Genomic DNA, 115343 nt, shown 5'->3' with positions numbered 1-115343 from the left:
CCACTCTTTCGATATCCACGGCATCGCGGATCAGGCCCGTGGTATTACTCGCCCCGAGCGTGTCGAAACAAGAGACCAGTTTGGCTTGAACATCGGCCATGATCCGGCCGCGCCGCGCCTCCGGCAAATCCCACAAGGCCTGTTTGAACGGCAGCAGCGCCCGCTTGCGGGTGGCGCGGTAAAACGCTTCGTCGCTCATGCCGGGTTGCCGCGCTCCGGGCCATTCGCTGTCGATCCAGCGGTAGATGTCTTTTTTCAGCTCCGGCGAAAATGCCTCGTGATCGAAGATCAGGTCCTCGAACGGCGCCGAGAGGTGAAGTTCGCGGATGTTGTTTCCCGGAAGCTGCGGGAACAGCGTTTCGGACAGCGACGCCGTCCCGCTGCGCACGGCGAGGTCCAGGCCATATTCCCGGCGGGCGATCTCGCCGATCTCGCGGAGCAGTTCGAGATCGACGTCGGCCGCGCTCGCCAGAACGATGATCTTGGAAAGATCCTTTTTGCCGCCGGGAATGTTGAGATCTTCGAAAAAGCCTTCCATGAAGGCGCGAAACTGGTCCGCAGTCAGATTGTCGTCGCCCATCGCCCTGATTTCCGCGCCGATGCGGATGGACAGCTCCGCCGGCTCTATCTCGCGGATGAAGGCGACCAGTTCGGCGCACTCCCGGCTGCTTTGCCGCTGCTGTTCAAGGAAGCTTGGACTGGAGAAATCCGCCAGGCTCGAGGTATCGATATCGATGTTGAAAAATCCGGCCGTGACGGCCTCCTCGAGGCGTTCCTTCAGCCGGCCGATCTCATCGTCCCGGCCGACCCGATAACTGGCGGAGCCGACCCGAATGTGGCCGCTTTGCAGAAACACGGCGCGCTGATATCCCTCCCGAATGGCTGCCGCCAGAATACAGGTGGCATATTCGGCCGGCGACTGAAAACCGGAACCGGCGACTTCGTCGGTATATTCGAAAACAAAGGCGCCTGCCGCGGTGTCCCGGGCGGCGCGAAAACAGGCCCGCGCCGCATCGTAGCTCAGCGCGTGCAGGCTCAGTGCCGGAATCGTGAAAGCCGGAACCGCCCCCACGACGATCGCCTCGTGCAGCCCTTGAATGGACGTCGGATAAATGACCCGCTTGGCGGCGGCTTCCCGGATCAGCCATTGCAGGAAATACCTGAACGCTTCGGATTCGTGGAACACGGCGTTATAGACCAGCCGGTCGATGCCGGTTTCCCGGAGCTTGTCGGCATCGATCACCTCGACTTCATTGTCCCTGACTTCGACAACGCCTCTCAGAGCGTTCTCGATATCGACAGCCGTTCGAAACAGCATGGCTTTACTCCTTGCAAGACGCACGGGCGGAACCGGAGCCGGCGCCGCATGGCCGTTCCCCTCCGCGACAGGCTTACCAAGAGGAGACCCGGCGGCATGGCGTAAGTTCTCGTCCGGCGCAGTTCGCCTGGAGAAAGCCGCTCGAGCCGGCTTGGGAAAACCGGTTCGCGAATGTCGGCGATAGGATTCGCGGCAGCCCGGCCCGTAACGAAAACGCGCCCGAGCGCCGAAGAACTCCGGCGGATCGACGCCGACAGGCGAACGAGGCCCCGGGTGATTTGCCTGCCGATGTGAATCGGTAAGCAACGGGCTTCAGCACATGGTCTTTCGGGTGTATTGCACCGCCAGGAAAATTTCGCGCAGAAACAGCAGCAGACAACTGATCAGAGCCAGCATCGCCAGGACGAACAGCGCGCCCATGAACAAAGTCAGGTCGACCGACACGAACGCGCCGACGAAGGCGCTCGAGATCAGCAGACACACCAGCAACGCCGAGATCACCGCCAGTGCGATGGCGGCATGGGCGCAGCGCATCCTCACCGCCAGCATGCGCAGTTCGGCATGAATCGACAGGTCCTGCTCCGCCACTCCCCTGATCCGTTGCTCCAGCCAGCGGCTGCGGTCGATGACCCGCCCGAGCCGAGTCGTCAGGATGGCGATGAGGGTTCCGATCGCGGTGAGCAGGAACACGGGCGCGACCGCCAGTTGAATCACATGACTGAAGTCGGTGATGAGCGTCTCGTTCCGCATCGCTAGCCCGGATATTTCACCGAGAAGAGGTCGGCATAACGTTGAAAATCCCCATAAAACACAAGTTGCGAAGTTAATTTTGCGGGGGCTGCGTCACTGGTCATTTCTTATTTTCCTTTCCGTCGGATAATACAAACCGTTTACACGGTTCTTTGTACACCCTCTGTTCGAGCGTCGATTCCAAATCCAGTACCCGCCGTTGAAACGAAACCGGGCCCGCCTGGCGACCGGCCATTACAGTGCGTCAATTTTATACGCAAATCGGCGATACATATGTCTTATTCGACATGATCATATTCACACAACTACTGCCAGCCTCCACCAAGCGATTTATAAAGATCCACAATCGCATCGATCTGGTTCTGTTTGGTTTCAATGAGTTCCTTTTTGGCATCCAAGGCATCCCTTTGAGTCAACAACACATCCAGATAGTCCGTACGGGCCGATTTGAATAGCTGGCTGGCTACATCTATCGATTGGACGAGCGAGTCAACCTGTTTTTTCTTGAGCCGATAAGTTTTATTCAGATTGTTTATGTTCGAAATCTGATTGGATACTTCAGTATAAGCTCTGAGTATGGTTTGCTCATATTCATAGGCTGCCTGAATCTGTTTGGCATTGGCGTTTTTATATTCCGCGATAATGGCATTCTTGTTCACCAGCGGAGCCACTAATTCTCCGGCGACCATTGCCGCCAGCGACTCTGGCGTATTGATCAAATACTTGAGCGCAAAAGCCTCAAAACCTATCCCGGCTTTTATACCAAAGGATGGATAGAAATTAGCTCTGGCCACATCTATATTCAACTCCGCAGCGGCAAGCTCAAGCTCCGCTTTCCTGATATCAGGCCGGTTTTGCAGCAATTGTGACGGAATACCCGCGCTGAGTATTTTCGGCTCGATATCCATAAAACCACTCGAAGCCCGACGGATAGGCTGTGACGATCGCCCCAGCAAAAAGTTGATGCGATTTTCGACCTCCGTGATCTGCTGCATTATTTCGAATCTTTTGCTTTGGTTTTTCGATACCTCTGCCTGGTAACGCTTGACCGCAAGCGCATTGGTTCTGGCATAAATCTGAAGTTGCTTCACCACCTCCAAGCCGTTTTGCTGAATCGCGATATTTTGCTCCAGATTCTCAAGCTGATTGTCCAATGCCATGAGCTCATAGTATGCATGAGCAACCTCGCCGACCAAATTAGTCACCAAAAAGTTTTTTCCTTCCTGGCTGGCCATGTACTCCAGCACGGCCACCTGCTTCGCGTTCCTCAGCTTTTTCCAAATGTCGATCTCCCAGGTCGAAAACAGCCCGAACTGATAATTACCCAAGAACGTAGGGAATAGCTGGCCATTCGCCAAGCGCAGATTCTCTTCCACGGCACCATTGCGCGTATACTTGCCGACTTTTTCTCCGTCCGCACCAATACCTATATTCACCGAAGGCAAATAGGCTCCTCGCCGTGCTTGAATCTCATTTTCCGCAGTGCTGATACGCTGCAGCATCATATTGACTTCCTTGTTATTGGCGACCGCGATATCGATCAGACTCGATAAATTCCGGTCTTCGAAAAAATCCTTCCATTTCACGGTGCCCGAGTTAGTCTTTTCCGCAAGGCCCTGCTTGAATCTATCAGGAAGATAGGTATCCGCTTTTTTGGTCGTCAATTCCGGAATGCCGCAGGCATGCAGCATTAACCCGGCTACGCACAATGTCATAAGACGAAAAGTTTTACTCTTTGACATCGTTCGTACCGTACTGATAAGTTTCGGTTAGAGGATTAATGTCTTCGTCTCTAATCAAGCGCTTGCCTTCCGTCATCCTGGCGAAGACGTAATAGAGCCCTGGAATGAGCATGACGCCAAATAGGGTCCCGAAAAGCATCCCGCCCAGGGCCGAGGTGCCGATCGTCCGGTTGCCGACCGCTCCCGCCCCGGTGGCGACCGCTAACGGCACCAAGCCGGCGATGAAGGCGAAGGACGTCATCAAAATCGGCCGGAACCGCGCTTTCGCGCCCTCGATCGCCGCATCCCTGACGGACATGCCCTGGGCTTGCTTCTGCACCGCGTATTCCACGATCAAAACGGCGTTTTTGCCAAGCAAGCCGATCAACATCACCAAACCCACCTGGGAATAAACATCGTTGGCCAAACCCGTTTCTTTCAGCAGGAAGAACGAACCGAAAATACCCGCGGGCAGAGAGAACAATACGGCCAGCGGCAGAACGAAGCTTTCGTATTGCGCCGCCAGCACCAGATAGACAAACACGATCACGACCGCGAAAATCACCAGCGCCTCATTGCCGCGGGCGGCCTCGTCGAACGATAGTCCTTCCCAGGCGATGTCATAACCGCGCGGCAGGGTGGCGGCGGCGACTTCCCGGACGGCGTTGATGGCGTCGCCGGTGGTATAGCCGGGGGCGGGCTCGGCGCGGATGGCCGCCGAGTTGTAGAGGTTGTAACGTGTAAGTTCGTTAGGACCTTGCCGCTTCTTCATGGTCATGAAGGCGGAGTACGGTACCATCTCGCCTTTTTCATTTTTCACGTAATAGTTCAACACGTCCGTCGGGAAGCGCCGGAATTCGGGCAGGGCTTGGGTGTAGACCTTGAAGAAGTTATTGAAACGGATGAAGCCTTGCTCGTAAGTGCTGCCGATCATGATGTCCAGGTTTTCCATGGCCTTGTCGATGGAAACGCCTTTTTGCATGGCGAGCTTGTTATCGATGACCAATTCGTATTGCGGATAATTGGCCGCAAAAAAAGTAAACAAGCCGGTTAATTCCTTGCGCTTACGCAAGGCCGCCATGAAATTCTGGTTGATCTTGTCAAACTCGTAGTAATCGGTATTCGAAGTTTTATCCAATAACCGAAACGCCAAGCCGGAAGCCGCACCGTAGCCGGGAACTGCCGGCGGTTGGAAAAATTCGATCACGGCGCCGAAGTCGTGGGTTTTTTCCTCCAATTTACGAATCACATCTTGTACAGATACCTTGCGCTGAGACCAATCTTTCAGGTTGATAATACAAGTACCCGCGTTGGAACCGCGGCCTTCGGTGAGGACTTCATAGCCCGCCAAGGAAGAAATCGATTGCACGCCTTCGATTTGACTGGCTACTCTTTCTAAATCCCGCGCCACTTTGTTGGTGACTTCTATCGTCGAACCGGGGGGTGTTTGGATAATCGCGTAAATCATTCCTTGGTCTTCGCCGGGAATAAAGCCGGCAGGCAAGGTCTGATTCACCATGAAAATACCGTAGGAAAACCCGCCCAAGGCCAAAAACGTCACGATCCGCCGGGCGACCACGACGTTCAGAAACTTGACATAGCGTCCCGTGACTTTCTCGAAGATATAGTTGAAGGCATCGATGAATAAATTAATCGGGGTTTTCTTTCTGGGTTGGCCATGGAGGTTTTTCAGAATCATCGCGCACAGAACCGGGGCGAGCGACAAGGCTACAATCGCCGAGATGATGATCGACGACGCCATGGCTATCGAAAACTGCCGATAAAACACGCCGACCGGCCCGGTCATAAAGGCGATGGGGACGAATACCGAGGTCATGACCAAAGTGATCGCGATAATGGCGCCGCCGATTTCCCCCAGGACTTTTTGCGCAGCGACATAAGGAGAAACATGTTCGGCCTCCATTTTGGCGTGTACCGCCTCGACCACGACGATGGCGTCGTCGACCACGACACCGATGGCCAATACCAAGGCAAACAGGGTAATCAGGTTGATGGAAAGTCCGAACGCCGACATCACGGCGAAGGAGCCGATCAACGAAACGGGGACCGCCAAAATGGGAATCAGGGTGGAGCGCCAATCGCCCAAGAAAACAAATACCACCAGCGTTACCAGCACGAATGCTTCCGCCAGGGTGTGCAGGACTTTGTCAATCGACGCATCGACGAATCTCGACACGTCGTAGTTGATTTCATAGTCCATGCCTTCCGGAAAGGATTCTTTTAACTCTTTCAACTTTTCCTTCACGTCTTCGATAACTTTGCTGGCGTTACTGCCGTAATTTTGCTTGAGCACGATGGACGCGGAAGGATAAGAGTCTTTATCCGAGTAAATATTATAAAACTCGCTATTCAAATCGACTTTGGCAACGTCTTTAATACGTAGAATCTCGCCTTCGGGTGTGGCTCGTATAATGATGTCCTCATACTGCTCCGGCTTGCTATACCAGCCTTCATAAACCAGCACATATTCTTTTGACTGGGCGACCATGCCGGTACTTTGCCCGATTCGTCCCGGCCGACCGATAATACTTTGCTTGGCGATGGCATCCATCACTTCCTCGGTCGAGACGTTATAGGCCCGCATTCGATCCGGATTCAGCCAAATCCGCATCGCATATTGGCGGGCGCCTAATATCTGGGCTTGGGCGATGCCGAAGACGCGCTGAATTTCCGGGATGACATTGACATAGGCATAGTTGAATAAAAACTTCTGGTCGGCGTTTTTATCCTTACTATAAAGGTTGACATACATGAGCATGCTGGGCTGCACGAAGTTCACGATCACACCTTCCAACCGTACCAGGTTTGGCAGCCTACTCATCACCTGATCCACGCGCGTCTTCACGTTGACCATCGCGATATTTGGGTCGACACCCAGATCGAAAAGCACTTGAATGGTCGCTTCACCGGCGCTGGTCGCATCCGAGACGATATATTTCATGCCGGGCACGCCGTTGATGGCGCGTTCGATGGTAATCAGGGACGATTTCACCAGGACATCGGCGCTGGCGCCGGGAAACGATAACGAAATCGTCACACGGGGTGGTGCGATATCCGGAAACTGGGAAATGGGTAAGGACCGGATCGCCAACCCGCCCATGAACAAAAACAGCAGCGATAACACGATCGCCATGACCGGTCGTTTGATAAAGATATTAAACATGGCTCAATCACTTCCGGCAGGGTTACTCGGTATACAACTCAAGTTCCGAGCGGACTTTTTCAGGCGGTTTAAAATCGATTTCCACTTCCTCTCCGGCATGGACTTTGCGCAAGCCTTCCAGCAAAACCTTGTCATCATCTTTCAGTCCGTCCTTGACGATAAACAGATGCGGTACCGAGGTTTCGATATGGATGAGTCGTTGCTCTAATTTTCCTTCCGGGTTGATGACGTAAACATAGGTTTTGTCCAAGATTTCAAAAGTCGCTTTTTGTGGGATCAACATGGCATTCGGATAGGGTTTCTCCATCAGGATCGTGCCGGTCTCGCCGTGCCGGAGCAGATTGTCCGGGTTGGGAAACGTGGCGCGGAATTCGATGTTGCCGGCGGTATTGTCAAAATCCGCTTCTATGGTCTCAATCACCCCGGTTTGGTTGAAAATCCGACCATTGGCCATCCGTAGCCGTACTTTGGTCGGATCGTTGCCCTGCTTGTGGGCTTTGTAATCCAGATATTCCGCTTCCGGGACATTGAAATACACCCACAATTTACTGATGTCCGAAAGTGTAGTTAACAAGGCGCCTTCTTCGAGAAGGCTGCCATTTCTAACGAACAGATGATCCATAATTCCATCGAAAGGCGCATTGATATCGGTGAAACCCAAGTGGGTTTCCATCAGTTTCACGTCCGCATTGGCCTTGTCCAATTTGGCTTTTGCCAAAGCCAATTCATTGGGCGATACGATATTTCTATCTGCCAATGCCTTGGTATTGAGATATTCGATGTTCATGGTATTGGCTTCAGCCTTCGCCTTTAAAAGCTCTGCCTGATAGATGTTGGGCATGATTTTGAACATGGGCTGTCCTTGACGCACCAATTGTCCTTCATCCACAAATATGTTCTGTAAATATCCCCTTTCCAGAGCGCGGACTTCAATATGCCTAATGGCATGAATTTGACAGACATACTCTTTTATGACGGAAGTATCTTCGCGAAACGGCGTGGTTGCCTCCAGTTTAGGCCTTTCTTCATGTTTCTCGGTTTCTTCTTGTCGGCATCCGATTAACAGGGTACTGATTAAACCTAAAACTAAAGATACTTTGGCAATATGTTTATGGTTCATGGAGCACAACAAAAAATAGGGCTTACGCACAAAATAAACCTTGAAGCAAGAGTTGTTTTGGTGAGCGGCGGTTTAGCCGGTCGTTCCGCTGGGGAGAGTCACAGGGGGAGAGTGAGTCGTCGCGGATTCCGGTAGGGCTTGGACCGCAGTCGTGGTCGGAGTCAGAACACCCGGTAGACCGCTAAGGCCGCCGTGGGGGGCATGGACCTGTCGCCGGAGATCGCCCCCGGATTCCCAGGCTAAGTGTGTCCGCTTTACCGATTTGAAGGGTGCGTCGGCCAAGCTCGGCACCCACAGGCCCAACTCCGCAAAACGGTTGAGCGGTCTTACTTAAAATCGAAGGATGACGATTATTTGAGGACATACGGAAGCGGGTTGATCTTGTCGAGTCGTCAGTGATTTAGCATCATCCGCGCCAAACAATATAACCCATTGATATGTAAAACATACCTCTCGGTTATAACAGGCCTGGTCTCCGTAGACTGGTTTAAATAAACCGGAAATGTCCGGGTAACGTCCGTCAAGGTGGTGTAAATAGTCCGGCGTAATTCCGGTCCCCGGAAGCGCCGGCACCGTTACCACGGCGTAGTGGCTAAGAACCTATCCCAATAGGCTCAAGAAACCCTTCGACAAGCTCAGGGCGAACGGCCTACTGGGATAGGCGCTAAGGCCGAAGAAGTGTCATTGCTCTCCGTGACTGCACGAACGCCATCAACTGCCGGATTTATGCCCCGTCGAGCCTGCCTGATTTTCATCGGCCCGCATCTCCGGCCGATTTGACTTGCTGGTACACGGCCCGCATCAGGTAGCTCGCGGCGACGTTTCGGAAGGCTTCGTCGTTCATCAGCCGGACGAAGATTTCTTCGTTGCCGTCCATCCGCTCGATAAAGAGGTTTTCGAGCTGCTTGTTGAAGACGGGCTCGAAGTTTTCGATGGTGTTGGCCATCACCGCCTGCCGCAGCTTTTCGTTGGCAACGGCAGTTTCACGGACCTGGTCGAAGAACAGTTGATCGGCCGGCGTGAACTCGGTACCGAAGCGTTCATTGAGCTGGTCCACCAAAGTCGAGAGTTGCACATCCTCATCCGCCTGGCCGGTGCCCACCTCTGTCGGGCCATAGAGTGCCTCGGGCTCGCCCGCCTTCAGGTCGATGGCCCCTTCGCTGATTTTCTGGAGGCGGTAATACTTCAACTCCACTTCGTCGTCGACCTGAACCGTCCGGTGGTCGGTGGTGCGCGGCAGCTTGTTCAACAGGAAACGGGCGTAGGTGTAAAGCTTCTCGTGATCGGAATCCTGGTAGGGAATGATCTGTGAAACGAAGCTGTACAGATTGCGGAAACTGACCAACTGGCTCTTGAACAGGCTTTGGTCTTCCTCCCCAAGCTCCTTGAAACGCTCGATCGCCAAATCGAGCAGGCCATTCAATTTCTTGTGCTCAGCGCCGGTGGGGTTGAGCCGGTTACGGAACCAAATTTCACACCAGGCACTGACCTCGGCCTCGGTATAGATTTTCCAGCCCGCCAGCGTGTGGGCCAGGTTGTTTAATTGCTGCGGGTCGGTATCTTCGTCTTTGGGGGTGACCTCGTAATAGGGCTTGAAAGCGGCATAGATGTCTTCGGGTTCGTTGACGAAATCCAAAACGAAGGTATCCGTCTTGCCGCGCGTGATTCGATTGAGGCGCGATAGTGTCTGCACCGCCTGGATGCCGGACAAGCGCTTGTCGACGTACATGCTGTGTAGCAGGGGCTGGTCAAAGCCCGTCTGGTATTTCTCCGCCACCAGCAGGACTTGGTATTCCTCGGTGTTGAACTTCTCCGGCAGCTCCGATTCCTTAATGCCGCCGTTCATGCCCACCTCGGTGAACTTTTTGTCGCCGAATTCCTTGAGCGTGATTTCGCCCGAGAACGCCACCAGAGATTTAACGTCCGTGTAACCTTTTTCCTTGATGTACTTGTCGAACCCCAGCTTGTAGCGCACCGCGTGTTCACGCGAATTGGTCACCACCATCGCCTTGGCGCGGCCACCGATCTTGTGGCGGGTGTGCGTGCGGAAGTGCTCGACGATCACCTCCACCTTCTGGGCGATCTCGTAATCGTGAAACTCTACGAAACGCGCCAAGGCGCGCGCCGCCTTCCGGCGCGGCACCTCGGGATCGGCCTCGGCCTTCTGGATCAGCCTGTAGTAACGCTTGTAGCAGGTATAGTGCTCCAGGACATCGTGGATAAACCCTTCCTCGATGGCCTGCCGCATGCTGTAGTGATGGAACGGCGCCGTCCCGTCTGGCCCTGGTTCGTTGAATACACACAGGGTTTTGAACTTCGGTGTTGCGGTAAAGGCGAAGAAACTCAAGTTGGGCTGCATGGCGCGTTTGAGCTGCTCGCGCAGCAATTCCTTCTTGGCCTCCTCGCTCAATTCCTCGTCATCCATGTCCAGCAATTGTTCGGCAATGGCCGCTTCGATGCCGTCCTTGTTCAGAATCTTGCGCAGTTCCATCGCGGTTTCGCCGCTTTGCGAGCTGTGAGCCTCGTCCACGATCACGGCAAAGCGCTTGCCCGCTGTCGAGATGGCTACCGATTTGCCGTTGGCCTCCATCGTGCGGATGGCCTGGGTGATGAACGGAAATTTCTGGATGGTCGAGATGATGATGGGCACGCCGTCGGCCAATGCCTTGGCGAGCTGCTGGGTGTCTTCGTCGATCTTCTGCACCACGCCGAGTTTGTGCTCGAACTGGAAAATCGTGTCTTGCAACTGCCGGTCCAAGACCCGCCGGTCGGTGATGACTACGACCGAATGGAAGACCTTTTCGTTATGGGCGTCGTGCAGGCAGGACAGGCGGTGGGCCAGCCAGGCAATCGAGTTCGACTTCCCCGACCCTGCCGAATGCTGAATCAGGTAGTTATGGCCCGCCCCGTGCGCCCGTGCGTGATCAGTCAGGGCGCGCACCGCGTCCAGTTGGTGATAGCGCGGAAAAATCATGGTCTCCTTGCGATGCCGCTTGATGCCTTTATCGGTCACCACCGTCTTTTCCTCCACTTGCAGATGGAGAAAACGTGCCAGGATGTCCATCAGGCTGTCGCGGGTGAGCACCTTGTTCCATAGGTAGGCGGTGCGCACATCGCCTTCCGCGGGCGGATTGCCCGCGCCGTGGTTGTAGCCGAGGTTGAACGGCAGGAAGAACGTATCTTTGCCTTCCAGCTTGGTGGTCATGAACGCCAGTTCGGTATCGACGGCGAAATGCACCAAGCAACGCTGCTTGAAGGCAAACAACGGGTCTTTTGGGTCGCGCTCGAACCGGTACTGATACTTGGCGTTCTCCACGTTCCAGCGCGTGGCCGACATCGGGTTTTTCAGCTCCAATGTGGCGATTGGCAAGCCGTTCACCGCCAGCACCACGTCGGGAATCGCCCCGCTCTTAGTTCTGATCTGCCGGGCGAGGGTCAAGCGGTTGTCGCCGTAACGCTCGGTGGCCGAAGGGTCCAGCCCGGTATTGGGCGCGAAGTAAGCGAGGCGCACCGTTTTCCCGACGCATTTGAAGCCCCCCCGCAACACCGCCAGCGTCCCCTTGACGGCCAATTCCTTGACCAGGCTGTCCAACAACATCGCCGGGGCCTTGCCCGCATCCAGTCGGGTCAGGCGTGCCCAGATTTTCGGCTGGGTTTTCCGCACGAAGGCTATCGTCTCGCCGGGGAACAGCGCGGTTTCCGGGTCGTACGTGCTCGGGTCGACCTTCTCGTAACCACCGCTTTCGATCAGCGCGTGTTCGATGGCGTTTTCGAAATCGATTTCTTTGTGCATCGCTTCCCCCGGAATGCTGGATGCTCACAGCCGAGATTTGCCGGCAAACTTACCTTGCATCCTTTCTTATGTAAACAAAACCCGCTTTCCTTACCTTATGAAAAGCGCAAGGTAAGGTTCAAACACATATAAACGGTTGCGCGTCGCACCGGTCAACTCGCGCAGCACGCCCAAGCGCATAAAATCACGCAGCAGGGCATTGACCGTGGGATGCGACAGCTCCAACGCCCGTTCAAGATCGGCCGCTGTCACCATTGGCTTGCGGTACAGCACATTCAAGGCTTGCCGGGCGTTGGGGGTTCGTTTCCCGAGCTGCAAGAGTTGCTGCTCAACTTGGTTACGCAGCGCCAGTATTTGCTGAAAAGTGTTCCTACCCTTGGTGGCGGTTTGGGCAATCCCGTTGAGAAAAAAGCGCACCCAATGGATGAGATCGTTGGATATTCGCACCTGCATCAAGGCATCGTAATAACTGGCTCGGTTGCGTTCAAAAAAGTCCGACAAATACAGCGAAGGCTTGCTCAGCAAGCCGTGGCTGATCAGATACAGAGGGATCAGCAACCGACCAATGCGCCCATTGCCATCCAGGAACGGATGCACCGTCTCAAACTGATAATGGCTGATCGCCGCGCGTATGAGGTGCGGCACGACAATGTGTTCGTTGTGCCAGAATTTTTCCAAATCGCTCATCAACTCCGGCACGCCGTCATGGTGTGGCGGTATGAAGGTGGCGTCGGCCAGGCTGGAGCCGCCGATCCAGTTCTGGCTGGTGCGGAACTCGCCGGGTTGCTTGTGCTCACCACGCACGCCGCGCATCAAAATGGCATGAGTCTGCTTGAGCAGCCGATTCGACAGCGGCAAGTTGTTCAACTCGGCTACGGCAGTGTTCACGGCGTCGATGTAATTTCGCACCTCCCGCCAGTCGTCGCGCTTTTCGGGCCTGATCTGCTCTTCGGGCATCAAGGCTTCGTCAATGCCGGTTTGCGTGCCTTCGATTTTGCTGGAAGTCTGCGCTTCCTTGACCACGTGCATTTCGATGAACAGATCAATATCCGGCACGATGAGCGAAAAGGCGTTCAACTCGCCCAAGGCGCGGGTGGCTTGCTCCAGCAGGGCGTTGATGTTGGGGTCTTCCCAGCGCCATTCATGATTGACCGGCACCGGCTCGAAACTCTTGTACTGGTAACGCGCCTGCCAGCGACCGGCTTTGAAAGTTTCAAATTTCATGCGGTCTCCTGATTCGGCTGCCAATTCCGCACGTCGATTTTGCCGGTGACGGCGTTGGTGATTAGGGCTGCTCGATACTCTCGCAACCTACTAATAACCTTGTTGATGAACTCAACTTGTCGCTCCATCGCATCGACCGCCCCACCAATATACGAACAAATTTCTTGCTGTTCATGAATCGGAGGAAATGCCAACCACAGGTCTTTTATGTCTTCCAATCCAAGCTGAATCTTCGTTCCCCCATAACCGGCTCCAAGTAGTTGTGCTTGACCGGCTGATGAAAAAATCTGATATGCCATCCATTGACCCGAAACGCGGTCGATATTCGGTCTCACCAAGGCAAGGTGCTGGCTAACATATGCAGGTTCAAATTTCTCTGGGATAACAGCAACAGAACCCAAGTCTGCCGTAATAGAAATAACCACGTCACCGCCCTTCGTTGCGGTTCGTTTTCCCTCTGCGGTGTCTGGTGGAGAAACTCGCCTAATATCTTCTAATAACGGTTGTATCGAGATTCGTGAAACATTTGTAATTCTAAGAAATACATACCCTTCATTTGAATAGAATTCAGCCCAACCGCGAGAGCCACTCGTAACAAACTCTGACGCATACCTCAGCCGTACCGCATTCCAGTGCTTGGGAATCTCCCCCAACCAAACCACCCCCGAGTCCTTCATCGGCGCCGAAGGATCAAGCCCCTTGGTGACGGCGTGGCTTATCAGCGCCGTGCGCTTTTCGGCCAACTTGTCGAGCAAGGCTTGCTTCTTGGCGATCAGGGCATCGATTTGGGCGGTTTTGAAATCGAGGAAGCGAGCGATGGCTTGTTGTTCGTTAATATCTGGAATTGGTATCCAAAGCTTTTTCAAATCATCTTGACTAAGATTTGGTTGGCCGCCACCGTTGGATATAGAAATTAGAATTGGGCGCCGCATCCATAGCCAGTAATAAACGAACCTCGCATCAAAAACAGTTGGTTCAGAAAAAACGCAGCACGCTTGATTAAATGTTGCGTCTACTCCGAGCATCCCGAGCCGCCCAATAGTCGCGCCGTACATGGCGATAGCCAAGCTGCCTTTGGGATATACTTTCAAAGCGGAATACGAAGATACTGCTTCTTCCGTTACCTTTTGCGCAGTATCAAGAATGACTATTTCTCTGAGTTCTGAAGTTGTCACCCATGGAATGTCCCCATCATAGAAAATCTGGTTATCACTTTTCGGCGTGGTTCCGCTTCCTATTCTGTTAAATCCGTGCGTGACTTTCCAAATGCTCCAATGCTGCGGAATATCACCAAGCCATTCAATATTTGACGGCTTGTATTCGGGGTAAGTTGGAAATTCTGTCATCAAACCACCTCCCCCAACATCCCCACAATCTCCTTTTCAAGCTGGCTGATCTCCGCCGCAATCACCTCCAGCGGGCGCGGCGGCTGATACACGTAGAAATGGCGGGTCAGCGGAATTTCATAGCCGACCCTGGTTTTGCCGTGATCTATCCACGCATCCGGGACGTGCGGCAGGACTTCGGCCTTGAGGTAGTCCTCGCAGTGATCCCGCACCAACGCCAGCAACTGGTCGTGGCCGGTTTCGTTGTCGTAGCCCAGCGGCAAGGGCAAGGTCATGCTGTCGGGCAGGGCCACGATTTCGGTATCGCGCAGTTCGGGATCGGGTTCCGGATTGCCCTTGGCGTCCCGGCAAATGTCGGCCTCCGGGTCGCGTTCCGACAGCGCCGCGAGGATGGCTTTCCTCACCGGCGCGCTGACTTTCAGTCCAGCCGTTTTCAGTGCGCCATCGAGCGCGGCCTCGAACTCGGAACGGTTGCGGTAGAGCGTTTCGCCATTCATCCCTTCCAGGGCGGCTTTGATGGCCGCCTGGGTTTTCTCGCCCGCGGCGATTTCGGCGCGATAGGCGGCGTCATCCTTACGCCTCTTGCTGCTGGCGAGGTTCGCAAAGGCGCTCTGCGCGGAAAGCCGTTCGATGCGTTCGGCGCTGGCCCGGAAGTTGAGCCGCAAGGGCCGTTCCACGGTGATCTTGAGAAAGCCGAACGCGCGATTATCGAACACTTTGCTGCACACGCGGCGCTCCGGTTTGCCGTCGATCGATACTTCGCTTTCGGCGTCGTGCTCGTGTTCGGCGTAGAGCCGCACCAGCTCCTTGATGTGGCCGTCCGAAAGCTCGTTGCGCTTGTTGCCCAAGCTCTTGTCCATCTTCTTGAAGTGCCGGGTGCCGTCGATCAGTTGCACCTTGCCCTGGCGGTGCGCGGGCTTCTTGTTGGTGACGATCCAAACGTAGGTGTAAATGCCGGTGTTGTAGAACATCTGATCCGGCAGGGCGACCACGGCGTCGAGCAGGTCGTTCTCGATGATCCAGCGGCGGATATTGCTTTCGCCGCTGCCCGCATCGCCGGTAAACAAGGGCGAGCCGTTGAAGACGATGGCGATCTTGGAGCCGTCGCCTCCCACGTTCTTGCCATCGACCCAGCGCGGCGGGTTGTGCATCTTGGAGATCATGTGCTGCAAAAAGAGCAGCGAGCCATCGTTGATGCGCGGCAATCCGGCCCCGAAGCGGCCGGAAAAGCCCTGCTCTTTGTATTCGTCGCGCACGAAGTCTTCTTCCGGCTTCCACTCCACGCCGAACGGCGGGTTGGCCAGCATGTAGTGGAATTTCTTGTCCGGGTGGCCGTCATGCGGCACGAAACCGTTGGTTTTGTTCTTGGCGTCCTTGATCCCCAATGTGTCGCCGTAGATCAGGTTATCGATCGGCTCGTCCTTGATCAGCAAATCCGAGCAGCAGATGGCGTAAGCCTCTGGGTTATATTCCTGGCCGAATAGCTCGATGTGGGCGTCGGGATTCTTCTCGGCCATGTGTTTTTCGGATTCGGAAAGCATTCCGCCCGTGCCAGCGGTCGGGTCGTAGACGCTGCGATAGACACCGGGCTTGAAGACGTCCTCTTCGCCGGTGAAGAGCAATTGCACCATCAGGCGAATGACTTCGCGCGGGGTGAAGTGATCCCCGGCCTCTTCGTTCGCCTGCTCGTTGAACTTCCGCACCAGTTCTTCGAACAGGTAGCCCATCTGCAGATTGCTGATGGCCTTGGGCGACAGGTCGATTTCCGCCGAGCAGAATTCCTTGATGATCAGGAACAGGCGGTTGGCTTCGTCGAGCTTGGCGATTTCCGTCTCGAATTCGAACTTGTCGAAGATGTCCCGCGCGCGCGGCGAGAAGCCGTGGATATAGGCGATCAGGTTGCCCGCGATGTTGGGCGCGTCCCCCAGCAACTTTTCAAAGGTGAACCCGCTGGTGTTGAACAGCTCCTGCTTGCGGCCTTTCGAGGCGATCCGCGACAGCGCCTTATCCAGGGCGGGGCCGGTGATGCCTTTGTCTTCGAGGCGCTTCTTCTCCTCAAGCACCTTTTGCTTGTTCTCCGCCAACACCAGATCAAAGCGCCGCAGGACGATCAGCGGCAGCATCACACGGCGGTACTGCGGCGGACGATACGGGCCGCGCAGCTTGTTGGCGATGTTCCAGATGAATCCGACGAGGTTTTGATGTTGCGTGCTTTGCATGGACAGTTCTTGTAGTTGCTCTTGCGCTGGCATAACCGCTACCCGCGATCAAGCCGCAGTGATGTTCAATGAGGTCAGGTTCCAATGTTTGCTGAGCGTGCTGACGAGGCTGTCTTGCGTGCCAGCGAGCAGCTTTGGCGTCCAAAAATCGTGAGCCCGAACGGCGCTGGCGGACCTTCTCACGACTGGAAGCTCGGCATGATGCCTTCGTCCATGCGTCATTGATGGGAATGGCTAAACGCATACGGCTGATGGATCGTGGACTGGCCGACCTGCGAGACGATTTGAACGACGAAGGTTGAATCTGTTTCGCAAAATGCGGTGAGGACTACCGAAGCGACGATCGCCTAGGCCAGTCCGTGTATCGGGATAAATTGTTATCCCGAAAACGAAAAAAGCCTGGGTGATGCCCAGGCTTCTTCGATTAAATCCCTGATTTCATTTGGTCGGGGCGAGAGGATTTGAACCTCCGACCACCTGCACCCCATACAGGTGCGCTACCAGACTGCGCTACGCCCCGTTAAGGCGGCAATAATACTACGCTTCTAAATTCTAAGCAAAATCTACGAACGGCCATCTGATATTCGATCGGCTATCGACCGTTGCTTTCCATGACTTCGGATTGTCCGCGCGACTTTATTCGGTCCCGCTCATCTCACGGCGTGATGATCATCGGACTGGGGATGACGGTCGTAATGGTTGATGTCGCAGTACAGGGAATCCAGATCGCATCCCTCGCATTCCAACTGTAGGGTGCAATGTCCAATGCCATAATTGTCTTTGATCATCTCCTTGATTTCATGCTGTACCAACGCGGCTTGGCTGATCAGGACGTCGTCGATGACGATATGCGCCGACAAAAAGCGAAAACTCTTCGAAATGCTCCAAACATGAAGGTCGTGGACTCCCTTCACGCCTTCTATTTGGAGCAGATCACGCACCATGGAACTCATCTCGATATCGCGGGGCGTGCTTTCCAACAAGATGTCTATGGTTTCTCGCAGGATCACCCAGGCGTTCCAGAGAATAAGCACGCCGATCAGGACGCTGGCTGCTGGATCGAGCCAATAAAAGCCGGTCAGCCAGATCCCGATACCCGCAATGACCGCTCCGATCGTCGAAAACACATCGCCCAACAGATGAATGAACGCGCTTCTCAGGTTTAAATCATGCTCGGAGCCGTGACTGACCAGCCACGCCGTTACCAGATTGACGACGAACGCCGCGGCGCCGACGCTGATCAAGAGATCGGCAGTAACCGGCGGAGGCGAGATGAAACGCTGGTATGCTTCATAGAATATTCCCGCGGCGATCAATGTCAGCGTGGTGGAGTTGACGAGGGCGACCAGGATGCCGACACGATGGTAGCCGAAGGTCTTGCCGGCATGGGAAGGCTGCCCCGCCAGATGAAGCGCGTACCACGACAGCACCAATGCAAGGACATCCGTCAAATTGTGCGCCGCGTCGGTCAACAGTGCCAAGCTGTTGGCCATCAGTCCTGCAAAGGCCTCGAAGACCACGAACAGCACGGTCAGGACGATCGAAAGCCCCAACCGGAATTTGGCGCGGCTGCCGACCGTATCGGCGTGAACATGCGCGTGTCCGGCCACCGTATGACCTATCGCTCAAGCTCGGATGTGCAATGCGGGCAGCGCGTCGCCTTTAGCGCCACGGCCGACAGGCAGTAAGGACATTCTTTTGTGGCAGGCGCCGCGGCCGGCTCTTCGCGCCTCAATTTGTTTGCGCCGCGTACCAGCAAGAAAACCGCGAAAGCCACGATCAAGAAGCTGATCACCGAATTGAGGAATACTCCGTAATTGATCGTCACGGCCCCTACCTTCTTGGCCTCGGCCAAGGACGCGTACGGGCCCGCTGCCGTGGCGCCGTCCTTGAGTACGACATAAAGATTCGAGAAGTCGACGTTTCCCAACAAAAGACCGATCGGCGGCATGATGACGTCGTCCACCAACGAGGTTACGATGGCGCCGAAAGCAGCGCCTATAATGATGCCCACGGCCATGTCGATGACGTTGCCGCGCATGGCGAACTCTTTAAACTCTCTTAACACGTCTACGCTCCTTTATTGAACTTGTTAAGCGTCGACCTAATCCTAAAATCACCTACCGACTGTCGCAAGTTAAATACGCATGTCACAATGCTTTCCGGCAGCGGATCCCGACCCGGGATGGATAAACATCACCCATAGGTATAGGCTGTACTCACGTCACGTTAATTTTCTCACTGCCAAAAATTCGCTTTAGTTCGTCTGCCGACGCAGTAAGCGAGCACATCCGGAATTTCTGTATGCAATATCAACGATTTCTCAATGCGGTTCTTGTAACCGGTATATTTTGGCTCTCCCCGTCCAAAGCAGACAGCACCATCGAATTTCAAGTAGAAGAAGGGCAAAAAACGGCCGTCCAACCGGTTGTCGTCAAGGATGGGCAGATCATGGTCAAAGGCGCTGGCGGCGACCGGAATCTGGATGTTTTTTATCAACGCGCGAATGAACGCCTGGTCCTGATCGATCATAAAAAGCAGCGTTTTACGCCGATAACCGAGGAAAAAATCGATCAACTCGCGCAGCAGACCAAAGATCTTCAGCCGGTTCTCCAGGGTCTGGGCGATCAACTCAAGAAGCTGTCTCCGAAACAACGGGCCAAATGGGAGGGCATGCTGGGAGGCATTTCGATCGACCAGCTCGGTTCTACCAAGAATCCGGCGGACGATTCGCGCATCGTCAAAACGGGACGGGCCAAACAAGTGGCCGGCATTAGTTGCGAGCAATTGGACATCTTGCGAGGCTCGACCAAGCTGGCAGAGGTCTGCCTCGCGAATCCGGAGTCGGTGCAGTTGCCCGCCGATGATTACGCGACGATCCGCTCGCTGCTCGCGTTCACTCAGCGGGTAGCGACGAAAGCGCAAGGCTTTGCGAGCCAATTCGGGATATCGTTACCGCCCGTCGAACTCAGCGATTTGGCAGGCGTACCGGTTGAAATGGTGGACCTTTCCGGCAAGCATCCGACCGTGATGGCCGTGAATCGAATAACCGACTCGATTTCTCCCGATGACCGGCTTCAGATACCCGCGGGCTATCGATCGCAGGAACTGGCGCTTTGGCGATGACGCTTGCGATGGGGTCGCAACGTTTCAAGGCCGGTTACGGCAGCGCGGATCCGGGTTTGGGTTTATAAACCAAACGCCGGACCCGCTTCGATACGGAACGGCCGATATCTCCGCACCCGTCGACGATTTCAGCCGGTCGCGGCCGGCTGTGCGGCATGGCGGCGAATCGGCGGGCCTTCGAAAGAACGGCTCGCTTCAGCCGCGCGCCTCATCCCCCCTCTTTGGCTAAGATCAAGGCGTTACGGGCATCTTCCGAACCGACAAACTCCTGGCCGGAATCCACGGCTTTTTGAAGATGTTCCGCCGCGGCGGCGCGCTCTCCTTTTTTGAGGTAAATCATACCCAAGTGATACTGGTAAATCGGCACGTCCGGAGATTTTCCCGTGGCTATCAATTGCAAAGACAAAGCTTTTCCGTAATCGCCCTTTCGATAATAAATCCAGGCCAGCGTATCCAAGAACGCCGGCTCCTCGGTCTTATCGAACGTCTTGGCCAATTCGAAAGCCCGCTCAAGCCGATTTTTATTGCTGTCGTCGAGGCTCAATAAACTGGCAAGATTATTGCGCGCCAACATATCGTTCGGATTGGATTTGAGGATGGTTTCATACGGCTTGATCGCATTTTCATAATCCTTGGAAATCTCGTAAACCCGAGCCAGGTTCATGAGGACGCTCGGCTCGTCCGGCAATGCATCGAGCGCCCGACGATACGTTTCAAGCGCCAGATCCCGTCTGCCCGTTTGCTCGTAGTAGGTTCCAAGGCTCGCATAGGGAAGCAGCCAGCGGGGATCGGACTGAATGGCCATATTCAGAAACTTGACGGCTTCCATTTCCTCCTTTTCGCCCAGGTAATACATGCCCAGCAGTTGGTAAGCGCCCGCATGTTTCGGACTGTCGCCGAGAACTTTCTTGATTCGCGCCACGCCTTTTTCGGGTTGTCCCCGCTCAATATAACTTTCAAGAATGGCCTTCAGGATTTCGTAATCGCTCTTTGATTTTCCGAGCGTTTCCTCGTATTCGGCCAGGGCCGAATCATATTTCTTCTGCATCCGATAAAGGCCGCCCAGACGAAACCCGCCAATAGGATTTTCGGGAAACTCCGCCTTGATCCGCTTCAAAACCGTCTCCAGCTCCGCCTGGTTCCCGGCGGCGGCCAAGACATCCGATTGAATCAGCAGCGCGTCCAGGCTCTTGGGTTGCAGCTCCAAAAACTCGTTGATTTTCTCAAGCGCCAGCGAATAGTTTTTCTGGGCGACCAGAAATTCGACCAGATTCTTGCGCGCCTCCAACTTATCGGGATTTGCCGTCACCGCTTTCTCGAGACTCTCCTGCGCCAGGATGGGCTTGCCATCGAGCCTGTGCGCAGTAGCCAGCAAATTGAGGATTTCCAAGGAATCCGGCTGCTCCTTGAGCAAGGAGCGAAAGGCTGCAACGGCTTTCTGGCCGTCTTTGCGGAATAAAGCGATGCGCCCGCGCAGCAAAAGCCCCTGGAGGTCGCCGGGATTAGCCTCCAAGACTTCGTCGACCAAGGAGGCCGCCTCATTCACGTGTCCTTGGGCTAGAGCCAGCAAAGCCAGGCGATTTTCGGCCTTCAGGGCATCCGGAGCATATTTCTTCAAGGCAACGATGTCCCGGTAGACCCGCTCTGCCTTGTCGATTTCCTTGCGCTGCTCATACAGCGCAGCCAGGCCGAAGCGCAAATCCGATTTGTCCGGATAATCCTCGATAGCCCTGGCGAGTTCGGCCAGCGCCTGATCGGATTTGCCGGATTTTGCCAAAAACTCCGTCAGCAAGAGATGACGCCGGCTGTCCTCAGGGCGGGCTTGAATGGCTTCGCGATAGACCCGCTCCGCGTCGGCCCAGCGTTTTTGCTGGCTATAGAATTCCGATAGCAGCTTGCGGTGCTCCAGGTTGATCGGGTCGCGGGACACGATGTCTTTTAAAATATTTTCGGCTTTCTCGGGCTTCTTCATCCGGATGGCAAGCTTGGCTAAACCGGTTTGCAGTGGGATGTCGCCCGGATTGGCGCGCACCCCCTGCTCCAAAACCCTCTCGGCTTCATCCAGGTTGCCCTGCTGGCTGTGGAGCATTGCCAAGATGAGAAAGGCGTCGGCACGAGAAGGCTGCTCCGCCGTAATGCGACTGAGCTCGCCGATGGCGGCGCCGCGATCGCCTTTGAGACTCGACAAACCCGCCTTGACCATCCTGGCGTCGATGTCCTCGGGTTTGACATTCAACACCGTATTCAGCAACTCGCCGGCTTTATCCAGTTCCTTGCCCAGCATGTAGAGTTTCGCCAGCTTGACTTTCACCTCCAGATCGCCGGAATCGAGGTCGCCGGCCTTTCGATAGAGCGCGAATGCGCTCCGCCAATTCCTCCTGGCTTCCTCCATTTGCCCCAAATAAAAATAAGCCTTTGATGTCTTGGGATCGATCTGCAAGACGTTTTTGAACTCGACCTTTGCCTTATCGAAATTCCGTGCTTCGAAATATTTCTTCCCTCGCTCCAGATGCTCGGCCTTGCGCTCTTCGGCGCCGCCGCACCCGTGCAGAGCACTCGTCAATCCACATGAAAAGATTACGAAAGCCAACGTCCTGATCAGCATGGAAGTCATCCCTAATACAGCTTGTTGAGACCTGCTCGAGCGTTCCGGCTCAAGCGCGCCGATGTCCTTTGACTACGCAACGGCCAAGAAATACGGGCTCCCGGCAGGCCGTTCCTCGGGCCCGGTTTCCGTTGTTGGCCCGGATTGCAATAGGCGTAAAAAAATATTATAAGCATCGATACGCTCGCACTATATCGTTAAGGACGACGCCGGTCCATCGGGTCCGAACCGATCCATCGTTCGGATTCTCATAACACCTTGTAGATGCGCATATGAAAAATGGATTTTTAGCTTTTGCGCTGACTGCTCTCTTATCCCTCCCGGCATCCGCCGATTCCGCGCCCGACTCCACCGCAGCCGACGCCGCATTGGCACCTCCCGATTACATCGTCGGCGCCGGGGATGTCATGGAAATCTCGGTCTGGAAAGAGGAAGGACTGACCAAACAGGCCCTGGTAAGACCCGACGGCGGAATCACCTTTCCGTTAATCGGCGAGTTACAGGCCGGCGGTTTGACCGTCGACCAGATCAAGGCCGAAATTACCAAAAAACTTTCTGAATTCTTCGCCGATCCGGAAGTCAGCGTCTCTCTGGTCAACTTGAACCACAAAGTTTATGTGGTCGGGAGAGTCAACAAACCCGGTGAATTCATCACCCCGAACCGGGTTTCGGTCATGCAGGCGTTATCGATGGCGGGCGGACTTACGCCTTTTGCCGACGATGACGACATCAGGATCATCCGCCGGGTAGGCGAAACGGAAGTCGCGCTGCCGTTCGATTACGACGAAGTCGCCAGCGGAAATGCCTTGGAACAAAATATTCTTCTGCAAAGAGGCGATGTCGTTGTGGTCCCTTGATGTCTGAAGCTGCCGTCCCGGTTCATCCGCGCGATTTACGCTAACCTTGCATGGAAAACGCAAACTTGGTTGATGGCGTCGGCAGAAGCGGCCATGAGAGATCGCGAACCTACATCGTATGGATCATCGGGTTAGTCGTCACGGCGGATATCGAAGCTGTGGAATATACTTTCCAAGGAGACGCCAGCGTGGGGCAGGAGTACAACACCAATATTTTCCTCATACCCAATCCGACAGGCGACGTTTGGGGCACGAAACTCGGCTTGAATACCGAATTCTCAGCCGCAGAGGAAATATGGAAAGTCAATGGAAACGTCCGACTCGACAATTATTTTTTCAATGAAAAAAGTCTCGATTCCCTAAATCAATTCATCTCTTTGACCGGTCACTACTTCGCCACCGAGCGAAGCCGTTTTGCGCTTCGAGGCGATTACATCAGAGATTCGACTCGAACCTCGTTCGTCGAAGTCAATGATTTGGTATTCGATCAGGTCAGACGAAACAGCCAATCCATCAATCCGTCATGGACTTACGATTTGAGCGAAAACACCAGCCTCAATCTGAATTATCAATATCAAAACACCGAATATAAAAACAAAGAAAATACCTTTTTTCCGCACTACAAAACCCATGTCGGATCGATTGGCCTGATCCACGACTACAGCGAGCGCTTGCAACTGAACGGCTCGCTTTCTTACACCAGCTATTCGTCGCCGGGGAGCGCGACGGTCGTCCCCGGAACCTTAGATTTCCTAATCTTTCAGATTCCCGGAACATACGAGAATCAATCCGAAGAAATAAACATCGATTACGCCACGGCAATCGTCGGATTTTCTTACGCCATCGATGAAACGTTCAATGTCAATCTGGGCGGCGGCGGCCAATATAATACGATCGAAGCGGGTTCCCGAACGATTTTCAGAGATACCTTCGGCAATCCCATCTATACGAATGCCCAGCGCATCAGCAGCGATTCTTTGACTTACGTGGTCAAAGCCGGCGCCACCAAACGCTTCGAAGTCGACGATTTGGCCCTGAATTATGCGCACACCGTTACCCCGGACATTTATGGCAATTTGGTCGAAGCCAACACGGTAACCTTCACCGGCAAACATAAATTCACCCCGACGATCAACGGCTCCATTCAAATTCTCTACACCGACCGCTCCACTGCCGATCAGCGCAACGTCACCCTTAACCGTCAATTTCTTCGCGCCCAGAGCGATTTGAGTTGGGATTTCACCGAAAACTGGTCGATCACGGCATCGTACCAGTACAGCCAACAAGAGATCGAAGTCATCTCGAACGTTCCGGAATCGCACGCCGCTTATCTGACGATCCGTTATCTATGGGATAAGCTACAGTACTGAAATGGATTGACGAGAGAATCATGGAAGAAAAAGGACTTCACGATTACATTGCCGCGTTCAAGCGCAACAAGCCTCAATTCACGGCGATCCTGGCGGGTATCCTGATCTTTGCCCTGCTGCTCGCTTTTCTGCTGCCGCCGACTTACCGCTCCACCGCGACGATTCTCATCGAGGAACAGGAAATCCCGCCCGACCTGATACGCTCGACCATCACGACCTACGCTACTCAACGCCTGCAAATGATCAGCCAGCGGGTCATGACGCGGAACAATCTGAACAGGATCATCGAGAAGTTCGATTTGTACCCCGACGCGCGCCAACGGCTCACCGAGGAGGAAATCATCGAGCAAATGCGCAAGGACATCGTGCTGGACACGATCAGCGCCGACATCATCGATCCTCGCACCGGCAGGCCGTCCACCGCCACGATCGCGTTCACGCTGTCTTACGACAGCCGCAATCCGGATCTTGCCCAGCGCGTAGCCAATGAAATCACTTCGCTATATCTGGAAGAAAACCTCAAAAATCGCACCCAAAGATCCGCGGAAACGTCCGATTTCATCAAGGAAGAAGCCAAGCAAATGGGCGATTACGTCTCGGTCGTCGAGAAAAAATTGGCCGACTTCAAGGAACAGAACCTGAACAGCCTGCCCGAACAGAAGCAGATCAATATCGAGTTGATGGATAGAGCCGAGCGCGATTTGATGCAGATCGACAGCGAAATTCTCTCTCTCGAAGACCGCAAGTTCTATTTGGACGGCGAATTGGCCCAAATCAAGCCGGACATTCCGGTGATCTCTTCGACCGGAGAACGTATTCTCAGCCCTCAGGACCGGTTGAAAAGCCTCAGGACCGAATACTTGGCGATGGTCGGCCGCTACTCGGACAAACATCCCGACGTCGTCAAGGCGCGCATGGAAATCGATTCGCTCAAGCTGGATGCGGACGATACCGACAACGGGCTGGAATTGGCCAAGCAGCTCACCCGACTAGACGGTCAACTGGCGTCGCTTAGAGAGAAATACTCCGAAAATCACCCGGATATCATCAGCTTGAAAAAGCAAATTTCCGCGCTGGATGCCGAAATGAAAAGGATTCAAACGGCCCGCGCGGTCCGGGACATCGCGGCCAGGCAACCCGAAAACCCAGCATACATCACGCTGCAAGCGCAACGCGACAGCACCATCCAGGATTTGCGCGCGCTAAAACAGCGGCGCCAGGAAACCAAAGCAAAGCTCGGCGAATACGAAAGAAGACTGGCGCAAAGTCCCAACGTGGAACGGCAATATTTGGAGCTGGTCCGGGATTATGAAAATGCCACCGCCCGTTACCGCGAACTGAGGGCGAAAGAGATGGAAGCCGTGGTGGCCGAGCAACTCGAGAAAAAAAGCAAGGGCGAGCGGTTCTCCATTATCGAGCCTCCGCTGCTGCCCGAAAAACCGACCCAGCCGAATCGGCCCGTCATCGTCTTTCTCGGCATAATACTGGCCATTGCCGGAGGGCTCGGCTACGTGGCATTGATGGAAAACATGGACAAATCCGTGCGTGGAATGAAATTAGTCTCGGCGCTGGCCGGCGGGCCGCCGCTCGCCGTCATCCCTTACTTCGAAACCGACGAGGATATTTCACGGCAGCAGAAGAGGAAAACTGCCGCCGCGCTGGCGGCGTTAGGTTTGATTCTATTGATTTTGGCGTTGATCCATTGGCTTTGGATACCGCTGGACGTCCTATGGTTCAGAGGTTTGCGCAAGATAGACTCGCTCTTGAGTTGAGCTCATCGGATTCGGTTGCGCAGCAACCGTTAGCCAGACCGGCCGATTACCGGGCAGAACACGCATCGGCCGGTTCCCGAAACCCACCTTACAGGGAAGGACATACTATGGAAAGCATCGGCAGAGCATTTGGACAGCACCAGGATTCCGCAACGCCAACCCCGCAGATTCCAAAGGCGGACCTGATTTCGCTGGAAGACATCCAGTACACGCAAACCAGAACGGTAACGCTGTCGAGAGAGTTGCTGCGCCGCCGGCGCGTTATCGCGGGATATGGCCCCTGCGCCTTCGTCGATGCCTACAGAGTCCTCCGCACCCGGGTATTGCACAAAATGCGCGAACACGGCTGGAATACCCTGGCCGTCACCAGTCCCGGCGTCGGTTGCGGAAAAAGCCTCACCGCGATCAACCTGGCGCTCAGCGTTGCCCTCGAAATCCACCAGACCGTTCTCCTGGCGGATGCCAACCTCAGAGATCCCTCCGTGCATCGATATCTGGGCATCGAGTCCGCCGTGGGCCTGAGCGATTATTTGATGGACAACGTCCCCATATCCAAAATTCTGGTCAATCCCAAAGGCATAGGCCGCTTTGTGGTTCTGCCGGGGAAACGGTCGGTATTCAACTCTTCGGAACTCGTCGCCTCGCCGAAAATGGCGCGATTGGTGGAAGAGTTGAAACACCGCTATCCGTCGCGATTCGTCGTGTTCGATCTGCCCCACCTGGGAACGGCGGATGCGCTTTCTTTCACGCCTTACGTAGATGCCGTGGTATTGGTCGTCGAAGAGGGAAAGACCACTCAAGACGAGTTATCCCAGACCATAGCCTCGCTTCGGGACACGCCGCTGGTCGGTCTGGTTTTGAACAAGGCGGAAAACGGCTCGGCGGAATAACCGCCCGGTAAGCCCGCTCCGGCTATAGTCTCCTTTGATTAGCCCTCGCTCGGCGAGGGCGCCGGTAGATTTTGGGCTCAAAAACGGTTCTGCCGTCCAATCATCGCGTCGGCGAAGATGCGTAGCCGGCGATTTACCGGGCATGATCAGGAAAAGTCGCTAGCCGATGACTTCGATTCCTCCCATATACGGCAGCAAGGCTTCCGGGATTCTTATCCGCCCTTTTTCGTCCTGATAGTTTTCCATCACCGCGATCAGGGTGCGGCCGACGGCAAGTCCCGAACCATTCACGGTATTCACCAACTCAGGTTTTCCGGTTTCCGGATTTCTCCAGCGCGCTTTCAAGCGGCGCGCCTGAAAGTCCCTGAAGTTGCTGCACGACGAAATTTCGCGGTAGGCGTTTTGCCCCGGCAGCCAAACCTCGAGATCGTAGGTTTTAGCCGACGAAAAGCCCGTATCCCCGGCGCACAGAGCCATCCTTCGGAACGGTAGCTTCAAGCGCTTGAGGATTTCCTCCGCATGGGCGGTCAGTTCTTCATGGGCGCGCGCCGAATCGTCGGGCCGCACAATCTGCACCAGTTCGACTTTTTCGAATTGATGCTGACGAATCATGCCGCGCACGTCCTTGCCGTAGGAACCGGCTTCGCTGCGAAAACACGGGGTATGGGCAACGAACTTCAAGGGAAGCGTTTCCGCGTCGAGAATTTCGTCTCGAACCAAATTGGTCACCGGCACTTCCGCTGTCGGAATCAGATAGAACGGCGGTTCGCGGTCGAGCTTGAACAGGTCTTCCTCGAATTTCGGAAGCTGCCCCGTGCCGCGCAAGCTTTCCGCATTCACCATGAACGGCACGTAGGTCTCGGTGTAACCGTGCTCTTGCGTATGAACATCGAGCATGAACTGGGTCAGGGCCCGCTGCAAACGGGCCAAAGGACCCTTCAGGGTGACGAAACGCGAGCCCGCGAGTTTGACCGCCGCCTCGAAATCGAGACCGCCCAGCCGCATTCCCAGATCGACGTGATCGCCGGGCTCGAACGCGAACTGCGGCGGCTCGCCCCAGCGACGGATCTCCACGTTATCCGCATCGCTCCGGCCATCCGGAACATCCGCATCCAAAACGTTCGGTATGCCCAGCAGCAATTCTTCCAACTTCGCTTGAATGCCTTCCAATTCGCCTTCCATCCGTTTGAGATCGTCTCCCAAGTGCTGCACCTCGGCAAGCAAAGGCTGGATATCCTCGCCTTTCGCTTTCGCCTGGCCGATCAGTTTGGAGCGGGTATTGCGCTCGTTCTGCAATTCCTGGGTTCGGCTTTGTATCTCCTTGCGCTTGATTTCCAGGTCGCGGAACGCTTCGGTGTCCAGTTTGAAGGAACGCCGCGCCAACTGCGCTTCGACCTCATCCAATTGAGTGCGGAAAAGACGTGGATCTAACATCGGTTATCCTTAGTGAGATTTCGCAAAATCGGAATCAAAAACCATCTGCGGCGCGCAATAAGAATAAAGGGCACCTCGAAAAACCTACCCCGTTCAGACTTCGACAGGCTCGGCACGAACGGAAACGATCGATCCGATGGGAACCGTTCGCACCGAGCGAGTCGAAGTGCACGGTTTTTCGAAGTACCCTAAAGAATCGGGCCCTTTTCAGTCCTCTGCGGAGCCGTCCGCGGCGGGCCGGCACACCACATGGACCGGGCCGAAACGCTCGATCGCTTTCTCGATTGCCCGCCGGATACGCCCGGGCTATGGGCTAATAACAATCGCCTCGCGAAATACAACCCATATCGACTTCGAACGGGGCCCGCGAACGCCCGAAACGGTGAACTTATATCGCACCCGCCAATGCCTTCATGGCCTGCCGGTCCGGGTTTCGCACGATGCCCCGCTCCGTAACGATACAGTCGATCAATTCTGCCGGAGTCACATCGAACACGGGATTCCAAGCCTTGATGACGCTGCCCGGCCTGGCGAAATATTCGTTCAGCAACTCGTTCTGATCCCGTTCTTCGACCTTGATGCCCTCTCCGGTCTCTGTCCGCCAATCGATGGTCGAGGTCGGCGCAACGACCATGAATTTCACGCCATGATGGCGCGCGGCAACCGCCAAGGCATAAGTGCCGATCTTGTTCGCGGTGTCGCCGTTCGCAGCGATTCGGTCGGCGCCGACCGCGATCCACTGGACCGCGCCCGTTTTCATCAAATAGGCGGCGGCGGAATCGGCAATCAAAGTCGCGGGTATGCCATCCTGCTCCAGCTCCCAAACGGTGAGCCGGGCTCCCTGAAGCCAGGGGCGGGTTTCGGTCGCGAAAACTTTCGTGACGCCTTGCCGGTAGGCGCTCCGAACCACGCCGAGCGCCGTACCGTACCCGCCGGTCGCAAGCGATCCCGTGTTACAGTGGGTCAAAACCCCGCCGGCTCCGACAAGCAGGGAGGCGCCCAAATCGCCCATGGCCCGATTGGCCGCGATGTCTGCCTCATGAATGGATCGCGCGGCTTGCAATAGAGGCGGCTCGGGATCGCCTTGAATCGTCTCTATTTCCGATCGCATGCGATCGAGAGCCCAGAAAAGATTGACCGCGGTAGGGCGTGATCCGGCAAGTTTCGCCAAATCCGCCTCGATCGCTTCTCTCCAAGTAGCCGGATTTTCACGATACCGCCGACGCGCCGCCAAGACTACGCCGTAGGCGGCGGCGATGCCGATGGCCGGAGCGCCGCGCACGCGCATCGAAGCGATGGCCTCGGCTACGCCCCGCGCGTCATCGAAGGTCTCGTATTCGACGATGCCGGGCAGTTTGCGTTGATCCAGCAAACGCAGCCCTTGCTCGATCCATTGCAAAGCACGGACCGTATCGTTAAATGTATTGGGCGCAGAAGGTGAAGGCATCTTAAATAAATGAAAACGTGCGATCGTCACAAGACGATCGGGTTACGGCCATATCGGGCCAGCCCGATATGGCCAAACAGCTCTCCATTTTAAAATGGTCCGGCCGACAAACAAAGAATCCGCCTCTATTCGCCGGGACTGGCGCCGAAGCCTGAAGCGGTTCATCCCGTGCAGCGTCTTCCGAGTCGACAGAGTGCGCGTTTTTGCCGCATTATCGGAAGGCTATTCTCCGTTGCAAGATGGTCATATTCACATCAGACTATTTTTGTCAAGACTAACGCCTAAAAGGTCCGATCATGGTACTCGAAATCTATCTCTGGTGCTGGATGCACCTCGAACCGCGCTATGCCGCGAAAAGAGGCGCAAAACTTCTGGGCTTGGCGATACTGGCGCTGGGACCATTGATTTACATCAATGTCGACATGACCAGGCACGGATTCAAACCTTCGGCTCCCAGCCTGACCATCCAGGTTGGCCGGCAGGATTCAAATCATTAAATCCGGCTCGTCCGTACGCGCTGCCGCACGGCCTCGAACAGTAATACGCCCGTAGCAACCGATAGGTTGAGGCTTTCGATTTGGCCGAACATCGGGATTTTGACCAAAAAGTCGCAGGATTCCCGCGTCAAGCGACGCAGACCTCTCCCTTCGGCCCCGATCACCAGAGCCAATGGAATGGCCAGATCGATCTCGTACAGAGATCGCTCGGCCTCGCCCGCAGCCCCCACGATCCACAACCCCGCCTCCTTCAGCCAACCCAAAACTCGATTCAAGTTGGTTACGCGGTATACCGGCACGGTCTCGGCGGCGCCTGAAGCGACTTTGGCAACCGTCGGCGTCAACCCCACCGACTGGTCTTTCGTGATAATGACCCCCTGTACTCCGGCGGCATCCGCAGTCCGCAGACAGGCTCCAAGGTTATGCGGATCTTGTACGTGGTCCAGAACGAGAAAAAAAGGCTGCTGCGAAAGATTCGCCAAGGCGTCCTGGAGTTCCGGCTCCCCGCGTTCGGCGGGCAATTTCAGCTCGATAACGATTCCCTGGTGGTTTCGGGTTTCGACCAGGGAATCGAGTTGATTTCTTCCGGCCGGTTGAATCGAAATTCCAAGGGAAGCCAATTTCCGCTCGATCGCCGCGATACGGTTGTCTTCCCGCCGATTATCGATCCAGACGCTGATGATTTTGTCCGGAGCGTTCTCCAGAACGGCTTCCGCTGCATGGAGACCTGCGATACGGCGCCTGTTTTTCATGATTTGCGTCTTCTCTTCCGCGACCGGCGTGCCGACGGCTCGGAGCGTTTCACCAATTCGAGATCGATCTTGCGCTCGTCCAAGTCCACTCGGGCCACGATCACACGGACGCTGTCGCCGAGTCTATAAGTCACGCCGCTACGCTGGCCTTCCAGCCGATACCCGATCGGGTCATAGTGGAAATAATCTTTATCCAGAGTCGAAACGTGTACCAATCCTTCGACGAAAATATCTTTCAACTCCACAAAGAAACCGAACGGCGTCACGGCGGAAATGACGCCTCCGAACTCTTCGCCCAATTTGTCGAGCATATACTCGCATTTCAGCCAGGCGAGCACATCGCGAGTCGCCTCATCGGCGCGCCGCTCGGTGTACGAGCAATGCTCGCCCATCAGCACCATATCGTTATGGGAATAATAGAATTCTTCCTTCTTTTTCTTTTCGAGCGAGTGGCGAATAGCCCGATGCACCAGCAAATCCGGGTAGCGTCGGATGGGCGACGTAAAATGGGTATAGGCATCCAGCGCCAGCCCGAAATGACCCTTTTTTTCCGGGCCGTACACGGCTTGAGCCAGCGAGCGTAACAGCACCGTCTGAATCAGGTGTTCGTCGGGTCTGCCGACGATGCTGTCCAGAACCTCGAAATAATCCTTCGGCCCCGGATTGTCGCCGCCGCCAAGCCCTAAACCGACCCTTCCGAGAAAGGCGCGCAGATCGGCCAATCGTTCGGCGGTGGGCCCCTCGTGAATTCGAACCACATGAGGGAGTTTTTGACGGGCAAGGTAGCGCGCTGCGGCGATATTCGCGGTGATCATGCATTCCTCGATCAGGCGGTGCGCGTCGTTACGCTCGCGCGGCACGATTTGCGCGATTTTCTTGCCCTCTCCGAACACGATGTAGGATTCCTGCGTATCGAAGTCCATCGCGCCCCGCTCCTCTCTCGCTCTCCGCAACACTTTGTAAAGCGCATGCAACTCCTCCAGGTGAGGCACCAGCGCGCGATACTTCTTCCTCAGGACCTTATCGCCATCGACAACCATACGCGCGACTTCGGTGTAAGTGAGCCGCGCATGAGAGTACATCAGCCCCGAATAGAACCGCGAGCGGACGATGGCGCCGTCGGTGTTGATATAGATTTCGCAAACCATGCACAGCCGGTCCTGCTCGGGATTGAGCGAGCACAAACCGTTTGAGAGCACTTCCGGCAACATGGGAATGACTCGGTCGGGAAAATATACCGAGTTGCCCCGGGTTTTGGCTTCGTCGTCGAGAGCGGTTCCCGGTCGGACGTAATGGGAAACATCGGCGATCGCGACATACAATTTCCACCCTTTCGGGGTTCTTTCGCAGTACACGGCATCGTCGAAATCGCGGGCATCCTCTCCGTCGATGGTTACCAGCGGCAGACGGCGCAAATCGACCCGATCGGCCTTGGCCTCTTCCGGAACCGTCGCACCCAGTCCCGTAATCTCGTTCAACACGGCTTCCGGCCATTCGGACGGCAGATCGAAGCTGCGAATCGCCACTTCGATTTCCATGCCGGGGGCCATATGATCGCCCAGAACCTCCTTGATACGGCCGATGGGATCGCGCTGGCGGGTGGGCTGCTCGATGATCTCCGCGACCACGATCTGTCCCGGAAGGGCCGCATTTCGATGCTCCTCCGGAATAAGCACGTCGTGAGCGATATGCTTGTTATCGGGGACGACGAATGAGATGCCTTGCTCTAGGTACAACCGGCCTACGATATTGTGCGTATTCCGTTCCAACACATCCACGACGCCGGCCTCTCGCCGCCCGCGGCGATCGACTCCGCGAACGCAAACCACCACCCGGTCATCGTGCATGAGCGCACGCATTTCCTTAGGTGAGAGAAACAGATCGTCACCGCCCTCGTCCGGCCGAAGAAAACCGAATCCGTCGGGATGCCCGATGACCCGGCCGGCGATGAGATCCTTATGATTTACGATGCAATAGTAATTGCGGCGGTTTCTCAGTATCTGGCCATCCCGCTCCATGGCATTGAGGCGGCGGCGTAGCGACTCGATGTCCTCGTCCTCTTGTACGCCCAATACCCCGGCAACATCCTCGACCTTCAGAGGAATGCCTTGTTCTTTCATCACCTGAAGGATCAATTCCCGGCTGGGAATGGGGCGCTCGTACTTTCCCGCCTCCCGCTCCGCGAACGGATCCTCAAACCTAAACTCTCTGGCCGTCGTAGGGGCGGACTTGGTCATGGACAATTTTTCCTATCTCTTTGATTAATGTGCTTCGGACGCCCTTTGGCCGATACTTTCGGGAGACCGTCATTGGGTTTTGAAGCATTCGGTATTGACAATTCGGCCGACAAGTAACAAAATTCGCGTCTCAGTTGAGTTACTCAACGTTACTCGCCGCTGCCGAGGTGGTGAAATTGGTAGACACGCATGATTCAGGTTCATGTGGGGAGACCCGTGGAGGTTCAAGTCCTCTCCTCGGCACCATTCTTTCCATATCCCTTAATCAAAGGGATTTCTCAGAACAATCGTCTCGCCGCGATCGGGACCGGTCGAAAGAATATCTACCGGCACATCGACCAGCTCTGCGATCCTTTCGATATAAGCCCTGGCATTTGCTGGAAGAGCCTCGTACGAGGTAATCCCGGCGGTCGATTCTTGCCATCCCGGAAGTTCCTCAATGACGGGCTCGCACTGAGCATAACTGTCGGCTCCGATGGGCACGGTACGAACCTCCTCGCCTTTATATCGGTAAGCCGTGCAAATGCCGATCCGTTCCAGTCCATCCAAAACATCCAATTTCGTCAGGCATAATCCGCTTAGACTATTAAGCTTCGCCGAACGCTTCATCAAAACGGCATCAAACCATCCGCACCGCCGCGCTCGCCCGGTAGTTGCGCCAAATTCCGCGCCCTTCTCGGATAGATGCTTGCCGATATCATTCAAAAGCTCCGTCGGGAAAGGTCCGTTTCCTACCCGGGTCGAATAGGCTTTCGTAATGCCCAGCACGTAATCGAAATCCAGCAATCCCACTCCGCTGCCGGATGCCGCGCCGCCGGCCGTAGTATTAGACGATGTCACATAGGGGTAAGTGCCGTGATCGATATCCAGCATCGCGCCTTGCGCCCCTTCGAAGAGAACATTCTTACCCGCGCCGCAGTCATCGTGCAGAATACCCGCCACATCGCCCAGCATGGGCTTAATCTGCTCGCCCAATGCCATCGTTTCATCCAGCACCTGCCGATAATCGAGTTGCGGCTGATGGTAATACCCGCCGAGCACGAAATTGTGATAATCCAGGAGTTCACGCAACTTCTCGGCAAATGCGGCCGGATACAGAAGGTCGCCGGCACGCAGCCCTCGTCGCGATACCTTGTCTTCGTAAGCCGGGCCAATACCCCTTCCGGTCGTGCCAATAGCCTTGTCGCCGCGAGATTTTTCGCGCGCCACGTCCAATGCCACGTGAATGGGCAATATCAAGGCGCATGCTTCGCTGATCGTGAGCCGATCCCTAACCGGGACGCCTGCCTTTTCCAATAAAGAAATTTCCTCCAACAAAGCATGGGGCGATAACACCACGCCATTGCCTATCAGACATTTAACCGATTCCCGCAAAACTCCGGAAGGTATTAGGTGCAATACCGTCTTTTGGCCATCAATGACCAGAGTATGTCCTGCGTTATGGCCGCCCTGAAAACGTACGACAGCATCTGCACGCTCGGTCAGCAAATCGACAAGTTTACCTTTACCTTCATCTCCCCATTGGGTGCCGATGACTATGACGTTTTTACCCATTCTTGATTCCAGCTTAATGTGTCTATTTAGCGGTAACTTTGGCTCAATTGATAATGGGAAAGACTTCCCAAGTTAGTCCCTGCTTCCTAAGGTGGTGTGTACATCCCATTTCTCGGGCACCACCGGTTTGTCCTGATAATTCTTGAATGACCGTTTGACCGGCCCCGCGCAAATGGCGCACTTTTTCGTGCAGATCGGCGTCTTCTATGGCCGGCGCAAAGATGCGCATGCCATCCGAAACGGCATCGCCGCCAATCGCCAATCGCGCCAAGACCTTCAAGTCGGCGCTGAAGCCGGTAGCCGGACGGGCGCGACCGAATCCCTTACCGATTTCATCGTAACGCCCGCCTCGCGCAATTTCCCTGCCATAGCCCGGCACAAACGCGGCAAATACGATCCCAGATTTGTAATGATATCCACGCAACTCGGCAAGATCGAAATTGATCCGCAAAGCCGGGAACAAGCCTTTCAAGCGTCTCGAAATGGATTCCAAATCCTCCAGCGCCCGATGCACCGGCTCTCCGGCTGGCGCCAAGCGCCTCCTGGCATCCTCTATGATTCCCTCATGACCATTTAGATCGATAAGCGCCTTCAACATCTCCGCGGAAGAATCGGCGACCGTCAGCGTGCGCAACAGATCGACCAGGCTCGGATGATCCTTGCGCTGGAGAATTTCAAATAATTCAGCCTCTTCCCGCGCGCTCAAACCGGCCTGGTGCGCCAATTCCCGATAGATGCCTACATGCCCCAGATCCAGATGAACGTTTTCGATACCCGCCATGGCGAGCATCTCCAACATGAGGCAAATAATTTCCAAATCGCTGGCATTGCCCGAGTGCCCGTACAATTCAGCCCCGACTTGCAGCGGACTCCGGGATTTTTCGAGGTGATCCGATTGCGTATGCAGCACGGTCCCCATGTAGCATAACCGCGTCGGCGCCTCGCTGCCGAGATTACGCGCATCAATCCTCGCAACCTGGGGCGTCATGTCGGCGCGTATGCCCATCAATCGGCCGCTAATCTGATCGATGATCTTGAAGGTCTGCAAATCGAGATCGTTGCCGGAACCGATCAACAGCGACTCTATGAATTCGATCAGAGGCGGCATGACCAGTCTATAGCCCCAACCGGCGAACAAATCGATTATCTTCCGGCGCAGCCGCTCCAAACGTTCGGCTTCTTCCGGAAAGACCTCGTCAATACCTTCGGGCAACAGCCAATTATCTTCGGTTAGCATCGAATCGAATACGGTAAGTTCAGCAAATGAAAACGGGCCTGAATGGATTATGCGATGACTGTGTTATCGCGAGATTTATTCCGGCACCCGAACGGTGCCGCGCGAGGATATTTGCCAATGACGGCGCCCCGCCCGCCCTGAATCCCCTTCACGGGTCCAGCGGCGGGCGAAAATACGCGGAAAGCCACGACCTCGTTATTTTGGCTTTTTGAAGTACTGGAAGAATTTCGAATCAGGCTCCAAGACGATCATGTCGTTCTCATCCTTGAATACCTGCCTATAAGCATACAAGCTTCGATAGAAATCGAAGAATTCCGGATTTTTGCCGTACGCTTGAGCATAAATTTCCGATGCCGTGGCGTCACCCTCACCGCGCTTGATTTCCGAATCCCGATAGGCGTCGGCCAGTATGATTTCGCGCTGACGGTCCGCTTCCGCACGGATACGCTCGGCTGCCTCCGCACCACGAGAGCGAAAATCTCTCGCGACCCGGGCTCGCTCGGCTTCCATTCGCCGGTATACCGATGAACTGACCTCTTCCGGCAAATCGATTCCCTTCACACGAATATCGACGACCTCGACTCCCAAATCATCCACTACAGGGTTAACCGTCTTGATCAATAGATCGCGAATTTGGCTCCGCTCCAAGGAAACCACTTCGCGGATCGTCCGCTTGCTGAATTCGTTCCGCAACGCGTCCTTCGTTATCTGATCGAGACGAATGTTCGCCGCCGCTTTGTCGCCAGCGACCGACTTATAAAATTTCGTGGTGTCTTCTATTCGCCATTTTACGAACCAAGTAACGATCACGTTTTTCTTTTCAGACGTCAGAAAACGTTCCGGCTTGGATTCTAACGTGAGAATTCGAGCGTCGTATTTCTTCACTTCCTGATATGGAAGCTTGAAATGTAATCCAGGTTTGAAGTCGGTTCGAACAATTCTCTTGAATTCCAGCAACACGGCTTTTTCCGTCTCCGATACCACGAATACGGAAGTAGCCCCCAATATCAGCAAGATAATAACAATCGCGAGAATTAGGGTATTCTTGTTAATCATTATTGCCCCCTTCCTTCACGACCTCGGGTCGTAGATCGGATATTCCTGGTGGTCCCGCCGTCCGATGACTCGGGAGAGGTAATCATGGCGCCTTCGGCTTCTTTGGGCGGGACTAAAGACGCAGCAGACTTTTGAAGTTTATCGATGGGCAGATACAGCACGTTATTGCTGCTCTTGACGTCAACCAATAATGTACTGGTGCGCCCTAGGACTTCTTCCATAGTATCGAGATAGAGGCGCTCCCGAGTAACCTCCGGGGCTTTGTCGTACTGCGACAGCAACTGCTTGAATCGACTCGCATCACCTTCCGCTCTGGCGATCACGCGCTGCTTGTATGCTTCCGATTCTTCCAAGACGCGTGCTGCGGCACCCCTCGCTTTGGGCACGACTTCATTCGCATAAGCTTCCGCTTCATTTTTCAGGCGCTGCTCATCCTCCCTGGCCTTGATCGCGTCCATGAACGCCGCCTGAACCTCTTCCGGAGCCTGGGCATCCACCAAGCTCACGTTGCTCACCCTGATTCCGGTTCGATATTGATCCAATGTTTGCTGGATTTCACTTTTGATGTCATCCGCAACTCTGCCTCGTCCTTCTATCAAAACGAAATCCATCGTGCTCTTCCCGATTACGGCACGCTCCGCGCTTTCGATAACCTGCTTCAAGGTCTCGTCCGGATCGGCAACATTAAAGAGATAGTCTTTGGCATCCTTGATCTGATACTGAACAGCCAATCGGATATCGATGATATTTTCGTCCTGGGTAAGCATGAGCGCTTCCCTGGGCACCGAGCCGAGAGACTGCTGGCGGCCGCCCGAGCGATAGCCCACCTCGAGAAAACGCTGTTGCTCCATATTAACCACCTGGACCCGTTCTATCGGCGCCGGCATATGCCAATGCAGTCCGGGCAGCGTGGTATCGACATATTTGCCGAAGCGCGTCACGACGCCCCGGCTCCCTTCGTCCACCAGATAAATGCCGGTCAGTCCCCATATGACCAAAGCAATCACGATAAATAAACCGGCTGTCCTCATCGGCGCATTTCCGCCACCACCGAAAAATTTGCCCATTTTTTCGTGTAATCCGCGCATGATCTCCTCCAAATCCGGAGGAGTCTCCTGCTGATCACGCCCGCTCCACGGATCTTTTTTGTTACCGCCCGGTTCGTTCCAGGACATTATATGGCTCCTATAGTTCAGATCTTGGTGATCTTCTTGCGCAACGAAGAGGCCGCTGTTACGGCCCAATTATCGAAATTATCTAGGAAAACGACTGGATATACAAAAAGCGAACATTCGAGAAGAGGCAGAGGAATGTTTCTCGCAGTTCCGCGTCACCCGACGGATCGAATACAACCCGGACGCTTTTGCCTGCAAACCGTCTCGCGCCGGTTCACGCCCGAAGCGCGCCGATGCACTGACAACATAGTTACAAGCATTTTTCAGGCGCTTATCGAAGCCTCGATCTCGTCGAGTTCATGCAATAATCTCGCATCCTTCTTGTGAAGCTCGATTTCCATATCCCAGCCTCCGGTATCGTCGGATTCCTCTCTCAAAATCCGCGCCGTACCATACAGCCTCGCCCTCAGCCCGGCATTGGCCGGAGCCAAATGAACTCTGCGGTGGATGACTTCGCCTCGAAAAAGCGCTTCCAATGCCTGCTGGAGCAGCGGCAAACCTGCGCCCGTCTTTGCGGACAGCCAGACTTTTCCAACGTCGCCGCTTTCATCCTTCTCGATGTGAGGCTCGGTGTCGGCAATCCGATCAATTTTGTTGAAGACCTGAATTTGGCGCACCCGATCAGCCCCGATCTCGCCCAGGACCCGATTAACTTCGCACACGGTTTCATCGGCTCGCTCATCGCTTGCGTCGATGACGTGAAGCAACAAATCCGCCTCGGCGGCTTCCTTCAAAGTAGAGCGGAATGCAGCCACCAATTCATGTGGCAGGTGCCGGATAAATCCAACCGTGTCGGCGAGAATCACTGTCGAATTCGGCGCCAACTGCAGACGCCGCAAGGTGGGATCAAGGGTGGCGAACAGTTGATTCGCAGCATAAACGCCAGCCCCCGTTAACGCATTGAAGAGAGTCGATTTACCAGCGTTCGTATACCCCACCAAGCCGACGACGGGCAATTCGGCCCGCCGCCTGGCGGTTCTCCCCTGGCTACGCTGTTGTTCGACTTTTTCCAAACGTTTTTGAATCTGCCGGATACGATTGGCGATAAGACGCTTATCCGTCTCGAGCTGAGTCTCGCCCGGCCCGCGCAGACCGATGCCGCCTTTTTGACGTTCCAAATGAGTCCAGCCACGCACCAAACGAGTGGATAGGTGCCGCAATTGAGCCAACTCGACCTGGAGCTTACCTTCGAAGGATTGCGCCCGCTGGGCAAAAATATCAAGGATTAAACCGGTACGATCTATAACCCTGACCGAGATCTCTTTTTCCAGATTACGCTCTTGACTCGGGGTTAATGGATGATTGAAAAGAACCAGCTCCACCTCATTCTCCCGGACGATCCGGGCCAATTCGTCGAGCTTCCCTTTTCCGATGTAATAACGCGGATCAGGAGCTTGTCTTTTGCCTATCACTACAGCCACAGGCTCGGCGCCTGCGGATAAGGCAAGTTCCTGAAGTTCTACAAGAGCTTCGGTCTCGTCCTGAGCAGCCAAGTGAACAAGCACGGCGCGTTCGCCGGACTTCGGCCTTTCAAACAATTAAACTGTTCTCCCCGACCAGCCTCGATATGACCATCTTATCGTTCGAACGAAATTCTCGACTAACCCTCGTCTTCCAGACCTTCAGCCGCATGCGGCAGACGCACCTGGCGCGCTGGAACGATCGTAGAAATAGCATGTTTGTAAACCATCTGGCTTACCGTATTCTTGAGTATGATCACGTACTGATCGAAAGAATCGACTTTACCTTGCAGCTTGATGCCGTTTACCAGATAAATTGAAACAGGAACGTGTTCTTTTCTAAGTGCATTTAGGAATGGATCTTGTAAATTTTGCCCTTTTGACATCCTCTTTCTCCTTATTGTTATAAGACCGACGCTCAGTCCTTATTAAAACAAATCTCTAATTTTTTAGCCAGGCGGAATATCCCGGCATTGGCTTACCAGTGATAAACCCTAAAAATCGACTCAAATAGTCACCTATTCCTTCCCGATCAATTCGATTTTGTAACCATCCGGATCCGCGATGAAGGCAATAACCGTACTGCCGTGCTTCATGGGGCCTGCTTCGCGCAAGACTTCGCCGCCCGCCTGTTTTATGCGTTCGACAGCCTGGTAGACGTCATCGACCTCGATCGCAACATGTCCAAAGGCGTCCCCCAGGTCGTAACGCGCAACACCCCAATTATATGTCAACTCAATCACCGAATTGTGCTGTTCGTCACCGAAACCGACAAAGGCGAGAGTAAATTTACCTTCAGGAAAATCTTGCTTTCTCAATAACTTCATTCCGAGGACTTCCGTATAAAAACGGATAGACCGGTCCAACTCTCCAACCCTGATCATCGTGTGCAAGATACGCATCTACTGCCAACCTCTGCTCATTCCGCCAAAATCAAAATCATCGCGAACGTCCTACGACGAGACTACCGCTAGTTCAGCGCTGACGAGACGGCGTGCGCCAAACGGTCGGCCATGACGCGCACGACATGAGAGTCCTGGCCTTCCACCATGACCCTTATCAGGGGCTCGGTTCCCGATGATCTGAGGAGGATGCGTCCTTTACTGCCGAGTTCGCGCTGAATTTCGTTCTTCAACTTTTGGACCGATCCAAGGTCGTCCAAATTGACCTTCTCCCGCACCTTTACATTGACCAGGCACTGCGGGTACTTAGTCATGCCGCTCTTCAACTCGCTGAGCGATTTTCCCGTATCGTGCATTGCCGCCATGACCTGCAACGCAGAAACGATACCGTCGCCGGTCGTGATCCTGTCGCGGCAGATGATGTGTCCCGAGCTTTCACCTCCAAGTACGCTATCATGCTGAAGCATCATCTCCATCACGTAACGATCGCCTACCGCAGCCCGCTTAAACTCCAACCCCAAGGCGTCCAGCGCATGCTCCAATCCCAGATTGCTCATCAAAGTCCCGATGACCGGGCCTTTTAACCCGCTGCTTTCCAGTCGCGATTTAGCGATGATGTAAACAAGTTCGTCGCCGTCGACGATCTCTCCTTCCTGATCGACCATGATGAGTCGGTCACCGTCTCCGTCCAGGGCAATTCCGAAATCCGCCCGCTCCTCCAATACCGTCCGACTGAGCAGTTCGGGTTTGGTCGCTCCGGCACCGTCATTTATGTTCAAGCCGTTGGGCTGAACGCCGATCGCCACCACGGTCGCACCCACTTCTTCGAACACATGAGGCGCGATATGGTAGGTCGAGCCGTGGGCGCAATCGACAACGATTTTGAGCCCGGTAAATTCGATGCGGGAAGGAATGGTGCTTTTGCAAAATTCAATGTAACGCCCCACGGCATCAGTGATGCGAACGGCTTTGCCAATGTTCGACGACTCCACCGTCGTCATCGGCTTATCCATTTGCTCTTCGATCTGGAGTTCGATTTCGTCCGGAAGTTTCATTCCATCGGGACCGAAGAACTTGATCCCGTTGTCGTAGTGCGGATTGTGCGAGGCGCTGATGACTATTCCTGCCTGAGCCCGAAACGTTCGGGTAAGGTAAGCGATGGCCGGGGTCGGCATCGGGCCTAGCAACTGGGTGTTAACTCCCGCCGCCGCAAGCCCTGCTTCCAGGGCTGATTCAAACATGTAACCGGAAATTCTGGTGTCTTTTCCGATCAGAACATGGGATGGGTGGCGATCCAGCGAAAATACGCGGCCTGCCGCCCAACCCAACTTCAGCATAAAGTCCGGCGTAATGGGATACTCCCCTACTTTGCCGCGGATCCCATCCGTACCAAAGTATGCTTTTTTCATTCCTGGCCCTTTAATCAAAAAATCTCGTCATGTCGACGCTCTGCCGTAAGCGATGGCCGATTCGCCGAAGCGGTTCGGACACATTAATATCTTCTGCTTTCAAGAATCATCGAGATTACGCAATCAGCCCTGCCGCCGACAACCCCTACAATTACTCGAGACCCCCAGTCCTCACTGTTCCCATCAAAACTCCGGCCGTCGATGGCCGATGACTGTACATAAAATCCATGCCTGGTTAGTGTAGGCGATCTCAAAAAAAACAAACCCCCGCACCTAAAGCGATGCTCGGGGGTCTGTAACGAGTCGGGAAAACGGAATTAGTGCTGTTCTGCCGCTTTACCGATACCGCCGGTTCCTTTCACCTTGGAAGGTTCTTTAGGACCCAAGCCCGCAGCACCGCCACTCGGAGGCGCCTCGCCCCAGCTTTGCGGCGGACGCGGAACCTTGCCTTCCATGATATCGTCGATCTGGAATCGATCGATCGTCTCGTATTTGATCAAGGCCTCCGCCATCAAATGCAACTTTTCCATGTTCTCTCGCAACATACGTTCAGAACGCTCGTAATTGCGATCGATCACCGAGCGAATTTCCTCATCGATCAAATGCGCCGTCTCCTCAGACACCATTTTGTGCTTGGTGACGGAGCGTCCCAAGAACACTTCCCCTTCTTCCTCACTATACGCCAAGGGTCCCAGGCGCTCGGAGAGGCCCCAGCGGGTGACCATGTTGCGCGCCAAATTAGTGGCCCGTTCGATGTCGTTCTGGGCGCCGGTCGTCACCCTTTCCTTGCCGAAAATCAGCTCTTCTGCGATACGGCCTCCGAACAAACTCGAAATCTGGCTCTCCAGTTTCTGTTTGCTCGCGCTGTACTGGTCGCGCTCCGGTAAGAACATGGTGATCCCCAGGGCTCGGCCGCGCGGCATGATGCTGACTTTGTACACGGGGTCGTGCTCGGGAACCAGCCGCCCTACAATGGCATGGCCTGCCTCGTGGTAAGCGGTGAGCTGCTTCTCTTCATCGCTCATCACCATGGACTTGCGCTCCACGCCCATGAGAATTTTGTCCTTGGCTTTCTCGAAATCCTCCATGTCGACAGTGCGCTTGTTCTTGCGGGCGGCGAACAAGGCCGCTTCGTTGACAAGGTTGGCGAGATCCGCGCCGGAGAAGCCGGGCGTCCCCCGCGCCAAATATTGAACTTCGACGTTGTCGGCGATCGGCACCCGCTTCATGTGGACCTTCAGGATTTGCTCGCGGCCGCGAACGTCGGGCAGCCCAACGACGACCTGCCGGTCGAAGCGCCCCGGACGCAAGAGCGCAGGGTCCAAAACGTCAGGACGGTTGGTTGCCGCGATCACGATAATGCCTTCGTTTCCTTCGAAACCGTCCATTTCGACGAGCAACTGGTTAAGTGTCTGTTCGCGCTCGTCATGGCCGCCTCCGAGGCCGGCGCCGCGATGCCTGCCTACCGCGTCGATCTCATCGATGAAGATGATGCACGGCGCATTTTTCTTTGCCGTCTCGAACATGTCGCGCACACGGGAGGCGCCGACGCCCACGAACATTTCGACGAAATCCGAACCCGAGATCGAGAAGAAGGGAACCTTGGCTTCTCCGGCAATCGCGCGGGCCAACAGGGTTTTGCCGGTACCCGGAGGTCCGACCATCAGCGCTCCGCGCGGGATCTTGCCGCCGAGCTTCTGAAACTTGCTCGGATCCTTGAGGAAGTCGACCATTTCTTGAACGTCTTCCTTGGCTTCCTCGACGCCAGCCACATCGGCAAACGTCACCTTGACCTGATCTTCTTCGATAAGCCGGGCCCGACTCTTGCCGAAAGACATGGCTCCCCGCCCGCCGGTACCGCCTTGCATCTGACGCATGAAGAAAATCCACACGGCGATCAGCAGCAACATCGGGAACCACGAAATGAAGATCTGCATCAGCAACGACTGAGATTCCGGCGGCTGAGCCTTGATCTCGACATGGTTCTTCAACAGGTCGTCAACCAAGTGGGCGTCGCCAGGACTGTACGTGGTGAACTTCTCTCCGGTTCCGAGCATGCCTCGGATCATTTGACCATCGATGTTCACCTGCTTGACCTGCCCCTCGTTCACAGCCGTGATGAACTGCGAATACGACATGGTCGAATCAACCGACTTTCGGGAGCCGAAATTATTGAAAACCGACATCAAAACGACGGCGATGACCACCCACAGGATTATGTTCTTCAACATGTCATTCACGGTCTAACTTCCTCGTCGGATAAATCCGACCATTTTTTGAAATAGTTTACAAATACTATCAGGATATTGTCCGGTGTAAATGCTTCAGCCCATCGGACGTGGCCAAGCGCGCAAGACTACACATCCGCCTCCCTCTTCCCGATTTTCGACTGTGCGCGTCCAAGATGGTTCATTTTGCACTTTTCAGCCGGGCATCGTGTCGGCAAAACGGCTCTTTAAAATCGGAGCGGATCGGCTATCTTCAATAGTCCTCAAAACATATCTAAAAATTCGATCCGCCGTGCTCATCATCGATCTCGCCTCTCCCGCATTCTTTGCAGACCCTTATCCGCTCTACGCCAAACTGCGCAGCGACGCGCCGCTTTGTCCGCTCATGCCGGGCATTTGGCTCGCGACCCGCTACGAGGAAGCGAATCGGATTCTCCGGGATCCCCGCTTCGGGAAAGATTTTCTGGCCGGCGTCGCTCGCCGTTATGGAACGGACGCAGCAAAGGAACCAGCCTTTCAAATGGTGAACCGCTTCATGCTGCTGATGAATCCTCCGGAGCATACGCGGTTGCGCGCGCTCGTCAGCAAAGCTTTCGGCGTGAAGCAGGCTCCCGAACTGCGCCGCCTGGCTCGGCGGGAAGCCGATCGGCTGGTGGACGAGTTGATCGATCGGCATCGCGCCGACTTGGTAAAGTCTTTGGCTTACCCGCTCCCGGTCCGGATCATCTGCGCGCTCCTCGATATCCGGCTCGAAGATAGCCTTCGGTTCCTCGAAGACACGCAAGCACTGGTCAAGGTATTCGAACTGAGCCCGATCGGCCCGGCCGAGATCGATGCCGCCAACCGGGCCGCGCGCGCATTCGACAGCTATTTCCGGACAGTGTGTCGCGAACGCCGCGAGAATCCCGGCTCCGACCTGGTTTCCTTGCTTCTCCAAGCGAAGGAAGGGGAAGACCGGCTGAATGAGGATGAAATCATCGCCAACGTGACGCTGCTGTTTCTGGCAGGGCACGAAACCACGGCCAACATGCTCGGCAACGCGCTCATCACCCTGCACCGGAATCCCGGCCAACTGGATTTGCTTCGGACAAACCCTGCATTGCTGCCCCAAGCCGTGAACGAATGCCTCCGTTACGAGACCTCGGTTCATATCGCCGCTCGCGTAGCCATGCAGGATGTCGCCATCGGCGCGGCGACGATCAAGCGGGGCGAGACCGTCTATATCAATCTCGGCTCCGCCAACCGCGATCCGGATGTCTTCGACGAGCCGGAGCGGTTTCTGATCGAGCGTCCCGAACCGCCTCGAAAGCCGCTGCCATTCGGGGGAGGCGTTCATTATTGCCTGGGCGCCCGACTCGCGCGCATCGAACTCGAAACGGCGCTCGCCGTCCTGTTCCGCAGAATGCCGGAATTGCAACTGGAAAGCGTGGATCGCCCGTCCTGGAAGCCAACCATCACCATCCGCGGCCTGGACCGCTTGATGGCCCATTGGTAAAGAAAACGGTTGCAAGCGGACTGGAGACGGCGTTTAAAACCGTTCATTTTGGCTGAAACTGTCCCGAAAGAAATAAGTAAGCACCCGAATGGGCGAATCGGACCATCAGAAGCTTATATGTCCTCACCGCTCAGGCGTTTGAACGGAATGCCCAGCCCACACCCACGGCAGGAACCCTGAGTCCGGTTTGACAGCCCGGCCAATCAAGAATAATAGCTTCTCGGCCTATGCGAGGCCGGTTTTTCGGCCGTTAAAGACAATCCAAGGAAGGTTTATGTCGCAATCCCAATCCAATAGCGCATCTGCCGGCGCCCCGAGCGAATGCCGCATCGGCCTCGGCGCGATCGACGTCTTCTCGACCTGTCCTCAATCCGATACCGGCGATCCGAAAACCTATCGGCAGCGTGTCGCGGAGGTCGCTCGCTGGAGTGAGGGCATCGGGTGCCGGGGCATTCTGGTCTACACCGACAACTCTCTGACGGACCCGTGGCTGGTAAGCCAGGTGATCCTGGAGCACACCGCCGCGTTATGTCCGCTGGTAGCCGTCCAGCCGATCTATATGCACCCCTATACCGCCGCCAAGCAGGTCGCGACGCTGGGATTGCTGTACGGGCGGCGCATTTATTTGAACATGTTGGCCGGCGGATTCCGCAACGATCTGCTGGCCCTGGGCGATTCGACGCCTCATGACGAGCGCTATGCGCGAACGATCGAATACACGACGATCATCCGGCAATTGCTCGAAAGCCCGACGGGCGTCAGCTTCGACGGCAAGTATTACCGCATCCAGAACCTCAAGATGTCTCCGCCGCTGCCGCGCTCGCTGTGGCCGGGCATTCTGATATCGGGATCGTCCGAGGCGGGCATGGCGGCGGCCCATGCGATCGGCGCGACGGCGATCAAATACCCGCAGCCGCCCGATCAAGAGCGGGGAGTCGGAGACGATGTCCGGGTTTCCTGCGGCATCCGGGTAGGTATCGTGGCTCGCTCCTCGGGCGAAGAGGCGTGGCGAATCGCTTTGCAGCGGTTCCCCGAAAGCCGCGAAGGCCAACTGACCCATCAACTGGCCATGAAGGTGTCGGACTCCCACTGGCACAAGCAGCTCTCCGAACGAACGGAGGAATCGAACGGCGGCGACGATCCTTATTGGCTGGGCCCGTTCCATAACTATCAGACGTTTTGCCCTTATCTGGTGGGCAGCTACCAACGAGTGGCCCGGGAAATTGCCGGCTACGTCAGGCTCGGCTATCGCACCTTCATTCTCGATATCCCGCCCGACGAGGAAGAATTGGAACACACGGCCATCGTTTTTCGTGAAGCCCTGGGGAGCTGACGATCATGCCCGAACTGTTGCAGCACTACCTGTTCCGACAGGCCGAATTGCGTCCCGACGCCGTCGCCGTCGTATTGGGAAACGCCTCGCTGACTTACGGCGAACTGGAGTGGGCCAGCTCGAAGCTCGCCTGGCGCTTGCGCGAAGCCGGCTGCCGCCGCGGCGACCGGGTTTGCCTTCTGGTGCCCAAGTCGCCCACGGCGATCGTCGCCATGCTGGGGATACTCAAGGCGGATGCGGTCTACGTGCCGATCGATCTGGCCAGCCCGGCCGCGCGGCTGGCGCGCATGGTCCGAATCTCCGAGCCGTGGGGCGTTTTGATTTCGGCCGACGCGGTGAAGCTTTTGGACGACACCCTTGAACAGACGGACATTCCCGATCTTGCGGTCGGCTCGGTCGAACCGTATCCGCTGGCGGGAAACCGGTTCGCCAGCCGGCTCGATTTCACGGAACTGCATACCTATCCTTCGGTACCGCCGGACTACGAAAACACCGGGCGCGATATCGCCCACATTCTATTCACCTCCGGTTCGACGGGCACCCCCAAGGGCGTCGTCATCACGCACGGCAGCGTGATCGCCTTCGTGGAGTGGGCAAAGGACTACTTCGGAATCGCGCCGGGCGACCGGATGTCGGGCCATACTCCCTTGCATTTCGATCTCTCCACGTTCGACATCTACGGCACGCTCTCGGCGGGAGCCGAGCTGCACATGGTTCCGCCGGCGCTCAACCTGCTGCCGCACAAACTGGCCGATTTCATCCGCTCGTCCGAATTGACCCAGTGGTTTTCGGTCCCCTCGGCCATGAATTTCATGGCCAAGCACGGCGCAGTCGCGCCCAACGACTTTCCCGCGCTCAAGCGGATGTTGTGGTGCGGGGAGGTGTTGCCCGTCCCCACGCTCATCCATTTCATGCGACGGCTGCCGCACGTCCGGTTCACCAATCTCTACGGCCCGACCGAGGCGACCATCGCGAGCAGCTATTACACCGTGCCCGAATGCCCCCGGGATGAACGGACGGCCATTCCGATCGGCACGGCCTGCGCCGGCGAGGCATTGCTGGTGCTGGATTCGGAGTTGAACGAACTGGCGCCCGGCGAGACCGGCGATTTGTACATCGGCGGAGCGGGGCTGAGTCCCGGCTACTGGCGCGATCCGGACAAGACCGCCGCGGCCTTTCTGCCGCATCCCCGCGCGGCCGCCGCCGACGACCGGCTCTACAAGACCGGCGATTTGGCCAGGCGCGGCGAAGACGGCCTACTCTACTTCGTCGGGCGCGCCGATACCCAGATCAAGAGTCGTGGCTACCGCATCGAACTGGGCGAAATCGAGGCGGCGTTCCATTCGCTCGAGTGCCTCGAAGAGTCCGCGGTGGTGGCCGTGCCCACGGACGGATTCGAGGGTAATGCCATCTGCTGCGCCTATGTGCCGCGGCCCGGCTACCCGGTGTCGCCGGCATCCTTGCGCCAGCAGGCGTCCCGATTGCTGCCGGGGTATGCGCTGCCCGCGCACTGGCGGGCGTTTGAACAACTCCCCAAGAACGCCAACGGTAAGATCGACCGGCCGAGTTTGCGTAGTCTCTTTCAGCATGACACGGCTGTGAAAACTTGACGGCAAGCGACCGGCCGGCCCGCTTCCGAAGGCGGCCGATAGCCAAGCCTTTTCGTGCGGGAAGACGGCGCGCAGCCCGTCGGCACGGATCGCCTGCCATTCGATTCATCGGCCCATAAGGACCAGAGGGAAACATGCATCAAGATGCCCACTCACTGACCCAATCGGTTACTCGCCTTTTTTCCGATTGCCTGAATATCGACATCCCCGCCCCGGATTCCGATCTGATGGACGGCGGATTGCTGGATTCCCTGCTGCTCGTCAATCTGATCGTGCAGTTGGAGCGGGAGTTCGGAGTCTCGGTATCGATCGACGATCTGGATCTGAATCTGGAGAATTTCCGTACGGTGAGTCAAATCGCGGTCTACATCGAACGCCGGCGGAATCTCTCCGATGTCGCGTGAACCGGTCCGTCCGCTAACACCGCGGCGCCAAGCCATTCGCCCGCTCATGCCGGGCGATGTTGCAGCCGTGGCGGCGGTTCTCGAGCAGGTGTTCCGCTCGGGCCGCCCGGTAGCGCCGGGCGGACTGGCCGATTACGTGCGCCGCCTGTGTCTCGACCCGCGCGGCTACGACCCCGACATTCCGTCGCTGGTCTACGAGGATGCCCGGGGCCGCATCGCCGGTTTCCTGAGAGTGTGGGTGCGGCGCATGGTTTTAGACGGCAAACGGATCCGCATGGCGTGCAGCGGACCGTTCGCCACCTTGCCGGAGATTCGGGCCAAAGGCGCCGGCGTCTTTCTGCTTCGGCATTTTCTCGACGGCCCGCAGGACCTGTCGATAACCGACGGCGCAAACGACGAGGCGCGCTACCTGTGGGAACGGTTAGGCGGGCAAGTCGCGCATTTGCAGTGCCTTGGCTGGAGACGGCTGCTGCGTCCCGTAGGCTATGCCGGCGACTACATCGCTCAAAAACGCCCGGCTCTCGGACCCGTCATCGTGGTCTGCCGGCCGTTATCGGCAGCGTTCGACGGTGCGGCGCGCAGCCTGATGAAAAAAGGCGCGTTGCGCCCCGCGCCGGCGAGCCGCGAACTGGTCGAGGAAGCCGCCGCCCCCGAAACGATGGCGGCGGCTTGGCCCCGAATAGCCGCCCGCTGGAGGCTTCGGCCCGATTACGACCCATCCTATTTGACCTGGCTGCTGAACGAGATGACGCGCGTCACTTCGCGAGGTTCGCTGGTGGGGCGGCAGGTCCGCGATTCGAGCGGCCAAATACTGGGTTGGTATTTGTATTACCTTTCGCCCCGCCGCATCGCCGAGGTGATGCAGATCGCCGCCGCCGAGCGCGGGGAAGACCGGATTCTCGGCTGCCTGTTGGCCGATGCCGACCGCCGCGGCGCGCTCGCCGTGCGCGGCCGGATAGAGGCCGGGCTTGCCGATGCGCTGCATCGCAACCGCTGCCGAAGCTATTATCGGGCGTCCACGCTGGCGCTGATCCATTCGCGGCGGAGCGAGGTCGCGTCCGCCATTCACGCCGGCCAAGCCTTTTTGACGCGGGCGGACGGCGAATGGTGGACGGGGTTTCTCGAACGGCTCTGAGGTTCGTCCGACGGCCGGTTAGAGCATTATTCGATCGAGTGTAGCGTTCCCGAGCATCGCCGGTCGGAACCGGAATGGCCCTGCGGGCGCGGCGACTAGCGGCACCTCAGTCGAGTGTTCGGATATGTCATCCGCTATGCGAAAACGAAAAAATGCTTTAAGAAGCGGGAAACCGGCACATTCGCGCATCACCCGGTTGCGCGCGAACGACGCCATTTAATAATCGTTTCCGGGATCACGCCTTATCAAGGCTCCACCTTCACGCCCCGCCAAAATGCCACATAGCCCTTGATGGCTTCCGCGGCAGGTTTCGGATCGGGGTAATGCCACGCGGCATCTGCGTTGCGCTGTCCGTTCACCACCACATCGTAGTAACTGGCCGTTCCTTTCCAGGGACATTCGGTACGGGTGGCGCTTTCTTCGAAATACTCCCGGCGAATCGATTCCGGCGGAAAATAGCGGTTGTCTTCGACGATCTCGCAGCGATCGCTTTCCGCCAGCACCGCGCCGTTCCAAATCGCTCTGGCCATAACCGCCTCCCATAAGCCGAAATTTGCGCCTCGCCGTAGTAAGACTACGGTTGGCCAGGAAAGGTTTGCCGTTTTAGAATCGAGCCTGCGCTCAAGGGAGGCGATACCATGATTCAAACCGACCGTCCCTCTCGTCTCGCTCATCGAGACGATGCCGCCGACGCATGGCTTAAAGACTACCGGGTCGTGCGCGGGGACAGCGAAGCTCTGTGCGAACCGCTGGCCGTCGAAGATTACGTCGTTCAGGCGATGCCCGACGTCAGCCCGCCGAAATGGCATCTGGCCCACACCAGTTGGTTCTTCGAGAATTTTCTGCTCGTCCCGTACCTGAAACGCTATCGGGTCTTCCACGAACGCTACGGCCATCTGTTCAACTCGTATTACGAAACCGCCGGGACTTTTTTCCCAAGGCCGCAGCGGGGCCTCCTGGCGCGACCGACGGTGGCGGACATTTATCGGTATCGCACCCATGTGGACGAGGCCGTGGCCGAATTGCTGGCCGACCCGCCGGTTCGGGACCGGGACGAGATCGCCTCGCGCCTGGCGCTCGGCCTGAATCACGAGCAACAGCATCAGGAACTCCTGCTCACCGATATCAAATACAACTTCGCCGTCAATCCTCTCCGTCCGGCCTACCGTCCGCCGAATCATCCCGAGGCTCCGGAAGCGCCACTACTAAAATGGATAGGCTATTCCGGCGGCCTCGAAGAGATCGGCCATGCCGGCGCCGGCTTCGCCTACGACAACGAAACGCCGCGCCACAAGATCCATCTGCGCGATTACCGCCTCGCGTCGCGCCTCGTCACCAACGGCGAATATCTGGAATTCATCGAGGCCGGCGGCTATCGGCGAGCGGAATTGTGGCTTTCCGACGGCTGGGCGGCAGTCGGGCGGCGCGGCTGGCAGGCGCCGCTCTATTGGGAAATCGTCGACGGCGAATGGCGGCTGATGACCTTGTCGGGAATGTGCCCCATCGACTGGAACGAGCCCGTTTGCCACGTCAGCTTTTACGAAGCGGACGCCTATGCGCGGTTTCGGGGCAAGCGCCTGCCGACCGAAGCGGAATGGGAATGCGCCGCGTCCCGTTGCGCGGTACGGGGAAACTTTCGCGAATCGGGCCGCTATCATCCCGTGACGATTTCCGAAACGGGAGAATCCGATATCGCACAGATGTTCGGAGACGCCTGGGAATGGACCCAAAGCCCCTATGCGCCTTACCCCGGATTCAAACCCCTGGCCGGCTCGCTGGGCGAATACAACGGCAAGTTCATGTGCAATCAGATGGTGCTCCGGGGTGGTTCCTGCGCGACGCCGCGATCGCACATCCGGACTACCTACCGGAATTTTTTCTATCCGTCGGACCGCTGGCAATTTACCGGCATCCGCCTGGCCGAGGATGCGCCGTGAACGCTCGCCGTATCCGGTTCATCGACCGGCAGCCGGCACCGGCCGATATCCTCGACGAGGTATTGCACGGCCTCTTCAGCCCGCAAAAACGGCTTCCGCCGAAGCTGTTCTACGACAAGCGCGGCAGCGAGCTGTTCGAAGCCATTTGCAAAACGCCCGAGTATTACCCGACCCGCACCGAAATCGGCATCCTCCGGGATTCCGCCGCCGAGATCGCCGAAACCGTCGGCCGAGACTGCATCCTCATCGAACCGGGCAGCGGCAACAGCCAAAAAGTGCGGCTCTTGCTGGAAGCCTTGCGTCCCGCCGTTTACCTGCCGATGGATATTTCCAGGGATCATCTAAAACTTTCCGTTCAGGCGCTCGCGGCCGCCTATCCCTGGCTGCGCGTGCATGCGGTGTGCGCGGACTACAGCGGCGGCATGGAACCGTTCACACTTCCGGAATTGGCCGCTGAATCGAAAAAAGTCGTGTTCTTTCCCGGATCGACCATCGGCAATTTCGAGCGCGGGGAAACCCTGGTTTTTCTCCGCCGGGTCGCAGGGCTCGTCGAACCGGACGGCGGCTTGCTGATCGGCGTCGATCTGAAGAAAGATCCGGCGCTGCTGCACCGGGCCTACAACGACGCGCGGGGCTTGACCCGGGCGTTCAACCTGAACCTGCTGCGCCGCATCAACGCCGAGCTGGATGCCGATTTCGATCCGGCCAGGTTCTATCATTATGCCTTCTACAACGCCGGAGAAAGCCGGATCGAGATGCACCTGATCAGCCGTGGCGCGCAAAAGATCCGTCTGGCCGGAGAAACCGTGCGATTCGCCGACGGCGAATCGGTACACACGGAAAATTCCTACAAGTACACGGTCGAAGAGTTTCAAAGGCTGGCCCGGACGGCGGGATTCAGGGCCCAAGGCTGCTGGCGAGACGACGGCAATCTGTTCAGCGTGCATTATTTCGACTTATCGTCGTAAAGCGACACCGACCGTTCCCCCGAAGCGACTTGCATACCGAAGCACCTGCCATCCGCTCCGAACCGCCGCTGCTGATGCTGCGCGGCGTGACTCATGCCTATCGGGAAGGCGGCCGGCTGCGCCCGGTGCTCCGGGGCATCGACGGCGACATCGGCGAAGGCCGCTTCGTGGCCTTGCTGGGCCGGAGCGGATCCGGAAAATCGACCCTGCTGAATCTGATCGCCGGGCTGGACAGCGCCGATGCCGGCTCGATCGTCGTCGGCAACGTGGAACTGAACCGTTTGCGCGAACCGGAGCGCACGCTGTTCCGGCGCCGTCACATCGGCTTCGTCCATCAGTTCTTCAATCTGCTGCCGACCTTGACGGTGCTGGAAAACGTCGCTCTGCCCGCCGAACTGAACGGACTTTCCGCCGGGGAATCCCGAAGCCGGGCAGCCGCGCTGCTCGACGAAGTCGGCTTGGGCGACCGGCCGGACAGCTATCCGGATTCGCTTTCCGGCGGCGAGCAGCAACGGGTCGCCCTGGCGCGGGCGCTGGTGCACGATCCTTTATTGATCCTCGCCGACGAACCGACCGGCAATCTGGACAGCGCGACGGGCCGGCACATCCTCGCCCTCCTCGACCGCGCCGCCGGACGGCGCGGCAAGACCCTGCTGGTCGCCACTCACAGCCCTGAAGTGGCGGAACGCGCCGATACCGTGTGGGAACTCCGCGACGGCAGGCTCATCTCGTGATGGCGCTGCTGAACAAAGCCAATCGCCGGCACTTTTCCCGCCATCCGCTACAGCTCGTGCTGGCGATGTTGGGAATCGCCCTCGGGGTGGCGATGCTGGCCTCGGTCGATTTGGCTGTGGAAAGCTCGCGCCGCGCCTTTCAGCTTTCGATGAACGCGCTGACCGGCAAAACCACTCATCGCGTCGTGGCCGGGTTCGGATCGCTCGACGAGCGACTCTACCCGCGACTCAGGCGGAGTCTGGGCGATGTGCCTATGGCTCCGGCCGTCGAAGGTTATGTCGCAGCGCACGGCCAGACCCTGCGCCTCGCCGGCTTCGATCCGTTCGCCGAAAGCCCGATACGGCAAGGACTTACTCGATCCTCTCTCGCCTCGCTGGTCGACCTTCTGACGGAACCCGGCACGGTGCTGATTTCCCGCATCACCGCCCGGAAGCTCGGCATCGGTCCCGGCGACGATCTGACCGTGGATGTCGCTGGTACGCCGCAGACGATACGAGTGATCGGCTATGTCGATCCCGAGGACAAACCCGATCCCGCCCTGGAAGGCCTGATGTTCGCCGACATCGCCACGGCTCAGGAGACCTTGGCCAAAATCGGCCGGCTCGATCGCATCGATCTCGTCTTGTCCGGCGATCCGGGCGAAGTGCAAAAGCTGAAAAATCTGCTGCCGGAAAACGCCGTGCTGATCGATGCCGCCGGGCGAAACACCGCCACGGCGCGCATGTCCCAGGCCTTCGAGATCAATCTGAAGGCCATGAGCCTGATGGCGCTGCTGGTCGGCCTTTTCCTGATCTACAACACCATGACCTTCGCCGTGCTGCAACGGCGCCCGCTGCTCGCCAACCTCCGCATCGTCGGCGTCACCCGCGGGCAGGTCATGAGCGAAATCCTGCTGGAATCCGGGCTGCTCGGCCTCGTCGGCAGCCTGCTCGGATTGATGCTGGGACTGGTTGCGGCTCATGGTCTCCTGGAGCAAATCACCCGCACCATCAGCGACATGTATTTCGTCGTCACGGTGACGGCGTTTTCGCTCTCTCCCGCCGCCTTGCTGCGCAGCCTAGCGATCGGCATCTTGGCCTCGGTGCTGGCCGCCTTGCCGGCCGCCCTGGACGCGGCCTCGACCCCGCCGATCCGCGCCCAGCGCCGTTCCGGCCTGGAGCGGAGCGTACGCCGTTGGCTGCCGAAACTGGCATCATCGGGACTGATGTGCGGAATGCTCGGAGGGTTTCTCCTGAGTTGGCCGAGCGCCGGTCTGATATCGGCCATCGGCGGGCTCTTCCTGCTGGCGGGCGCTTATGCGCTCTTCATCCCCATGGCAGTGCTGGTCTTCGCCAAATGCTGTCCGCGCACGGCCTCTCCGATTTTCCGCCTGGCCGTCCGCGGCACCGCCGCCGCTTTGAGCCGCACCGGTTTGGCGACGGCCGCCTTGAGCATCTCGGTAGCCGTCGCTCTCGGCATCGGCATGATGGTGGAGAGTTTCCGCTTCACCGTCGCCGATTGGCTGGAACAATTGCTCCAGGCCGACCTCTATGTCGCCCGCCCCGCGGAACCCGGAATCGCGAGCGAACCCCTGCCCTCCTCGCTGATAGACAATGCCGTTCGCTTGCCCGAGGTGGCGGGTTTCAGCCTCGGACGCCGCACCTTCGTCGAATCCTCCGCGGGCCGCACTGAGCTTCTGGCGTTTCAGCCGAAAGGCCCGGAACGGCCGGCCTTCCGCTTCAAATCGGCCGACGATAACGCGGTTTGGAAGCGGTTTATGGCCGAGCCGGTAATCATCGTGTCCGAAGCGTTTGCGACCCGGCATGGGCTGAAACCGAGTGATTCGCTGGTGCTGAGCACGTCGCGGGGCCCGAGGCCGTTCGTCATCGCCGGAATCTTTTTCGATTACCGATCGGATCAGGGACTCATCGTTCTGCGGCGCGACTTGTACGCGGCTCTTTGGAACGATACCGGCGTCACCTCGCTCGGCCTTGATCTCGCGAGCGGGGTTGCGGCGGAAGCGGCGAAACCGAAACTGCACGAGCTGGCGCGACCGGCCGGCGCCGTTTTGATCCGTTCGAACCGCGAAATCCGCGAAGCTTCCATGGCCGTATTCGAACGCACCTTCGCCATCACCCATGTGCTGCGCCTGCTCGCCGTCGCCGTCGCGCTGATCGGCATCTTGAGCGCGCTGTTGGCGATACAGCTCGAACGGATGCGGGAATTCGCCGTGTTGCGCTCGCTGGGCATGACGCCGCGGCAACTGATGGGGCTCGTCCTCACGCAAACCGCTTTTCTGGGTCTTTGCGCCGGGATTCTGGCTCTGCCTTTGGGCTTCGTGCTGGCCGCGGCGCTGGTCGAAGTCATCAATCTTCGCTCCTTCGGCTGGAGTATGGATTTGACGGTTTCCGGCACGGAGTTGTGGCAAGCGCCGCTCCTGTCGATTGCCGCGGCCTTGATCGCCGGACTCTATCCGGCCTGGCGGGCGGGTAGATTAACGCCGGCCCTGGCGTTGAGGGAGGAGTGAGACGGTCAGGGCCTGCCCGCGTCCAGATCCTCGACTTTGAGAAAAATTCGGTTTTGCTGGCTGCGTGTCGAATAGTTGCGGCTGACGAGCCCATTTTCTTCGACGCCGGATGTCTCCACCTGCCCGCCGATCTCGACCCATTCGCCGAGCGCGGCCTTGACGACGGTGTGCGCGCTGTGCGTATCGATGACGCCGAACCGGTCGCGGCTGAGCCGGTCGGACCAAGGCGACAGTTCTATGATGACCTCGCCGCCGGACAATCTCGGCGTCACCGCGAATCCGGTAGTCGCCGGCCGGTATTCGATGTTCTCGCTGTAGCCGTATCCGTAGCCGTAATAGGATTGGGTCGGAACCGGGATTTGCTCTCCGACTTCGATATGGGCCGATTGCCCTTCCAGGGCTTGCAACTGCTGCGTGTAACCGGCGGAATCGCGGCCTTCCAGCCGATAAACGTGGCCGCGGATACGGACATCCGAATCGGCCGGGCGGTTCAGATCGACCCGTCCGCTCAAGCGCCCCTGCGCATCCAAGGTTTCCCGGGACAAATCGCGGCCCTGAGCGACCGTGATCAGGAGTCTGTGCGCGCTTTTATCGAGCTGCCGGACCAGATCGCGGATTTCTTCGACCTTTTCGGGATCGGCCTTCAAGATGAGCCGGTCGCGGGCGGGAATCGCGACATCGCCCGGCCCCAACAAGGGTTGAATCAGAGGCAGCATCTCTTCCGGCAGACGGTGGAACAGCTCAACGGTCGACAACGTCTGGGCGGCGGCCGGAGCATTCCAGGCGACGACGGCGATGAAGGCGATGAAGGCGAAACGCAGCCACATATCGGCGGAAGATTCAGGTATCCGCCTCGATCCGCAGCAAGCTCTCGGCGCTCAGGCGATCGGCCGCGGCGAGATCGTACAGTTCCAGATAACGCTGGGCGCTTTGCCGCCAGGAGAAATCCTGGCTCATGCCGGTTTTTTGGACCTTTTCGCGAAGCGCCTTGTTCTGACAAAGGACCAGGCCGCGATTCATGGCCTGGAATAAATCGTCGGCGGCGGCATCGCGGAAAACCACCCCGGTCGCCCGGCCCATGGTGATATTCGTGGCATTGGCATCGGCCACGGTGTCCGCCAAACCGCCCACGTGACGCACGATCGGAATGGCTCCGTAGCGCTGGCTGTACATCTGATTGAGACCGCAGGGCTCGAACCGGGAAGGCATCAGAAACAGATCGGCGCCGGCCTCGATCAGGTGCGCGCTCGCCTCGTCGTAACCCAGCTTGACCGCGACGCGATCGGGATACAGACGCGCCCAGTGCAAAAGAGTCTGCTCGTATCGGGCTTCGCCGCTGCCCACGATCACGAGTTGCATGGGCATCTGCATCAGCCTGGGCAAAAGCTCGATCACGAGATCGATGCCTTTTTGCTGGACCAAACGGCCCACCCAGGCCATCAAAACGATCTCGCCATCCGGCGCCAGCTTGAACGCCCGCTGCAACGCCGTCTTGTTGGCCGCCCTCTTCTCCAAGGAATCGATGTCGTAATTCGTGTGAATGAAAGGATCGGTGGCCGGATTCCAGGCGTCGGCGTCGATGCCGTTGAGTATGCCGCTGAGCCGCTCCCGACGATGTTTGAGCAAGCCTTCGAGCCCGGCGCCGAACTCCTCTTCCTGAATCTCTTCCGCATAGTGCGGGCTCACGGTATTGATCCGGTCGGCGAAAACCAGCCCTCCCTTGATGAAGGATAGCTGGTTGTAGAATTCCAGCGCATGGTGAGACCAGAACCGATTCGGCAAGCGCAACTTGACGAAGGTTTCGTAAGGAAAGACGCCCTGATAGGCAAGGTTGTGGATGGTAAAAACGGTGGCCGGCCGTCCCGGCTCGTCGCTGAGCAATGCCGGCACCAAGCCGGTTTGCCAATCGTTGCAATGCACGATGTCGGGCTTCCAGCGGAGCCCCAAGCGATCCATGGCCATCTCCACGGCGACGTGGCACAACAGCGAGAATCGCTCCGGGTTGTCGGGCCAAGGTTTCCCATCCGGCCCCAGGTACGGATTGCCGGGACGTCCGAAATACTTTGAGTGGGCGAGCATCCAGACCGGCACCTCCGAACCCGGCAGGACACCTTCCAGAATGGCGATCTCGCCATCGCCGTGCAGCAGCCGTACCTGTTCGAATCGGCCTGCCGCCAGGGCCGAGGCATAACCCGGGAGCAATATGCGGACGTCGTGGCCGAGTCCCTTCAAGGCTATCGGCAGGCTGCCCGAGACATCGGCAAGCCCGCCGGTCTTAATGAGCGGATACGCCTCGCTGGTAACGAAGAGTATTTTCTTCATTCGAGAGGTTCCGATTCATTTTTCTCGGGAACCTCGCACGTCAAAACGATTCCGGCCAGGGGGGGAAGCGTGAGACTGATGGAATAAGGCCTTCCCATCCACTCCTTCGCCTCGGCCGCGACGGTGTCATTGCCGACATTGCTCCCGCTGTAATGACGGGAATCTGAATTGAAAATCTCTCGATAAACGCCGGGCTCCGGCACACCGATGCGATAGTTCGGTCTCGGCACCGGGGTAAAATTGAACACCATGATCGCGAACTCGTCGGAGGAGCGGCGCAAATAACTCAGAATCGACTGCGGCGCATCGTGACAATCGATCCACTCGAAGCCTTTATGATCGAAGTCGAACATATGGAGCGCCGGATTTTCCCGGTAAAGCCGGTTGAGATCGCCCACCAGCCGCTTGAGTCCGCTGTGATTCGGATATTCGAGCACGTACCAATCCAAAGTCTTGCTGAAATTCCACTCGGTTCCCTGGCCGAACTCGCAACCCATGAACAGCAGCTTCTTGCCGGGATAGGTGAACATGAAGGTATACAGCAACCGCAGATTGGCGAAGCGCTGCCACTCGTCCCCCGGCATTTTCTGCAACATCGAACCCTTGCCGTGAACGACCTCGTCATGGGAAAACGGCAGGATGAAATTTTCCGTGAAGGCGTACAGCAGACCGAACGTCAGTTGATCGTGGTGATAATGGCGATGGATGGGGTCCTTGCTCATGTAGACCAAGGTGTCGTGCATCCAGCCCATGTTCCATTTCATCGAAAAACCCAACCCCCCGGTCCAGGTGGGCCGGGTCACCTGCGGCCAGGCTGTGGATTCTTCCGCCATGATCAGCGTGCCCGGGAATTGCTGATGGGTAACGGTATTGAGATCGCGCAGAAAGGCGATCGCCTCCAGGTTTTCGTTGCCGCCGTATTTATTGGGTATCCAGTCGCCCGGCTCGCGCGAATAATCCAGGTAAAGCATCGAGGCGACGGCATCCACCCGAAGCCCGTCGAGATGGAATTCCTCCAGCCAGAACAAGGCGCTGCCGATCAGAAAGTTGCGCACTTCGTTTCGGCCGTAGTTGTAGATCAGGGTGCCCCAGTCGCGATGTTCGCCGAGCCGCGGATCTTCGTGCTCGTAAAGCGGCGTGCCGTCGAAGTAGGCCAATCCGTGCGCGTCCTTCGGAAAATGGGCGGGTACCCAGTCCAGAAAAACGCCGATGCCGTTCTGATGGCAGTGATCGACGAAATAGCGGAAATCCTCGGGCGTGCCGAAACGGCTGGTGGGCGCGAAATAGCCGGTGGTCTGGTAACCCCATGACCCGTCGAAAGGATGCTCGGTGATCGGCAACAATTCGATATGACTGAAGCCTTGTTCCTTGACATAGGCCACGAGTTGTTCAGCCAGCTCCCGGTAATCGAGAAACTCGCCTTCGGCTCCGTGCCGCCAAGACCCCAAATGAACCTCATAAACCGACATGGGTTGGTGGAGCCAATCGCGACTCTTTCGAGCCTCCATCCAGTCGTCGTCGTTCCAAGCGTAAGCCCGGTCGGACACGACCAAAGAAGCGGTGTTCGGGCGCCGTTCGAACTGTCGGCCGTAAGGATCGGTTTTTAAAAGAATGGTGCCCTGCTGACGGTTGCGGATTTCGAATTTGTACAGCGTGCCGGGTTCGAGCTCGGGAATGAACAGTTCCCAGACGCCGCTGCTGCCCCGCACCCGCATCGGGTGACGCCGCCCGTCCCAGTCGTTGAAATCGCCCACCACGCTGATTCGCTCCGCGTTCGGAGCCCACGTGGCAAACAAGGTGCCTTCGATGCCGTCCACAGTATGCGGATGGGCGCCGAGAACGCGATAGATATGCCAATGTTTGCCTTCGCCAAAAAGATAGAGGTCGAAATCGGCGAGTTGCGGCGGAAACGTATAGGGATCGATATGGCTTTCCGGCTGTCCCGACTTGTCCGTCCAAAACAGGCGGTAATGCTCGGGAACGACGCCGTGGTCCAAATGGCATTCGAATAAATCGGTGCCGGGAATGCGCTGCATGTCCGGGCCCTGCTTTCCGATTTTCACTGTTTCGGCCTGAGGAATAATCGCCCGGATCACGTCTCCCTCTTCGGTTCGGTGCCGACCTAAAACCGCAAATGGATCATGGTGGCGCGCCAAAATGATCCGCTGCAATTCCGAATCTATCCGAGGCGAAATGCGGTCGGTCCCGGTAGCGGATTGTGTATCGGTCGAGTTCACTTTGTTTGGCCTCTGGTAGTAGAATGTCGTCGTTGGCAAATACCCGAAACATCGGGGATTATGGTATCAAATTCGCGCCAACTGGATGACACAGTTTAAAGGAGCTTTTATGCCAGAATCGATGCATGCGTCCCGTTTCGTTAGCCGCCTTACCCGGCACACTTTGGCGCTTATTCTGGCTGGAGGCCGCGGAACACGATTGCACAAGCTGACCGAGTGGCGCGCCAAACCGGCCGTGCCTTTCGGGGGCAAGTTTCGAATCATCGATTTCCCACTCTCCAACTGCATAAACTCCGGTATCCGGCAAGTCGGCGTCTTGACGCAATACAAAGCGGACTCGTTGATTCGGCATATTCAGCAGGGTTGGGGTTTCCTGCGGGCCGAACTGGGCGAGTTCGTCGACATCCTGCCGGCCCAGCAGCGCCTTCAGGAAGCCTGGTACGCGGGAACCGCCGACGCCGTATACCAGAATCTGGACATCTTCCGCCGGCGGGATCCCGAATACATCCTGATCCTCGCCGGCGACCATGTCTATAAGATGGACTACGGCCTGATGATGGCCTACCACGTGGAAATGCAGTCCGACCTGACCATCGGCTGTATGGAAGTACCGCTATCCGAGGCCAAAGCGTTCGGAGTCATGCATGTCGACGAAGACAAGCGCGTCTCCAACTTTGTCGAAAAGCCGGAAAGCCCTCCGCCCATGCCCAATCGGCCCGATCATGCCTTGGTGTCGATGGGCATTTACGTTTTCAATACCGGCTTCTTATTCGAACAGCTCATCAAGGACGCGGACACGCCGGGCTCGAGCCACGATTTCGGCAAGGACATCATTCCCTCGGTCATCAAGAAATACCGGGTGTTCGCTTATCCGTTCCGCGATGTGCAGAGCGGCGTGCAAGCGTACTGGCGCGATGTCGGTACGGTGGATTCCTATTGGGCCTCCAACATGGAATTGATCGGCATCGACCCCGAACTCAACCTGTACGACAAGGATTGGCCGATCTGGACCTACCAGGCACAAACGCCCCCCGCCAAGTTCGTCTTCGACGACGACGACCGCCGAGGAATGGCAGTGGATTCCATGGTATCGGGCGGCTGCGTCATTTCCGGCGCCGAGGTCAGGCATTCGCTGCTGTTCAGCAATGTCCGCGTGAACTCTTATTCCAAGGTAAGGGATTCGGTGATATTGCCGGACGTCAACGTCGGCAGGCACTGCCGCATCACCAAGGCCGTCATCGACAAGGGCTGCCATATACCGCCCAACACCGTGATCGGCGAGAATCTGGAAGAAGATCGAAAACGATTCTACGTCAGCCCCGGCGGCATCGTGCTGGTCACCCCGGACGCCTTGGGGCAACGGCTGCATTTTGCCCGTTGAAATCCGTTTTTAGACGCTCACGCATCGCCGCGTGAGACCCTGATAGTAGAGAATTTTGGGGGTCTGAATGGCGTTTGTACCGCCATGGCATTCGCTAGACACCATTATCCGTCTGTACAACAGCAAAGCCTCAAACGAAAGCACTTGCTCAGCCTTATCGAAACACAAGCCCATTTAGCGAGTTCCTGTTGACACTTGGTTTCTGGAACTCGAGCCATTGGCGTCCAGCATCATTCTCGGAAAGAACGCTCTAAATTCCCAGGCATTCCGTTAAAAACCGTTTAACAAACAAAACATGCCTCGGGGACTCCCAACTCATATCCTTAAGGTGGGGAATTGACACACGCATACAGCATATTGGACCGGCGCCGCGCCGGTATTCTTCTGCATATTACGTCTCTACCCGGCAGCTTCGGAAACGGCGATTTAGGTCAAGAGGCCTATCGATTCGTCGATTTTCTGGCAAGCTGCGGCGTAAGCGTCTGGCAAACGCTGCCGATCAATCCCACTCATACCGATGGCTCGCCCTATCAGTGCTTATCGGCACATGCCGGCAATCCTCTAATGATCGACCTTAAATGGCTGTCCGATCGCGGTTGGCTGTCGGTGTTGCCGGCTTCCGCCGGAGAAACGTCGGCCCTTGCCTATCGAATCCGCTGCTTAAAACAAGCCTTCGAGGCTTTCCAAAAAGGGCCGCAAAATGAATACCGCATCGCGCATGACGAATTCGTCGACACGCACGATTGGTGGTTATCGGATTATGCGCTCTTCATTGCGCTGAGAGAGGAGTTCGGCAATGAGGCATGGCAGGAATGGCCCGTCGCCATCCGAGACCGAGAACCCGCTGCGCTTGAAGCGGCCCGATGGCGTCTGGCGAACAGGATCGCCCAAGTCAAATTCGAGCAATTCGTCTTTTTCGAACAATGGACGGCATTACGCCGCTATGCCAAGCAGCGGGGAGTCATGCTGTTCGGCGACATGCCGATATTCGTCGCCGGCGACAGCGCAGACGTCTGGGCTTGCCGGGAATTTTTCGATCTGACGGATCATGGTTATGCCCGCGTCGTAGCCGGGGTGCCGCCGGATTATTTTTCGGCGACCGGCCAGCGCTGGGGAAACCCCCACTACAACTGGGAACACATGAAAACGACCGGCTTCCGCTGGTGGCTGGAGCGCTTTCGGAGTCAACTGGCGCTTTACGACTGGGTACGCATCGATCACTTCCGGGGTTTCGAAGCGTACTGGGAAATACCCGCAGAATCCGAAACGGCTATTCACGGCCGCTGGGTCAAGGCTCCGGGCGAAGCTCTATTGGAAACGGTATTTGCCACGCTCGACGGCGCCGGATTACCGCTGGTCGCGGAAAATCTCGGCATCATCACCCCCGAGGTGGAAGCTCTGCGCGCCCGATTCGACATTCCCGGTATGCTGATACTGCAATTCGCCTTTGACGGAGGCGACGACAATCCTTATCTGCCCGAGAACCACACCGAGAATAACGTGGTTTATACCGGCACTCACGATAACGATACAACGCTGTCCTGGTACGAAAACTTACCCGAGACGCAGCAGCACCGTATTTGTGAATATCTCCTCAGCCATTGCGGCGGCCAAGACGTGCAAATGCCGCAGAGCCTCGTCCAGTGCGCATTGGCTTCGGTAGCGAAATTAGCGGTAATACCGATGCAGGATATTTTGGAACTCGGCCAGGGAAACCGCATGAATACGCCCGGAACGATTTCAGGCAATTGGCAATGGCGTTTTTCCTGGGATCAACTTACGGAGCATAAGACCACACGTTTGGCCGAGTGGGTCCGAGTTCATGGAAGACATGTTTAGAGCGTTTTCGATACGGACGTAGGGGCGACTTCAGTCGCCCCTCCACGGCAGACGACACACCCGTTCCGCATGGAATGCCGTTAACGCGAGATGAAAGCGCGCTAAGTATATTCATGAAAGTTTTACGGCATAGGAGCCGATGATCGAGAGCACCTGCCGGGGAAAACGGTTGTAGTATCGGCCGAGCGCCGGTTAACCGGGAGATGATGACTTTCATGCCATCAGCTTACTTTCTTTCTTCCCGTAGAATTTTCCGGAATGTACTTAGATCCCGCTTACCCGCCCAAGCGTCTTGCAGCAAGACTCGACTCGCGCCCGCATGCAATGCCGGATACGAAAGCGTTACACCTGAAATGTAGCGATGACTGCCGTCTCGTTCGAGATGCGGTACTGATACTTGCAAATGAACTTGCAGTAAGAAACGACGCCGGATGGCTTTGAACGCCGCCAAAAACGGCTTTGCTGCATAAATTCGTGAAGGTCGGAACCCATTTAGGGCGCTCGCTTTCCAACGTCTTTACGCAACAAAGCCTAACGATCAGATGCTCCTCCGAGCCGTTATTTTTGTCCTCCGGTTTTAGCGCTTGCCCTGCAGATATTAACTCCTGCTTCAGCAAGAGTTTTTATCTTTGATTTATCTGCTTTTCTACCCGGGCTTTCGTTTCCTCAAAGGCCTTGGTAGGTACGCTCTCCATTTCCCTGCTCTTCAACAGGAAAACTCCAATGACAGTCGCCACAATGATACCGCCGATGTAGAGCCAAAAATTGTCTTTTTCTTGTTCCATCTTCTTTTACCTCAACAAAACTCTTTGGTTTGTGACACAACGCTCCCTGACATCAAGAGCGTCCATGAGGGCCGTAACTCTCGGTTACGCCCGCTGGTGAAAACCTCGCGCTATAGCGATTCTCCACACAACGGGTACTATTCTATGAGTGTCAACAATGATGTTCAAGATTGTTGCTTGACTTTTTTCAAACCAAGACTTTATTGAGCGCTAAGGTCTTGCTTTACAAGATTTTCTTGCTCTTCAAAGACTCCTGCAAGTGCTCGAATACCCCCTCCGCGGCCTGCTCTATCATCTCTCGCACCTGATTGAAAAAGGCTTCTCCGCCGTGAAAGGGATCGGGGATACGGCGCGTTTTAAACTGCGGCGCGAAATCGAGAAGATACCGAATTTTCTGGACCTGGTTTCTCGGACAAATAAACCTCAGAGCATCGAAATTTTCTCCATCCATCACCAGAATGTGGTCGAATCGCTGAAAATCGGCGAGCAAAACCCTCCGCGAGCGGAGACCGCTAATATCGATGCCCCGCTCCAGCATGGCTCGCTGAGCGCGCGGGTCGGGCGGACGCCCCACGTAATGAGCATGGGTTCCGGCCGAATCGATGAACACCTCGTCCATGCAGCCCGCTTTCCTCACCAACTCTCTCAAGGCCCCCTCGGCCATGGGAGATCGGCATATGTTAGCCATACAGCAAAACAAGACGTTGATATTACTCATGATTTGCGATTGCTCCGGATTGCCGGCCGGTCAGTCGTCCGGGTTATCGTGACAGATCAATGAACTCATTCGCCCATCTGCAATAACAAACCGCGCTTGCGGGCAACATGAAAGGCGAAAAGGTAAAGGATGAAACCGATCAAAAGGTAAACCGCATTCAACAGGACGGCCGTCCAAAACGAATCGAGGGGAAAAACATGCTCGCGCACGACCGCGCGCATTCCTTCGAAAACATGGGCCGAAGGCAACAGCAGCGCGATTTTTTGCAGCCAGTCCGGAAGCACCGAGATCGGATAATAGATGCCGCTGAGAGGCGCGACCGCAAAAATCACCGCCCAAGCCAAACTCTCGGCCCCCAATCCGTAACGCAATACCAGCGCGACCACCATCAAGCCGATCGCCCATCCCATGACGAGCAGATTGGCAAAGAAAGCCACGAGCGGGAGTCCCATATCGAAAATCGAATAGCGATACAGCGCGACCGCCAAACCTGCGGCCGCCCCAACGCCGACCGACGTCCGCAGGAAGCTTATCGTCAGCAAGGCCATGACCAGTTCATAGGGACGCAGCGGACTCACGAACAAGTGTCCGAGATTACGGGAATACATCTCTTCGAAAAAGACCACGGAGACGCCGAGCTGGGCGCGAAACAGTACGTCCCAGAGCAAAACGGCACCGATCAACAGTCCCGCCGCTTGGGCCACCCATTCGCTGTGACCGGCGAAAAACTGACTGATGAAACCCCATAAAATCATCTGCATCGTCGGCCAATAGATAAGCTCGACGAGCCGCGGCCAAGAACTGCGCATCAGATACAGATAGCGCATGACCAGGGCGAAAATACGCTGTAAGCTCATATACATGGCCGCTTCAAGCCGATAGGCGCCGCTGCTCGCGCGCGATATCGATAAAGACCTGCTCCAGATTGTCTCTCCCGTACTTCTGCGCCAGCAGGGCGGGCGCCCCCTGATCCACGATGCGGCCTTGCTTGAGAATCAAAACCTTGTCGCACAAGCGCTCCACCTCCTGCATATTATGGGAGGCGAGCAGCACTGTGGCGCCGGAGCTTTCCCGATAAGCTTCGAGGAGCGATCGGACCGTGTCCGCCGAAGCCGGGTCCAACGAAGCGGTCGGCTCATCCATCAGCAACACTTCAGGTTCGTTCAAAAGCGCTTTGGCTAACGCGACGCGGGTGCGCTGCCCCGCCGAAAGGGATCCGTAAGAGCGATGCATCAGGGCTTCGAGATCGAAGCGTTCTGCAAGAGACCGCAAGCACGCGGCCCGGCGCCGAACGCCGTAGAGGCGGGCGTAAACGTCCAGATTTTGCTTGACCGTAAGCCGATGCGGCAAATCCACGTAGGGAGAGGTAAAATTCATCCGAGACAGCGCCGCGTATCGGTTTCTGATCATATCCACGCCCATGATTCGGATACTTCCCGAAGAAGGCAGCAATAGCCCCAACAGCATCGCCAGAGTGGTCGTTTTTCCCGCCCCGTTCCCGCCGAGTACGGCACAGGTGCTGCCGCACTCGACATCGAAAGAAATGCGGTCGACCGCCGCCACGGAACCATAGTGCTTGCTGAGACAGCGAACTTCAATTGCGGGAGCCCGCATAAACTTCTCCTCTGCCTAAAGGCCCGGTATCGCCGCATGAATCCGCCCGACAAATGCACGCAAGCCCTGCTCGGCAGACGACCGGCGTCCCGGACATAGACTTTGACGCTTCCCGGTAGAACGATGCCGCCCGAGACTGCCCCGCCAGCCCCTAGACCGCCCGAACCGGCCATCGGCGTAGGCGCCGTGGTATTTGACGCAGCCGCGCGAGTTCTTCTGATCCGTCGAGGCAAAGAGCCCGCCTTTGGATTGTGGTCGATTCCGGGCGGTAAACAGGAGCCCGGCGAAACCCTCGTTCAATGCTGTCGGCGCGAGGCGCTGGAAGAAACCGGAATCGAGATAGAGCCCGGTCCGGTCGTGGCTCTCGTCGAGCGGATCGTCGATGAGTTTCATTATGTCATCGTCGACTTCGTTGCCGTCCCGAAAAACCCGAACGGTCCCGCCCCGAATCCGGCCACCGATGTCTCCGACGCCCGCTGGGTGGCGCTCGCCGACTTGCATCGTTATCCACTCGTGGAGGGACTGGAGCGGGTCATCCGAATCGCTCGCGAGAGTTTGCTTTCCGGTTTCGCCGTGGGCCTGGTCGATGCCGACAGGGTTGGCCGCGACTTCTTGGCCCGTCTCTAGCCGGAGATCCCCGGCTCTAGGCCAGACGAAGCCGGAAAATCGCGACCAAAGCCCCTGTTAGCGCCAGCAGCGTCGGAAAGAAAGCCGCAAATACCGGGTTCATCTCGTAAATCAGGCCCAAATGGCCGAAAGTGCGGTCAAACAGATAAAACCCCAATCCAATGACCACGCCCACGACGATGCGCTGGCCCATGCCGACCCCTCGCCGAACCGGCAGCACGAAAGGCGCGGCAACCAGCAGCATGACCAGGGTGACCGCCGGATTCACGATTCTCCCCCAAAACGCCAGTTCGACAGTCGCCGACTGTTGTCCGTTCTCTTTCAGATAATGGATATATCTCGCCAGTTCGAAAGCCGACAGGTTTTCCGGACTGATCACGAATGCATTCAGCAGATTCGGCGCAAGCACCGAAGACCAATCGGCATACGCTTTTTGCTCGGTAACGATTTGGTCGACGAGCATTCGGCTCTCGCGAATATTGTCCAGCCGCCACTGCTTGCCGTCGTAAACGGCTTTGTCGGCATGCGTGGCCGAATGAAGCCTTTGCGCCTCCTCGCCCAACTTGAAGATATTGATGTCGCCCAGGCTTTCCGGCCGCTCGATCTGGCGGATATTGATGAACACATCGCCGTCTCGCACCCAAAAACCGTACCTGGTTCGCGATGCGACCTGCTTTTGCAACGCGGTGGCCTTGAGCGTATGGGCCGCGCGTTCCGCCACGGGCGCGACATATTCGCCGATGCCCACGGAAATGAAAACCAGCATCATGCCGCCGCCCAGCACCGCCACGATGATGCGCAGACGAGAAGCCCCCGCGGCCTGCATGGCGACCAATTCCCGGTTATTGGCCAAGGCTCCCAGGGTAACCAGGCTTCCGACCAATGCCGCGGAAGGCATCAATTCGTAAAAGTTGCGCGGCGACGTCAGGGTCAGATACTGAAGGATGCTCGCCAGGCCATAATTGCCCTGGCCCAAATCGCCCAGTTCATCCGCAAAGGTGAAAAAATTGAGGAGCACCAGCAGGATCAACACGGCGATCAACGATCCCTTGATCACTTCTCCCGCAATATACCGGCCCAGCGTTTTCATAATCCGAACTTTTCCTTAGCGTTCCGAATGACCCAGCCAAAGCCGAGATTTCTCACGAACAGGATTCCGGCGATCGCCAGCAACAAGACATAAACGCCGGAATAGCTCAGCCATAGCGATATTTTCTCGGTCATCAGAAGCCCCTGGGTGATCTTTTGGGCGTTCTCGTAAACCACGTAGATCAGAAAAGCCGTAAATACGTTGCCATAGACGCCGCTACGCGGCGCGATCTTCGCGAGCGGAACGGCCAAAAAACTCAAAAAGAGCACCCCGAACGGCACCGCCAGGCGTTTCTGCAACTCCGCCAGCTCCCGCGGCGTATGCAAAACCCACAGCGCGGCGCTGTCCGTCGCCTCGCGCTTGAGCGCCGCCTCTTCGCCCTCCGGGCCATCGATGCGCACGGCATATTCCTCAAATTCGCTGACGATGAAATCGGCTTGGCCGGGTACTCCTTGATAACGGCGGCCGTTCTGCAAAACGACGAAATTCTCGCCCAGTTCGTTTTTCTCCAGGTGTCCTTTCTCGGCAAGAATCACGCCGGTCTTGTCCCGCTGCCGGCTTTGCACGAAGATTTTGTGCATGCTGCTGCCTTCGTCCAGCTCCTCTGCGTACAACACGACATCGCCTTGGCTGAATTCGTTGAACCGACCCGGCCTGATACCCCGTATGTCGGCGCTTTTCTCATCCTTCTTCATGAGCGCCTGAGCCTGTCGCTCGGACCAGGGCATGACTTGGAGCGCCAAAACGGCGGCCAGGCCGCACGTCGGCAACACCATCCAGCTCATCGCTCGGTAAATGCGACTGGATCCCACCCCGCTGGATGCCAGCACCGACATCTCTTGATCCCGGTACATCCGTCCCAGCACGGTCAAGGCCGCCATGAACACGCCAGCCGGAAGCAACTGGGCGGTTGCAGACAGGATTTTGAGTCCGAGCAGCTGAAAGATGGTTTCCCCGGACAATTCGCCTTCGATGGCCTTGGCGAGAATGCTGAGAAACTTGCGACTGACGATGATTGTGACCAAGACACCGAGCACGGCCCCCAAGGTCTTGGCGAGTTCCGCCGCCACCATTCGGTCGAGTACCGAGATGATCGGGGCATGTCTCCATTGAAGCGGTTTAAAAGGATGGGGTTTCATAATAAGCTTTAACGGTTCGGAGCCCTCCCTTGAAGATTGCGCTCGACAATCCATCCCTTTCTTTTAAGCAATAATCCGCAGATTTTATCATGGACTATTCGGCAAAATGCGACTCGCTCATTAAGATCGGCGCCGACTGCGCCATTCTCGGCGTATACCAAAAACGGAAACTGACTCCGGTCGGAAGCGCCTTGGATGAACGCTTGGGAGGCTTGATTTCCAAGCTCCTCAAGCGCGACGACATCGAAGGAAAAGTCGGCGACGTACTGTTGATAAACCATGTGCCCGACGGCGATATCGAGCGCATCGTGCTCGTCGGTCTCGGCAAGAAGGGAAAACTGGACCCCGCCGCCTATCGCAAGACCTTGGCCGCAGCGACGAAATCGCTGAAGGATTCGAGCGCGAAATTTGCTGTAAGCCTTCTCCATGAAGCCGAGGTCGAAGGGCGCGGTCTGAGCTGGAAGATCCGGCAGGCCGTGGAAATCATCGAGGCCGGCCTGTACAAGTTCACACGCTTGAAAAAAGACGCGGACGACAAGCCGCAACGCCTGTCCAAGCTCCAATTCATACTCGACAGCGAAGATCAATCGGCGGAAGCCAAGCTGGGTATCAGACAGGGTCTGGCCATCGCCGGCGGCACGAGCACCGCCAGGGATCTGGCCAACTTGCCGGGCAACATCTGCACTCCGACGTATCTCGCGGAACAAGCCGAACAAATCGGCAAAAGCCGGAAAATCAAGGTTCGGATACTCGATGAGTCCGACCTCCAGGAATTGGGCATGGGCGCCTTTCTGTCCGTCTCCAAGGGCAGCGAACAGCCCGCCAAGCTCATCGTCATGGAATATTCCGGCGCTTCGCCGAAAGCCAAGCCCTTCGTTCTGATCGGCAAGGGGCTCACTTTCGACGCCGGCGGCATCTCGCTGAAACCGGCCGCCAACATGGATGAGATGAAATACGACATGTGCGGCGGCGCAAGCGTGATCGGCACCCTCGCGGCGGTCGCCGAGCTCGAGCTGCCGCTCAACGTGGTGGGCCTGGTCCCGGCCTCCGAAAATCTCCCGGACGGCAAAGCCAATAAGCCGGGCGACATCGTCACGAGCATGTCCGGCCTCACCGTCGAAATTCTCAATACCGACGCCGAAGGCCGCCTGCTGCTGTGCGATGCGCTGACCTATGCCAAGAAATACGAGCCGGCCGCGGTAATCGACGTCGCCACCCTGACCGGAGCCTGCATCGTCGCCTTGGGCCGACATCCCAGCGGCTTGATGAGCAACGACGAAAATCTTGCGCAAGCCCTGACAAAAGCGGGAGAGCAAGCCTGGGACCGGGTATGGCGCCTGCCGCTCTGGGAGGAATACCAGGAACAGCTCAAGTCCAAGTTCGCCGACCTCGCGAACATCGGCGGACCCGACGGCGGCACGATCACGGCCGGCTGTTTTCTGTCCCGCTTCGCCAAGGACTTTCCGTGGGCCCACGTGGACATCGCCGGAACCGCTTGGAAAACCGGCAATGACAAGGGCGCGACCGGACGCCCCGTACCCCTGCTGGTGCAATATCTGATCGACCAGGCGCAATGACCCGGATCGATTTCTACGTGCTGCCGACCGGAGATGCTCACAGCCGCCGCCTGATGGCCTGCCGCCTCACCGAAAAGGCCGTCAAGCAAGACCTTACGGTTTTCCTTTATGCCGCTTCGGAAGAGGAAGAACGAGTGCTCGACGATTTATTGTGGACATTCCGGCAAGGCAGCTTCGTCGCCCACGAACGGCTCGATGCCTCCGGCGTCCAGGCCGAAGCGCCGGTGCTCGTCGGACACCGCGCCGCGCCCCAGCCGGCCAGGGGCGTATTGATTAACCTGAGCACCGAGATACCGCCCGATCTCGACCGGTTCGAGCGTCTGATCGAACTGGTCGACCAGGACGAGGCGGTAAAACAGGCGGGCCGCCGCCGCTATCGAGCCTATACGGACCAAGGGCGCACCATTCAGACCTACCGTTTGGACAAACCCGACTGACGCCTCGAACCGCCGAGTTTTCAATATAATTCGAACAATTCGAGATCGATCGTCCTGCGCCGATCCAGTGATCGGCCGACCTTTACAAAACAACAGAACACGTCATGGACAAAACCTACGAGCCTCATTCCATAGAATCGCGATGGTATACATTCTGGGAGGAAAGCGGATTTTTCGCGCCCAGCGGAAGCGGAACGCCTTACTGCATCATGATTCCGCCGCCGAACGTGACGGGCAGCCTGCACATGGGGCACGGGTTCAACAACACCATCATGGACGCCTTGATCCGCTACCATCGCATGCAAGGCTACAACACCCTTTGGCAGGTCGGCACCGACCATGCCGGCATCGCCACGCAAATGGTGGTGGAACGGCAACTGGCCGCTCAGAACCTCACCCGCCACGACTTGGGCCGCGAGAAGTTCCTCGAAGAGGTTTGGGAATGGAAAGCCGAGTCCGGCGGAACCATCACCCGCCAGTTGCGCCGGCTGGGTTCGTCGGTGGACTGGAGCCGGGAGCGCTTCACCATGGACGAGGGACTCTCCCGCGCGGTACAGGAAGCCTTCGTGCGCCTCTACGAGGACGGCTTGATTTACCGGGGAAAACGCCTGGTGAACTGGGACCCCAAGCTGCACACCGCCATCTCCGACCTGGAAGTGCAGAGTGACGAGGAAAAAGGCAGCTTATGGCACTTCCGCTATCCCTTGGCGGACGGCTCGGGCCATCTGGTGGTTGCCACCACCCGCCCGGAAACCATGCTGGGCGATACCGCCGTCGCGGTACACTCGGAGGACGAGCGTTACAAGCACCTGGTGGGCAAAACCGTCAGGCTGCCCATCGCGAACCGCGAAATTCCCATCGTCGCCGACGACTACGTAGACCCCGAATTCGGCACCGGCTGCGTCAAGATCACCCCGGCCCACGACTTCAACGACTACGAAGTGGGCAAACGCCACAATCTGCCGCTGATCAACGTCCTGGACAAGGATGCCCGCATCCTGCACGAATTCACCGTGCTCACCTTCGAAGGTTATGCAGGAGCCCACGGCGAAAAGGCGCCCGAACAGTACGCGGGACTGGACCGCTTCGAAGCGCGCAAGCGGATCGTCGCCGAATTCGAAAGTCTCGGATTATTGGAAAAAATCGAGCCGCACACGCTGAAAATACCCCGGGGCGACCGCTCCGGCGTGGTCGTCGAACCCTGGCTCACCGATCAATGGTACGTGAGCGCCAAGGAACTGGCCAAACCCGCCATCGAAGCGGTGGAAGACGGCCGCATCCGCTTCGTGCCCCAGCAGTACGAAAATCTGTATTTCTCCTGGATGCGCGACATTCAGGACTGGTGCATCTCCCGCCAATTGTGGTGGGGCCACCGCATCCCGGCCTGGTACGATGACCACGGCAATGTCTATGTCGGCCGCAATGAGGCGGAAGTACGCGCCAAGTACAGCCTGGACGCCGGCCTGGAACTGCACCAGGACGAGGATGTTTTGGACACCTGGTTCTCCTCTGCCCTCTGGACCTTCTCCACTCTGGGCTGGCCGGACCAGACGCCGGAACTGAAGACCTTCCATCCCACCGACGTCCTGGTGACCGGCTTCGACATCATCTTCTTCTGGGTGGCGCGCATGGTGATGATGACCATGCATTTCATGAAACACCCGGACGGCAGCCCGCAAGTGCCGTTCAGGACGGTCTACGTGCACGGTCTGGTACGCGATGCGGAAGGCCAGAAAATGTCCAAATCCAAGGGCAACGTGCTCGATCCCCTGGACATCATCGACGGCATCAGCCTGGAAAACCTGGTGCAAAAACGCACCAGCGGCCTGATGCAGCCGCAGATGGCGCAGAAGATCGAGGCGCGCACCCGCAAGGAGTTCCCGCAAGGCATCGCCGCGTACGGCTGCGACGCCCTCCGCTTCACCTTCGCCTCCCTGGCCTCCACCGGACGCGACATCAAGTTCGACATGGGCCGGGTCGAGGGTTACCGCAACTTCTGCAACAAACTGTGGAACGCGGCGCGCTACGTGTTGATGAACACCGAGGACAAGGACTGCGGACTCGACAATGCCAACGTAAAGTACACCCTGGCGGATCGTTGGATTCGAAGTCGCTTGCAACTGACGATACGGGAGACGACCAACGCCATCGAGAATTATCGCTTCGACCTCGCCGCCCAAGCGATTTATGAATTCGTTTGGAACGAGTACTGCGACTGGTACTTGGAACTGTCCAAGCCCACGCTGTACGGCGCGGAATCCCCGGAAAGCCAGGAATCGGAATATGTCTTGGGAACGCGCCGGACGCTGGTCCACGTACTCGAAACCATTCTTCGCCTGGCCCATCCGCTGATGCCGTTCATCACCGAAGAAATCTGGCAGCGGGTAGCGCCTCTGGCCGGCAAAAAAGGCACGAGCGCCATGCTGCAAGCCTATCCCGAGGTCGACGAAAGCTGGATCGATCCGGAATCCACCGCCGAGATGGAATGGGTGATGAATATCATTTTGGGCGTACGGCGCATCCGCGGCGAGATGAACATCGCACCCGGCAAGCCTCTGCCGATCCTGATTCAGAACGGCTCCGAACAGGATCGAATCTGGTTGAACCGCAACCGGGACTTCATCGTAAAACTGGCCCGCCTCGAAACCGTAACCTGGCTTTCGGAAACCGAAGCGGCTCCGGAATCGGCCACGGCCTTGGTCGGCGAGATGAAAGTTCTCATTCCGATGAAAGGACTGATCGACAAGGACGCCGAACTGACGCGCCTGGACAAGGAAATCCAGCGCTTGTCCAAAGACCTGCCGCGGATCGAGGGCAAGCTGAACGATGCCGGCTTTCTCGAAAAAGCCCCGCCCCAGGTCGTCGCCAAGGAACAAGCCCGCCTTCAAGAAATCCGGCTCAACCTCGCGGAATTGCAGGCGCAGGCCGACAGGATCCGTTCGTTATAGCCCCACTAACCCTTGTGCAGGATGGATTCGGCCGAGGTTTTCGGCGGCTGACCGGCAGGCCGATACGGTACCGAAGCTTCTTCACGCGCGCTGTCCGCGAACGGCAATCCGCTCCGTTCGCCGGTCAGCGGAGCCGACTGGATAAAGTCCGCGCATCAACTAATATTATCCAGGCTTTTCAACACACGCGATGTTCAGCGATCCGCAGCGTTCACACTCATGGCAATCACGGCGACGAAATTGCAACTCAGCGGATTGGCCAAAAGCCTGGTCAAAGACGGATTGTTAACGGAATCCGACGCGCAGCTTCACCTCGAGGAAGCGCTTCGCAAACAGACCCATTTCGTAAGCTATCTGGTCAATAACAACATTCTCGAAAGCCAGCCCATCGCATGCGTCGCATCCAAGGAATACGGGATACCTCTATTCGATCTGGATGCGATCTCGCTGAACATGATGCCGATCAAGGCCGTCAGTGAAAAGCTGATTCGCCAGCACCATGTCCTGCCGCTGTTCAAGCGCGGAACCCGCCTGTATTTGGGCGTTGCGGACCCCACCAACCTCCAGGCTCTGGACGAAATCAAGTTTCACGCCCGCTCGATCACCGAATGCGTCATCGTAGAGGAAGACAAGCTGGCGCGGATGATTGATATGGCCCTGGAAGCGGCCGACACCTCGTTCAAAGAGTTGCTGGATACCGATCTCGACAATCTCCGCATCGCCGGCGGCGACGAGCTCGACCAGCCAGCCGAAGGCGACACCCCCGACATCGACGATGCGCCGATCGTCCGTTTCGTCAACAAGATTCTCCTCGACGCCATCAAGAAAGGCGCTTCCGATATCCACTTCGAACCTTACGAGAAAAATTTCCGCATCCGCTTTCGCCACGACGGCATGCTCCACGAGATCGCAAGCCCGCCGGCCAATCTCTCGGGGCGGATCGCCGCGCGTCTCAAGGTCATGTCGCGGATGGACATCGCCGAGCGGCGGGTACCTCAGGACGGCCGTATCAAGATGGCGCTGTCCAAAACCCGGGCCATCGATTTCCGCGTCAATACCTGTCCTACGCTATTCGGCGAAAAAATCGTACTGCGTATCCTGGATCCGACCGCAGCTCAAATCGGAATCGAAAAGCTCGGATTCGAACCGGAACAGCAACAAAATTTCCTGAATGCCATCAATAAGCCCTACGGGATGATCCTGGTCACGGGGCCCACCGGAAGCGGCAAAACGGTCAGTCTCTACACCGGGCTCAACATCCTGAATACGGCCGACCGCAATATCTCGACGGCAGAAGACCCGGTTGAAATCACCGTGCCCGGCATCAATCAGGTCAACGTCAACGTCAAAACCGGCCTGACCTTCGCCGAGGCGCTCCGGGCATTCTTGCGCCAGGACCCGGACGTCATCATGGTGGGCGAAATCCGCGATCTGGAGACGGCGGAAATTGCAGTCAAAGCCGCGCAGACCGGCCACTTGGTGCTTTCCACCCTGCACACCAACGATGCGCCTCAGACGCTCAACCGCCTGATGCAGATGGGCATCCCCGCGTTCAACATCGCCTCCTCCGTACTGCTGATCATGGCGCAACGGCTGGCTCGAAGACTTTGCGAGCACTGCAAGAAGGAAGAGAATCTGCCCCCGGAAGTTTTACTGGAAGCCGGTTTTCGGGAAGAAGAGCTGGGCAGTTTTACGATTTTCGGACCGGTCGGATGCGATAAATGCGTAAAAGGTTATAAAGGCCGGGTCGGCATTTATCAGGTCATGCCCATTTCCGAATCCATCAACCGCATCATTCTCGAAGGCGGGAACGTCATTCAGCTTGGCGAACAGGCCAAGAGAGAGGGTGTGGCGGACCTGAGAGAGTCGGGTCTCCGGAAAATCAAGGCCGGCATTACCAGCCTGGAAGAAATCGATCGCGTCACGCGAGACTAAGCCTATGGCAAAAGAAGAACTCACCTTGTTCGTTTGGGAAGGCGCCGACCGCACCGGCGGGCGCATCAAAGGGGAACTGTCCGCGCGTACCGAGATGACGGCCAAGGCCGAACTCCGTCGCCAGGGCATCAAGGTCATCAAGATCAAAAAGAAACCCAAACCGCTCTTCAGCGCGCGAAAGAAAAAAATCACGACCAAAGACATCGCCGTATTCAGCCGTCAGCTCGCAACGATGATGAGTGCAGGCGTGCCGCTGGTTCAGGCTTTCGACATCGTCGGACGCGGCCACGAAAATCCGAGCATGCAAGAATTGATCATGACCATCAAAGCCGACGTCGAGGAAGGGAGTCCGCTTGCCGAAGCACTGGGCAAGCATCCGATTTATTTCGACGAACTGTTTTGTAACCTGGTCCATGCCGGCGAGCAGGCCGGTGTTCTGGAAACGCTGCTGCACAAAATAGCCGAATACAAGGAAAAGACCGAATCGCTGAAGGCCAAGATCAAGAAAGCCTTGACGTATCCCACCGCCGTCATCGTGGTCGCCTGTATCGTCACGGCCATTCTGCTGATTTTCGTCGTACCGACATTCGAGGAGTTGTTCAAAGGTTTTGGGGCCGATCTCCCGGCATTCACCCAAATGGTCATCGAACTGTCCCGCTTTCTCCAGGAATGGTGGTACGCCGTCCTGGGAGTTCTCATCGTTACCGGCTTCGTTTTCGTAAAACTCAAGCAGCGCTCGACCGCATTCAATCACGCTCTCGATAGATTTCTGCTGCAAATACCGGCTATCGGCACGATCCTGAACAAAGCGGCCATCTCCCGTTTCGCCCGAACCTTGGCCACCATGTCGGCGGCCGGCGTTCCCCTGGTGGAAGCGCTGCGATCCGTGGCCGGCGCTACCGGCAACGTCGTTTATTCCAATGCCGTCATGCGCATGCGGGACGAAGTCGCCACCGGACACCAGCTTCAACTGAGCATGCGCCAGGCAAACCTGTTTCCCAACATGGTCATACAGATGGTCTCGATCGGAGAAGAATCCGGCTCTCTCGACAGCATGCTCGCCAAAGTGGCGGACTTCTACGAAGAGGAAGTGGATAACGCCGTCGATTCTCTGAGCAGTCTTCTCGAACCCATGATCATGGCATTCTTGGGCGTGATCGTCGGCGGCTTGGTCATCGCCATGTACCTGCCGATATTCAAACTCGGCTCCGTCGTCTGAACGCGGAGAATACGGACGTGGCGTCATCCTTCCAATTATGGGCCGACAATCCCGCTTTGTTCTTGACTGTCGTCGGCATTCTCGGACTCGTGGTCGGCAGCTTTCTGAATGTAGTCATTCACCGGCTACCGATCATGTTGGAAAAAAACTGGCGGCGGGAGTGTCAAGCTTTTCTGAATCTGGAGCCTGATGCCGATCAGGACCAGCCCTACAACTTACTGGTCCCCGGCTCTCATTGCCCCCAATGCAAACGACCGGTCCGGCCTTGGGAAAATATTCCGGTCGTCAGCTACTTGCTGCTCAAAGGACGATGCGCGGGGTGCCGAACGCCGATATCCCTTCGCTATCCGGCCATCGAGGCATTGACCGCGGCAATATCGATCGCCGTCGCCTGGCATTTCGGCGTCGGCTGGCAAACCGCATCGGCGCTGGTCCTCAGCTGGAGCTTGATTTGCTTGAGCTTCATCGATTTCGATCGCCAACTGCTTCCCGACGCGATCACTTTCCCGATCCTCTGGACGGGGCTGTTTCTCAGCCTGTTCAACGTCTTTACGGACAGTTTTTCGAGTATACTGGGAGCCATTTTCGGCTATCTAAGCCTTTGGCTGGCGTACCATTCGTTCAGGATCGCGACCGGCAAAGAAGGAATGGGATACGGCGATTTCAAGCTGCTCGCTTTGCTGGGCGCATGGCTGGGATGGCAAATGTTGCCGGCCATAGTGCTGCTCTCCTCTCTGGTCGGAGCCGTAATCGGGTTAGCCATGGTCACTGTTTTCAGACACGACCGCCACATGCCCATACCATTCGGCCCTTACTTGGCCGCCGCGGGGTGGATTGCCTTGATGTGGGGCCACGACATCAACGCCGCTTATCTGCGCTTCGCCGGAATTTCCGGCTAAATTCCCATGCTCATCATTGGTTTAACCGGCGGAATCGGCTGCGGTAAAAGCACGGTCGCCGAATTGTTTGCGGACAAGGGTGTTCCGATCCTGGATGCGGACGTCATCGCCCGCGAACTGGTCGAGCCCGGTCGGCCGGCATTCGAAGCCATCAAGCAGCGCTTCGGAACCGTGATTCTGAAAAACGGCCGTCTCGATCGGGCAAAGTTGCGAGAAATCGTTTTTTCCGACCCCGAGGCGAAACGCTGGCTCGAAGCCCTATTGCATCCGCTGGTGTATTCCGAAATCGGCCAAAGAATAACGACGCTGTCGGCACCCTATTGCCTGGTGGTCGTTCCCCTGCTGCTGGAAACCGGTCAAAGAGCGCTGGTGGACCGACTGCTCGTCGTGGATTGTCCGGAAGATATCCAGCGGCGGCGCGTTCAGCTTCGCGACGGGTTGAGTGAAAAACAAATCGACCCAATCATGGCGTCCCAGATCGGCCGCAGCGAACGGCTGGCGGCGGCGGACGACGTGCTCGAAAACACTGCCGACGAAGCGGATCTCGCGGAGAAAGTCGAGCGATTACACCAGCTTTATCTCACCCTCGGCAGGCGCTGATTCGGACGATTCTTACACAAGAGCAGATACAAAAGGTAGTATTGACTAATTGCCGGGATAAACGAAAATGTTGTCGCCAACGGATATCTTCAACTTATAAATCATGGATTGGATTGTTTATTATGCCATCTACTGCCGAAACTCCCGCCTTGAGCGATTCCATCATTTACGAGTTCCCGCTCAACGAGCGCATACGCGTGTTTATGCGGCTCGAGCAACTCTTCCAGCAGCTCGATCATTTCATGGCCGGCGATTCGGTTTGGGACAGTCGCGCGGTCATCGCGACTCTGCTGGATGTCCTGACGCTTTTCAGCCGCAACGATCTAAAGTCGGAGACTTTGAAGGAATTGGACCGCCATGCGGCCGTGCTCACGCGAATGGCGCACAATCAAGACATCGACCATGCCAAGTTGGATAAAATCCTGGCCAAACTGGACAAATTGAGCAAGGAGCTGTACGCGATCCCGGGCAAACTCGGCCTCTCCCTGATGGAAAATGAACTGTTCAAGAGCATCTCCCAGCGCAGCGCCATTCCGGGCGGAACTTGCTCGTTCGATTTGCCGGCCTTTCATTACTGGCTCAGACTCGACGACCACACCCGCCGGCAAGATCTCGAGAACTGGCTAGAGCCCTTCCGCCTCATCCGTTCGGCCATCGATATTCTGCTCAATTTCATACGCACCGGCGCCGCACCGACCGAAGAATACGCTAGCGGCGGATTTTTTCAGAAAAGCCTGGATCACACCCTGCCGTTTCAACTGCTCCGCGTCGGAGTAAAGCGTTCGCAACCGTATTTTGCCGAAATTAGCGGAGGGAAACACCGATTCACCGTCCGCTTCATGATTCCGGATACGATTGAAAGACCCACCCAGTGCCAAGATGACATTACTTTCCAGTTAACGTGTTGCCTATTGTGACGAGCAAGCTTGTCGGACGCACTTTCACACAAAATCGTTAAATGCCCGCGCTGTCGAAAGCCGGTAGCCTGGACCGAAACTCACCGGTTTAGGCCGTTTTGCAGCGAATACTGCAAACTAATCGACCTGGGCGAGTGGGCTTCGGCCTCCTACGCCATCGCCGGCGACCCGGTCGCGTCCGGCGCATCGGATGTCGACGCACCGTTCCCCAACGATCCTACCGACCATCTGCCGGGCCAATAAGCTTCAAGGCGGCGCGCTACGGAACGCCGTTCTTGAAATCTCGTCCTGAATCCTCATATTACAAGCGCTCGAATCAGACCAAACGAGGAATTTTCATGCCTATCTACGAATATCAATGCAAATCTTGCGGCCACGAATTCGAAGCCATACAAAAAATCAGCGACGATCCGCTGAAAGAATGCCCTGCCTGCGGCGACCTCGAATTGAATAAATTGGTGTCGGCCGCCGGTTTCCGATTGAAAGGCGGCGGCTGGTACGAGACGGATTTCAAGAGCGGCAAAGATAAGAAAAAGAATCTGGCCGGCGAAGCTTCGGATAGCAAATCCGATTCGGCGCCGGCCAAGAAAGAGGCTTCGAAGCCGTCTGCAGATGCAGCCTCGTAAACTTGTACATCGCTTGCCGGGCCCGTAATATTTTCGGTTTTTTATTGATCCAAATCAGAGATACAGCAATGCGTAGCCACAGATGTGGAGAATTGACGGAAAGCCATTTGAATCAGGACGTGGACCTCTGTGGCTGGGTTCACCGCCGCCGTGATCACGGCGGCGTGATCTTTATCGATCTTCGCGACCGGGAGGGCCTGGTCCAGGTCGTATTCGATCCGGATCACGCGGAAGCCTTCACGGTGGCAGAAACGGTCCGCAGTGAGTATGTGCTTAAAGTACATGGCCAGGTCCGTCTGCGTCCGGCCGGAACGGAAAACCCCAACTTACCGACCGGTAAAGTCGAGGTTCTGGCCACGCATGTAGAGATCCTCAATAAAGCCGAAACACCCCCCTTCCCCCTGGAAAGCGAAATTGAAGTCAGCGAAGAAACCCGCTTGAAGTTCCGTTACATCGATTTGCGCCGCCCGGTGATGCAGCATCGCATGAAAATGCGGCGCGACATCATACGCTTCCTCAGACAATTTCTCGATTTTCATGGATTCTATGAAATCGAAACCCCTTTCCTGACCAAGGCGACCCCGGAGGGCGCGCGGGACTACCTGGTTCCGAGCCGGACTCATCCCAATCACTTCTTCGCTTTGCCGCAATCACCTCAGTTATACAAACAGCTGCTGATGATTTCGGGTATGGACCGCTATTATCAGGTGGTACGCTGCTTCCGCGACGAAGATCTTCGCGCCGATCGCCAGCCGGAGTTCACTCAGCTCGATATCGAAACATCCTTCATGGACGAAAATCAGATTACGTATCTGATGGAGGATATGATCCGGCAGTTGTTCGCCGACGTTTTGAAGGTCGAGTTGCCGAATCCCTTCCCCCGGCTGACTTATGCGGAAGCCATGCGGCGCTACGGTTCGGACAAGCCGGACCTGCGCATCCCGCTGGAACTGGTCGATGTCGCGGATCTGGTCAAGCAAGCGGAATTCAAGGTGTTCTCCGGCCCCGCCAATGATCCGGAAGGCCGGGTCGTGGCGCTCAAACTCCCGGGCGGCGCCAATTTGTCCCGCAAGGAAATCGACGATCTGGCCCAGCATGTCGCCATATACGGCGCCAAAGGCTTGGCCTACATCAAAGTCGCCGACCGCAGTGCCGGCATCGAGGGCTTGCAATCGCCCATCGTCAAATTCCTCCCCGCGGATGCCGTGCGCGGCATCGTCGACCGGGTCGAAGCGGAGACCGGCGACATCATCTTCTTCGGCGCCGACAAAACCCGGATCGTCAACGAAGCGATGGGCGCCCTGCGCCTGAAGCTGGGCCAAGACCACGGCCTGGTGGACAAGGCCTGGAAACCCTTATGGGTGGTCGATTTTCCCATGTTCGAATGGGACGAAAAGGAGGGCCGCTGGTTCGCGCTGCATCACCCGTTCACCGCACCGAAATGCAGCCTCGAAGAGCTTCAGTCCGACCCCGGCCAGGCGCTATCCCGTGCCTATGACATGGTGCTGAACGGCACCGAAATCGGCGGAGGTTCCATACGTATCCACCGTACCGACATGCAGAATGCCGTATTCAATCTGCTCGGGATCGGGGATGAGGAAGCTCGGCAGAAGTTCGGTTTCCTGCTCAACGCGCTCAAGTATGGTGCGCCGCCTCACGGCGGTCTTGCGTTTGGCCTCGACCGACTGGTCATGCTCATGAGCGGCGCAACCTCGATCCGCGAAGTCATGGCCTTCCCCAAGACTCAGTCGGCCTGGTGCCCTATGATCGACGCCCCGGCGATGGTGACTGACGCCCAGCTCCGCGAACTCGGCATCCGCCTTCGCCGTTCGCAGGAAGGAGAAAACAGCGAAAAGGCCTGATTCACAGCGCGCCGGGCCCTTTCCAATCGCAAACGGTCATCCGGGGAGCGCCCGGATGACCCTTCCAATCGCAAACGCTCGTCCCGGAATGGCCAACGGACGACCGCCGCGCGGAACGGTTTTCCGATCCACGCCGCCGGACGGTAGTGAAAACACACCAGGCTCGCGCGCATCCGACCGCGGCCAAGCACCAGGCTCAGCTCGATCGGGCGCCAAACGCAGCCCCTCCCGATCAAAAAGTACTACGGCATCTTTCTGTCGAAAGACCGCAAGAAATCGCCGTTTTCCCAACAGCCCCGGCGCTCATCGTCTTCCACCCTTTTTGGGATCGCAAATATCCGGCGGGCAGCTTTTCCTCGGCATCGATAAACAAATAGCCTTGTAAAAATGGAAAAATAATCGAAATATCGATGCCTGCACACAAAGCAGACTAAGCTCTTCCCAATGAACGTCGATGCCCCGATTTCGATGAACCTTTTCCTGCCATGCGCCTCTGATGACAAAGCCCGAATGGTATCGGGACAGGATACCCCCCTCTCATAAGGACGCGGGAAAGGTAAACTTTATTATCCGGCTGTCCCAATGCAGCATGCAGCACATCATGAAACAGAAAAATCTCTGCTCTTTTGAAGCCTCCTTCAATGCCTCCAAGGAAGAAGCATGGTCCGAGAATCTCGCGCAGTGTCAGGGGCTCTTCGAAATCTTGCCGGATGCCATCGTCGTCGTCGATTCCCAGGGCCTCATCCGGCAGATGAATGCGGAACTGGAACGATTGTTCGGTTACCGCCGTGCAGACTTGCAGGATCAGCCGATCGAGATCTTGCTTCCGGAGCGCTATAGAGAACGCCATATCGACCACCGGCAACGCTATCGCGCAATGCCTCATCGGCTCAAGATGAGTCAGCGCCCCGAACTCTACGGCCTTCGCCGGGACGGCAGCGAATTCCCGGTAGACGTTCATCTGGCGCCGATCAAGACGGCCGAAGGTATGATGACCGTTAGCGTGATACGCGATATCACCACGCACAAAACAGCCGAGGCCGCAATCCAGGAGCATGCGCACCGGAAGGCCGTGATCGCCGACCTGAGTCAATTGGCCTTGGCCGACACCGGACTCGACCGGCTGATGGAGCACACCGTGACGCAGATCGCCCGATGTTTGGAAATCGAGTACGCTAAAATCCTGGAGCTTCTCCCTGACGGGCAGGCGTTGCGATTGAGGGCGGGCGTGGGCTGGAAGGAAGGATTGGTAGGGGAAGCCACAGTCAGCGCCGGCTTGGAGTCCCAAGCGGGTTACACGCTGCTCATCTCCAAGCCGGACGACGAGAGCACGTTGATTGCCGGAGAACCGGTCATCGTCGACGACCTCCGCCGCGAAACGCGCTTCAGTGGACCGCCCCTACTCTTCGAGCACGGCGTCGTGAGCGGCATGAGCATCACCATTCCGGGATATGCGCGCCCGTACGGCGTATTGGGCGTGCATACCGTGAAGCGCCGCGCGTTTACCGAGGATGATGCTCAGTTCTTGCGGGCCGTCGCCCATACGCTGGCCCTGGCCATCGAGCGCCGGCAAGCCGAAGAGGCGTTGCGCGAGAGCGAGATGCGCGCCCGGCGCTTAGTGGAAGCCAATATCATCGGGGTGCTGGAGGGGGTCGAAGAACAGATCCTCAACGCCAACCAGATCTTCCTGGATATGCTGGGTTACAGTCGCGAAGACCTGCTGGCCGGGAAACTGCTCTGGCCGGAGATAACGCCGCCCGAATATCAAGCCATGGATGAATCCGCTCGGAATCAGTTGCTGGATCACGGCGCGATAAGCCCTTTCGAGAAAGAATTCATCCGCCAGGACGGCAGCCGGATACCAATCCTGCTTTGTGCCACGGTGCTGGAACGCTCCCCTTTTAGCTGGATTGCCTTCGTCGTCGATTTGAGCCAGCAGAAGCGACTCGAAGAATCGTTACGGCGCCGCGCAGCGGAGCTTGCCGAAGCCGACCGCCGCAAGGACGAATTTCTGGCGATGCTGGCGCACGAACTGCGCAACCCGCTGGCGCCCATCCGCAACGCCGTCCATATATTGCATCGCCAAGCGCCGCTGTGGCCCGAATATCAGCGCCCCATCGAAATGATCGAGCGGCAGACGCAACATCTGGCGCGACTGGTGGACGACCTTCTCGACGTTTCTCGAGTAACGCGCGGCAAGATCAACCTGCAAAATCAGCCGGTGGATATCGTGGCGCTGGCGGCCCGGGTGGTGGAGATCCATCGGCCCAATGCATCGACGCACCAGCATACCGTCACATCGACCTTGCCGGCACGTCCTCTTTACGTCAAGGGCGATGACGTTCGGCTAACCCAGGTCATCGACAATCTTCTCAACAATGCCGCCAAGTACACCCCGAACGGCGGACACATCTGGGTAACCGTCGAGCCCCAGGAGGAGGAAGTGCTGGTGTCGATTCGCGACAACGGCATCGGGATCGCCCCGGACGATCTCTCCGGCATCTTCGACCTCTTTGCCCAAGTCAATCCGGGAATCGACCGGGCCCGCGGAGGATTGGGCATCGGCCTCTCATTGGTCAAGCGGCTGGTGGACATGCATGGCGGCAGAGTCGAAGCGCACAGCGAAGGGCTCGGGAAAGGCAGCGAATTCATCATCCGCCTCCCGCTCCTATCCCCAAAAAATGAACCTCCTGCCCTTTCCTGGAATACTCGGCCGGCTTCCGAAGCGCCGGCCGCGTTACGCATCCTGGTGGTGGACGACAACTACGATGCGGCGGAATCGATGGCCCTGCTGGCCAATCTCTGGGGATATGAAACACGCATCGTTCACGACGGTCACGCCGCCGTGGACGCCTGCGGCACATACAAGCCGGAGGTGGTTTTGCTCGATCTCGGTTTGCCGGGAATGAGCGGCTACGAAGTGGCTCAGCGCCTGCGGGAAGACTACGGAAATTCGATGGTTATTTTCGCTTTGACGGGATACGGACAAGCCGAGGATCGGGCGCGCACCACAGCGGCGGGCTTCGATCGTCACCTCGTCAAACCGATCAATCCCGATACTCTCAGAACCTTGCTCGCCTCGCTGAATTCAGCGCCGGTTTAGGCTCGTCGCGCCGCCGATGCAAGGCCGACGCCCGCAGGGCCGACTCGAGTGTCCCGATGATCGAGACCGCCCCAAAGCGGCGATGCGCAACAGAGAAAATCTGACAATGGGGTCAGGGCCGTCTAGCGCCCATATCGGCGGCGCTGCGCCGAATCGGAAGGCTTTTTACCCGGCAACCAGAACGACCGTTACCGGAAAGAGCGGCAATGAAGGCATGAAGAAAGGAAAGCGCGACGCATTTCAAGGCAGCGTAAGCCGGCTGGGACGCAGTCGATCGCTAAAGATTGCGTTCGGATGGCTCCGGCAACGGCATGCCAGCCGAATGATCGGGCCGAGCCGCGCCGACAACCGCTCCCCAAGGAAAAAGAGGACCGCGGAGCGTGGCGCTCCGCACTTCCTCAGGCACTAGAATGAACACCACGAAAGCGAAGGTGGCCAACAAAGACGTGGCGGATACCGCCAGACCCAGAAATAGAAACCTGGCAAAGCCTCCGACGGGTGGTGAAAATCTTATAACAGACATGAATCGACTCTCTTCACGAATAATGAACCTTCCGGGAACCTGGCGCCCTGGCCGTTCACCGTGACACAACCGCATCGATTTGCCGCCGTCGCGGTAAAATCTTCGGCCGGCCGATCCGGTATCCGGGCAGTGTGCGCTGGGGCGGTACGCTTCTCCGTTTACCCCGATTCTGATCTTAGACGCGCATGGGCGCGAAGTCGTCAGGAAACGGTTAATTCTTGGTTACGATTCATTTCGGCCCGATATTCGGCGTCGGCGCGGGCGGCCGGCGGCGTCGAGAGACTCGCCTCATTGGCGGAGAACGATCTCGGCGGGAAGTTCCCAAAGCGTGAGCCGGCCGTCGATCGGCGCCAGCGGTTTTCCGTTCGCTTCAATCCGGCGCGGAGGCTGCGGGAGGGACAGATCGATGACGATGTTTTCCGGCGGAAGCGAGAGCCCCGCCTCGATCCGAATTCGGATTTCGCCGGGAACAGGGGTCTCGACGCGATAACTCAGCGTCCCGTAGGGCGTCCGCAGTCCGCTGATTCCCACGCCCCCCGCCGCTTCCACCCATCGGCGAGGCAGCCCGGCGCCGAGCACCAGACGATGGTCGGCATCTTCGTAAACGAACAGGCTCAAGAAAGCCTGGATGAATTCCGCCCCGATCCACGAATGCGGCATGTCGCCGATAAAGTTGGGCGCCATAGGATCGCGCCAGACGATCTCGGTCCATTGGTTCCACGGCGCCGGGCGCCTCCCCTGAAACAGAAACTGGAGCGCCCGAAACGCCGCATCCCGCTTTCCGAGCCGCACCAAGGCTCCGACGTTGCGGAATTCGTACGGCGCGTAGGCTTGCCCGCCGGTCTCCCCTCGCATCCGGCCATCGAGGTCGGCGGAGTAGCGGCCGAAGGTCTGCTGCAATGCCGGCGTCAGGGGTCCTGCCGCCTCGCCGGCGATCGAAAGGGCGATTGCAGTGGAGGTCGGGTCGTAATCGCCGAGCTCGGCGGAAGCCGGGACGTAGTCGATGCCGAAGCTGTGCCGGGTCAGATCGATCGATTTGCGGACGTCCGCGCGCAGAGCGTCCCGCAACGCGGCATACTCGGCTGCGCGCTCGCGGTCGCCGACAATGACCGCGAGTTGCGCGGCGTCGTCGATGCCGCGTATGGCCCAGAAATCGTCCCAATAGGAATGGACCGGGCGGGCCACATAGCCTTCGTGGCTGGCCGATTCCGGTATGAGGCCGAAGAAACGCAAGGCTTCGCCTTGAGCATAAGCCGGGCTCAAGCGTTGCCGGCGCAGGGCGGCCAGATGGTCGATAGCCCGCGTCACACGGGGCCACAGAGATTGCAGGAGTTGAAGATCGCCCGTGTGGCGGTAGTAATTGGCGATCGTGTAGACGAATTCGCCGGCGCTGTCGTGCTCGATCATGGAATCCGGCCCCCAGGGGTCCAGGCAGCAGGGAACCGCTCCGTCCGCCGTCTGATAGCCGGCATACCAGCGCAGGAACTCGCGCACTTCCGCCGCATGGCCGAAGGCGAGGAGCGTAGCGGAGGTGATCGCTCCGTCCCGGATCCAGGTACGGCCGTAGCGCCGCGAACCGGGGCGCAGCGCCTGTCCGTCGCGATGGATCAGGATATAGGCGAGATTGCTCTTCACCGCCCGGACGAGTTCTTCGTCGGCGGGCGGCACCCGGAACGCCACTTGCCCGAGTTGCGCCTTCCATCTCCGGACAGCCTCGGCATGGCGCTCCTCCCAGAATTTTCCGGCATCCGTCGTGCGCGAAAGCGCGTACGGATGCTTCAAACCGTCTTTCGCGGGGAGCGCGAGGTACACCTCCCGCGCTTCGCCCGGCGCAAGAGCAAGCGGATAGCGGAGCGCGCCGCTGGCCAACCCGTTCGCGTCCGTGACGGTCTTCGCTGCGGGAACGGTATCTCGGGCGAACACGGAGGTGATCGGATCACCGTCGAATCCCGTCACGCCGGCTTGGGCAGGCCGCGTCAACGGCACGATCAGACGGTCGTCGGCGCGGAGGACGGCGTTCTCGTACCGAAGTTCGCGGATTCGGGCAACGCCGCCCGCCGCGTGCAAGGACTGCCAGGGCGGGTTGACCTGGAAAGGACGCACGGCGAGAAAGAGGCTCGCTTTCACGGTCTCCGCGCTACGATTCTCGACTCGATAGCGGGCGAGGATCGAATCTTTGGGATCGCCGATCGCCAGCGCGGTGACGGTGAGAGACAGCGGCCCGCGCTCCGAGCGCACCGACGGAATCGGCAGGTAGCCTTGCTCCAGAGACGGCGCCGCGGTCCCATCGGCCCAGCTCCGGAGCCGCCCGTCGGCGTAAAGGAAAGGTTCGATGGAAAACGCGCTCTCGTCGACCTCCAGCGCGCCGTCTTCGTTCAGAAGGGCTTCGCGTTCCGCTCCTCGGCGTTCGGTGCCGGGACTGCCCACGACCGTCCAGTAGGTTTGCTCGCCCCAAAAATAACGGGGGTAAAGTCCCCGCTTCGCATCGCGGGCGATGCGTTCGAACAAGCGATTGGGCGACGCGCCGAAATCCAGGGGTGCGACCTCGATACGGCGGATTCCGAAACCCTTCCCGCGCCGGCCGTGGACGAGGACGAGCCGCACGAAACGGGATTCGGATTCGGGCAGCGGGATATAGTCGCGTTGGCCGTTGCCCTGGGCGACCGTATAGGCCCTGCGCCAGTTTCGGCCATCGTCGGAACGCTCGACCGCATAAGCCGTGGCATAGTCCTCCGGATCCCAATCGATCACCAGTCCGCCGTATTCCCGGCGCTCCCCGAAATCCAGGCGCAGCCACTCGGGTTCATGGCTGCCCGCGCTATGCCAGGCCGCCCCGAAAGAGCCGTCCGGCAACCGCCTGGGCGCTTGCCCGGAACGCGAGCTCGACGCCGTCATCACCGGCAATCCGGCATAAGGCCGGTCCGGCGGAAGCGGTTCGAGTCGCAGATCGTCGATCCAGAACGTACCGCGGCCTCCGGAGCCGCGCGCGATCACGAACTCGATCAGCCCGAGTTCCGCCAATCCGCCCTCGCCCGCCGGCCCCCAGGCGAATTCGAAGCGGCGGCGCTTGACGCGCAAGGTCTGCCAGGTTTCGGAAAAACGAAATTCGGGATCGCGGAAGCGCCACACGTTCTTGCCCGATCGATCGACCAGCCGGATCTCCAGCACGTTCGGCGGCGCCGTGCCTCGAACGGCCAAGGCGACGGCGTAATTGCCCGGCAGCGTGATCGGAACGGCCTTGTGGACGATGACCTCGCCGCCGCCCTTGCGGAAGTCGAAGTCGACGCGCAAGGCCGATCCCGCCCGACCCCGGTCCCGCGCCAGCGACACCTCCGCACCGCGCGCCGCCACGGCGCTCCAGCCCGAGATCCGTTCGAAACCGTCCGGCACCTGCGCCGGATCGGCCGGCGCATCGGCCGCCGCGATGAATAATAGAAGCGCAACGAGTCTCGGATACGATCGAATCATGGTCGGCCAAGGCAAATCGCGATCTTATCCGATTTGGATCGCGCGGCCGATACGCCGTGGGCGTCGCCGTCGAATGGACTTGGCAAGAGGACGTTTCGATTCACCGCTCTTCCTGAGTCGGCTGCCACGTCCAGGCGCCGTCAGCCGCGATATCGAGGACCGCGTCGTAGTTTTCGAGCTTCTCGTCGGTTCCTCTTCGTCCGGGCGTCCATCGGCTGAACGTGATATAGGTGATCGCGCTCTTGGAGAGCATTTTCATCACCTGAACAGCCTCCTCGGAACTGAGGGCGGTACTGATGCGATCCAGAAAGGCGAAACGCGGCGCGGCGAGCAGAAGACGGGCGAAAGCGAGAAGCTGCTGCTCCCGGAGCGAGAGAATGTCGTCCCAGTCTTTCTCGACGTCGAGTCCGCCGCTCCGCGCCAGTACCGGTTCGAGATCCAAAGCGCGCAACACGGCCAGCATCCGGTGTTCCGGAATCGATTCCTCCTTGCCGCTCCGGATGAGCAATTCCCGCAGCGTGCCCGGGGGCAGATAAGGCCGTTCGGGGAGAAAGTAAATCTGATCGGGCGGGGGACGGACGATCCGTCCCGATCCGCTGTCCCAGATTCCGGCGGTGGCCCGGAACAAAGCCACCGTCGACTGCTCGCTCGGCCCGGTCACCAGCACTCTTATTCCGGGCGAGATCGAGATGGTCAAATCCTTGGTCAGGGGATGGCCGTCGCTCGGCGCCAGCAGGGTCAGCCCCACATAAGCCACATGCTCGCCCTCGCTGATCTCAATGACCGATCGTTCGGGCGCCCGCATTTCGCTAAAGGCTTTCGCCAGCGAACCGAGCCGCGCGATCACGGCAGCGAAGGATGAAATCGACTGGAACTGCGTGACGATCAGCGAAAAGGCGCCCACCAGATGAGCGAAAGCCATGGCCGACTGGGTAATGACGCCGAACTCGACCCGCCCGTGAATGAAAAGAGGGGCCACGACGAGAGCGGGGATGATCTGGATCAGGTAGTTGTAGCCGGTCGTGAAAAAATTGAGATTGCGGTTCACCGTAATGATGCGCCGAAAATTTCCGGTCAAGTCGTCGAGATGACGCAAAAGCCGGGCGCCGAGCCACCTTTCGCGGTGCAGCAGGGCAACCGACTCGGCGTTCTCCCTGACATGGATGAGATCGGCCCGGAAATTAGCTTCCTTGTCGAGCTGGCTATAGTTCAACTCGACCAGCCGTCGGCCCAGTACGACGGTCAGGTAAGAGCCGCCGGCTGCATACAGAATGGTAACGACGAACAGCATGGGGCTGATCGACCACATGACGCCCGAAAACGCCACGACCGTGAAGGCGGCATTGAGCAGCATGAGCACGAACGACAGCGTGGTGGCGGTAAAGGCGCGTATGTCGTCGGCGATACGCTGGTCCGGATTGGTGATCCGTCCGGTTTCGTCCAGGTGGAAGTAGGTCCTGCGATCGAGATAACGGGTCACCGCCTGTCGCGTCAGCCACTCCCGCCACAGCAGGCCGAGGCGCTCCTCGGTAAACCGGTAGACGGCGGTCACCGCCGAAGCCGCGGCAAACACGCCGATCCAGAAAAAACCTTGTCCGATGAAACCGGTCACGTCGCGATGCTCGATGGCCGTCATGAAATCCCGTCCGACGTAGCTGCTGAGCACGTTCAGGCCGTTGACCGCCAACAACAGGATAACGAGCCCCGCGAGCAACCGCTTGCCCTGCCCGCCGACTTCCGAACCGGCGAAACTCCTGACCGACTGGATAAATCGATCCCAGGTCTGCCGATTGATCAGTACGTGTTGTCCATTCATGTGCGCCATCCGTTAGAGTTGGCCGCTGCCGGCGGCTTGGGCGGCGATCGCCCGGCCGCGGGTTCCGTCCACCAATCCGTCCCGCCCGGAAACGAGATCGCACCCTGCCGAAGGCGGCCGCGGCCGGCCGTGAACCCTCGGCTCAATATCCCCAACCCTCGACCCTGCCGTTTTTGGTGTAGACGGCTCCGGGCGACATCAGCCAGCCCGAGTGGTAAATATGCCGGATCTCATCCCCTTCCCGATCCAACGGCTGTTCGCTCATCGGCACGCCCCACGACGCATAAAGAGCACACCGGCTCATGCCCTTCTGGATTCGCTTCTGGGACGCCAAGGCCCATTCCTCCGGCGTGACCAGTTTACGCCGCTCGATCTCGTGCTTGTATCGTTCGGCCACCGAGCCGGCGACGGACCAGGCGGCATAGGCACCGTAACCGCGGCACAACTCGAGATCGCTGAGTTCGGTCAGGCGCGCCGAATCCGTGGCACAACCCGCCGACAGGGCCATTGCCAGCGCCATCGGGATGCAGCGGACGCAAAACGGACGGATCGGCCAAAATCCCGCGCGCGTCTTGCCGTGCCGAGGCGCGGAAATCGAAACGGTCGGCACCATAACCTCCCCGGCACGCATCGGCCGATCGCGGCGCACTTTATGGATTAGACCTCGTTTGAAATTCCCGGTTGCCACTCCGCTTTGCCTCCGTCGCCGAATGGAACTTGAACGCTGCACCCGAGTCTATTGTCCTGAAAAACCGACAGAACTTTTGAAGAACGGCCTCTCTTTGGAGATTTCCGGTTGCGCGCTCGTTGCGATGAGACTTTCGGGTCCTTCGAAAAACAAACGGGTCACGTCTTTTGGCTTATCCCTTGCTACTTGCCGACCGACAAAGGCGCTCGTGTGCCGAAACGCGCCGGACCCCTTCGGCGGCGGGCGCCATAGAGTGAAGCCGTCGGCGTCCTCGCGAGGATTCCCGCGAATCGATCATGTCGGTTTTTTTGACAACATAACACAGATACGACCACTCAGTTGATGAATCAAGAACAGCAGCAATTTCAGCTCGAAGAACTGATAGCCAAAGGCAAAATCCAGGGCTATCTCACCTACGCGGAGATCAACGACCATCTGCCCGGCGACATCGCCGATTCCGAGCAGATGGACGACATCGTCGCCATGATCGAGGATATCGGCATCGACGTGTACGAAGAAGCGCCCGACACCGATCTCATGGTCCAGCCCGCGGTCATCGCCGAGGAAGATACGGAGGAAACCGAGGAAGTCGCGGCGGCTCTAGCCTCGTCGATCGATGCCGAGCAGGGGCGGACCGGCGATCCGATGCGCTTGTACATGCGCGAAATGGGCGCCGTGGAGTTGCTGACCCGCGAAGGGGAATTGCATATCGCCAAGCGGATCGAGCAGGGGCTCGATCAGGCGGCGCACGAACTGGTTCGCTTCCCGCCCGCCATGGACCGCTTTCTCGAAGCTTTCGAGACCTTGGGGCAGGAAGGCTCGCGCCTGTCGGATCTGATCTCGGGTTTCGCCGGTCCGGCGCAGCCGTCCGAGGACGTCCTGCTCGAAGAAGAGTCGGAGGCCGAAATACGCGAGGACACCGAAAGCAGCCCGGATTCCGGAACGGTCGGGGAGAAACTGGGAGAATTCGCCCGGCGCTATGAAGCGGCTCTCGACGCACATCGACGATACGGCTATCGCCATGAACGGACGCAAGAGGCCTTCGACGCCCTCGCCGAGAGCTTCCGGGAATTCAAGAAAACGGCTCAATTCTTCAAGGAACTGACGGGAGTCTTGCACGCCACGGTCAGCCGGATCCGCGAACAGGAAAAGATCATTCAGGACATTTGCGTATACAAGGCGAAAATGCCGCGAGCGGAGTTCGCCGCGTCTTTCGTCGGCGGCGAGAGCGATCCGAATTGGCTGCAACGGCTATCGGAAATAGGTTCGCCTTTCGCGATGGCTCTGGCGCCCTTTGCCGAGGACATCGAACGGGCTCAAAACGAATTGGCCCGAATCGAGCGAACCACCCGACTCTCGATCGGCGACATCAAGGAGCTGAACAAGCGCGTCTCGATCGCCGAAAATCAGGCATACCAGGCCAAAAAGGAGATGATCGAGGCGAATTTGCGGCTGGTGGTTTCCATTGCGCGGAAATACGTCCATCGGGGCTTGCAATTTCCCGATCTGATCCAGGAAGGCAATATCGGATTGATGAGGGCGGTGGATAAATTCGAATACCGCCGCGGATACAAATTTTCCACTTATGCCACCTGGTGGATTCGTCAGGCGATCACCCGGGCCGTCGCGGACCAGGCGCGCACCATTCGGATTCCGGTGCACATGATCGAAACGATCAACAAGTTGAACCGGATCGCGCGCCAGTTGGCGCAAGAGATGGGCCGCGATCCTACGCCGGAGGAACTGGCGGAGCGCATGGACATGCCCGAGGACAAGGTGCGGGCGATCCTCAAGGTCACCAAGGAGCCTATTTCGATGGCAACCCCCATCGGCGACGACGGAGACACCCATCTCGGCGACTTGCTCGAGGATTCGCATGCCGTATCGCCGGTCGATTCGGCGACGGTCATGAGCTTGCGCGAAACCACCCGGAAAGCCTTGGCCGATCTGCCCGAACGGGAAGCCGAAGTCCTGCGCATGCGTTTCGGCATCGATACCAACACCGACCACACCCTCGAGGAAGTCGGCAGGCAGTTTGCCATCACCCGCGAGCGCATCCGCCAGATCGAGGTGAAGGCGTTGCGGAAGCTTCGCCAATCCTCGGGTTCGGAGCCGCTGCGCAGCTTCCTCGATTTGGGCTGAGAGGCCGTTTGGCGCGTAACGTCCCAGCGTTACGCGCCTCGCATTTAACCGGAAATCGCCGGAGAATGTCATCGTGACGGAGGGGCCCGGCACTTGCCAAATACCGATCCGCCGCTCCAAATCCGGCAAAATCCGTCCAAATAGAAAGCCGATCGCGGATGTCGCCAACGTGGCCGGATACGCCGTCTCCAAGATCCGAAACGCCCTCGAAGCGCGCCGCAGTTTTTCGTACTGGCCGAAAAGAACGGGAGATAGCCATGAAAGACAACTCTAGCACTTACTCGACGCTGCGCGTCGGCGGCCGCGAATACGCGATTTACCGGCTGGATGCCGCGGGCGACGTGAGCCGCCTGCCGTACAGCCTGCGCATTCTGCTGGAAAACCTGCTGCGCAATGAGGACGGCGTCACCGTGACCCGCGAGGACATCGAAGCCCTCGCCGGGTGGGATCCGAAACATCCGCCCCGGCGTGAAATCGCTTTCTCGCCGGCACGCGCCCTGCTCCAGGATTTCACCGGCGTTCCGGCCCTCGTCGATCTGGCCGCTATGCGCGACGCCATGGCCGAACTGGGCGGCGATCCGGTCAGGATCAACCCGCTCATCCCGGTGGAACTGGTGATCGACCACTCGGTGCAGGTCGACGCCTTCGGCACATCCGAGGCGTTCGAGCAAAACGTCGAGTTCGATTACCGCCGCAATGCCGAGCGCTACGCCTTTCTGCGCTGGGGCCAGCAGGCGTTCGACAATTTCAAGGTGGTGCCGCCCAACACCGGCATTTGCCACCAGGTCAACCTGGAATATCTGGCGCGCGTCGTATTCTCCACCGACGAGAATCCCAATCTCCGGAGCGAGGGCGGACTTCCGCTGGCCTATCCCGACACTTGCGTCGGCACCGACTCGCACACGCCCATGGTCAACGGTTTGGGCGTTTTGGCCTGGGGCGTGGGCGGCATCGAAGCCGAGGCGGTCATGCTCGGACAGCCGGTTTCCATGCTCATTCCCGAGGTCGTCGGCTTTCGGCTGGAAGGCAGGCTGCCGGCGGGAGTCACCGCGACCGATCTGGTGCTGACCATCGCCGAAATACTGCGCAAGAAAGGCGTGGTCGGCAAATTCGTCGAATTCTACGGCCCCGGCGTCGCCGCGCTGAGACTGGAAGACCGCGCCACCATCGGCAACATGGCGCCGGAATACGGGGCGACCTGCGCCATCTTCCCGCCCGACGACGAAACCCTCCGCTATCTGCGTTTCACCGGCCGCCCCGAGGAGCGGATCGCGCTGACGGAAGTGTACCTGAAGGAACAAGGACTGTTCCACAACCCCGAGGCTCCCGAGCCCGTCTTCACCGACACCCTGGCGCTCGATCTCGGCACGGTGCAGCCCAGCGTCGCGGGCCCCAAGCGTCCGCAGGACCGCATCGGCCTCTCCGACGTGAAGCGGGTCTTCCACGAAACGCTCCCGTCTCTCCTCCCGGCTGCAAAGCCCCCTGCGGAATCGCAGACACCCGGGCCCACGCTTCGCATCGATCACGGCTCGGTGGTGATCGCCGCCATTACGAGCTGCACCAATACCTCCAATCCGTCGGTGATGATCGCGGCGGGGCTACTGGCCAAGAAGGCCTGGGAATACGGACTCGCGCAGAAACCCTGGGTGAAAACCTCATTGGCGCCGGGCTCCAAGGTGGTGACGGACTACTTCCGCAAGGCCGGGCTGACCCGATATCTGGACCAACTAGGCTTTCAGACCGTCGCCTACGGTTGCACCACCTGCATCGGCAACTCGGGGCCGCTACCGCCCGAGATTTCCGAACAGATCCGGGAGCGCGGGCTGGTGGCTTGCTCGGTGCTCTCGGGCAACCGCAATTTCGAGGGGCGCATCAACCCCGAAGTGCGCGCCAATTTCCTGATGTCGCCTCCGCTGGTGGTGGCCTTCGCCATCGCCGGCCGGATCGACTGGAACCCGCGCCAGGAGCCGATCGGCACGGGCAAGGACGGCAATCCCGTCTTTCTCGAGGATATCTGGCCGACTCGGGAAGAGATCGAAAAGACGATCCGCGCGGCCATCGAATCCGGCATGTACCGCGCCAGCTACGGTCAAGTCTATGAAGGCGGCCGGATCTGGAAATCCATGCCGGTCCCCTCGGCGGACCGCTTCGCCTGGGACGAGAACTCCACCTACGTCCGCCGGCCGCCGTATTTCCAGGGAATGCGGAAGGAGCCGCCGGAAAGCGTGGAGGATATCCGCGGCGCCAGAGCCGTAGCCCTGCTCGGCGATTCGATCACGACCGACCATATCTCGCCGGCCGGAAGCATCCAGAGGGACTCGCCGGCCGGAAAATACCTGATCGAACGCGGCGTGGAGCCGCAAGACTTCAACTCGTACGGCTCGCGGCGCGGCAATCACGAAGTCATGGTGCGCGGCACCTTCGCCAACGTCCGCATCAAGAACCGGCTCGCGCCGGGAACCGAGGGCGGCTACACGACTTATCTCCCGGAAAACGCGGTCATGAACATCTACGACGCGGCGGCGCGCTACCGGCAGGACGGCACGCCGCTCTGCGTCCTGGCCGGAAAGGAATACGGCTCGGGCTCGTCCCGCGACTGGGCGGCCAAAGGGCCGTACTTGCAGGGAATCGCTTTCGTCCTCGCCGAAAGCTACGAGCGCATCCACCGCTCCAATCTGGTCGGGATGGGCGTCCTTCCGCTCCAGTTCCGGGACGGCGAAAGCGTCGAATCGCTGGGCTTGAGCGGCCGCGAAACCTTCGCCGTGCTCGGACTCGGAGAGGCCATAGCCGCTCGCTTCGCCAGCGGTCGCAAGGTCACGGTACAGGCCACGGACGAAAACGGCCGGACCAAAGAATTCCGCGCGACGGTCCGCATCGACACGCCGCAGGAGCTGCTGTATTACCTGAACGGCGGCATTCTTCAATATGTTCTCCGACAACTTTTGGCCGGAAAGAAGACCGAGGCGATCTTCGCCGCGATGTGCTCCGCTCCCCGGCCGGCGCCGCGGAAGCCGCCGTCCGAAGACGTGGTGGACGAACGCTCGAAGAACTCCTTCCCGGCGAGCGATCCGCCGGCTTACTGAACGGCAAATTCCGTGAGGAAGGCCTCATCCGCCCCTCTCACGGGGATATTCACTGCCCCGCGCGCCTAAGAGCCTATCTCGGCAAGCCGTTCGCCCTGAGCCCTGTCGAAGGGTTTTTGGGACCTACCGGGATAGGCTCTAGTACTCTGTCAGCCCTCAATTGTCGGGTAGAGCTTGCGGAGTTTGATCCGGGCGTCGGCGGTGGTGAACTGCCAGTTCGCTGTCACCTGGACTTGGTTGCGGCGCTGGGTCCAAGCGGCGACGTGCCGGACCAGATCGGCCCGCTCGCCGACCCGCTCCGGGAGGTCGCGGGCCAGGGCGCTCAGTTCAATTTCGGCCATGTCCAGCCAACTGCCGTGCTTCGGCGTGTGGTGAATTTCCAGCCGCTCGGCCAACTGCCGCGCCTCGTCCGGGGGAAAGGCCTCATACAAGCTCGCCGTCGAGTGGGTGTTGAGCTGATCCATCACCAGCACCACCTTCTCGGCGTCCCGGTACCGCCCCTCGACCAGGTCGCGCACGACGTGGGCAAAGTCCTTTCGGGTCCGGCCGTCGGTCACCTGGACTTCGCGCCACCCGGCCAGCGGCTCGAAGACCAGGAACACGCTCGCTACTCCGTGGCGGACATAGACGCTGTCGTAGCGTTCCACCCGGCCCGGCGCCCCCGGCAGCGGTTCCCGCACCTCGCCGATCAGTTGAGTGAAGGTCTCGTCCAAACAGACCACCGGTCGCTCGGCCTGGTACGGCCGCTGATAAACCTCCAGGACATCCTCCATGGCCGCGACAAACTCGGCCGAGGCCTTCGGCGGAATCACCCACATCTTCCGAAGAGGCGGCTTGAGTTCGTTTTTTTAAGCACGCGCCGGACCGTCTCATAGGAGACGGCGTCGACATAATCGAGTTCGACCATCCGCTCGGCCAACAGCCGCAAAGTCCAGCGCGGCTTGCCTTCGGGCGGGGCCGAACAGGCCAGGGCGATCAGGTGCGCCTCCTGAGCCCCGTCCAGCGCCCGTGGGTACACGCGCGGGCTCGGCCTCGGCAACAACGCGGCGGCCAAGCCCTCTTCCACGAACCGTTGCCGCACCCGCTCGATCGTGCGGAGACTCAGATTCAAGGCCGAGGCCACGTCGGTATCGATGCGGCCGGGGCCCCCTGCTGATTCGTCCACTTGAAGCAAAACCCGCGCGTGGGTGTTGTCGAGCGTGCTTTTTGCCGTGCATGATGGCTTCGCAGTGGTCTCAATCCACTTGAACAAAACCCACTTGTTGTCGAGGCTCATCAGCTCCGCCAGATTCGCCACGTCGCGGTAGAGAACGCGCTTTGCGTGATCAAGACACTCGCGGATAGCGATCTGGATGCGGGATTCCAAGGCAATAGTCATTTCTGGAACTCCAAACAGGAGGATCTGCGCTCGCCTTCCAAACAAATGCGGCGTTTGCAGCTATCGGAAGCGATTTGCAGCAGATACGATGAAAAGCGGATAATTCGCCCTTGGGAGAAAGCTATGGAATTCAAAGACCGAGAAGAACTCGCCGCAGCCTTCGCCGGCCTGCACAACCTGTTCGGCGTACTGGTCAAGCGCTTGGCCGACACGCAGGCCATCGACCTGCCCGATCTAATGGGGGACATAGACACGCTCATTGCGCTACCCGATCAACACCCGATGACGATTGCCGTTGAGCGAGATGCGCTTGAACTGCTGCACGGAGTGCTGCTGCGCGCGCCCCATGAGGTAGCCGATGCAATCCGGCAGCACGAGCTATCGAGCGTAGCTCCGCTACGTCGAACGCCCGGATTTGCTGGTGATAAGGACGATCAGTCATGACGGCCTCCAGAGATCGTCTCCTCCAAGTCGGCGAACAGTCGCAGGCGGTTGCAGGCTTCACGGGCTTCGTCCGGGGTCACCTCGAACTCGGGGAGCCCTTTGTGGTTCAGGGCTGGCAGCGCGAAGCCCTGGGGCATCGCGACATGGACGGTGGCATCGACGTACTCGACCGGCGGTCTCACATATTCGGGGTGGGCACGTAGAAACTCGTTCATGCGGCGGTTGCGCTCGACCAACTCTGGGCTGGGTACGATGCGCTGGCCGTTAACGACCGCGTACCACTCTGTTTGGTTAGGAGGATTCATGGCGGACTCCTTACTTTTTCCTCGGCGATGCGCGGTGAGGAGGCCGAGGCGGCGGGCGACGCGGCGGTGGTAGGTGACGGCGGCCGGGGACCTATCGAGGGGCGCGGCGATCTCGGCGCGCGAGCGGCCCGCCTCGGTGCCTTCCACCACCGGGCGCAGGCAGGGACGGAGCTGGTCCAGCGCTTTGGCGAAGCGGGTGGTTTTGGCCTGGAGGGCGGCTTCCATGGCGTTGAAGGCGTCGATGAAGTCCCACTTCCATTCGTCCGCTTCAGGGCCGGTAAAGCCGGCCGCGATGAAGTAAAAGCCGTCCTTCGTGAGCCGGTATTCCGGTTGCGATTTGCCCTGGGCATTGAGGTAGGACGACAGCGCAAAATTGCGCAGTCGTTTGGGATCCTTGGTCCGGTTGATGACATTGCGAATTGCCTTTAGCACGTCGCGATGCTGCTTACGGAAGTGCTTGGCGATCTTGCGCGAGGTGGTGTAGGCCTGGCCGTCGGCAATGTTCACCAACAGCGTTTCCGGGAACAGGTCGGGATACAGGGAATTCATCGTTGGGCTCCGATGGTAGGTGCTGATTCAGGTGGCAGATCGATCGTGACTTTTCAGGCCGAGTTTCACGGCAATCTCGTGGCCTTTGCCGAAGCGGGCCTTACATTGGCCGTTGACGACGCGGTACACCTCATGCCGCTTGTAGCCGTGCCGCGCGGCCCAGTCCGCGAAGGTTTCGCCGCGCTGTAGAAATTGCTGTTTCAGTTGTTCAGGGGTCATATGGTTCTCCTTAATGCGTATTACTAAAGGCGTGCTCTAGTGGTTTGTATTGTGGTGGCGTTTTCGCCACCTGTCAACATTATTTAGGTGTAGTTTTATGTCTTGCGGATTGCGATTGCGGGAAGAGCGGGAGCGTATGGGGTTAAATCAGTCTGAGCTTGCCGAGATCGGCGGCACTGGAAAGAAAGTGCAGATTGGATATGAAAAAGGAGATACGGCACCCGACGCCAACTATCTAGCCGCTATCGCCACCGCGGGCGCCGACATCCAATACATCATCACCGGTGTGCGTTCGGACAATCCGCCGCAGCCGCTGCCCGACGCCGACTATCAGGCGCTAATCGAGCGCGTGCGGGCGGTAATGGAGGACTGGTCGCTCGACGTTGCGGGCCTTGCAACCGAAATCGGCGAAAAGCCCAAGCGGTTGCGCGAGGCGCTGGAGGGAAAACAACGCCTGTCGGTGGATGTGCTGTTTAAGCTAGTGCGGCGCTTCGATCTGTCGGCCGACTGGCTGCTGCGGGCCAGCGGCCGCATGTACCACGATCCTCGTCCGACGGAACGGGTGAGCCCGATGGAGAAGGATTTGCTCGTGGTCTATCGGGAACTGCCGCCGAATCTGCAAAACGCCGTGATCAGCATGGTCGTGGCTTTGGTGAAAAATACCCGTACGGGCAATGGCTAGCACGCCCTCGGTTCCCTCTACCACATAACTAACACAGTGAACTATTCGCGTTCGAAACACTTCCATGGACCAAAGAGCAGATAGCATCCACTAGCGAAACACTACCGCGCAAGGGGTGCTTGAAAGTCCTGGGCGTTCGCCCTGACGGGCAAGTCGGTACAGTGGCTTACACCTGCCCCAAGAAGTAACGCTCTCTAAACAAGATTAAAAGACCCCACCCGCATGCCGCCCGAAGATGGCGGCATGCGCCTCTCGATCCGTCAGTACCTTCCTCGCTGGGTCCGCCGCCTGCTTAGGCTGGATGCCCCTGCATGCCTCGGCTGCCGTCACGCCTTCGTGACGATGGTCGGGGCGGGGTGTGTGCTTTCTCGCGGGTTCGGTCGGCGCTGTCCCGACTTTCAACCCGTAGGAGGAAGCATGTCCCTGAAACGCATCCCGCGCATGGCCGGGTGGCTCTTGACCGCCCTGCTGCTGATCATTGCCATCGCGCTGATTTCCCCCCAGCAGCTCCCCGTCGCCCTCTACAAGCTGTCCTTGATCAGTCTGGCGGCCATCGTCGCCTACTGGCTCGACCGCTCGCTGTTCCCTTATGCCCGGCCGGACAGCTACCTGAAATACGACTGGCGCTGCACCGGCACCCGCTGCGAGCTGGACGCCGACCACCAGGTCGCCCAGGGCTATCACCAAGTGTTTGCGGCCGCCATGTTGCGCCGGGCGATCATCGTCGGCGCCGTGGTGGTCGGCGTGGCGCTGGGGCTCTGACCATGCGCCGCCCTGTCAAACTCACGCCGGCGGGGGTGTTCTGGATCGGCTACCTGCTGGCCCTGGTGATCGGTGGCCTGCTGTGCATCCGCAACGCAGCCGCCGCCGACATCCCGCCCGGCGCGCAGAAGCACCGCGCCGATCTGACCCGCAACGCCCGCGCCGTGTGGGGCCTCGACGCCCCGGTAGCCACCTTCGCCGGCCAGGTGCATCAGGAAAGCCGCTGGCGCCCGGACGCGATCAGCCCGGTCGGCGCCCAGGGCATCGCGCAGTTCATGCCGGCCACGGCCGACTGGATCGCCGAAGCCTACCCGGCGCTGGCCGCTAGGCAGCCCTTCAATCCCGGCTGGGGCCTGCGCGCCCTGGTGACCTACGACCGCCACCTGTGGGAGCGCGTCAAGGCTGCCTCGGCGTGCGATCGCATGGCCATGACCTTGTCCGCCTACAACGGGGGGCTGGGCTGGGTGTGGCGCGACCAGAAGCTGGCCGCTTCGCAAGGGGCCGACAGCGCCCGCTGGTTCGACCAGGTCGAGCGCTACAACGCCGGGCGTCATGCGGCCGCCTTCCGGGAAAACCGGGGCTATCCGCGCCTGATCCTGCACACCTTCGAGCCGCGCTACGTGGCCGCCGGCTGGGGCCAGGGGAGCTGCGCATGATCCGCTACCTGCTCTCGCTGCTGGACTTCGTCCCGCGCTTCTCCTTCCCGCTCGGCTACGTCCCCGCGCCGCTGATCCGCCAGGGTCGCGTCTCCGGCGTCCGTTCCGCCAAGCGCCTGGCGCACAAGCGCCGCAACCAACGGAGGGCTCGCCATGCTTGATACCTCCATTGCGCGCCCGTGGCTTGCCCTCGCGTTCCTGGTCTGGACGCTGCTCGCAGCTCTCGCGGGCTGGCAGACCGGACGCGAGCAGGCGCAAGACCGCTGTACGGCACAGGTCGCCACGCTCAAGGCCGAGCAGGCCACCCAGGAGCGCCAGGCGGCGCAAGCCGCGCTGGCGCGACTCCAGCAAGCCCAAGCGCGCGGCGACGCCCTGCAGGCACGCCTGGCCGCCGAAGAAACCAACCGTCAAACCCAAGCCCAGGAGCATGCACGTGAAATCAAACGCCTTACCACTGGCCGCCCTTGCCTTAACGCTGGCACTGTGCGGCTGCTCAACGAACCCACCGGCGGCTCCGGCGCTGCAACCGTGCCCGCAACCCCCGGCGGGGCTACTGCAACGGATGCCCCCGCTGCCAGCGATACCGACGTCGCTGACTGGATCGACAACGCCAGACACCAGTACGACGCCTGCCGAGGCCGCCTCGACGCGCTGATCGACTGGCACCAGGAGGCCACCGATGGACATCGCTGACCAAGCCAGCGACCGCGAGATGGCCGACCGGGAATTCGCCCTCGCCGCCCGGCGCGCTGCCCGCCCGGCTGGGCGCTCGGCTTCGCACTGCCTGGACTGCGGCGAGCCGATCCCGGAAGGGCGCCAGCAAGCCGTGCCCGGCGTCACGCTCTGCGTGGAATGCCAGACCGTTCAAGAACATCAAGGGAGAACCCACGCATGACCGTACAAGTTGAGTTCTGGCAGCTAATCACGCTGCTGATCTCGTTCCTCGGCTTCCTCTTCGCCGCTGGGAAGCTGCTGCTATCGCAGATCGACCGCCGCCTGAACGACCGATTCGAGGCGATGGAAAACGCCCGCGAACAGGCCAGCCGGCACTGGGACGAGAAGTTCGGCACGGTGATCGATCAGAACCGCCGGGAGGCCGAAGGCTGGGCGGCACTGGAGCGCGAGTTCCTGCGCTTCCAGGCCGACCTGCCGCTGCAGTACGTCCGCCGCGAAGACTACGTCCGGGGCCAAAGCGTGATCGAGGCCAAGCTGGACGCCCTCTACAACAAACTCGAAGTGGTTCAAATGAAGGGAGCCAACAATGGTTGACCAAGCCAAGGTCCGGCGCGAATCCATGCGCTGGAATATCCTGCTCACGCTCAATAACGCCCGCCCGATCGGCGCCTACGAAGAGCTGGTGCTTTCCACGATCCAGGCGATCTACCCGGATGCCACCGCGCTGGAGCTGCGGCGCGAACTGGACTACCTGGCCGACCGCTCCCTGGTCGAGCTGAAGAAGGAACCCAGCGGCCGCTGGTTCGCCGATGTCACCCGTTACGGCGTGGACATCGCCGAATACACCGTCGATTGCCAGCCTGGCATTGCCCGGCCGGTCAAGTATTGGGCCTGACCATGCCGCCGCGCAGCAAGGTGGCCGGTATGCCGGCCGAGATCAAGGAATGGCTGGACCGGGCGCTCGCCGAGAACAACTTCAGCGACTACGCGCTGCTGGCCGAGGAGCTGAAGGCGCGCGGCTACGCCATCAGCAAGAGCGCCCTGCACCGCTACGGCCAGGCGTTCGAGATTCGCCTGTCGGCGCTCAAGATGGCCAGCGAGCAGGCCCGCGCCGTGGTCGCGGCCGCGCCGGACGAGGAAGGTGCCGTCAACGAGGCCCTGATGCGCCTGGTGCAGGAGCACCTGTTCAAGCTGCTGATGGCCGAGGAAGGCGAGTTCGACCTGCCCAAGGTCGCCCGCGCCGTGGCCGAGCTGGGCCGCGCGACCGTCACGCAGAAGAAGTGGCAGGCCGAAGTCCGTGCCCGCGCAGAGGCTGCGGCGGCCGCCGTGGAGAAGATCGCCAAGAAGGGCGGCCTGTCGGCGGAATCCGTCGACCAGCTGCGCCGTGAAATTCTCGGGATCGCCGCATGACCGCCATTCCCGCCCGTTTGCCCAACACCGCCACGGCTGAGGCACCGGCCGTGCTGATGGGCTATCAGCAGCGCTGGGTCGCCGACAAGTCGCCCCTCAAGGTGATCGAGAAGAGCCGCCGGACGGGCCTGACCTGGGGCGAGGCCGCCGACGACGTGCTGACCGCCGCCTCCAACCGCTCGGCCGGCGGGCAGAACGTCTACTACATCGCGTACAACCAGGAGAGGAGGGCTTCTGGGAAGACGACGACGCCGACAAGAACATCAAGACCTTCACGATCCGCTTCCCGGCCTCGGGCTTTCGCATCGTCGCGCTCACCAGCCGCCCATCCAACCTGCGCGGCCGCCAGGGCACGATCGTGATCGACGAGGCGGCCTTCCACGACCAGCTCGACGAGCTGCTCAAGGCGGCGCTGGCCATGCTGATCTGGGGCGGCCGGGTGCGCGTCATCTCCACCCACAACGGCGTGGAGAACCCGTTCAACGAGCTGGTCGAAGACATCCGGGCCGGCAAGCGCAAGGGAACCGTGCATCGGGTCACCTTTCAGGAAGCCGTGGCCGATGGCCTGTACCGGCGCGTCTGCCTGCGCCTGGGCAAGGAATGGACGGCGGCCGAAGAGGCAGCCTGGATGGCCGACGTCTACGCCTTCTACGGCGACGGCGCCGAGGAGGAGCTGGACTGCGTGCCGGCCAACTCGGGCGGCGCCTGGTTGTCCCGCGCCCTGATCGAGTCGCGCATGTCGGCCGACACGCCGGTGCTGCGCTGGGAGTGCAAAACCGGCTTCGAGCTGCTGCCCGACCACATCCGCGCCGCCGAGTGCCGCGACTGGCTAGAGGCCAGCCTGGCGCCGCTGCTGGCCGCCCTGCCGGCGGACGCCATCTCCTTCAACGGCGAGGACTTCGGCCGCAGCGGTGACCTGACCGTACATGTGCCGCTGATCCAGGCGCAGAACCTGGTGCGTCGGGTGCCCTTCCTGGTTGAGCTGCGCAACGTGCCCTTCCGACAGCAGGAGCAGATCGCCTTCTACCTGATGGACCGCCTGCCGCGCTTCACCGGCGGCGCGTTCGACGCGCGGGGAAATGGCCAGTTCCTGGCCGAGGTGGCCATGCAGCGCTACGGGGCGTCGCGCATCCAGCAGGTGATGCTGTCCGAATCCTGGTACCGGGAGCACATGCCGCCGGTCAAGGCCGCCCTGGAAGACGGCACCCTGGACGGCCTGCCGCGCGATGGGGACGTGCTGGCCGACCTGCGGGCGGTGCAGGTGATCAAGGGCGTGCCGCGCATTCCCGAGACCCGCACGACCGGCGAGGACAAGGGCAAGCGCCACGGTGATGCCGCCGTGGCGGTGGCGCTGGCCTACTTCGCCAGCCGCGAGATCAACAAAGGCCCGGTGACGGTGAAATCCCGCCGCCGTCGCACCGGCGCCAGAATCACTCAGGGGTATCAATGAGAACCAAAGGCATGTGGGTCAGCCCCACCGAGTTCATCCAGTTCGGGGAGCCGGGCAAGTCGCTGTCCGACCAGATCGCCACGCGCGGCCGCAGCATCGACTTCTACGGGCTGGGCATGTATCTGCCCAACCCCGACCCGGTGCTCAAGGCGCTGGGCAAGGACATCAAGGTCTATCGCGAGCTGCGCGCCGACGCTCATGTGGGCGGCTGCATCCGTCGCCGCAAGGCGGCCGTGAAGGCCCTCGAATGGGGGCTGGATCGTGACAAGTCCAAGAGCCGCGTGGCCAAGTCGATCGAGGCCATCTTCGCCGACCTGGACCTGTCGCGGATCATCACCGAGATGCTGGATGCCGTGCTCTACGGCTACCAGCCGATGGAGGTCATCTGGGGCAAGGTCGGCGGCTACCTGGTGCCGGTCGATGTCGTCGGCAAGCCGGCCGACTGGTTCCTCTACTCGCCGGACAACGAGCTGCGCTTTCGCTCCCGCCAGGCGCAGCTGCAGGGCGAGGAGCTGCCGCCGCGTAAGTTCCTCGTGCCGCGCCAAGACCCGAGCTATCACAACCCCTACGGCTTCGCCGACCTGTCCATGTGCTTCTGGCCGACCACCTTCAAGAAGGGCGGCCTCAAGTTCTGGGTACAGTTCACCGAGAAATACGGCGCCCCCTGGGTGATCGGCAAACACCCGCGCAGCGCCTCGGACGCCGAGACCAACCAGCTGCTCGACCGCCTGGAAGACATGGTCCAGGACGCCGTGGCGGTGATCCCGGACGACTCCAGCGTCGACATCAAGGAAGCCGCCGGAAAGACCGGCAGCACCGAAGTCTATGAGCGGCTGCTGCACTTCTGCCGCTCCGAGGTGTCAATCGCGCTGCTCGGCCAGAACCAGACCACCGAGGCCAACAGCAACCGCGCCTCGGCCCAGGCCGGGCTGGAGGTCACCCGCGACATCCGCGACGGCGACAAGGCCATCGTCCAGGAAGCCTTCAACACCCTGATCCGTTGGGTGTGCGAGCTGAACTTCAACGACGGCGCCCGCCCGGTGTTCGAGATGTGGGAGCAGCAGGAGGTCGACAAGGTGCAAGCGGAACGGGACGAAATCCTCACCCGTGCCGGCGCCAAGCTCACCCGTGCCTACTTCATGCGCGCCTACAGCCTGGGCGAAGACGAAATCGGCCAGGAATCGCCGTCGACCGTGGAAGGCACGCCAGAACCGCTCCCCGAGGACTTTGCCGAAGGCGATCCGGACTACGCCGACACCGCCACACCGCTGCTGGCCACCGCTGCCCAGCCCACCCTGGACGACTGGCTGACCCGTGTGCGCCGCCGCATGGAAGCCGCCAGCGACTTGCAGCAGTTGCAGGAGGACTTGCTGGTCGAGTTCGCCGAGCTGGACGAAACGGAACTCGCCAAGGTGATGGCGCTGGCCTTCGCCTGCGCCGATCTGGCCGGGCGTTCCGAGGTGCAGGACGATGCCTGAGCAGAGCCTGCACGGCGTTTTCGCCAAGCCCTTCGCCGAACAGGCAGAGTTCTTCCGCCGCAAACTCAACCTGCCGTCCGAGCGCTGGGACGACATCCTGCGCGATCAGCACGACCGGGGCTTCATCGTCGCCGGGGCGATGAAGGCCGATCTGGTGGCCGACTTCCGCACTGCCGTCCAGAAGGCCATCGACGAGGGCAAAAGTATTCAGTGGTTCCGGGGCGAGTTCGACCGCATCGTCGCCCGCCACGGCTGGACGGGCTGGACCGGCGATGGAACCAAGGGCGGCGTGGCCTGGCGCACCCGCGTCATCTACGCCACCAACCTGCGCACCAGCTACCAGGCCGGGCGCTGGGCGCAGATGACCGACCCCGACGTGATGGCCGCGCGTCCCTACTGGCGCTACGTGCACCGCAGCGTCGAACATCCGCGCCTCGATCACAAGGCGTGGCACAACACCGTGCTGCCGGCCGGCGACCCGTGGTTCAACACCCACTATCCGCCCAACGGCTGGGGCTGCAAGTGCACCATCGAAACGCTCAATGAGCGCGGCTTGAAGCGGCTGGGCAAGACCGCGCCAGACCGCGCGCCCGATGACGGCGCCACGGCCTACACCGTGCCCGCTGACGGCCAGATCGTCCAGCTTCCCAAGGGTGTGCAGTACGGCTGGGACTACGCCCCCGGCAAGACCGCCGCCGAAACCGCGCTCGCCGCCCGGCAGAACCGGCTGGAAACCCTGGACAACGCCATCGCCCGTCTCAACGTCGATACCCTGGTCAAGAGCGCCGTCTTCGCCCGTTTCTTCGCGGGCGGCCTGGCCGGCGAATTCCCGGTGGCGGTGCTCTCCAGCGCCGACCGCGCCGCGCTGGGTGCCGAATCGAACGTGGTGCTGTTGTCGCAGGAGAGCCTGGCCGGGCATGTCGCCAAGCACCCGGAAATCACCGTGGAGGACTACCGCAAGATTCAGGCGATCCTCGACCAGGGCGAGGTGTACAAGCAGGGCGACGCCCGGCTGATCTACATCACCCTCGACGGCGTCACCTACCGCGCGGCCCTGAAGCGCACGACAGACGGCAGGAAGAACTACTTTCTGACGCTTTTCAAAAACGAAAAAGGAAAACCGCCCCTGGGGGCGGTCAAGGTGGAACGATGAAGGGACGAACCTGCCGGGCGGGAGGCGCCCGCCCTAGCTCTCATCAACGCCTGGCGGCGAAGGAGTCGGCAGCCGAGCCGACGGCAGGTTCATTGAAACCGGGGAGCTGACCACGGGGCTCGCGCTCCCCGCTAGACCTCATCAGTCCCCGAAGGGAAAGGGCTCGTAAGCGATTTACGACGGTCAGCTCAACCACAGTATAGGCCACAACCATGATCGAAATCACCATCTCCACCGCCGCCCTCGACCGGGCGCTGACCCACCTGGAACAGGCCGGGCGCAACCTCAGCCCGGCCTTCAAGGACATCGGCGAAGCGCTCATCAACAGCACTCGCGAGCGTTTCGACGAAGGCCGGGGGCCGGACGGCACACGCTGGGCCGACAATCGCCCGGTGACGCTGGCCCGCAAAAATGGCGCGAAGCCCCTGATCGGCGAAACCGGACTGCTCTCCACCGAGATCCACTACGACGCCGGCCCGACGCGCGTGATGGTCGGCAGCAACAAGGAATACGCCGCCATGCAACAGTTCGGCGGCAAGAAAAGCGAGTTTCCCCACTTGTGGGGCGACATCCCGGCCCGGCCCTTCGTCGGCGTGTCCAAGGCCGACGAAGAAGAAATCCTCGCCATCGTGCTCGACCACCTGAAGCGCGCCGCCGGGATCTGATTTACACCCATCGTAAAGGAAACTCTGAACAAGTCCCTGGCCCCGATAAAATAATGCCCAACGTCCAATTTTCGACAGGTCGACCCCCGATGAAGCAACTCGGACTCAGTGCCACCGTGTTTGTGAAGAAACCAAAGCTGACCAAGCGTCAGAAATTTCTCCAGGAGATGGAGCAGGTGATTCCTTGGGGGTTGTGGACGAGCCGGATTGCGCCGTACTACCCGACGGCCGGCCGGGGCAGGCGTCCCTTTCCTTTGGAGACGATGTTGCGCATCCACCTGATGCAGCACTGGTTCGGCTACTCCGATCCGGCGATGGAAGAGGCGCTGCATGACATTCCGATGCTACGCGAGTTTGCCGGGCTGGATGCGGGCGAGGACGCCATGCCGGATGAAACCACGATCCTCAAGTTCCGGCGCCTGTTGGAAACCCATCAGATGGCGCAAACCCTATTCGATGAAACGGCGGCCCTATTGGCGGAAAAGGGCTTATTGTTGCGTCAAGGGACCATCGTGGATGCCACCCTGATCGCCGCCCCGCCGTCCACGAAGAACCGCGAGCGGAAGCGGGATGGCGAGATGAGTTCGACCAAGAAGGGTAACAATTACCACTTTGGCATGAAGGCGCACATCGGCGTGGATGCTGATTCAGGCTTGGTGCATACGATGGAAGTCACCACCGCCAAGGTGGCGGACGGGGTCATGACCGAGGCCCTGTTGCACGGCGAGGAGCAGGTCGTCCTGGGCGATCGGGCCTATACCCGCAAGGACCGCAATCTGGAGGTCGAACGCCAGGAGGGCGAGCCGGTCTGGGCGTTTCCCTTCAAGCGTAAGAAGGGCGAGGACTTGCCTGCGGAACAAGCGCTTCACAACCGCATGCTGGCCGCGCTGCGGGCGGTGGTCGAACACCCCTTCCGGATCGTCAAACGCCAATTCGGCTATACCCAGGTCCGGTACCGGGGACTCTTCAAAAACGGGCAGCAACTCTACCTGCTGTTTGCCCTCAGCAATCTCTACCAGGTGCGGGAGGAGTTGAGGGCGGCCTAGGGATCAATCCGTGCATCGCCCCGGAAAACCGGGGGCGAGGGGCGGAAAGAGCGCCGATAGCGGGCGCCAATGGGGAGGGAAAAACGACCTTTTTCGGCTGGTAGCCCCGGCCGGTTTATCGGAGCCACCAATAAAACGCACTTATTCAGAGCTTCCTAAAGGATTTGTGCATCATGCAAAATGCAGCCACGGAGTTTGAAACCTCGAAGAAACCAGCGGTCAAGTCCGCGAACACGCGCGGCACATTTAAGGCCCGCCAAGCGATTTTGACGGGCGGGATAGGGAAAGCCCCGCCCACGAAAAACGAGGGGCGCTAAAAGAATTTACGAAGCCTTGGCGCCCCATCCTTCCCCCGCCTTCCCGCTGTCGATTTCCTCCCGTCCCCGAACCCGGCCCCGCGCCGGGTTTTTCGTTCAGTAAATCAGTAAAGTCGATTAAAAGACCGCCCCCGCCCCGCCGCCGATCATGGCGGCATGAACACGACCAAGCCCCTCCACATCTTCAAGCCCGGCCGCCAGATCGCGATGTCTGGCGTGACGCTGGAGTTTTCCGAATCCGATCTTGAGGCGAGCGCGGCCGCCTACGACCCGGCCAAGCACGAGGCGCCGATCGTCATCGGTCACCCCAGGCACGACGCCCCGGCCTATGGCTGGGTGAAGTCGCTGGCCGCCGGGGCCGATGGCCTTTCTGCCTTGCCGCACCAGGTCGATGCCGACTTCGCCGAGCTGGTAGCCGCCGGCCGTTACAAGAAGATCAGCGCCAGTTTCTACCTGCCCGACGCCCCCAACAACCCGGTCCCCGGCGTCTATTACCTCCGCCATGTCGGTTTCCTGGGCGCCCAGCCCCCGGCGCTGAAGGGCCTCAAGCAGGCCGAGTTCGCCGATGCCGAAGACGGCGTGGTCGAGTTCGGCGACTGGGGCATGGAGACCAACGCCTCCCTGTGGCGCCGGATGCGCGAGTGGATTCTGGCCAAGTTCGGCCAGGAAACCGCCGACCAGGTCGTGCCCGACTGGCAGATCGAATCCATCCGCGAAGCCGCGCGCCAGGACGACGATGCCCCGCGCGCCGCCTTCGCCGATCCCATCGTTTCCCCGACCCACCCACCTCACGAGGAGAACCATGCCGTGACACCCGAGGAAAAGGCCGCACTGGAGGCCGAAAACGCCCAGCTGAAACAGCGCCTGGCGGACGCCGATGCGCGCGAGAAGGCAAGCGTGGCCGCCAAGCGCCACGGCGACCACCTGGCCTATGCCGAGCAGCTCGTCGGCGATGGCAAGCTCGCCCCGAAGCATAAGGACGCCGTGGTCGCCTTCCTCGACTTTGCGGACGGCGAGACCACCCTGGAGTTCGGCGAGGGGGATGCCAAGCAGCCGCTGGCCACCGCCTTCAAGTCCTTCCTCGGCGACCTGCCCAAGGTGGTCGAGTTCGGCGAGACCGCCACCAAGGACAAGGCCTGGCAGCAGGCCGCCGGCAACTCGGTCGACTACGGCGAGAACGTCGATCAGGACCGCCTCGCCCTCGACGGGAAGATTCGCCAGTACATGCAAGAGCACAAGGTGGATTACGCCACCGCTGCCTCCTGCGTGATCAAGTAACCCAACCCAGGAGATTTCAATGGGCCGTTTATCCAACCTGCGGGTCGTTGACCCGGTTCTGACCAACCTGTCGGCCGGCTACAGCAACGCCGACCTGGTGGGCGATGTCCTCTTTCCCTTCGTTCCGGTGGACAAGGAAGGCGGCAAGATTCCGAAGTTCGGCAAGGAAGCCTTCAAGATTTACAACACCGAACGGGCGCTGCGGGCCAAGTCCAACCGCATCAATCCCGAGGACGTGGACAGCGTCACCGTCTCCCTCGACGAGCACGATCTGGAATACCCGATCGACTACCGCGAGAGCGACGAGGCCGCCTTCCCCCTGGAAGCGCACGCCACCCACGTCGTGACCGAGGGCATCCGCCTGCGCCACGAGAAGAAGGTGGCCGATCTGGCGCAGAACACCGCGAACTACGCGGCCAGCAACAAGATCGTCCTGGCCGGCACCAGCCGCTTCACCGACAAGGCCAACTCCGACCCGATCGGCGTCTTCGAGGACGGCAAGGAAGCGATCCGGCAGAAGATCGGGCGCTACCCGAACACCGCTGTCATTGGCGCCGCCTCCTGGAAGGCGATCAAGCAGCACCCGCAGTTCCTGGAGCGCATCAAGTACAGCATGAAGGGTGTGCTGACCGTCGAGCTGATCCAGGAAATCCTGGAGGTCGAGCGCATCGTGGTCGGCCGCGCGGTCTATTCCAGCGACGCGGGCACCTTTGGCGACCTGTGGGGCGACAACATCGTGCTCGCCTACGTGGCCCAGCAGCGCCAGGGCGCCGAGCGCACACCCTACGAGCCGTCCTTCGGCTACACGCTGCGCAAGAAGGGCATGCCGCAGATCGACAAGCGCACCGAGGACGGCAAGCTGGAGCTGGTGCGCAACACCGACAACTTCGGTGTGTATCTGCTCGGTGCCGAAGCCGGCTTCCTGATCGCCGACACCAACGCCTAACCGGGAGCCGCTGATGGAACAGGAAAAGAAACCCTACCAGGTCGGCGCCACGGCGCTGCTGCTCGACGGCGAGCGCGCCGAACCCGGCGACATCGTCGAGCTGACCGACAAGGAAGCGGCCGCCCTCGGCGACCACGTGTCCCCGGCGGCCGCCGCTGCGGCCAGCGCCGGCGACGAATCCAAGGCCCCCAAGAAAGGAGCTAAAGCGTGAAGACCCAACAATCCTGCCTGACCACCTCGGTCACGGCTGCAGCCGCCCTGAGCCGGCTGCGCTTCGTCGGACTGACCGGCGCCGTGTGCGCCGCCGGTGCCAAGGCATTGGGCATCACCGAGACCGCCGCCGACCTCGGCGAACAGGCCCCGGTGAACACCCACGGCATTCTGCTGGTGGAAGCTGGCGCCGCCATCGCTGCTGGTGCCGAAGTCGAGTCCGACGCCGCTGGCCGCGCCATCACCAAGGCCGCCGGCATCAGCAACGGCTTCGCCCTGGATGCGGCTGCGGCGGCCGGCGACGTGATCCGCATCGTTCGGGGCATCTGAGCATGGACAACCAGCACAAGCTCATCGCCGGCTACCGCGACCTGACCGAGGACGAAATCGCCTTGATGAACGAGGTGAAAGCCAAGGCAGCCGAGGTCGGCACGCTCGTGGAGAAGCTGCGCGAGCGCCTGCCGGCCTTCAAGATGGACGGCGAGCCCATTCAGGTGGGCGACCAGACCCTGATCGGCGTCAGCGAGGAGGCTTACGAGACCGACCGCTGGATGACGATCGGTACGGACAACCTGCAGCAAGGCTTCATGGCGCTGATCCGCGCTGTGGCCCGGCCGACCACGTTCTGAGGCGACATGCGTTACTGCTCGCTCGCCGACCTGCAGCTGGCCATCCCGCCGCAGACGCTGATCTGGCTCTCCAACGACGACGAGTCGGCCACCGCCATGAACCAGGCAGTGGTCGAGGAAGCCGTCAGGCAGGCGGAAGAGCTGGTCGATGCCCATCTGCGCGGGCGCTACAACCTGCCGCTCGACCCGGTGCCGTCCGTCGTCAAGGACATGACGGTCAATCTGGCGCGGCACTGGCTGTATGCCCGGCGGCCGGAAGGCAGCGAGCTTCCCGATGCGGTCACCCGCACCTACAAGTCCGCCCTGCAGATGCTGGAGGCCATCCGCGACGCCAAGCTGACCATCGGCGTGCCGACCGGAGAAGCCGCACCGGAGCCGGGCGAGATGAAGGTGCGTGCGCGGCCGCGCCGCTTCGGCTCTGACCTGCTGGATCGGTACTGATGGCCACCACCCTGCAGATCATCGACGCCGTGGTGGAGCGCCTGAAGGTGAAGCTCCCCCAGCTGGCCGTCGAGTATTTCCCCGACCGGCCGGCGGAATACCGGCTCAACCACCCCAGGGGGGCGCTCCTGGTGAGCTACCTGGGGAGCCAGTTCGACACGACCGTCGACGTCACCTACATCGCCCAGCCGCGCACCGTGAAGCTGTCGGTCACGGTGGTCCTGCGCCAGCTCAACGGCAAGGGCGGCG

95 protein-coding genes, 2 tRNA genes and 2 pseudogenes (2 of these 99 only partly in view) are annotated in these 115343 nt (G+C 58.7%); 56 read left to right on the top strand and 43 right to left on the bottom strand.

Annotated elements, in window-relative coordinates:
• The 13 genes from ACWJKU_RS06875 to ACWJKU_RS06815 all read right to left on the bottom strand — a co-directional run.
• Positions 1-1318 carry the 5' portion of a hypothetical protein gene (locus ACWJKU_RS06875; RefSeq protein WP_454147062.1) on the bottom strand. The gene continues 107 nt to the left of window position 1, outside the view, so only the first 1318 of its 1425 coding nucleotides appear in the window; the start codon lies at positions 1316-1318; its stop codon lies beyond the left edge, outside the window.
• Positions 1319-1630: 312 nt separating this feature from the next.
• Entirely contained in the window at positions 1631-2068 is a 438-nt protein-coding gene (locus ACWJKU_RS06870; protein ID WP_454147060.1) for a DUF2721 domain-containing protein, read from the bottom strand.
• A 305-nt stretch (positions 2069-2373) separates the two neighbouring features.
• A complete protein-coding gene (locus ACWJKU_RS06865) occupies positions 2374-3759 on the bottom strand; it encodes a TolC family protein (protein WP_454147058.1) in 1386 nt (461 codons plus the stop codon).
• A gap of 37 nt (positions 3760-3796) precedes the next feature.
• Positions 3797-6973: an efflux RND transporter permease subunit gene (locus ACWJKU_RS06860; RefSeq protein ID WP_454147056.1), complete on the bottom strand. Its 3177-nt coding sequence runs from the start codon at positions 6971-6973 to the stop codon at positions 3797-3799.
• Between the two features lie 22 nt (positions 6974-6995).
• Complete coding sequence (locus ACWJKU_RS06855) at positions 6996-8123, bottom strand: efflux RND transporter periplasmic adaptor subunit (protein ID WP_454147054.1); 1128 nt, start codon at positions 8121-8123, stop codon at positions 6996-6998.
• Between the two features lie 721 nt (positions 8124-8844).
• On the bottom strand, positions 8845-11886 hold the full coding sequence (locus tag ACWJKU_RS06850) for a type I restriction endonuclease subunit R (protein ID WP_454147052.1): 3042 nt from the start codon (positions 11884-11886) through the stop codon (positions 8845-8847).
• A 90-nt stretch (positions 11887-11976) separates the two neighbouring features.
• Positions 11977-13134 carry a Fic family protein gene (locus ACWJKU_RS06845; protein ID WP_454147050.1) on the bottom strand — a complete coding sequence of 386 codons (1158 nt, stop codon included), beginning with the start codon at positions 13132-13134 and terminating at the stop codon, positions 11977-11979.
• A complete protein-coding gene (locus tag ACWJKU_RS06840) occupies positions 13107-14456 on the bottom strand; it encodes a restriction endonuclease subunit S (RefSeq protein WP_454147048.1) in 1350 nt (449 codons plus the stop codon). The genes ACWJKU_RS06845 and ACWJKU_RS06840 overlap by 28 nt, the downstream gene beginning before the upstream one ends.
• Entirely contained in the window at positions 14456-16675 is a 2220-nt protein-coding gene (locus ACWJKU_RS06835) for an N-6 DNA methylase (RefSeq protein ID WP_454147046.1), read from the bottom strand. Before ACWJKU_RS06835 ends, ACWJKU_RS06840 begins: the two co-directional genes overlap by 1 nt.
• 443 nt (positions 16676-17118) lie before the next feature.
• Positions 17119-17195: transfer RNA gene (locus ACWJKU_RS06830), tRNA-Pro, on the bottom strand.
• A gap of 130 nt (positions 17196-17325) precedes the next feature.
• Positions 17326-18285 (bottom strand): cation diffusion facilitator family transporter, encoded by a 960-nt coding sequence (locus ACWJKU_RS06825; protein WP_454147044.1) that lies wholly within the window; start codon positions 18283-18285, stop codon positions 17326-17328.
• Positions 18286-18293: 8 nt separating this feature from the next.
• Positions 18294-18743 (bottom strand): large-conductance mechanosensitive channel protein MscL, encoded by a 450-nt coding sequence (gene mscL, locus ACWJKU_RS06820; RefSeq protein WP_454147042.1) that lies wholly within the window; start codon positions 18741-18743, stop codon positions 18294-18296.
• Positions 18744-18913: 170 nt separating this feature from the next.
• Entirely contained in the window at positions 18914-19306 is a 393-nt protein-coding gene (locus ACWJKU_RS06815) for a hypothetical protein (RefSeq protein ID WP_454147040.1), read from the bottom strand.
• A gap of 42 nt (positions 19307-19348) precedes the next feature.
• On the opposite strand from ACWJKU_RS06815, the gene ACWJKU_RS06810 reads away from it, so the two are divergent.
• The gene (locus tag ACWJKU_RS06810) at positions 19349-19801 is read left to right on the top strand and encodes a DUF4412 domain-containing protein (RefSeq protein ID WP_454147038.1); all 453 of its coding nucleotides are present in this window, start codon (positions 19349-19351) and stop codon (positions 19799-19801) included.
• Between the two features lie 208 nt (positions 19802-20009).
• Here the strand turns inward: ACWJKU_RS06810 and ACWJKU_RS06805 are convergent, their stop codons facing one another.
• The gene (locus ACWJKU_RS06805) at positions 20010-22406 is read right to left on the bottom strand and encodes a tetratricopeptide repeat protein (protein WP_454147036.1); all 2397 of its coding nucleotides are present in this window, start codon (positions 22404-22406) and stop codon (positions 20010-20012) included.
• Between the two features lie 272 nt (positions 22407-22678).
• On the opposite strand from ACWJKU_RS06805, the gene ACWJKU_RS06800 reads away from it, so the two are divergent.
• The 4 genes from ACWJKU_RS06800 to ACWJKU_RS06785 all read left to right on the top strand — a co-directional run bounded on the left by ACWJKU_RS06800 (position 22679) and on the right by ACWJKU_RS06785 (position 27295).
• Entirely contained in the window at positions 22679-23263 is a 585-nt protein-coding gene (locus tag ACWJKU_RS06800) for a polysaccharide biosynthesis/export family protein (protein WP_454147034.1), read from the top strand.
• A gap of 158 nt (positions 23264-23421) precedes the next feature.
• On the top strand, positions 23422-24633 hold the full coding sequence (locus ACWJKU_RS06795; protein ID WP_454147032.1) for a hypothetical protein: 1212 nt from the start codon (positions 23422-23424) through the stop codon (positions 24631-24633).
• Positions 24634-24653: 20 nt separating this feature from the next.
• Positions 24654-26405, top strand: a complete 1752-nt coding sequence (locus tag ACWJKU_RS06790) for a GumC family protein (RefSeq protein ID WP_454147030.1) — start codon at positions 24654-24656, stop codon at positions 26403-26405.
• Positions 26406-26512: 107 nt separating this feature from the next.
• Entirely contained in the window at positions 26513-27295 is a 783-nt protein-coding gene (locus ACWJKU_RS06785; protein WP_454147028.1) for a CpsD/CapB family tyrosine-protein kinase, read from the top strand.
• Between the two features lie 159 nt (positions 27296-27454).
• On the opposite strand, the gene serS is transcribed toward ACWJKU_RS06785, so the two are convergent.
• The gene (gene serS, locus ACWJKU_RS06780) at positions 27455-28729 is read right to left on the bottom strand and encodes a serine--tRNA ligase (protein WP_454147026.1); all 1275 of its coding nucleotides are present in this window, start codon (positions 28727-28729) and stop codon (positions 27455-27457) included.
• A gap of 388 nt (positions 28730-29117) precedes the next feature.
• A complete protein-coding gene (gene mtnA, locus ACWJKU_RS06775) occupies positions 29118-30176 on the bottom strand; it encodes an S-methyl-5-thioribose-1-phosphate isomerase (protein WP_454147024.1) in 1059 nt (352 codons plus the stop codon).
• 296 nt (positions 30177-30472) lie between these two features.
• Here mtnA and ACWJKU_RS06770 point away from each other — a divergent pair, with 296 nt between their 5' ends.
• Positions 30473-30673, top strand: coding sequence for a hypothetical protein (locus ACWJKU_RS06770; RefSeq protein WP_454147022.1), 201 nt, complete (start codon positions 30473-30475; stop codon positions 30671-30673).
• Here the strand turns inward: ACWJKU_RS06770 and rlmB are convergent.
• Both rlmB and rnr read right to left on the bottom strand, forming a co-directional pair.
• Positions 30670-31425 carry a 23S rRNA (guanosine(2251)-2'-O)-methyltransferase RlmB gene (gene rlmB, locus ACWJKU_RS06765; protein ID WP_454147020.1) on the bottom strand — a complete coding sequence of 252 codons (756 nt, stop codon included), beginning with the start codon at positions 31423-31425 and terminating at the stop codon, positions 30670-30672. The two genes, ACWJKU_RS06770 and rlmB, sit on opposite strands and share 4 nt — an antisense overlap.
• Entirely contained in the window at positions 31422-33662 is a 2241-nt protein-coding gene (rnr, locus tag ACWJKU_RS06760; protein ID WP_454147018.1) for a ribonuclease R, read from the bottom strand. The genes rlmB and rnr overlap by 4 nt, the downstream gene beginning before the upstream one ends.
• Positions 33663-33823: 161 nt before the next feature.
• Between rnr and ACWJKU_RS06755 the strand changes: the two genes are divergently transcribed.
• A tRNA-Leu gene (locus ACWJKU_RS06755) sits at positions 33824-33908 on the top strand.
• Between the two features lie 15 nt (positions 33909-33923).
• On the opposite strand, the gene ACWJKU_RS06750 is transcribed toward ACWJKU_RS06755, so the two are convergent.
• The 9 genes from ACWJKU_RS06750 to ftsH form a co-directional block, all read right to left on the bottom strand.
• Positions 33924-35216 (bottom strand): adenylosuccinate synthase, encoded by a 1293-nt coding sequence (locus tag ACWJKU_RS06750; RefSeq protein WP_454147016.1) that lies wholly within the window; start codon positions 35214-35216, stop codon positions 33924-33926.
• A 43-nt stretch (positions 35217-35259) separates the two neighbouring features.
• Positions 35260-36453, bottom strand: a complete 1194-nt coding sequence (locus ACWJKU_RS06745; protein ID WP_454147014.1) for an ATP phosphoribosyltransferase regulatory subunit — start codon at positions 36451-36453, stop codon at positions 35260-35262.
• A 195-nt stretch (positions 36454-36648) separates the two neighbouring features.
• Positions 36649-37506 carry a protease modulator HflC gene (gene hflC, locus ACWJKU_RS06740; protein WP_454148062.1) on the bottom strand — a complete coding sequence of 286 codons (858 nt, stop codon included), beginning with the start codon at positions 37504-37506 and terminating at the stop codon, positions 36649-36651.
• Positions 37507-37508: 2 nt separating this feature from the next.
• Positions 37509-38684, bottom strand: a complete 1176-nt coding sequence (gene hflK / locus ACWJKU_RS06735; protein ID WP_454147012.1) for an FtsH protease activity modulator HflK — start codon at positions 38682-38684, stop codon at positions 37509-37511.
• Positions 38685-38947: 263 nt separating this feature from the next.
• Complete coding sequence (hflX, locus tag ACWJKU_RS06730) at positions 38948-40222, bottom strand: ribosome rescue GTPase HflX (protein WP_454147010.1); 1275 nt, start codon at positions 40220-40222, stop codon at positions 38948-38950.
• A 62-nt stretch (positions 40223-40284) separates the two neighbouring features.
• The gene (gene hfq, locus ACWJKU_RS06725) at positions 40285-40530 is read right to left on the bottom strand and encodes an RNA chaperone Hfq (protein WP_077730579.1); all 246 of its coding nucleotides are present in this window, start codon (positions 40528-40530) and stop codon (positions 40285-40287) included.
• Positions 40531-40662: 132 nt separating this feature from the next.
• Complete coding sequence (gene gloA / locus ACWJKU_RS06720) at positions 40663-41046, bottom strand: lactoylglutathione lyase (RefSeq protein ID WP_454147008.1); 384 nt, start codon at positions 41044-41046, stop codon at positions 40663-40665.
• Positions 41047-41114: 68 nt separating this feature from the next.
• On the bottom strand, positions 41115-42455 hold the full coding sequence (gene glmM, locus ACWJKU_RS06715) for a phosphoglucosamine mutase (RefSeq protein WP_454147006.1): 1341 nt from the start codon (positions 42453-42455) through the stop codon (positions 41115-41117).
• Between the two features lie 317 nt (positions 42456-42772).
• Positions 42773-44686, bottom strand: a complete 1914-nt coding sequence (gene ftsH, locus ACWJKU_RS06710) for an ATP-dependent zinc metalloprotease FtsH (RefSeq protein ID WP_454147004.1) — start codon at positions 44684-44686, stop codon at positions 42773-42775.
• 289 nt (positions 44687-44975) lie between these two features.
• Between ftsH and ACWJKU_RS06705 the strand changes: the two genes are divergently transcribed.
• The 5 genes from ACWJKU_RS06705 (at position 44976) to ACWJKU_RS06685 (ending at position 50660) form a co-directional block, all read left to right on the top strand.
• On the top strand, positions 44976-46178 hold the full coding sequence (locus ACWJKU_RS06705; protein ID WP_454147002.1) for a cytochrome P450: 1203 nt from the start codon (positions 44976-44978) through the stop codon (positions 46176-46178).
• Positions 46179-46452: 274 nt separating this feature from the next.
• Entirely contained in the window at positions 46453-47511 is a 1059-nt protein-coding gene (locus ACWJKU_RS06700; protein ID WP_454147000.1) for an LLM class flavin-dependent oxidoreductase, read from the top strand.
• A 5-nt stretch (positions 47512-47516) separates the two neighbouring features.
• Positions 47517-49121 carry an amino acid adenylation domain-containing protein gene (locus ACWJKU_RS06695; RefSeq protein WP_454146998.1) on the top strand — a complete coding sequence of 535 codons (1605 nt, stop codon included), beginning with the start codon at positions 47517-47519 and terminating at the stop codon, positions 49119-49121.
• A 134-nt stretch (positions 49122-49255) separates the two neighbouring features.
• The gene (locus ACWJKU_RS06690; protein WP_454146996.1) at positions 49256-49525 is read left to right on the top strand and encodes a phosphopantetheine-binding protein; all 270 of its coding nucleotides are present in this window, start codon (positions 49256-49258) and stop codon (positions 49523-49525) included.
• The gene (locus ACWJKU_RS06685; protein WP_454146994.1) at positions 49515-50660 is read left to right on the top strand and encodes a hypothetical protein; all 1146 of its coding nucleotides are present in this window, start codon (positions 49515-49517) and stop codon (positions 50658-50660) included. The genes ACWJKU_RS06690 and ACWJKU_RS06685 overlap by 11 nt, the downstream gene beginning before the upstream one ends.
• A gap of 245 nt (positions 50661-50905) precedes the next feature.
• On the opposite strand, the gene ACWJKU_RS06680 is transcribed toward ACWJKU_RS06685, so the two are convergent.
• Entirely contained in the window at positions 50906-51190 is a 285-nt protein-coding gene (locus ACWJKU_RS06680; RefSeq protein WP_454146992.1) for a DUF427 domain-containing protein, read from the bottom strand.
• A gap of 108 nt (positions 51191-51298) precedes the next feature.
• On the opposite strand from ACWJKU_RS06680, the gene egtB reads away from it, so the two are divergent.
• From egtB to ACWJKU_RS06660, 4 genes are read left to right on the top strand one after another with little or no spacing between them, the layout of a single operon-like run.
• Entirely contained in the window at positions 51299-52597 is a 1299-nt protein-coding gene (egtB, locus tag ACWJKU_RS06675) for an ergothioneine biosynthesis protein EgtB (RefSeq protein WP_454146990.1), read from the top strand.
• A complete protein-coding gene (gene egtD, locus ACWJKU_RS06670) occupies positions 52594-53565 on the top strand; it encodes an L-histidine N(alpha)-methyltransferase (protein WP_454146988.1) in 972 nt (323 codons plus the stop codon). The genes egtB and egtD overlap by 4 nt, the downstream gene beginning before the upstream one ends.
• Before the next feature lie 29 nt (positions 53566-53594).
• Positions 53595-54299, top strand: a complete 705-nt coding sequence (locus tag ACWJKU_RS06665) for an ABC transporter ATP-binding protein (RefSeq protein ID WP_454146986.1) — start codon at positions 53595-53597, stop codon at positions 54297-54299.
• Positions 54266-56806 carry an ABC transporter permease gene (locus ACWJKU_RS06660; RefSeq protein WP_454146984.1) on the top strand — a complete coding sequence of 847 codons (2541 nt, stop codon included), beginning with the start codon at positions 54266-54268 and terminating at the stop codon, positions 56804-56806. Before ACWJKU_RS06665 ends, ACWJKU_RS06660 begins: the two co-directional genes overlap by 34 nt.
• Before the next feature lie 5 nt (positions 56807-56811).
• Here the strand turns inward: ACWJKU_RS06660 and ACWJKU_RS06655 are convergent, their stop codons facing one another.
• The 3 genes from ACWJKU_RS06655 to glgB are packed head-to-tail and all read right to left on the bottom strand — an operon-like array spanning position 56812 to position 61323.
• On the bottom strand, positions 56812-57633 hold the full coding sequence (locus tag ACWJKU_RS06655; RefSeq protein ID WP_454146982.1) for a hypothetical protein: 822 nt from the start codon (positions 57631-57633) through the stop codon (positions 56812-56814).
• 13 nt (positions 57634-57646) lie between these two features.
• On the bottom strand, positions 57647-59128 hold the full coding sequence (gene glgA / locus ACWJKU_RS06650) for a glycogen synthase GlgA (protein WP_454146980.1): 1482 nt from the start codon (positions 59126-59128) through the stop codon (positions 57647-57649).
• Positions 59125-61323 (bottom strand): 1,4-alpha-glucan branching protein GlgB, encoded by a 2199-nt coding sequence (glgB, locus tag ACWJKU_RS06645; protein WP_454148060.1) that lies wholly within the window; start codon positions 61321-61323, stop codon positions 59125-59127. The genes glgA and glgB overlap by 4 nt, the downstream gene beginning before the upstream one ends.
• 151 nt (positions 61324-61474) lie before the next feature.
• On the opposite strand from glgB, the gene glgC reads away from it, so the two are divergent.
• Complete coding sequence (glgC, locus tag ACWJKU_RS06640) at positions 61475-62746, top strand: glucose-1-phosphate adenylyltransferase (protein ID WP_454146978.1); 1272 nt, start codon at positions 61475-61477, stop codon at positions 62744-62746.
• A gap of 336 nt (positions 62747-63082) precedes the next feature.
• Positions 63083-64585: a 4-alpha-glucanotransferase gene (malQ, locus tag ACWJKU_RS06635; protein WP_454146976.1), complete on the top strand. Its 1503-nt coding sequence runs from the start codon at positions 63083-63085 to the stop codon at positions 64583-64585.
• Between the two features lie 623 nt (positions 64586-65208).
• On the opposite strand, the gene ACWJKU_RS06630 is transcribed toward malQ, so the two are convergent.
• From ACWJKU_RS06630 to ACWJKU_RS06615, 4 genes are all read right to left on the bottom strand, one after another.
• Positions 65209-65370 carry a hypothetical protein gene (locus tag ACWJKU_RS06630; protein ID WP_454146974.1) on the bottom strand — a complete coding sequence of 54 codons (162 nt, stop codon included), beginning with the start codon at positions 65368-65370 and terminating at the stop codon, positions 65209-65211.
• 223 nt (positions 65371-65593) lie between these two features.
• On the bottom strand, positions 65594-66088 hold the full coding sequence (locus ACWJKU_RS06625) for a low molecular weight protein-tyrosine-phosphatase (protein ID WP_454146972.1): 495 nt from the start codon (positions 66086-66088) through the stop codon (positions 65594-65596).
• A 65-nt stretch (positions 66089-66153) separates the two neighbouring features.
• A complete protein-coding gene (locus ACWJKU_RS06620; protein WP_454146970.1) occupies positions 66154-66951 on the bottom strand; it encodes an ABC transporter permease in 798 nt (265 codons plus the stop codon).
• 7 nt (positions 66952-66958) lie between these two features.
• Positions 66959-67702 (bottom strand): ABC transporter ATP-binding protein, encoded by a 744-nt coding sequence (locus ACWJKU_RS06615; protein WP_454146968.1) that lies wholly within the window; start codon positions 67700-67702, stop codon positions 66959-66961.
• Between the two features lie 123 nt (positions 67703-67825).
• Between ACWJKU_RS06615 and ACWJKU_RS06610 the strand changes: the two genes are divergently transcribed.
• Positions 67826-68329: an NUDIX hydrolase gene (locus ACWJKU_RS06610; protein WP_454146966.1), complete on the top strand. Its 504-nt coding sequence runs from the start codon at positions 67826-67828 to the stop codon at positions 68327-68329.
• A gap of 16 nt (positions 68330-68345) precedes the next feature.
• Here ACWJKU_RS06610 and lptG read toward each other — a convergent pair whose 3' ends face one another.
• Positions 68346-69419 (bottom strand): LPS export ABC transporter permease LptG, encoded by a 1074-nt coding sequence (gene lptG, locus ACWJKU_RS06605; protein ID WP_454146964.1) that lies wholly within the window; start codon positions 69417-69419, stop codon positions 68346-68348.
• Positions 69416-70558 (bottom strand): LPS export ABC transporter permease LptF, encoded by a 1143-nt coding sequence (lptF, locus tag ACWJKU_RS06600; protein ID WP_454146962.1) that lies wholly within the window; start codon positions 70556-70558, stop codon positions 69416-69418. The genes lptG and lptF overlap by 4 nt, the downstream gene beginning before the upstream one ends.
• Positions 70559-70647: 89 nt before the next feature.
• Here lptF and ACWJKU_RS06595 point away from each other — a divergent pair, with 89 nt between their 5' ends.
• The 12 genes from ACWJKU_RS06595 (at position 70648) to ACWJKU_RS06540 (ending at position 86681) form a co-directional block, all read left to right on the top strand.
• Complete coding sequence (locus ACWJKU_RS06595; RefSeq protein WP_454146960.1) at positions 70648-72135, top strand: leucyl aminopeptidase; 1488 nt, start codon at positions 70648-70650, stop codon at positions 72133-72135.
• The gene (locus ACWJKU_RS06590; RefSeq protein WP_454146958.1) at positions 72132-72572 is read left to right on the top strand and encodes a DNA polymerase III subunit chi; all 441 of its coding nucleotides are present in this window, start codon (positions 72132-72134) and stop codon (positions 72570-72572) included. Before ACWJKU_RS06595 ends, ACWJKU_RS06590 begins: the two co-directional genes overlap by 4 nt.
• A gap of 104 nt (positions 72573-72676) precedes the next feature.
• Complete coding sequence (locus tag ACWJKU_RS06585) at positions 72677-75520, top strand: valine--tRNA ligase (protein WP_454146956.1); 2844 nt, start codon at positions 72677-72679, stop codon at positions 75518-75520.
• Between the two features lie 219 nt (positions 75521-75739).
• On the top strand, positions 75740-77455 hold the full coding sequence (pilB, locus tag ACWJKU_RS06580) for a type IV-A pilus assembly ATPase PilB (protein WP_454146954.1): 1716 nt from the start codon (positions 75740-75742) through the stop codon (positions 77453-77455).
• 4 nt (positions 77456-77459) lie between these two features.
• Complete coding sequence (locus ACWJKU_RS06575; protein WP_454146952.1) at positions 77460-78674, top strand: type II secretion system F family protein; 1215 nt, start codon at positions 77460-77462, stop codon at positions 78672-78674.
• 17 nt (positions 78675-78691) lie between these two features.
• Positions 78692-79573: a prepilin peptidase gene (locus ACWJKU_RS06570; protein WP_454146950.1), complete on the top strand. Its 882-nt coding sequence runs from the start codon at positions 78692-78694 to the stop codon at positions 79571-79573.
• Between the two features lie 6 nt (positions 79574-79579).
• The gene (gene coaE, locus ACWJKU_RS06565) at positions 79580-80173 is read left to right on the top strand and encodes a dephospho-CoA kinase (protein WP_454146948.1); all 594 of its coding nucleotides are present in this window, start codon (positions 79580-79582) and stop codon (positions 80171-80173) included.
• 122 nt (positions 80174-80295) lie between these two features.
• The gene (gene zapD / locus ACWJKU_RS06560; RefSeq protein ID WP_454146946.1) at positions 80296-81090 is read left to right on the top strand and encodes a cell division protein ZapD; all 795 of its coding nucleotides are present in this window, start codon (positions 80296-80298) and stop codon (positions 81088-81090) included.
• Between the two features lie 9 nt (positions 81091-81099).
• Positions 81100-81333, top strand: coding sequence for a DNA gyrase inhibitor YacG (locus tag ACWJKU_RS06555; RefSeq protein ID WP_454146944.1), 234 nt, complete (start codon positions 81100-81102; stop codon positions 81331-81333).
• 95 nt (positions 81334-81428) lie between these two features.
• Positions 81429-81716, top strand: coding sequence for an FmdB family zinc ribbon protein (locus tag ACWJKU_RS06550; RefSeq protein WP_454146942.1), 288 nt, complete (start codon positions 81429-81431; stop codon positions 81714-81716).
• Positions 81717-81784: 68 nt separating this feature from the next.
• Positions 81785-83578: an aspartate--tRNA ligase gene (gene aspS, locus ACWJKU_RS06545; protein ID WP_454146940.1), complete on the top strand. Its 1794-nt coding sequence runs from the start codon at positions 81785-81787 to the stop codon at positions 83576-83578.
• Positions 83579-84179: 601 nt separating this feature from the next.
• Positions 84180-86681, top strand: coding sequence for a PAS domain S-box protein (locus ACWJKU_RS06540; protein ID WP_454146938.1), 2502 nt, complete (start codon positions 84180-84182; stop codon positions 86679-86681).
• A gap of 811 nt (positions 86682-87492) precedes the next feature.
• Here ACWJKU_RS06540 and ACWJKU_RS06535 read toward each other — a convergent pair.
• The 3 genes from ACWJKU_RS06535 to ACWJKU_RS06525 form a co-directional block, all read right to left on the bottom strand.
• Entirely contained in the window at positions 87493-90672 is a 3180-nt protein-coding gene (locus tag ACWJKU_RS06535; protein ID WP_454146936.1) for a discoidin domain-containing protein, read from the bottom strand.
• 100 nt (positions 90673-90772) lie between these two features.
• Positions 90773-92488 (bottom strand): ABC transporter ATP-binding protein/permease, encoded by a 1716-nt coding sequence (locus ACWJKU_RS06530; protein WP_454146934.1) that lies wholly within the window; start codon positions 92486-92488, stop codon positions 90773-90775.
• A 142-nt stretch (positions 92489-92630) separates the two neighbouring features.
• Positions 92631-93101 (bottom strand): hypothetical protein, encoded by a 471-nt coding sequence (locus tag ACWJKU_RS06525; protein ID WP_454146932.1) that lies wholly within the window; start codon positions 93099-93101, stop codon positions 92631-92633.
• A gap of 408 nt (positions 93102-93509) precedes the next feature.
• Between ACWJKU_RS06525 and rpoD the strand changes: the two are divergent.
• Positions 93510-95318: pseudogene (gene rpoD / locus ACWJKU_RS06520) on the top strand (RNA polymerase sigma factor RpoD); the annotation flags it as partial.
• Positions 95319-95575: 257 nt separating this feature from the next.
• The gene (gene acnA / locus ACWJKU_RS06515; protein ID WP_454146930.1) at positions 95576-98401 is read left to right on the top strand and encodes an aconitate hydratase AcnA; all 2826 of its coding nucleotides are present in this window, start codon (positions 95576-95578) and stop codon (positions 98399-98401) included.
• 149 nt (positions 98402-98550) lie between these two features.
• Here acnA and ACWJKU_RS06510 read toward each other — a convergent pair.
• Positions 98551-99618: pseudogene (locus ACWJKU_RS06510) on the bottom strand (IS630 family transposase).
• A gap of 104 nt (positions 99619-99722) precedes the next feature.
• Here ACWJKU_RS06510 and ACWJKU_RS06505 point away from each other — a divergent pair.
• Positions 99723-100223, top strand: a complete 501-nt coding sequence (locus ACWJKU_RS06505) for a hypothetical protein (protein ID WP_454146928.1) — start codon at positions 99723-99725, stop codon at positions 100221-100223.
• Here ACWJKU_RS06505 and ACWJKU_RS06500 read toward each other — a convergent pair.
• Both ACWJKU_RS06500 and ACWJKU_RS06495 read right to left on the bottom strand, forming a co-directional pair.
• Positions 100214-101077, bottom strand: a complete 864-nt coding sequence (locus tag ACWJKU_RS06500; RefSeq protein ID WP_454146926.1) for a Rha family transcriptional regulator — start codon at positions 101075-101077, stop codon at positions 100214-100216. The two genes, ACWJKU_RS06505 and ACWJKU_RS06500, sit on opposite strands and share 10 nt — an antisense overlap.
• 27 nt (positions 101078-101104) lie before the next feature.
• A complete protein-coding gene (locus tag ACWJKU_RS06495; protein ID WP_454146924.1) occupies positions 101105-101296 on the bottom strand; it encodes a DNA-binding protein in 192 nt (63 codons plus the stop codon).
• A 115-nt stretch (positions 101297-101411) separates the two neighbouring features.
• On the opposite strand from ACWJKU_RS06495, the gene ACWJKU_RS06490 reads away from it, so the two are divergent.
• From ACWJKU_RS06490 to ACWJKU_RS06385, 22 genes are all read left to right on the top strand, one after another.
• Entirely contained in the window at positions 101412-101978 is a 567-nt protein-coding gene (locus ACWJKU_RS06490) for a hypothetical protein (protein ID WP_454146922.1), read from the top strand.
• 417 nt (positions 101979-102395) lie between these two features.
• Positions 102396-102740 (top strand): putative holin, encoded by a 345-nt coding sequence (locus tag ACWJKU_RS06485; protein ID WP_454146920.1) that lies wholly within the window; start codon positions 102396-102398, stop codon positions 102738-102740.
• 2 nt (positions 102741-102742) lie between these two features.
• A complete protein-coding gene (locus tag ACWJKU_RS06480) occupies positions 102743-103396 on the top strand; it encodes a transglycosylase SLT domain-containing protein (protein WP_454146918.1) in 654 nt (217 codons plus the stop codon).
• On the top strand, positions 103393-103557 hold the full coding sequence (locus ACWJKU_RS06475; protein ID WP_454146916.1) for a hypothetical protein: 165 nt from the start codon (positions 103393-103395) through the stop codon (positions 103555-103557). Before ACWJKU_RS06480 ends, ACWJKU_RS06475 begins: the two co-directional genes overlap by 4 nt.
• Positions 103550-104089 (top strand): hypothetical protein, encoded by a 540-nt coding sequence (locus ACWJKU_RS06470; protein ID WP_454146914.1) that lies wholly within the window; start codon positions 103550-103552, stop codon positions 104087-104089. The genes ACWJKU_RS06475 and ACWJKU_RS06470 overlap by 8 nt, the downstream gene beginning before the upstream one ends.
• Positions 104076-104291, top strand: coding sequence for a TraR/DksA C4-type zinc finger protein (locus ACWJKU_RS06465; protein WP_175026109.1), 216 nt, complete (start codon positions 104076-104078; stop codon positions 104289-104291). The genes ACWJKU_RS06470 and ACWJKU_RS06465 overlap by 14 nt, the downstream gene beginning before the upstream one ends.
• The gene (locus ACWJKU_RS06460; protein ID WP_454146912.1) at positions 104288-104665 is read left to right on the top strand and encodes a hypothetical protein; all 378 of its coding nucleotides are present in this window, start codon (positions 104288-104290) and stop codon (positions 104663-104665) included. Before ACWJKU_RS06465 ends, ACWJKU_RS06460 begins: the two co-directional genes overlap by 4 nt.
• On the top strand, positions 104658-104966 hold the full coding sequence (locus tag ACWJKU_RS06455; RefSeq protein ID WP_175026111.1) for a hypothetical protein: 309 nt from the start codon (positions 104658-104660) through the stop codon (positions 104964-104966). Before ACWJKU_RS06460 ends, ACWJKU_RS06455 begins: the two co-directional genes overlap by 8 nt.
• Positions 104957-105481: a DUF3486 family protein gene (locus ACWJKU_RS06450; protein WP_454146909.1), complete on the top strand. Its 525-nt coding sequence runs from the start codon at positions 104957-104959 to the stop codon at positions 105479-105481. The genes ACWJKU_RS06455 and ACWJKU_RS06450 overlap by 10 nt, the downstream gene beginning before the upstream one ends.
• Positions 105478-105843: a hypothetical protein gene (locus ACWJKU_RS06445; RefSeq protein ID WP_454146907.1), complete on the top strand. Its 366-nt coding sequence runs from the start codon at positions 105478-105480 to the stop codon at positions 105841-105843. The genes ACWJKU_RS06450 and ACWJKU_RS06445 overlap by 4 nt, the downstream gene beginning before the upstream one ends.
• Positions 105840-106931, top strand: a complete 1092-nt coding sequence (locus ACWJKU_RS06440) for a hypothetical protein (RefSeq protein ID WP_454146905.1) — start codon at positions 105840-105842, stop codon at positions 106929-106931. The genes ACWJKU_RS06445 and ACWJKU_RS06440 overlap by 4 nt, the downstream gene beginning before the upstream one ends.
• Positions 106928-108409: a DUF935 domain-containing protein gene (locus ACWJKU_RS06435; protein WP_454146903.1), complete on the top strand. Its 1482-nt coding sequence runs from the start codon at positions 106928-106930 to the stop codon at positions 108407-108409. The genes ACWJKU_RS06440 and ACWJKU_RS06435 overlap by 4 nt, the downstream gene beginning before the upstream one ends.
• Positions 108402-109562: a phage head morphogenesis protein gene (locus ACWJKU_RS06430; protein ID WP_454146901.1), complete on the top strand. Its 1161-nt coding sequence runs from the start codon at positions 108402-108404 to the stop codon at positions 109560-109562. The genes ACWJKU_RS06435 and ACWJKU_RS06430 overlap by 8 nt, the downstream gene beginning before the upstream one ends.
• Before the next feature lie 212 nt (positions 109563-109774).
• Complete coding sequence (locus ACWJKU_RS06425; protein WP_454146899.1) at positions 109775-110227, top strand: phage virion morphogenesis protein; 453 nt, start codon at positions 109775-109777, stop codon at positions 110225-110227.
• 89 nt (positions 110228-110316) lie between these two features.
• Positions 110317-111273 carry an IS5 family transposase gene (locus ACWJKU_RS06420; protein ID WP_454142574.1) on the top strand — a complete coding sequence of 319 codons (957 nt, stop codon included), beginning with the start codon at positions 110317-110319 and terminating at the stop codon, positions 111271-111273.
• Positions 111274-111746: 473 nt separating this feature from the next.
• Entirely contained in the window at positions 111747-112868 is a 1122-nt protein-coding gene (locus ACWJKU_RS06415) for a hypothetical protein (RefSeq protein ID WP_454146897.1), read from the top strand.
• Between the two features lie 19 nt (positions 112869-112887).
• The gene (locus ACWJKU_RS06410) at positions 112888-113814 is read left to right on the top strand and encodes a major capsid protein (protein WP_454146895.1); all 927 of its coding nucleotides are present in this window, start codon (positions 112888-112890) and stop codon (positions 113812-113814) included.
• A gap of 13 nt (positions 113815-113827) precedes the next feature.
• Complete coding sequence (locus ACWJKU_RS06405; RefSeq protein WP_454146893.1) at positions 113828-114025, top strand: hypothetical protein; 198 nt, start codon at positions 113828-113830, stop codon at positions 114023-114025.
• Complete coding sequence (locus ACWJKU_RS06400; RefSeq protein WP_454146891.1) at positions 114022-114354, top strand: capsid cement protein; 333 nt, start codon at positions 114022-114024, stop codon at positions 114352-114354. The genes ACWJKU_RS06405 and ACWJKU_RS06400 overlap by 4 nt, the downstream gene beginning before the upstream one ends.
• Positions 114355-114356: 2 nt before the next feature.
• Positions 114357-114653, top strand: coding sequence for an Acb2/Tad1 domain-containing protein (locus ACWJKU_RS06395; RefSeq protein ID WP_454146889.1), 297 nt, complete (start codon positions 114357-114359; stop codon positions 114651-114653).
• 6 nt (positions 114654-114659) lie between these two features.
• Positions 114660-115094, top strand: a complete 435-nt coding sequence (locus ACWJKU_RS06390; RefSeq protein WP_454146887.1) for a gp436 family protein — start codon at positions 114660-114662, stop codon at positions 115092-115094.
• Positions 115094-115343: the 5' portion of a Gp37 family protein gene (locus tag ACWJKU_RS06385; RefSeq protein ID WP_454146885.1), read on the top strand. It continues 215 nt past the right edge of the window; the window shows 250 of its 465 coding nt (coding positions 1-250); its start codon is at positions 115094-115096; its stop codon lies beyond the right edge, outside the window. The genes ACWJKU_RS06390 and ACWJKU_RS06385 overlap by 1 nt, the downstream gene beginning before the upstream one ends.

Source organism: Methylocaldum sp. MU1018 (assembly GCF_053646775.1).
Note: the sequence above shows the minus strand (reverse complement) of the source record. Positions and strands in the feature narration are given on the sequence as shown.

What these genes read in the sequence shown, in the direction of transcription:
- ACWJKU_RS06870 (WP_454147060.1), bottom strand. Translation starts at nt 2,068, where the DNA reads ATGCGGAACGAGACGCTCATCACCGACTTCAGTCATGTGATTCAACTG.
- ACWJKU_RS06865 (WP_454147058.1), bottom strand. Translation starts at nt 3,759, where the DNA reads ATGCTGCATGCCTGCGGCATTCCGGAATTGACGACCAAAAAAGCGGAT.
- ACWJKU_RS06860 (WP_454147056.1), bottom strand. Translation starts at nt 6,973, where the DNA reads ATGTTTAATATCTTTATCAAACGACCGGTCATGGCGATCGTGTTATCG.
- ACWJKU_RS06850 (WP_454147052.1), bottom strand. Translation starts at nt 11,886, where the DNA reads ATGCACAAAGAAATCGATTTCGAAAACGCCATCGAACACGCGCTGATC.
- ACWJKU_RS06840 (WP_454147048.1), bottom strand. Translation starts at nt 14,456, where the DNA reads ATGACAGAATTTCCAACTTACCCCGAATACAAGCCGTCAAATATTGAA.
- ACWJKU_RS06835 (WP_454147046.1), bottom strand. Translation starts at nt 16,675, where the DNA reads ATGCAAAGCACGCAACATCAAAACCTCGTCGGATTCATCTGGAACATC.
- ACWJKU_RS06810 (WP_454147038.1), top strand. Translation starts at nt 19,349, where the DNA reads ATGCTGGGAGGCATTTCGATCGACCAGCTCGGTTCTACCAAGAATCCG.
- ACWJKU_RS06805 (WP_454147036.1), bottom strand. Translation starts at nt 22,406, where the DNA reads ATGCTGATCAGGACGTTGGCTTTCGTAATCTTTTCATGTGGATTGACG.
- ACWJKU_RS06800 (WP_454147034.1), top strand. Translation starts at nt 22,679, where the DNA reads ATGAAAAATGGATTTTTAGCTTTTGCGCTGACTGCTCTCTTATCCCTC.
- ACWJKU_RS06790 (WP_454147030.1), top strand. Translation starts at nt 24,654, where the DNA reads ATGGAAGAAAAAGGACTTCACGATTACATTGCCGCGTTCAAGCGCAAC.
- ACWJKU_RS06785 (WP_454147028.1), top strand. Translation starts at nt 26,513, where the DNA reads ATGGAAAGCATCGGCAGAGCATTTGGACAGCACCAGGATTCCGCAACG.
- serS (WP_454147026.1), bottom strand. Translation starts at nt 28,729, where the DNA reads ATGTTAGATCCACGTCTTTTCCGCACTCAATTGGATGAGGTCGAAGCG.
- mtnA (WP_454147024.1), bottom strand. Translation starts at nt 30,176, where the DNA reads ATGCCTTCACCTTCTGCGCCCAATACATTTAACGATACGGTCCGTGCT.
- ACWJKU_RS06770 (WP_454147022.1), top strand. Translation starts at nt 30,473, where the DNA reads ATGGTACTCGAAATCTATCTCTGGTGCTGGATGCACCTCGAACCGCGC.
- rlmB (WP_454147020.1), bottom strand. Translation starts at nt 31,425, where the DNA reads ATGAAAAACAGGCGCCGTATCGCAGGTCTCCATGCAGCGGAAGCCGTT.
- rnr (WP_454147018.1), bottom strand. Translation starts at nt 33,662, where the DNA reads ATGACCAAGTCCGCCCCTACGACGGCCAGAGAGTTTAGGTTTGAGGAT.
- ACWJKU_RS06750 (WP_454147016.1), bottom strand. Translation starts at nt 35,216, where the DNA reads ATGGGTAAAAACGTCATAGTCATCGGCACCCAATGGGGAGATGAAGGT.
- ACWJKU_RS06745 (WP_454147014.1), bottom strand. Translation starts at nt 36,453, where the DNA reads ATGCTAACCGAAGATAATTGGCTGTTGCCCGAAGGTATTGACGAGGTC.
- hflK (WP_454147012.1), bottom strand. Translation starts at nt 38,684, where the DNA reads ATGTCCTGGAACGAACCGGGCGGTAACAAAAAAGATCCGTGGAGCGGG.
- hfq (WP_077730579.1), bottom strand. Translation starts at nt 40,530, where the DNA reads ATGTCAAAAGGGCAAAATTTACAAGATCCATTCCTAAATGCACTTAGA.
- gloA (WP_454147008.1), bottom strand. Translation starts at nt 41,046, where the DNA reads ATGCGTATCTTGCACACGATGATCAGGGTTGGAGAGTTGGACCGGTCT.
- glmM (WP_454147006.1), bottom strand. Translation starts at nt 42,455, where the DNA reads ATGAAAAAAGCATACTTTGGTACGGATGGGATCCGCGGCAAAGTAGGG.
- ftsH (WP_454147004.1), bottom strand. Translation starts at nt 44,686, where the DNA reads ATGTTGAAGAACATAATCCTGTGGGTGGTCATCGCCGTCGTTTTGATG.
- ACWJKU_RS06700 (WP_454147000.1), top strand. Translation starts at nt 46,453, where the DNA reads ATGTCGCAATCCCAATCCAATAGCGCATCTGCCGGCGCCCCGAGCGAA.
- ACWJKU_RS06695 (WP_454146998.1), top strand. Translation starts at nt 47,517, where the DNA reads ATGCCCGAACTGTTGCAGCACTACCTGTTCCGACAGGCCGAATTGCGT.
- ACWJKU_RS06690 (WP_454146996.1), top strand. Translation starts at nt 49,256, where the DNA reads ATGCATCAAGATGCCCACTCACTGACCCAATCGGTTACTCGCCTTTTT.
- ACWJKU_RS06685 (WP_454146994.1), top strand. Translation starts at nt 49,515, where the DNA reads ATGTCGCGTGAACCGGTCCGTCCGCTAACACCGCGGCGCCAAGCCATT.
- ACWJKU_RS06680 (WP_454146992.1), bottom strand. Translation starts at nt 51,190, where the DNA reads ATGGCCAGAGCGATTTGGAACGGCGCGGTGCTGGCGGAAAGCGATCGC.
- egtB (WP_454146990.1), top strand. Translation starts at nt 51,299, where the DNA reads ATGATTCAAACCGACCGTCCCTCTCGTCTCGCTCATCGAGACGATGCC.
- ACWJKU_RS06655 (WP_454146982.1), bottom strand. Translation starts at nt 57,633, where the DNA reads ATGTGGCTGCGTTTCGCCTTCATCGCCTTCATCGCCGTCGTCGCCTGG.
- glgA (WP_454146980.1), bottom strand. Translation starts at nt 59,128, where the DNA reads ATGAAGAAAATACTCTTCGTTACCAGCGAGGCGTATCCGCTCATTAAG.
- glgC (WP_454146978.1), top strand. Translation starts at nt 61,475, where the DNA reads ATGCCAGAATCGATGCATGCGTCCCGTTTCGTTAGCCGCCTTACCCGG.
- ACWJKU_RS06630 (WP_454146974.1), bottom strand. Translation starts at nt 65,370, where the DNA reads ATGGAACAAGAAAAAGACAATTTTTGGCTCTACATCGGCGGTATCATT.
- ACWJKU_RS06625 (WP_454146972.1), bottom strand. Translation starts at nt 66,088, where the DNA reads ATGAGTAATATCAACGTCTTGTTTTGCTGTATGGCTAACATATGCCGA.
- ACWJKU_RS06620 (WP_454146970.1), bottom strand. Translation starts at nt 66,951, where the DNA reads ATGTATATGAGCTTACAGCGTATTTTCGCCCTGGTCATGCGCTATCTG.
- ACWJKU_RS06615 (WP_454146968.1), bottom strand. Translation starts at nt 67,702, where the DNA reads ATGCGGGCTCCCGCAATTGAAGTTCGCTGTCTCAGCAAGCACTATGGT.
- ACWJKU_RS06610 (WP_454146966.1), top strand. Translation starts at nt 67,826, where the DNA reads ATGCCGCCCGAGACTGCCCCGCCAGCCCCTAGACCGCCCGAACCGGCC.
- lptG (WP_454146964.1), bottom strand. Translation starts at nt 69,419, where the DNA reads ATGAAAACGCTGGGCCGGTATATTGCGGGAGAAGTGATCAAGGGATCG.
- lptF (WP_454146962.1), bottom strand. Translation starts at nt 70,558, where the DNA reads ATGAAACCCCATCCTTTTAAACCGCTTCAATGGAGACATGCCCCGATC.
- ACWJKU_RS06595 (WP_454146960.1), top strand. Translation starts at nt 70,648, where the DNA reads ATGGACTATTCGGCAAAATGCGACTCGCTCATTAAGATCGGCGCCGAC.
- ACWJKU_RS06590 (WP_454146958.1), top strand. Translation starts at nt 72,132, where the DNA reads ATGACCCGGATCGATTTCTACGTGCTGCCGACCGGAGATGCTCACAGC.
- ACWJKU_RS06585 (WP_454146956.1), top strand. Translation starts at nt 72,677, where the DNA reads ATGGACAAAACCTACGAGCCTCATTCCATAGAATCGCGATGGTATACA.
- pilB (WP_454146954.1), top strand. Translation starts at nt 75,740, where the DNA reads ATGGCAATCACGGCGACGAAATTGCAACTCAGCGGATTGGCCAAAAGC.
- ACWJKU_RS06575 (WP_454146952.1), top strand. Translation starts at nt 77,460, where the DNA reads ATGGCAAAAGAAGAACTCACCTTGTTCGTTTGGGAAGGCGCCGACCGC.
- coaE (WP_454146948.1), top strand. Translation starts at nt 79,580, where the DNA reads ATGCTCATCATTGGTTTAACCGGCGGAATCGGCTGCGGTAAAAGCACG.
- zapD (WP_454146946.1), top strand. Translation starts at nt 80,296, where the DNA reads ATGCCATCTACTGCCGAAACTCCCGCCTTGAGCGATTCCATCATTTAC.
- ACWJKU_RS06550 (WP_454146942.1), top strand. Translation starts at nt 81,429, where the DNA reads ATGCCTATCTACGAATATCAATGCAAATCTTGCGGCCACGAATTCGAA.
- aspS (WP_454146940.1), top strand. Translation starts at nt 81,785, where the DNA reads ATGCGTAGCCACAGATGTGGAGAATTGACGGAAAGCCATTTGAATCAG.
- ACWJKU_RS06540 (WP_454146938.1), top strand. Translation starts at nt 84,180, where the DNA reads ATGAAACAGAAAAATCTCTGCTCTTTTGAAGCCTCCTTCAATGCCTCC.
- ACWJKU_RS06535 (WP_454146936.1), bottom strand. Translation starts at nt 90,672, where the DNA reads ATGATTCGATCGTATCCGAGACTCGTTGCGCTTCTATTATTCATCGCG.
- ACWJKU_RS06530 (WP_454146934.1), bottom strand. Translation starts at nt 92,488, where the DNA reads ATGAATGGACAACACGTACTGATCAATCGGCAGACCTGGGATCGATTT.
- ACWJKU_RS06525 (WP_454146932.1), bottom strand. Translation starts at nt 93,101, where the DNA reads ATGGTGCCGACCGTTTCGATTTCCGCGCCTCGGCACGGCAAGACGCGC.
- acnA (WP_454146930.1), top strand. Translation starts at nt 95,576, where the DNA reads ATGAAAGACAACTCTAGCACTTACTCGACGCTGCGCGTCGGCGGCCGC.
- ACWJKU_RS06500 (WP_454146926.1), bottom strand. Translation starts at nt 101,077, where the DNA reads ATGAATTCCCTGTATCCCGACCTGTTCCCGGAAACGCTGTTGGTGAAC.
- ACWJKU_RS06495 (WP_454146924.1), bottom strand. Translation starts at nt 101,296, where the DNA reads ATGACCCCTGAACAACTGAAACAGCAATTTCTACAGCGCGGCGAAACC.
- ACWJKU_RS06485 (WP_454146920.1), top strand. Translation starts at nt 102,396, where the DNA reads ATGTCCCTGAAACGCATCCCGCGCATGGCCGGGTGGCTCTTGACCGCC.
- ACWJKU_RS06480 (WP_454146918.1), top strand. Translation starts at nt 102,743, where the DNA reads ATGCGCCGCCCTGTCAAACTCACGCCGGCGGGGGTGTTCTGGATCGGC.
- ACWJKU_RS06475 (WP_454146916.1), top strand. Translation starts at nt 103,393, where the DNA reads ATGATCCGCTACCTGCTCTCGCTGCTGGACTTCGTCCCGCGCTTCTCC.
- ACWJKU_RS06470 (WP_454146914.1), top strand. Translation starts at nt 103,550, where the DNA reads ATGCTTGATACCTCCATTGCGCGCCCGTGGCTTGCCCTCGCGTTCCTG.
- ACWJKU_RS06465 (WP_175026109.1), top strand. Translation starts at nt 104,076, where the DNA reads ATGGACATCGCTGACCAAGCCAGCGACCGCGAGATGGCCGACCGGGAA.
- ACWJKU_RS06460 (WP_454146912.1), top strand. Translation starts at nt 104,288, where the DNA reads ATGACCGTACAAGTTGAGTTCTGGCAGCTAATCACGCTGCTGATCTCG.
- ACWJKU_RS06455 (WP_175026111.1), top strand. Translation starts at nt 104,658, where the DNA reads ATGGTTGACCAAGCCAAGGTCCGGCGCGAATCCATGCGCTGGAATATC.
- ACWJKU_RS06445 (WP_454146907.1), top strand. Translation starts at nt 105,478, where the DNA reads ATGACCGCCATTCCCGCCCGTTTGCCCAACACCGCCACGGCTGAGGCA.
- ACWJKU_RS06435 (WP_454146903.1), top strand. Translation starts at nt 106,928, where the DNA reads ATGAGAACCAAAGGCATGTGGGTCAGCCCCACCGAGTTCATCCAGTTC.
- ACWJKU_RS06430 (WP_454146901.1), top strand. Translation starts at nt 108,402, where the DNA reads ATGCCTGAGCAGAGCCTGCACGGCGTTTTCGCCAAGCCCTTCGCCGAA.
- ACWJKU_RS06425 (WP_454146899.1), top strand. Translation starts at nt 109,775, where the DNA reads ATGATCGAAATCACCATCTCCACCGCCGCCCTCGACCGGGCGCTGACC.
- ACWJKU_RS06420 (WP_454142574.1), top strand. Translation starts at nt 110,317, where the DNA reads ATGAAGCAACTCGGACTCAGTGCCACCGTGTTTGTGAAGAAACCAAAG.
- ACWJKU_RS06415 (WP_454146897.1), top strand. Translation starts at nt 111,747, where the DNA reads ATGAACACGACCAAGCCCCTCCACATCTTCAAGCCCGGCCGCCAGATC.
- ACWJKU_RS06410 (WP_454146895.1), top strand. Translation starts at nt 112,888, where the DNA reads ATGGGCCGTTTATCCAACCTGCGGGTCGTTGACCCGGTTCTGACCAAC.
- ACWJKU_RS06405 (WP_454146893.1), top strand. Translation starts at nt 113,828, where the DNA reads ATGGAACAGGAAAAGAAACCCTACCAGGTCGGCGCCACGGCGCTGCTG.
- ACWJKU_RS06395 (WP_454146889.1), top strand. Translation starts at nt 114,357, where the DNA reads ATGGACAACCAGCACAAGCTCATCGCCGGCTACCGCGACCTGACCGAG.
- ACWJKU_RS06390 (WP_454146887.1), top strand. Translation starts at nt 114,660, where the DNA reads ATGCGTTACTGCTCGCTCGCCGACCTGCAGCTGGCCATCCCGCCGCAG.